The sequence below is a fragment of the Clostridium sp. AF20-7 genome, assembly GCF_003479275.1.
Classification (GTDB): Bacteria; Bacillota; Clostridia; order Lachnospirales; family Lachnospiraceae; genus Otoolea; species Otoolea fessa.
Genome location: NZ_QUGF01000009.1, coordinates 57,672 through 173,014 on the forward strand (window position 1 = coordinate 57,672; position 115,343 = coordinate 173,014).

Sequence of the window (115,343 nt, forward strand, 5' to 3'; positions counted from 1 at the left end):
GTGGCTGGGGCGAGACGACTGCGGGTTATTCCAGAGTCATTAAAGAAGGCATGGAGGGAATCAAGGCGCATATCCATAAAGTGCTTGATACACTTGATATTACCCGTCCGGGTGACTATGAGAAGATTGAATACCTGAAAGCGATGGAGCTGGCAGCTGACGGTATCTCCGCATTGGGACACCGCTATGCGGCAGAGGCGAGAAAGCTGGCAGAGGCAGAGCCGGATGAGAAGCGCAGAAAAGAACTGTTACAGATTGCAGGGACCTGCGATCAGGTTCCGGAAAAACCGGCGCGTACCTTCCGCGAGGCGATTCAGTCGATGTATATTTACCAGACCTGTATTTTCATGGAGCAGAATGCAGCAAGCTACAACCCGGGACGTATGGATCAATATCTTTACCCATTTTATAAGGCAGATATCGAGGCTGGCCGTTTGACAGAGGAAGAGGCGCAGGAACTTTTGGACTGCTTATGGGTTAAATTCTCTGAGCAGTGCCTGTTCCAGGATCAGGTAACCGCACAGTTTTCCGCCGGTTACCCAATGTTCCAGAACGTATGCTGCGGCGGTGTGGATGAGCGCGGCATGGACGCAGTCAATGACGTGTCGTACCTGATTTTGCAGGCAACCGCAGAAGTACAGTTATATCAGCCATCCCTGTCTGTCCGCTACAATATGGCGAAGAATCCGAGCAGCTTCTTAAAGAAGATTGCAGAGGTTATCAAGCTTGGAACCGGTTTCCCGGCATTTCACAACGATGAAGTTGGTATCGAGATGCTCCTGAACAAGGGAATCCCGTTAAAAGAAGCATATAACTGGAATCCATGCGGCTGTGTAGAGACGAACCTGGAAGGAAAACAGAGATGCTACACCGCATATGCAGACTTCAACTTAGGTTCTGCGGTTGAATTTGCCCTGTTAAACGGCAAGAGCCGTAAATATGGCATTCAGGCATCTGAGGCGACCGGCGATCCGACTGCCTTTAATACCTACGAAGAGTTTGAAGAGGCAGTCAAAGAGCAGATCCGCTATGAACTTCGCGGAACCGTGGCTTCCAGCCATGTATGCGATGACATTGGCTTCCAGAGGGTCGTTCCGGCACTTTCCCTTTCCTTCTATGAGTGCGTAGAGAATGCGAAAGATTACGCATGGGGCGGTGCGAAATATAACCTTGGAAATGGTATTGATGCGATCGGCGTAGCAGACCTGATCAACAGCCTGATTGCAGTAAAGAAACTTGTATTTGATGAGAAAAAAGTAACGATGCAGCGTCTTCTGGATGCACTGGATGCAAACTTTGTGGGTTATGAGGATGTCAAGAAGATGTGTGATGAAGCTCCGAAGTACGGCAATGATGACGACGAAGTAAACGAGCTGACCGGTGATATGTTCTGTTTTATCGCGGACTATATTGAGTCGTTCCACAGCAAATTCGGCAAGATGACGCCAGGTATTCTTCCGGTATCTGGAAATACTCCGTTTGGTCTGGAGGTCGGTGCACTTCCGTCCGGACGTCTGGCTTGGAAACCGTTAGCAGACGGCGTATCTCCGAACCAGGGAACCGATACCGAGGGCATGGGCGCTGTATTGAAATCCATTTCCCACATTCCGCATGGCCGTTTCAATCAGGGAACCCTGCTGAATGTAAAGATGGATACGGTATTCCGCGACAGCCCGAACTCGACAAAAGAACTGATGAACTACCTGCGGAGTCTCTGCTCCCTGGGCGTATTCCACACACAGTTCAATGTCATCGATACGGAGACCTTAAAAGAAGCACAGAAGCATCCGGAGGATTACAACGGACTGCTGGTACGTGTAGCTGGTTATACAGCATATTTTACAGAGCTTGGAAAAGAAGTACAGGACGATATCATTTCCAGAACTTCACATTCCAATATCTGCTAGGAAAAAGAGTGAAATCTGCCGTGTTTCATAAAAAATACGGCAAATCAGCTACCGGGGATGTGCATCATGCGCGGTGGCGGGCAGCAGGCAAGGTGTACTTGACAGGAGGAACAGCGTATGGAATTAAAAGCAAATATTCTTCGGATTGAGCGGTTATCCCTCTCCGATGGGAAGGGAATGCGGACGGTTGTATTTTTTAAGGGCTGTCCCCTGCGCTGTGCCTGGTGTTCGACACCGGAGTCACAGTCGGGGCAGCGGGAAGTCTACTATATGAAAGAGCGCTGCACCGGATGCGGTGCCTGCATCCAGGTCTGTCCGGAACAGGCACTTCGCCGGAGCGAAAAAACGGGAGAGATCGTGAGGGATTACAGCCGCTGTAAACAGTGCTTTCAGTGTGTGGATGCCTGCAATTACCGGGCACAGCAGATCTATGGCAAGGAGATGACCGTAAAAGAGGTAATGCGCGAGATCCAGAAGGATGAGATGTTTTTCTTCTATTCTGGTGGTGGCGTGACACTTTCAGGAGGTGATCTGTTCTGTCAGACGGATTTTGCGGAAGCACTGCTGGAGGCCTGTGATGATGCCTGTATCAATGCGGCGGCAGAGTTAGATATGTTTACTTCGTTTGAAAATGTCAAACGGATCGTGCCGCATCTGCAGATGTTTTATGTGGATGTGAAAACCATGGATCCGGAAAAGCATAAGAAATGGACGGGGCAGGACAATGCCTGTATTCTGGAAAATATCCGCAAATCCGATGCGATCTGCGCGCCGCATTCGATTCATGTCCGTGTGCCGCTGGTAGAAGGAGTCAATGATGATGTGGAAAATATTCGGAAAACGGCGCAGTTATGCCAGGAACTTAAAAATTGTCAGGAATTGGAATTTCTGCCATATCATAGACTGGGGCTTCATGCATACCGGCAGCTGGGGAGAAAATATCAGTTAGAAGAACATACGTCGATGAGTCGTTGGGATGTGTATCAGAAAATGGAATTTCTGTGCGAAACGGATTGGACATTTGATATAGCGATATCGGGATTGGAGGTGTATAAAGCTGGAATAGGAAAAACGGGAGTAACAGAGGAGGTGTTAAAAGCGTAAAATACGATAAAAATTAGTATTGGATAAAAATGGATAATGGGAAAATGCGTACCGTGTAAGATAAGGTTGGTTGGTGAAAAATAGTCTTGCACGGTACGTTTATTTCTATGAATTTTCTATGAATTTCAATTTTCCTCTGGACAAATAAGATGAGTTAGTGTATACTAACTTCATCAGCAGTTAGACAGAGCTAACTTTCGGAGGATAAAATATGAGTGTTGTAATTGTAGGTGGTCATGACCGCATGGTCAGCCAGTACGTGAAAATCTGCAAATCATTTAACTGTAAGGCAAAGGTATTTACACAGATGACGGCGGATTTCGGCAAACAGATCGGAGCGCCGGATCTGCTTGTACTCTTTACAAGCACCGTTTCCCATAAAATGATTCGGACGGCGGTTGATGGTGCAAAGGGAAGCCGGACAGAAGTTGTCCGCTGCCACACCAGCAGCAAAACCGCGTTGGAAGAAATTTTGCAGGAACACTGTGCAGCTTGCTGACGTATTTAAAGGCGAAGCCACGGCAAATTCCGTTACTGGGCACGTATGCGTGAACAGTAACTCCGTCGGTTTCTGGAAACGATAGATTGATTTCGATATGGTTTGAAATATTCTTCCAAATATGGTATTCTAGTATATAGTATTATGGTAACTGGTCGGCAGTTTGGGAAGACTATTCTGCGGGAGACGGGAAGGCACGAAGCCAGGCCGGTTATGTGTTAGAAGTTTGGAGGGAATCACTTTGAAAATACAGCAGTCAGCAGAGGATTATCTGGAAACGATTCTTATGTTAAGCTATCGCAAGCCGATGATCCGTTCGATCGATGTAGTCAATGAGCTGGGGTATTCAAAACCAAGCGTCAGCGTTGCGATGAAGAATCTTCGTGAAAACGGTTATATTTCGATGGATCATGAGGGATATATCACTCTGGAGCCGTCGGGACGGAAGATCGCGGAGATGATTTATGAGCGTCATACATTACTGACAAAGCTTTTGGTAGCGTTGGATGTGCCAAGAGAGGTGGCAGTGGAAGATGCCTGCCGCATTGAACATGTGATCAGCCCGCAGAGTTTTGAGGCAATCAAAGAATTTGCAGCCGCGCATCTGGCAAAGCTCGAGAAAGCAAACCGGACAGATGAGCCGGAAAAATAGATGGCTGTTTAAGATTCGGACAGTTATATTCTCATCATAAATTTATAATTGCAGAGGACACGGAAGAGAGACCGCACGCGTGAACGTGGCGGTCTCTTTTTTCATAGGAAATTACGTCCTATGAAACAAAAAAACGCTTCGCGGGATTTGCACTCGCGTGAAGAAGCTTTTCTCAAATAAAAGCGATCAGGCGTTGAGCATCTGTACCGAAAAATCATTAAAAGTACCCAGAACCGCCAGTGTGTAGCTGTAACCGCTGCGAAGCCGGATATTTGTGTTGACGATGGCGAATCCCGGATTGGTCCGGCGGTAGACGGTCAGCTGGTAGATGCCGGGGATGATGTGCATGTAGCGCGTATAATTCATGTAATCCAGATCGGATACGACCAGACGTCCGTTCAGGTATATATCGATGGGTTCGCGGATGGAGGCGGCATTGTAGAAACGCAGGTGCGCGATCTCCGATGAGGTGGAAAAGAACGGCGAGAGAATGCCCCAGGTCCAGAGCGCGCCATTTGGAGATGGCTTCCAGTTGGAACCGCCGCAGTTTATGCAGCCACCGGTGTTCGGGCTGCCATGATTATTGGACGGCAGGGTGGGCATCACATCCCCGTATGGTCCGAAGCCCGGAGATACCTGAAGATCATTGGATGAGCTGTCCGGATATGTTAAGATAACAGGAGGCTGAGAACTAAATCCAGACTGTGCCGTATCACTGGTTCCAGCTGCTGCCGCATCCGTCTCCGGTGCCGCCGCCGGAGTCGTGTCAGCATCCCCCTCAGGCACTGCTGCTGCATCGTAGTTGTATGTTTCCATAAAAAGATACCTCTTTTCATATTGGCTATATTGCAGTATATGAAGAAGAAAAAAGGAGAGTTACTATTTGCAGGCAGGAATTTTCTGGACTGAAAATCCTGTTCGATACTGTAGAAAAGTGTATTTTGCCGATCTGGAATGCGGAGCATCGGCAAAATTCAGTTATAGTTTACATGATTTTGTGAAAGGTCAAGAATGAAGAAAATAAAAAAGAGACTCGAATCTCGAATCTCTTTCCAGTGACCTGTCCGGGAATCGAACCCGGGTTTACGCCGTGAGAGGGCGTCGTCTTGACCGCTTGACCAACAGGCCATATTTAATTTTATTCAATCGAGGCGACGTGATTCGAACACGCGACCTCTGCGTCCCGAACGCAGCGCTCTACCAAACTGAGCCACGCCTCGATATGATTTTCTCGCTTTTGAAGCGGTGCTCATCAGCGACTCCTATATACTATCACGCCTTCAAAAAAAATGCAAGCGTTTTTTTGAAAAAAATTGAAAAAGTTTTAAAAAATTGAAAAAACCCTTTAAAATCAATATTTTCACGCTTTTAACTTATATTTCGAAATTATTATGAATAACGTAAGAAAGCGAAAGGATGATTAAAGTCTTGCTAAGGATGCGCCGAAACTCTTTTCATTTTGGATAAAAAGAATAAAATGGGGAACAAAGCATAGTGAGCTTGCATTGAAAAATGAATGAGTCAGGAGGAATTAAGTATGAACATCATCGCAGCCATCTTATTTGGAATATATGGAGTGATCGGAGGCGTGAGTACCGTCGTATGTACCGTGAGCATTCCGGGTATCATTATTTGGAAAATTTACCGGAAAACGAAATATCATAAGGCGCTGACGGATTAAGTAAAATAAGGGTAACTGTTCAGTAGGTCTGTGCATTTACTGCGCTGACCGTACGAAAACATGGGCTAGCAGGCAAAAATCCCATTGCCGTAGGCAATTTTTAATGGATTTTTGCGCGTGACTGTGAAGGTACTGAACAGTTACAAATAAGAATTATAAAAAAAGGGTCTTGCAGGTGAAAGATTTTCTATCTGCAAGACCCTTTTTTGCTTAAAATCAATGTAATTATCGGACAATATAGACATCGGCGCTTCTCTTTCCATACTGCAGTGCCTGACTGTGGGAATTGAAGAAGATGTCCAGTTTGTTTCCGCGGATGCCGCTGCCGCTGTCCTCAACGGTATAGACAACGCCGTTGATGCGGAGTTTAGTTCCGAGCGGGAATACGCGCAAGTCGGCGGAAATGGTATGTCCTGCCTGCGGAATGGTGCCGGATTTAGTGCGGTTCTTTCCACCACGGCAGCATCTGCGGCAGCTGCAGTAAGCAGTTGTCGTAAAACGTCCGGCGTAGATTTCAGCAGGTGCCTCTGCTTCCTGTGCCTCGGCAGCAGCATTTGTGTCAGTATTTTCAGTCATTGCAGCTTCGCCAGCGTTCTCTGCCTCTGCCTGTGCAGACTCATTTGAAAATGCAGCGACTTCTGCCTCGGAAGCGTTCGTGTCAGCTGCTTCTTCCACAGCAGCGTTTGTCAGCTTTCTAATCAGCTCCGGATCGGAAGCCGGACCAGATGGTGTCTGGGCTGCTTCGGTGGAAGTGCCGTTTGTTTCTTCACCGGCTGCCGCATCTATTTGGGAGACAAGCTCGGTTCCGGCATCTGTGGCTGCCAGTGTATTCATGGTGCCTGCCATGAGACAGACCAGGCTCATTGCCGTTGTGGCAAGTCCGCGCCGCATGGTGTTCATCATATTCATCAAATAAAAACCTCTCATTTCAATTTAGATTCATTTGTCTCATCGCAACGATTGTGTATCTCACAAATATTGCAATGCGTTTACAAATGTTATAATTTGTTACTATTATATTACAAAAATGTTAAATGTCAAGCCGGAGAGCCGGAAATAGGGCTCTGGGAGCGGTCGGAGGTTCGACAAGTCGAAAGCTTGTTCGAACGCAAACAGGAAAGCGGGTAAGGGAGTTTCTACCTATAGAAAGTGTGAAAATCAGCGTGCCTAAAAACAGGGTATGCAGAATGGAAAATTTTATTCGAAAAAAGAAGAAAAAAATTTTTTAAAAACCGAAAAAAATCATTGACAAATACTTGCGTAAGTAATATAGTATGAACTGTAGATATTAGCACTCTGATAGATTGAGTGCTAACAGAAAACTTCCAGAGCGGGTTTAAGAGACCGGCGGAAGCGGATGCACGGAAGGAGAGATTGGATGGAACTGGATGAGAGAAAAGAAAAGATTTTGAAAGCGATTATCCAGAACTATCTGGAGACCGGAGAGCCGGTTGGTTCCAGAACGATCTCCAAGTATTCCGATTTGAAACTCAGTTCGGCGACGATTCGAAATGAGATGTCGGATCTGGAAGAACTGGGATATATCATTCAGCCGCACACATCGGCAGGCCGGATTCCTTCGGATAAAGGATATCGTTTCTATGTAGATCAGTTGATTCATGAGAAAGAGACGGAGGTCACGCAGGTGCGTGATATGGTCATCCAGAGAGTGGATCGGGTGGAGCTTCTGTTAAAGCAGATGGCAAAGCTTTTGGCGAGCAATACGAATTATGCGACGCTGATCAGCGGACCGCAGTATCATCAGACGAAGATTAAGTTTATACAGCTTTCCAGAGTGGAAGCCGGGAAACTCCTGATTGTCACTGTTTTAGAAGGCAACATTATCAAGAACTCGATTGTGGCACTCGATGCGGAGCTGACCGATGAGGACATCCTGAATCTGAATATTCTTTTAAATAGTGGTCTCAACGGATTGACGATGGAGCAGATTAATCTGGATGTCATTACCCGGATGAAAGGGCAGGCAGGCGAGCGCAGCCACATCGTGGATGTGGTACTAAGCGAGGTGGCCGAGGCGATTCGTTCCGGCGAGGAAGATTTACAGATTTACACCGAAGGTACGACGAACATTTTCAAATATCCGGAACTGAGCGATGGCGCGAAAGCCAGCCAGCTCATCGGGACACTGGAGCAGAAAGACCTCTGGAGAGAGATTCTTACTGAGGACGATGCGGACAGCGATAAGAAAAATGAGATTCAGGTCTACATCGGAAGTGAGACACAGGTGCAGTCGATGAAGGACTGCAGTATCGTTACTGCCAATTATGAATTGGGGGACGGACTTCGGGGAACGATAGGAATCGTTGGACCGAAACGAATGGATTATGACAAAGTTGTATCGACCCTGCGCTCATTAAAGAGCCAGCTCGATCAGACATTCAATCATAAAGATACCGAGTAGCACGGATGTGCAAAATAAAGAGGTGAGAGACATGGCAAAGACAGAGATAGATTCCAAAGCAGCCGAGGCAGCAAATGAGGAGCAGGTAAAAGAAACAGAAACCCAGGCAGAAGCTGAGGCAGTGAAGGAAAAGGAAGCTTCTTCGGAAGACGCACAAGCGCCGGAGGGAGAAAAAGAGAAAAAAGGATTTTTCTCCAAAAAGAAGGATAAGAAAGATGAGCAGATCGAGGAGCTGACGGATCGCCTGAAGCGCACGATGGCTGAATTTGACAATTTCCGGAAACGAACGGAGAAAGAAAAATCAGCGATGTATGAGATTGGCGCAAAGGACATCATCGAGAAGATTCTCCCGGTGGTGGACAATTTCGAGCGTGGTCTGGCGACCATCCCGGAGGGCGAAGAAAAAAGTGCTTTCGCCGAGGGCATGGATAAGGTTTACAAGCAGCTCGTAAAAACACTGGGCGATGCAGGTGTAAAGCCAATCGAAGCGGTTGGTCAGCCATTTGATCCGAACTTCCACAATGCAGTGATGCATATTGAGGATGAAAACCTGGGTGAGAATGTGGTAGCCGAGGAGTTCCAGAAAGGCTATGTATACCGCGACAGCGTGGTTCGCCACAGCATGGTAAAAGTGGCAAATTAAAATAGGTAACACGTAAACAGCTGGCACCCAGAATTCGGTGCTGGTGGTTGATTTGATATAATATAGACAGACAGGCGGCAGAATTTAGCTCCTATGAGGAGAAAGAGAACTGCCAGAAAAAGATAATTTCAGGAGGAAATAACTATGAGCAAGATTATCGGTATTGACTTAGGTACAACAAACAGTTGTGTAGCCGTTATGGAAGGTGGTAAACCGGTTGTTATCGCAAATACAGAAGGTATCCGTACCACACCGTCCGTTGTGGCATTTACAAAGACAGGCGAGAGACTGGTCGGCGAGCCGGCAAAGCGTCAGGCAGTTACCAACGCTGAGAAGACCATTTCTTCTATCAAGAGACACATGGGCAGCGACTACAAAGTAACCATTGATGACAAGAAATATACGCCGCAGGAGATTTCCGCGATGATTCTGCAGAAGCTGAAAGCAGATGCAGAGAGCTACTTGGGCGAGAAGGTAAACGAGGCAGTTATTACTGTTCCGGCTTACTTCAACGACGCACAGCGTCAGGCAACCAAGGATGCAGGTAAGATCGCTGGTCTGGATGTAAAGAGAATTATCAACGAGCCGACGGCAGCAGCGCTTGCGTATGGTCTTGATAATGAGAAAGAGCAGAAGATCATGGTATATGACTTAGGTGGCGGTACATTCGATGTTTCCATCATCGAGATCGGTGACGGCGTTATCGAGGTTCTGGCAACCAACGGCGATACACATCTGGGCGGCGATGATTTCGATAACCGTATTACCCAGTGGATGATCGACGAGTTCAAGAAAGCAGAGGGTGTAGACCTTTCCGCTGATAAGATGGCGCTTCAGAGACTGAAAGAAGCAGCTGAGAAAGCGAAAAAAGAGCTTTCTTCCGCAACTACAACCAATATCAACCTTCCGTTCATCACTGCAACCAGCGAGGGACCGAAGCATCTGGATATGAACCTGACCAGAGCTAAATTTGATGAGCTGACCAGAGACTTAATCGAGAGAACCGCAATTCCGGTACAGAACGCACTGAAAGATGCTGGTATCACTGCTTCTGAGTTAAGCAAAGTACTTCTGGTAGGTGGTTCCACACGTATGCTGGCAGCACAGGAAGAAGTAAAACGTCTGACTGGTAAAGAGCCGAGCAAATCCTTAAACCCGGATGAGTGCGTAGCAATCGGTGCAGCTATCCAGGGTGGTAAGCTGGCTGGCGATGCCGGTGCCGGTGATATCCTTCTTCTGGATGTAACTCCGCTGTCCCTGTCCATCGAGACTATGGGTGGTGTAGCAACCAGACTGATTGAGAGAAATACCACAATCCCGACCAAGAAGAGCCAGATCTTCTCTACCGCAGCTGATAACCAGACCGCTGTTGATATCCACGTTGTACAGGGCGAGAGACAGTTCGCAAAGGACAACAAGACACTGGGAACCTTCCGTCTGGATGGCATTCTTCCGGCAAGAAGAGGTGTTCCGCAGATTGAGGTTACCTTCGATATTGATGCAAACGGTATCGTAAATGTATCTGCAAAAGACCTTGGTACAGGTAAAGAGCAGCACATCACGATTACCTCTGGTTCCAATATGTCCGATTCCGATATCGATAAGGCAGTCAAAGAGGCAGCTGAGTACGAGGCACAGGATAAGAAGAGAAAAGAGGGCATCGATGCAAGAAATGAAGCTGACTCCATGGTATTCCAGACCGAGAAGGCTCTGCAGGATGTAGGCGATAAGATCGATGCAAACGATAAAGCAGCCGTAGAAGCTGACTTAAATGCACTGAAAGAAGCTATCAACAAAGCTCCGATCGACCAGATGACCGATGCACAGATTGATGAAATCAAGGCTGGCAAGGAAAAACTGATGAACAGCGCACAGGCACTCTTCAGCAAGGTTTACGAGCAGGCACAGGCAGCTGGCGCAGCAGGAGCACAGGGCGGAGCTCAGGGTGCAGCTGATGCAGGAAGTGCACCGCACGACGATAATGTAGTTGACGGAGACTTTAAAGAGGTATAATATAATAAGCAGCCATTTTTCAAAGAAAAATGAGCGGATTACGAATGTTTTTGAGGATTGCGGGAGCACGCAGTGCGGAGCAATCCGGGACATCGGGGTATCAATAGAAAAACGCAGTGAGGGGCTGTCGCAGGAATCTGCGGCAGACCCCCATTTGTAGGTTGTGGGGTAACTGTTCAGTAGGTCTGCGCATTTACTGCGCTGACCGTACGAAAACATGGGCCAGCAGGCAAAAATCCCATTGCCGTAGGCAATTTTTAATGGATTTTTGCGCGTGACTGTGAAGGTACTGAACAGTTACGTTGTGGGAAGATAAATAGATACGATAGAAACTCTGCCGGATGCGGTCAAATGTACCGGCGGATTTTGGGAAGGAAGAGCTGAAATGGCAGAGAGTAAGAGAGATTACTATGAGGTCTTAGGCGTCCCGAAGGATGCGGACGATGCGACACTCAAAAAAGCATACAGAACCCTGGCCAAAAAGTATCATCCGGATGCAAATCCGGGCGATCAGGCGGCAGCCGATAAATTTAAGGAGGCATCAGAGGCGTACAGCGTACTGAGTGATCCGGAGAAGAGACGTCAGTATGATCAGTTCGGCCATGCGGCTTTTGACGGCGGTGCAGGCGGCGCTGGCGGATTCGGTGGTTTTGATTTCAACGGCGGCGATATGGGAGACATTTTCGGAGATATCTTCGGAGATATTTTTGGCGGCGGACGCAGCCGCGGCGGCAGAAGCAACGGACCGATGCGCGGCGCGGATGTGCGTACCAGTGTGCGGGTTACTTTTGAAGAAGCGATCTTTGGATGTGAAAAAGAGCTGGAGTTAAACTTAAAGGAAACCTGTGAGAAATGTCATGGAACGGGTGCAAAACCGGGAACCCAGCCGCAGACCTGTCCGAAATGTAACGGTAAAGGCAAGATCATGTACACGCAGCAGTCGTTCTTTGGTCAGATTCAGAATGTACAGACCTGTCCGGATTGCAACGGAACCGGAAAGATCATCAAGGATAAATGCCCGGATTGCTACGGAACCGGCTATGTAGCGAAGAGAAAGAAGATCAAAGTGACGATCCCGGCAGGTATCGACAACGGTCAGATGCTACGTGACCGCGGCAATGGTGAACCGGGTACCAACGGCGGTCCGCGCGGAGATCTGCTGGTAGAAGTAGTGGTATCCCAGCACCCGATCTTCAAGCGTCAGGATACAACGATCTACTCAACCGTGCCGATCTCCTTCGTGAAAGCAGCACTCGGTGGTCCGATCCGCATCAAGACGGTGGACGGCGAGGTAGAGTATGAGGTCAAACCGGGAACCCAGACAGATACGAGAGTCCGTCTGAAAGGAAAAGGTGTTCCGTCTCTGCGTAACCGCAACGTGCGCGGCGACCATTTCGTGACGCTGGTGGTACAGGTTCCGGAGCGCATGACCGAGGCACAGAAGGAAGCGCTTCGCAAGTTTGACGATGCCATGAACGGAATTGCACCGGAGGGCGAGAAACATAAGAAGAAAGGACTGTTCGGAAAGCTGGAGAAATAGAATACGGACAGGACAAAAATAGAAAAGAGCTGTCGGGCTGACATAAAAATGCGGCTCGGCAGCTCTTTGTTTCTGTTTCATAGAAAATTACGTCCCATTACGCGTTCTGTAACAGAATATAGTTACTGTTCACGCATACGTGCCCAGTAACGGAATTTGCCGTGGCTTCGCATTTAAATACGGCAAATTCCTGCTGCCACCACGTTTTCTTACGGCACTTTCGGTTCCAAAAGTGCCTACCCGTGAACAGAAACGTAACAGAATATACCAGAAAAAGACAGAGTTTTGTAAGTTGACTTCCGTTTAAAACTTATATACAATAGGACGATGGAGGACTAGCAACACAGATAGAATGGATTTTTGTCAGAAAAATATGCCAAATGATAAAACCATTACTTGAATGGCAGATCCTTCCGGGAATAGGAACCCGTATTGGATTTTTAAAGGGAGAATAGGACGATGACAGATAGAAACGGGAATTTGAATGAAAATTCACGTTCCGGCAGCCGCGAAGATGGGCGGGAGCCGGTGAGACGAAATACGGCGATGAACAGCCGGGAGATTATGCTGGAAGATGAAGATTATCTGGATGAGCCGGATGAGGGCTATTTGGATGATGATTATTTCGACCGGGATATGGAAGAACGGATCCTAAGGGAAGCAGAGCTGGACATGGAAAACATACACCAGCCAGAGCGTCAGGATCAGAACCGGTGGGAAGAGCCGGAACGCCTGCCGGAGAAAGAGCCGGAGGAGACAGCCAGTCGAAAGCGCAGCCGCGCCCGTGGAAATCAGAGCGCGGGTACAGGGCGGGAGGCAGCCCATGCGGCGCCGCAGCGGGGACAGGATTCCGGAAAGACGGCATCCTGGACGGAAGCCACCCCGGAAAAGGCAGCTCTGAAAGCTGAGCATAGAAAAAACGGTAAAAAGGCGGCGTGGATCGTTGCCTGTACGGCGGGCATTCTGCTCGTGGCAGCCGGAGGCGTCTATGTGGGAATGTCCCAGAAATATAAGACCCGTTTCTTTCCGAATACGCAGATCAACGGTGTTGACGCGTCCGGAAAGACAGCGGCAGAGGTGCAGGAACGGATTGCGGAAGGTGTGAATGGTTACACACTGACGATCACTGAGAGAAATAATCAGACAGAAACCATTGCCGGAACCGATATCAAGCTGCATGCGGAGTTTGACGGCAGTTTGGAAAAGATGGTAGCGGCGCAGAACCCGTTCGCATGGCTGTGGCATATGAAACAGGAAGAATATACGATCGGAACCATGGTGGCGTATGACGATGCGGCGCTGGAAAGCCAGATCCGGAATTTATCGTGTTTAGACCCGGAGAAAGCGGTAGAACCGGTCAATGCAAAGATTTCTGAGTATGTGTCCGGACAGGGATATTCGATTGAGCCCGAACAGGAAGGAACGGCAGTCGAGGCGGAGAAGCTGACACAGGCGGTAACGGGTGCGATCGAGAATCTGCAGGATCATTTATCGCTGGAGGAAGCAGATGTCTATAAGAAGCCGACGGTATTGAAAGACGATGCATCTCTGGCAGAACAGCTGGATAAGATGAATAAATACGCGAAAATGAGCGTGACATACCAGTTTGGCGATTCGACGGAGACCTTAAATGGAGATCAGATTCATGGGTGGCTGATTGCCAATGCAGACGGAAGTGTTTCGGTAGATTCCTCCAAAGTGTCGGAGTACGTGTCTGAGATGGCGAAAGCACACAATACTTCAAACAAAGCGAAAACATTGAAAACATCGTATGGTTCCACGATTCAGGTAAGCGGCGGAACATATGGCTGGAAGATCAACCAGACGGCAGAGACGGAAGCGCTGGCATCGATTATTGCCTCCGGCGAGAGTACGACGCGTGAGCCGGAGTATTCCCAGAAGGCGGCGAGCCATGGGGCAAATGACTACGGCGACACTTACGTGGAGATCAACCTGACCGGACAGCACCTTTTCTTCTATAAAGAAGGAAAGCTGGTGGTAGAGTCGGATTTCGTATCTGGAAACCTGGCGAAAGGCTGGGGAACCCCGGCAGGCTCGTATCCGCTGGCATATAAGCAGAAAAATGCGGTCCTGAAGGGTGAGAATTACCGGACGCCGGTTAATTACTGGATGCCGTTCAATAATGGTATCGGTATGCATGATGCGAAGTGGAGAAGCAGTTTTGGCGGTGCGATTTACAAGACGGGCGGTTCCCACGGCTGTATCAATCTGCCGCCGAGTGTTGCAAAGACGATCTTTGACAATATTTCGGCAGGAACTCCGGTGATCTGCTACAATCTGCCTGGTACGGAGAAGAGTACGACGAGCGGTACGGCAAAACCGGCGGAGACGAAGCCGGTAGAGACCACGGCGCCAGCAGAAACACCAGCTCCGGCAGAGACGCAGGCGCCAGCACCGGCAGAAACACAGGCACCGGGTCCGGCACCGACCACAGCGCCGACGCAGGCGGAGACGAAAGCGCCGGAGACTGCGGCACCGACCCAGGCAGGACCGGGAGGTCCTTCGGGGGATAATGGTGGAAATATTGCAGTGGGACCAGGAGCATAGGAAGAAACGGGCACTGGAACTCTGCACCTCCGGCTTCTTCCCTTATCGTTGTTCGCTTGCTTTCACAACATCTGTTCGCCTGTGACGGACCACGGTCCGCCACATTCGGACAGATGTGTTCAAGATGCGTACAACTGGATAAGGGAAAAGCCTTTGGCACAGAGTTCCAGTGCCCGTTTCTTTGAATTGGGAATAAAAATCGAGAAAAAACCTGCATAAAATGATTTACACCGAAAACATATTGTGTTATACTAAATACGTATGAGTCCGCCGGTGCTCAGTTTTTTGACGACTCCGACATAAACTTAGCATACGGTAAGAATAATTATTTTAAGGAGGAAATCACAATGATTTCAAAGGAAAAGAAAGCAGCTATTATCGAACAGTACGGAAGAAAAGCAGGCGATACAGGTTCACCGGAGGTTCAGATCGCAATTCTGACCGCTAGAATCGCTGAGCTTACAGAGCATTTAAAATCCAATCAGAAGGATCATCATTCCCGCCGCGGACTTCTGAAGATGGTAGGACAGAGACGTGGTCTTCTGGATTACTTAAAGAAATCCGATCTGGAAGGATACCGTGCACTGATCGAGAAGTTAGGCATCAGAAAGTAATTAAGATTAAAACGTATAGGGTGGAGCAATCCACCCTAGTTGTTTATGTAGAAGAAAAGTCCGAGACCGCTGCTGTACCCGTAAAGCAGAAAAACATATTTGCGGGCAGAGCAGTAGTTTCGGTATTACTTTTCACAGAAAGGCACTTTTGGAACCGAAAGCGGCGTATGAGAATGTGAAGGTTCTTCTGCAAAACAAGATGAAAGGAGATATGAGATGTACAAGAGTTTTTCGATGGAACTGGCTGGCAGAACTTTAACAGTGGATGTTGGCCGTGTAGCAGCTCAGGCAAATGGTGCTGCATTTATGCATTATGGAGATACAACCGTATTATCAACCGCGACAGCTTCTGACAAGCCGCGTGACGGTATTGATTTCTTCCCGTTAAGCGTTGAGTTTGAGGAGAAGATGTATTCGGTCGGAAAGATTCCGGGCGGATTTAACAAGAGAGAGGGAAAGGCATCTGAGAACGCAGTTCTGACTGCACGTGTTATCGACCGTCCGATGCGTCCGCTGTTCCCGAAGGATTACCGCAACGATGTTACCTTAAATAACCTCGTATTATCCGTTGACCAGGACTGCAGCCCGGAGTATACCGCGATGTTAGGTTCTGCAATCGCAACCTGCATTTCCGATATCCCGTTTGATGGTCCGTGTGCGACCACCCAGATCGGCATGATCGACGGCGAGTTTATCGTAAACCCGACTAACGCACAGAAGAAAGTATCTGATATGGCTCTGACCGTTGCTTCCACCCGCGAGAAGGTTATCATGATCGAGGCTGGCGCAAAGGAAGTTCCAGAGAACATCATGATCGATGCGATCTTCAAGGCACACGAAGTAAACCAGGAGATCATCAAATTCATCGACACCATCGTAGCAGAGTGCGGCAAGCCGAAACATTCCTACGAGAGCTGTGCAGTTCCGGAAGAGCTGTTTGCAGCGATTCGTGAGCTGGTTCCGCAGGAAGAGATGGAAGAGGCTGTATTTACAGACGAGAAACAGAAGAGAGAAGAGAATATCCGCGCAATCACCGAGCGCCTGGAAGAGGCATTCGCTGATAACGAGGAGTGGCTGGCTGTTCTGGGTGAGGCTGTATATCAGTACCAGAAGAAGACTGTCCGCAAGATGATCCTCAAAGATCACAAGCGTCCGGATGGCCGCGGTATCACCGAGATCCGTCCGCTGGCAGCAGAGATCGACATTCTGCCGCGTGTACACGGTTCCGGTATGTTCACCCGTGGACAGACACAGATTTTAAATATCTGTACACTGGCTCCGCTGTCCGAGGCACAGAAGATCGACGGACTGGATGAGAACGAGACATCCAAGAGATATATGCATCATTACAACTTCCCGTCCTACTCCGTAGGCGAAACCAAACCGTCCAGAGGACCGGGACGCCGTGAGATCGGTCATGGTGCGTTGGCGGAGCGTGCGCTTGTGCCGGTACTTCCGACTGCGGAAGAGTTCCCGTATGCAATCCGTACCGTATCTGAGACGATGGAATCCAATGGTTCTACCTCCCAGGCAAGTATCTGTGCATCCACTCTGTCCCTGATGGCAGCAGGTGTACCGATCAAAGCTCCGGTAGCTGGTATTTCCTGCGGTCTGGTAACAGGCGACACCGATGATGATTACATCGTTCTGACCGATATCCAGGGTCTGGAAGACTTCTTCGGCGATATGGACTTCAAGGTAGGCGGCACTCACAAGGGTATTACTTCCATCCAGATGGATATCAAGATCCACGGTCTGACCCGCCCGATCATCGAGGAGGCAATCGCTAAGACGAGAGAGGCAAGAATCTACATTCTGGATGAAGTTATGGCGCCGGTTATCTCCGAGCCGAGAAAGACCGTCAGCCAGTATGCTCCGAAGATCGTTCAGATCTCCATCGATCCGCAGAAGATCGGCGATGTAGTCGGCAAACAGGGCAAGGTAATCAACAAGATCATCGAGCAGACCGGCGTTAAGATCGATATCGAGGACGATGGCAGCGTAGCTGTATGCGGCACCGATCAGGCAATGATCGACAAGGCAGTTTCCATCATCAAGGGCATCGTGACCGACATCGAGCCGGGTCAGATTCTGACAGGTACCGTTGTCCGTATCATGAATTTTGGTGCATTCGTAGAGCTGGCTCCGAACAAAGATGGTATGGTTCATATTTCCAAGCTTTCGGACAAGCGCGTAGCGAAGGTAGAGGATGTTGTCAACATCGGCGATGAAGTTACTGTAAAGGTAATCGAGGTCGATAAGATGGGTCGTATCAACCTGAGCATGAAACCAGGCGATCTGGCTGAAAATAAATAATAAATAGATTGCAAATGCACACGATGTGCTGCAATCATCCATCATAAAATCAATGTGCCTGCATCACTGCGGCGCAGACCAGATAAAGTAAGGAATGCTGCAAGGCAGAGAAGCGGTTCGCTTCTGCTTTGCGGTGTTCCTTTTTACTTTACAAAGAGGAAAAATATGTTAGAGGTAACAGGGATAGAAAAACGGTACCGCGGAAGGACGATCCTAAAAAATGTCTCTTTTCGGGCAAATCCAGGGGAATGCATCGGGATTGTCGGCGGAAATGGATGCGGCAAGACGACGCTGCTCTCGATCCTCGCGGGGATCCGCAAGCCGGATCGGGGGAGTATTCGGATTGACGGGCAGGAGGCGCTTGGAAGACATCGTCTATTAGAAGAAAAAATCGCCTATGTGCCTCAGGAAAATCCATTGATCCCGGAGCTGACGGCATTTGATAATTACCGTCTCTGGTTCCGGGGGAAACGGCGGGAGATGGAGCGGGATCTGGAATGCGGCGTCGGTCATGTGCTGGGCGTGGACCGATTCTTGAAAACGCAGGCGGGACGGCTTTCAGGCGGAGAGAAAAAGAGGCTGAGCATCGCGGCGGCACTCTCCGGACGCGCGGATATCCTGATTCTCGATGAACCGGGGGCAGCGCTTGACCTGGAGGCCAAGGAGCAGATCTTGACTTATATCAGGAGCTATGTGAAAGCAGGGGGAACAGTTCTTTTAACGTCCCATGAGATGGGAGAGATAGGGGCGTGTACAACCCTTTATGTATTAAAGGACGGTGTGCTGGTTCCGACGGAGGCAGGGCTTTCGGCGCGGGAGCTGATACAGAGGTTTTAAGGTTACTGGGCACGTATGCGTGAACAGTAACGTTTTAAGAGTGAGAAAACAGGAGGAGGTACAAGATGGAAGAGGGAAATAATGCAAACAATACAAACAATGCAAACATGTCAAGCAATTCAACCCCGCTAAACCCGGCAGAGGCAGCGGCGCAGGCGCTTACGGCCGCATCTGACACAGCGGATGGAACCAGTGCAGGCGGATCTGCTGGTGCTGGCGGCGGAATCGGTGGAAATGCTGCAGGCGGCAGTGACGGTGGCAGAACGGGCGGAAATGGTTCCGGCAGGAAGAAATGGCTCATTCCAGCCGGAGCAGCCGCAGCGGTGGCCGTGATCGGCGGCGGTGTGATGCTCAGCCATCAGGCAGATCCGAAGGACACAGTGATCGATGCGTTCAAGAGCATCACGGCGGAAGGGCAGTTAAATCCGTCTGAGGAGATCTTTGGGACGAAAGAGCTGGAAGACCTTTTACAGAAGGGATCCGCGCAGACGGGGATGGAGTTAAGCATGACAGGTATTTCCGATGAATCCCTGAACCAGATGAGCGGTGCGGGCATCGGTCTGGATGTGAAGCGCGATGTGGACAGCGGACGGCAGCTGCTAAATCTTTCCTTGCAGTATGGCGGCGGAGAATTGGCGGACGCACAGCTTTACATGGATGATACACAGATCATGGCGGCGATTCCGGCACTTTCCAGCCGTATGTTTACCCTTGACTATGTCAATGATCTGGAAGGACAGCTCATTAATTCTCCGTATGCGGCTCAGAAGCTCGAAGAGCAGGGGATTGATATTGAGGGGCTGGCAAATTATCTGGGACAGTACAAGGAAGCGCTTTCGGACGAGGAGCCGATGATGGATCTGAAAGCACTCTGGAACCGCTACAAAGAGGGAAGTAAGGCGATTGATGACCTCAAAACGGCTATGACCGTCACTAAGAATGACAAAAAAGAGTTTACGATCGACGGACAGAGCGAGAACTGCCGCGGTTACCATGTGACTTTGCCGAAGGATGCGCTGATTCGCTTTGCAAAGACGACGAGAGAATTTTTCCTGAATGATGAGACACTCAAACAGGATGTGGTGCGCTATCTGGAACTGGCAGGCGACGCAAGCAGCATCTATGCAGCGGACGGGGACGGAGAGAGCGTGGATCCGGAGGAACAGCAGAAGGAACTCTGGGCGCAGGCGGAAGCGGTGCTGGACAATCTGGTAGAGGAAATGGAAAATACCATCGGGGATGTGACGATGGATGTCTATGTGAGAAAAGATGGCAAAATGGCTGGATTTTCCTATGAGACGGATGCAACGGTTGACGAAGAAAATGTCCGTTTTTACGGCGATGTTTCCTTTGGCGGCGGTTACAACATGCTGTCGAATGTGAATGGGGCGTTAAATATTGAGGATTCGGACGGTCAGATTATCACGGTTTCCCTGGATAAAACAGGCGCTTACGAGGCTGGAAAGAGCTGGAGTGGTCAGGTAATTGCGACCCTGCAAGGCGACGAAGAGAAATATCAGTTTATCCTGGATGGCGACTATCAGATCGCGGACGGCAGCTATGAGGTAAAGATGGATCTGCAGAGTAACGGTGCGTCTCAGGCGTCGATCACGGCGAATGGCGCGGTCAGCGAGCTTTCGAAGGGCGAGAGCGTCCATATCGATATGGATTCCCTGCGTCTGGAAACTACATTGTTAAATGGAAGCAGTTCTTATGTTGAATTTGCCGGTTCCTATTATGTCAACCCGCTGGAGGATGAGATCGTGCAGCCGGACGGCGTTCCCTTTGATGTGCTGGCTTCCTCCGAGGAGGATTATAACCAGGTCACAACGGAGATAACAGGCAACCTGTTCGCAATTCTCCTGAAAGTCATGTCATAGGCGGCGGAAAATGCGAACATATATGATATATCTGCTGCTGACCGGAAAGCGCCTGCTCCGCCAGCTGCCGTATTTTCTGGCAGGGCTGGCGGTGATGGTGCTGCTCGTCGGCATGGCGGCATTTTCGGCGTCTAAGGTTTTATATGGGGAAACATCTTTAAAGAAAATCGAGGTGGGTGTGGTGCTTCCGGAGGACGATGCGCTTTCGGAAAAGATAACCAAAATGATTGCCTCGCTGGACAGCGTGGAAAGTCTCTGCGACTTTTCGTATCTGGAACACGATGAAGCGTTCCAAAAGATGAAAAGCGGGGAGCTTCAAGCGGTTTTCGAGGTGCCGTCCGGCATGGCGCGCGGCATTTTGGACGGTACGAACCAGCCAGCCACGATCTGGTTTCCGGATGAGAGCGGGCTGGAGGGCGCTGTTTTCCGGGAACTGGCAGAGTCGGGCAGTTCGATGCTTGGCACTTCGCAGGCGGCGATCTACGCGGCAAATGAATGTTTAAATATCCAGGGAGTGCCGGAACAGATTTCGGTGTCTGAACAGGATTTGAACCGTATCTTTTTAAAATATGCGATGAACCGCGAGGCACTTTTCCGGAAGAAAACGGTCAGCGCTGCAGGGAATGTATCGACGGCGGTCTTTTATGGAATTTCGGGGATTGTATTTCTGATGATTCTTACCGGAATCCCGGCAGCGCCGTTTCTGGCTCCCCAGACGGAGGCGCTGGAACAGGGGCTTCGGCGCATCGGGATCCGGCGGTGGTATCCGCTTTTCTGCAAATGCTTGTGCATGACGCTTCTTCTGATGGCAGTCACGGCGGGCGGCTATGGCTGGGCGGTGCAGAAGGGATATGCGCTGGCGGGGCGGGAAGAACTCGCGGCGTGGGGGCTGACCTGCGCGGCAGTTTCGGCGTGGATTCTGCTGTTTTATGAGGTGTGCAGAAGTTCGGCAGCGGCGATTTTGACGTTGTTTGCGGTCAGTGTGGTATTTCTCTTTCTGGCGGGCGGCATCATCCCGTCCGTCTTTCTGCCGGAACTGGTTCAGAAAGTCGGAAATATGACGGTGACGGCGCTCTGGATGGATGGAATCCGCTTTATTGCTTCGGGCGAGGAGACAGGGGCGGTTTCGGTGCTGTGGAAACTGGCAGCGGCTGCATTGGCATGCTTTGCACTGGCGCTTGCCGCCGGAAAAAGGAGGGATTGACGGATGCGGAAGCTGGCGTGGTGGTTCTGTATGTTTGGAATGACGCTGCGGCGGGCTCTTTACCGCCCGGTGTTCCTCCTGTTTCTTCTGATTTTTCCATTGGGAATGGGCGTGTTCCATCAGGTGGAAAAACGGGATTCCGGGCGGATCGCGGTGGCTCTCTGCCCGGGAACGGATGCGTGGAATCAGGCGCTTGCAGAAAGACTGGAATCGGAAGAGAGCCGTTCATTTTTCTTTTATCCGTGCGGGACGGAGGAAGAGGCAAAGAAGGCGGTTATGACCGGACGGGCGGAGTGCGCCTACCTGTTTCCAGAGAGATTAAAAGAACGGCTGGACGAGGGGCGTTATACCCGTGCGGTCCGCGTGCTGGTGTCGCCATCCACAGTGGCAGAGAAAATTATATCAGAAAAGATATTTTCTGAACTGTTCGAGGTGTACGGGCGGGAACTGCTGGCAGACTATGGGAAAAATGGAGCGGCATTCCAGACGGTGATGGCGCGCTGCCAGACGACGGAGGCGCGGGAAAAGGCGTGCAGCGTGCTGATGGAACTTTATGAAAAATACCGCAGCAACGGAAGCACCTTTACCTTTGATTATCAGACCTTACAGGGAGGAACGGCACTGCAGACAGGGGCGATGAAGGTGGTCTTTCCAGTGCGCGGGCTGACGGCGGTTTTCCTTTTTATCATGGGGCTGGCGGCAGCTGTCATGGCGGGCGAGGATGCAGAGCGCGGGCTTTATGCGGCGGTCCGGAGCCGGGAGCGCTGGCTGCTGCAGACGGCGGAGATCGCGGCGTTTGTCTTTTTAGCATCCATTTCGGCCTATGCGGCGCTTCTGGCGTCGGGAAATGGGGCAGAGCCGCTTTTAGAGGCGGGAAAGCTGCTTTTTTATCTCTTCTTCGTGACCATGTATGCCTTTGGATGCCTGGCAGTCTGCCGGAAGCCGGGATTTCTGGCGGCGCTGATTCCGGTGTTTATCCTTGCGAGCCTCCTGCTCTGTCCGATCTTTTTTGACGCTTCGGTCTTTTTGCCGGGAGCCGCGGGTGTGCGAAAGCTGCTGCCGCCGTGGTGGTATCTGAGCGGCATTTTCGGTTCCCAAAGTGTCTACCCGTGAACAATTACTTTTTTACAACGTTTTTTTGGATAACTTCGATAAAAAGATTGCTATTTTTTCATTCAATTATTATAATAAAAAGAGACATCCGGTATCGAGCATCAATCTGCCGGATGTTTTCATGCGAGAAAATCAGGAGAGGAGTGAACACAATGGAAAGCCGGAGTCATAAGGCGGAATCAGACGGCAGCTACCCAGAACCGAAGGCAGCGTACACATGCATTTGCAGGAATGACAGCTGCAAACAGCGGATTCCTTGTGTACACTGCCGCATCTGTGGATAAGTTTCCGGCATTCTGCCTGTGTGCAGGAGCAGGAAGGGAGCAGCCTGTCCGATTTCCAAAATGACAATATTTTGGAAGGAGACGGGAATGTTAGAAGAAGAGAAGAAAGAAGAGCTGCTGGCTCTGCTGACCGGGAAGAAGTACCGGGAGCTGAAAAGCCAGCTGGTCGAGATGAATGAGGTGGATATTGCCTCATTTATCGAAGAATTGGATTCAGAGAAGACGGTCGTTGTATTCCGTATGCTGCCGAAAGAGCTGGCATCGGAGGTATTTGCCTGTCTGGAAGTCGAACAGCAGCAGCACATCATTACCAGTATCACGGATAATGAGCTGCGTGCCATCATTGACGACCTGTATGTCGATGATGCGGTCGATATGCTGGAGGAGCTGCCGGCGACGATCGTGCGGCGCGTACTTCAGAACTCCAGCCCGGATACGAGAAAACTGATCAACCAGTTCCTCAATTACCCGGAAAACAGCGCCGGAAGCGTCATGACGGCGGAGTACGTGGGACTCAAGAAAAATATGACGGTGGAGCAGGCATTTGATTATATTCGGAAATATGGCGTGGACAAGGAGACGATTTACACCTGCTACGTCATGGATGAAAAACGCCGCTTAGAGGGCGTTGTGACGGTCAAGGATCTTCTGATGAATGATTATGCGGCGCTCATGGGCGATATCATGGATCCGCATGTGATCAAGGCGTATACGACGGAAGACCAGGAAAAGGTCGTGGAGACGTTCAATGAGTACAACCTCTTGAGTTTACCGGTTGTGGACGGCGAAGACCGTCTGGTCGGCATCATCACGGTCGATGATGTCATGGATGTCATGGAGCAGGAGGCGACGGAGGACTTCGAGAAGATGGCGGCGATGCTGCCGAGTGAGAAGCCGTACCTGAAGACGGGCGTGTTCCAGCTCGCGAGAAACCGTATTCCGTGGCTGATGATCCTGATGTTGAGCAGTATGGTGACCGGCGGTATTTTGTTAAAATATGAGAATGCCTTTTCGGTAATTCCACTTTTGGTTACGTTTATTCCGATGCTGATGGATACGGGCGGAAACTCCGGCAGCCAGGCGAGCACGATGATCATCCGTGGTATGGCGGTCGGCGAGGTAGAACCGGCGGATATTCTGAAAGTTATGTGGAAAGAAATCCGCGTGGGAATGCTCTGTGGACTTTCTCTGGCGCTTGTCAATTTCGTGCGCCTGATGATCCAGTATCCGGGGCAGGTACTCATCTGCCTGACGGTAGTTATCAGCCTGTTCTGCACGGTTATCATCGCGAAGACGATCGGATGTGTGCTTCCGATTGCGGCGAAGACGATCCATCTCGACCCGGCGATCATGGCGTCGCCGATGATCACGACGATCGTGGATGCGTGCAGCCTGATGATTTATTTCCAGCTGGCGTGCCATCTGCTGAATATGAAGGCGTGATATAAATTACCTGCCTGCTGGCCCATGTTTTCGTACGGTCAGCGCAGTAAATGCGCGGACCTACGGAACAGTTACTTTATTTTATAATTCCAATATTTTAATTATTTCTAGGAAAGGAAAAACTGTTTGGAACATAAGCTTCCAGACAGCCGTGTGAAAAGTATGACAAAGATCAGAACCAGATACGCACCGAGCCCGACAGGCAAAATGCATGTAGGAAACTTAAGAACTGCATTATACGCATACCTGATTGCAAAACATGAGGGCGGCGATTTTATCCTGCGAATCGAGGATACCGATCAGGAGCGTTTCGTTGAAGGCGCGACCGAGATCATTTACAATACGATGCGCGATACCGGACTGAAGCATGACGAAGGTCCGGACATCGGAGGTCCGGTTGGCCCGTATGTACAGAGCGACCGTCAGAAACAGGGCATCTACATGGAATATGCGAAGAAGCTGATCGATAAAGGCGAAGCTTATTACTGTTTCTGCGATCAGGAACGCTTAAACAGCTTAAAGAGAGAAGTAAACGGCGAAGAGATCATGACCTATGATAAGCACTGTCTGCACCTTTCCAAGGAAGAGGTAGAGGCAAACTTAAAGGCAGGAAAGCCGTTTGTCATCCGTCAGAACAACCCGACCGAGGGAAAGACTACCTTCCACGATGAGATTTACGGGGATATTTCCGTAGATAACTCCGAGCTGGACGATATGGTTTTAATCAAATCGGATGGATTCCCGACCTACAACTTCGCAAATGTGGTGGACGATCATTTACAGCAGATCACCCATGTAGTCCGCGGTAACGAGTACCTGTCTTCGTCACCGAAGTACAACCGTCTGTACGACGCATTCGGATGGGAGGTTCCGGTTTATGTGCACTGTCCGACCATCACGAACGAGGAGCACAAGAAGCTGAGCAAGCGAAGCGGTCATTCTTCTTATCAGGATCTGATCGATCAGGGCTTCATTTCCGAGGCAGTTGTCAACTTCGTTGCCCTGCTTGGCTGGTCACCGGAAAATAATCAGGAGATTTTCTCCTTAGACGAGCTGGTAAAAGAGTTCAACTACAAGAATATCAGCAAATCTCCGGCTGTTTTCGATATGGTAAAACTGAAATGGATGAACGGCGAGTACATCAAGGCGATGGATTTTGATAAGTTCTATGAGATGGCAGAGCCGTACATCAAGAAAGTAATCACCAAGGATCTGGATCTGAAGAAGATCGCGGCGATGGTTAAGACGAGAATCGAGATTTTCCCGGATATCGAGGGACACATCGATTTCTTTGAGACACTGCCGGAGTATGATCCGCAGATGTATGTTCACAAGAAGATGAAGACCAATCTGGAGACATCCTTAAAGGTATTAAAAGATGTTCTGCCGATTCTGGAAGCACAGGAAGATTACTCCAACGACGCCCTGTACGCGGCGCTGTCCGAGTATGTATCCAAAGAGGGCGTTAAGACCGGCTTTGTAATGTGGCCGATCCGTACTGCTGTATCCGGCAAGCAGATGACGCCGGCAGGCGCGACCGAGATCATGGAAGTGCTTGGCAAGGAAGAGTCGATCAGCCGTATCAAGAAGGGGATTGAACTTCTGGAGGCACAGCAGTAGGCTGTCGTAACCGTCGATGTTCGACTTGAAGCAAGTTTGGCTTCGCAGATTAAATCAGTAGGTAGTAAATAAACAACTGCTTTTTCATGTATCGTAGATGCATGAAAAGCAGTGAAAAGGTGCGCTTTGTGAGAAATACATTCCAAGGCGCACTTTTCTTACATTTGTACTTGACAGATTTGCTTCAGATGCGCGGCAGAAGGATGTCTTGCACGTCAAAATGCGAATTTCGAAGCAAATATGCCGAGATATTCTTGAATTGTGGAGTAAGGAAACAGGAAATGGCATTCAGTAAAGCACAGACACAGGCAATCATGCATAAAGATGGTCCCATGATGGTTCTGGCGGGACCGGGATCAGGGAAAACAACGGTGATCACCCATCGGGTCCAGTATCTGACGAAGGAGTACGGAATCGATCCGGGGGATATTCTTGTGATTACCTTTACCCGGGCAGCAGCCGAGGAGATGCGGGAGCGGTATGAAGCATTGACCGGCGGCGGCTCCAGAGTCACCTTTGGCACGTTTCATTCGATCTTTTTTAGGATCTTAAAGCTGGCATACCGATATACCGCTGACAATATTGTCCGGGAAGAGCAGCAGATGCAGTTTGTCCGGGAGCTGGCTCAGGCCGGAGGTCTGGAGCCGGAGGATGAAAATGAGTTTGCAGCCTCCATTTTAAGTGAGATAAGCTCTGTCAAGGGAGAGAGGATTGCACTGGAACATTACTATTCCAAAAACTGTCCGGATGCAGTTTTCCGTCAGCTCTATGCAGGCTATGAAGAGAAAATGCGACGGGCCGGACTCATCGATTTCGATGACATGATGGTGCTATGTCTGGAACTTTTTACGGAAAGAAAAGATATCCTGTCTGCCTGGCAGAGGAGGTATCGGTACATCCTGATCGATGAGTTTCAGGACATCAACCGGCTTCAATATGAGATCGTGCGGATGTTAGCCAAGCCGGAAGATAATCTTTTTATCGTGGGCGATGATGACCAGTCGATTTACCGGTTCCGGGGAGCCAAACCGGAGATTATGCTGGGATTTGAGCGGGATTATCCGGGTGCCGGACGGATTCTTCTGGATGTGAATTACCGAAGCACCGAGGAGATCGTGGCACCGGCTCTGCGCTTGATCGGGGAAAATCAGAAACGTTTTTCGAAGGCCATCCATACAGCGGGACGGCATGGAAAAAATGTGATTACGAAGCTCTGGCAGGATCCGGGGGAAGAAAATCTGGCCATTGCCAGGGAGATACAGCTGTATCTGCAGTCGGGAGTGCGGCCGGGGGATATCGCAGTTTTATACCGGACCAATGCTGGTCCTCGTTTTCTGATGGAAAAGCTGATGGAATACAACCTTCCCTTCCGGACACGGGATACGGTGCCGAACCTCTATGAACACTGGATTTCGCGAAATATCCTGACCTATATCCGGATCGCCCTGGGAAGCCGGGCGCGGGAAGATATTTTGCAGGTCATCAACCGTCCGAAGCGTTATATCAGCCGGGATGCGATGCCGGATGAGACGGTTTCGTTCGAGAAGATGAAGGCATTCTATGCGGAGAAAGACTGGATTGCCGAGCGGATCGAGAGTTTGGAAGGGGATCTGCGGGCCATCGCCCGGATGTCACCTCTGGCAGCCGTCAATTATATCCGCCAGGGCATGGGATACGATGAATATCTGATCGAGTATGCGGCATTCCGGCGGATGCGGCCGGAGGAACTTTTAGAGACTGCCGATGAGTTAAAAGAAAGTGCGGCGGGTTTCAAGACCTTTGACGAGTGGTTTGCACACATCGAGGCATACAAGGAGGAACTGCTCCGGCAGGCGGCGCAGCGGCGGACGGAGACGGATGCGATCACGCTCGCGACGATGCACAGTGCCAAGGGGCTGGAATTTCCCATTGTCTATATTCTCGATGCCAATGAAGGTATCACGCCGCACAGCCGCGCGATGCTGGACGAGGATATGGAGGAAGAACGACGTCTGTTCTATGTGGCAATGACGCGTGCAAAGACCCGGCTGCATGTATATGCGGTGCGGGAGAGGTACCATAAAAAGGCGGAAGTATCGCGGTTTGTGTGGGAGTATCTGGGGCGGGAGTCGTAGAGAAAAATTCGGAAAACGGGAGAATAATAAGATTTACAAATGGCAGAAAAATAGCTATACTATCGTCAGTCAGAGATGCACTCTGGCATATGTTTATCGTGAAGCATAACGTAAGGTGAAAAAGAAAATAGGTAGGAGGCGGTTGTACGCCGATTTTGTTTGCAATTATATTTTTAGTAGTCGTTTTTAAAGTGGTCGGTCTGCTTTTAAGTGTCTGCGGAAGACTCCTTGGAGCTGTTCTGAGTCTGGCTGGATTTATCATTTCACTGGCAGTTGGAACACTGGTGTTTGGACTGTCGGCGGCATTTTCGGTGGTGCTTTTGGGAATTGCCGGAGTTTGGCTGATAGCAAAATTGGTATTGTAAAAAATTACTATGCAGAAGAAAGATGGAAAAAGTCAACGGCAGCTGGGATGAAGAAGCAGGAAGATAATAGGTAAAAGAATTATTTAAAGCGGTTGAGCGGGGGGCAGCCGCTTTTCTTTTTTGGAAAAGAGTATCACTGTATGGATGATTTTATGTGGGCTATATATACGACATCTGTCGGATTGGCGGTTACTATATATGGGAAAGTATGATATGATTGATTTATGGAAGTTCAGATGATTTTGCAAAAAACTATCTCACTGTGAAGATTGATAATCTGTAGATGGCAAAACGGATAGGAACGTGAAGAACAGAGAAGTGAGCATATTTATGCAAAAAGGAAAAACAAATAGTAGTTTGCAAAATATAAATAATGATTTATAAATGATGGTCAGAGTGCTAATATATAATAAGAATGGTTAATTTAAAAATGTATGTTGGTGAGGAGGGAATATATGATTCCTGAAATTCGCTTGCTTGCAGCAAAAGCCAGCAAAGAGAATGATAATTTGTGGCTTCCGCTGTTAGACCACTTAAAAGACACAGCTGGAGTTATAGAATACCTGGCGAGCAGATGGCTACCGGGGTCTGTGTATGATGAGATGGAGATCTCGAGAAAAGAGGGAATACGATTAGCAAAACTGCTCGCATTGCTGCATGATATAGGGAAAGGTATTCCGGCATTCCAGACAAGAATATTGGAACAGCTTCCAGACATCAGGTGTTTTCAAGAATCGGCCGGAATTGAAACAAACTTGAATAAAACACAGATGGATATTAAACATGCACATGCAGGGGCTGTCCTTCTTCGAGCAATGGGATATCCGGAATCAGTGGCAGCAATTGTAGGTGCACACCATGGATCTCCCGAACCCAATAATATGGATGATGACGCAATCGATGAATTAACATTAGAGCGAAAAAAATACGGAGATAAAAAATCTATATGGCGGAAAATGCAAGAGGAACTCTTGAAATGGGCATTAGAAGAGGCGGGATATTCGGAAAAGGAAGAAATTTCAGGTATTTCGGAAGCAGCTCAGATGCTTTTTTGTGGACTTTTGATTATGGCAGACTGGATTGCAAGCAACAGCTATTATTTTCCGTTGTTATCTGTAACAGATGATCCAGAACCATATGATAATAATCGGTCAAGGAATGCAATGAGACATCTTAACCTATCGGATGGATGTTTGATGGGTTCTGCGTGGAAACAGGAGGATTTTTTTGAAGAGAGGTTCCATTTTACTGCAAATCGAGTACAGAAGGAAATGTATGGTGTTGCAGCCAGAATGGAAAAACCAGGATTGATCATTCTGGAGGCACCAATGGGAGAAGGAAAAACGGAGGCGGCTCTGGCAGCAGCTGAGATTCTTATGAATCGTTTCGATTTAAAAGGAATTGCCTTTTTTCTCCCATCACAGGCAACAACAAATGCCATGTTTACAAGAATCAGTTCCTGGCTAACAGGTCAGTCAGATGTTAATCAGGTTTCGATCCAGCTTTATCATTCCAATGCGGAATTAAATGAAGATTTTAGAAAACTGGAATATGGGGATGTCTGCATAGAAGACGATGATCAGGATGCTTTGATAGTTCATAGCTTTTTTAGAGGAAAGAAAACAAGAATGTTATCCGATATTGTGGTTGGCACAATCGATCAGCTTCTGATGGCAGCATTGATGCAGAAACATGTGATGCTTCGTCATCTGGGGCTTGCAGGAAAAGTTGCAGTGATTGATGAGTGCCATTCATTTGATCCTTATATGAATACATATTTGGAACGTATTTTGCAGTGGCTGGGGATTTATCATATTCCGGTAATTCTTTTGTCAGCTACGCTCCCTGGGGATAAACGATTGGCTTTGATGCAGGCATATGCCGGAAAGAAAAAATGTAAAAATGTCTTGATTAAGGAAACAACTTCATACCCGTTGATTTCATGGTCAGATCACGAACGAGTACAATTAATACCAATTCCTTATGATAAAAAAGACAGGGTTGTTCAGATTGTTAGAGAGAATGAAGAACAACTGGAAGAAGAAGTCCGCAATGTATTGAAACATGGCGGGTGTATGGGAATTATATTAAATACTGTTTCAAGAGTGCAGAAAATTGCAAAATTCATACAGGATAAATTTCCGGAAGCAAAAGTATTGATTGATCATTCGCAGTTTATACTTCCGGATCGACTTGAACATGAGAAAGAAATTTTGAACTGTGTTGGAAAACATTCGGCGAATGAGCAGAGAAGAGAGGTGATTGTAGTTGGAAGTCAGGTGTTGGAGCAATCATTGGATCTTGATTTTGATGTACTGATAACAGATTTATGCCCAATGGATCTTTTATTGCAAAGAATTGGTCGTCTTCATCGTCATGAGAGGAAAAGACCAGAAATGTTTGAAAGTGCCAGATGCATAGTATTGAATTCAGAGTTAGACAATCTGGAAAAGGGAGCGACAGAGGTTTATGGAGAATATCTGCTGCTGCAGACATCAGCACTTCTTCCGGAAAAGATTATGATTCCATCGGATATCTGCTCATTGGTACAGAAGACTTATTGCGAAACAGATGATAATCAACGCTTTCAGAATGCATATGAAGATTATAAGAAGAAGTGCATGCTTAGGAAACAGAATGCGAAACCATATTGTCTGGAGAAACCAGAGATAGGAAAATGTGGAGGGACTTTAGTAGGGCTTCTGGATAAGTCGGTTGGCTTAGACGATATAAAAGCACAGGCAGCAGTGAGGGATGGAAATCCATCAATAGAAGTGATAGTTGTAAAAGAAGCAGAATCTGGTTTTGCATCTATAATTGCTGGGAAATCAAAGGGGAAAAAATACAATCTCAAGGAAACTTTATCGATAGAGGAAGCCAGAGAAATATCAGAGCAAAAACTCCGCCTTCCTCAAAGATTTGCGCAATCATGGTGCGTGGGACGTGTGATAGAACAATTACGGATAGATATGGAACGGCATACAGAAGAGTGGAAAAACAGTCCCATGCTGGAAGGTGAGTTAATATTATTTTTAGATACGACAAATCACGTGAGTTTAGATGAAATCCAGCTGTTTTACGATGAAAAGAAGGGTCTAGAATGGGAGGTTGAGAAACGTGGATGATAAAAAATTCAATCTTTTAGAAGAACCATGGGTTTGTGTTATGCAGGAAAATGGAGAAGTAAAGGAACTATCATTGATAGATGCACTGATCCATGCACACCAGTATCGAAGATTATCTGGAGAGTTGCCAACGCAGGATGTTGCAGTATTAAGATTACTTCTGGCAGTATTGCAAACAGTTGTTTATCGATATGATGCAGATGGAAATGAAGACGAACTTGTAGAAACAGAGGATGCATATGAACGGTGGGAAGAAATTTGGAATGAAGGAAAACTTCCGGAGAAACCGATTCGGGAATATTTAGCAAAGTGGAAGGAACGCTTTTATCTATACGATAGTAACAGACCCTTTTATCAGGTGCCGAAGGCTGCTATTGGAACAGAATGTAAAGCAGCAAAGCTAAATGGTGAAATCTCAGAGAGCAGTAATAAACTGCGCTTATTTTCAAATCGTGCAGGAAAAGAAAAGAAATTTTTAAGTGATTCAGAAGCAGCTAGATGGCTGTTGTATCTGAATGGATATGATGATACATCTGCAAAGCCAAAGCAAAAGGGGCTTCCATCACCCGGAACCGGATGGCTTGGAAAACTGGGATTAATTTATGCAGATGGAAGCAATTTATTTGAAACCTTGATGTTGAACCTTGTAGTGGTCAATATTTCAGATAAAGAATGTTGGGACAGTCCAAAACCTGTGTGGGAAGCAGAAACAGTTAAGAGTGCGGAGAGAACCGAAATTGTGGTCCCATCAAATCAGGCAGAGCTACTGACAGTACAATCCAGAAGAATTCTTCTAAAAAAAGAGGTGCAAGGGGTCAGTGGTTATTATGTGTTGGGAGGTGATTTTTTTCCAAAAGAAGCAGCATATATGGAACAAATGACTGTATGGAAAAAATATGAACCGAAAGGAAATGCCGTTCCGTATTATCAGCCAAGAAGGCATTTGCCAGAAAAACAGATGTGGCGCGACTTTTCAAACCTTGTTATGTCAGATCAGGAAAACAGAACACCGGGTGTGCTTAGGTGGGTCGCTTGGCTGAAAGATAAGAAAATGATTGATAAAAAGAATATCATTTGCTTTAAGACAGCCTCGGTACAATATGGGGACAAAGACTTTTTTGTAAAAGATGTTCTTGGCGATTACCTGGAATTTCATACAGAATTATTAACTGCAAATGGAAAAATATTGGTAAGAATCATACGAGAAGAGATTGAAAAATGTGAAAAAGCAGCAAATATAGTTAATCATTTAACAGAAGACTTAAAGAAGGCTGCAGGAGATTGTTCAGGTGAAAAAACTCAATATGGAAAAGAAGAGTACTTTTACCAGATAGATATACCATTCCGTAGATGGTTAAAGGAATTGGATCCGATAGGTGAGAGTGATTCTGAATATTATGAGAACATTCGAAACGACTGGAGAGTTCAGGCATATCGGATAGCGGAAAAGCTTGGGATGAACTATGTTGAACAAGCAGGAGATAAGGCTTTTGTTGGGCGGGAAATACAAGAAAAAAAGGATGGAGTTGAAAGAAAAGTTTATTATTCATCTTCAAGCGCTTTTAATATATTTAAGGTGTCATTGAAAAAATGCTTTGAGCAGTAGCAAGGAGGGATTATATGGGAAACCAGGGACAGATGGTCAGAAAGTGTATGGCCATGCGCCTGAAACAATGGGAGAATGAGCCAAATGATGCACGCGTCAAAGGAGAATTGGCACAGCTTCGTCATGGAATCGGAAAAAAGCCCGGAGAGGTTCCAGAAATGTGGGAACTTTTATTTAACAGATTTCCGGAAGAATTGATGAGCAGAAATGGAGAGCCTAGTTGGGCTGAGTGGGCGGTATCTCTTTCGTTATGTATGTATGCTCTGCATCAGCAGGGAAGTGATATTCACCAAAAAAACATGCATAGCGAACAGCAACCATTAGGAAAGGCAGTTAGAAAATTGGCGGCTTTGCAGGATGAATCAGAACTGACACGAATTCGAAAACGATTTACCGTTTTTGCAACATCGGCGGATATTGAAGAATGTGCGTATTATCTTCGAGGATTAGTGCAGCTTCTGCGGGCAAAGGGAGTGCCGATGGATTATATTCAGCTAGCATATGACCTATATCAATTTCAAACGGAGAATGGCGCCCAGAAGGTTAAGCTTCGCTGGGGACAGGATTTTTATCGAGTAGTAAAACAGGAAGAGGAGGAAAAAGAAAATGAGTAAAAATTTGTATATTGATCTTCATGTAATTCAAACACTTCCGCCGAGCTGCGTAAATCGTGATGATACAGGCAGCCCCAAGACAGCGATTTATGGTGGTGTAACCAGAGCAAGAGTTTCAAGTCAATCCTGGAAACGTGCAATGCGCCTTATGTTTGCTGATATGTATACAGAAGAAGAAAAGGGAATTCGAACAAAGAAAATTGTAGATCTGCTTGCAAAGAAAATATCTGAGTTGGATTCGGAAATTCAGAGTGCTGAAAAATTGGCAAAAAAGGTATTAGAAGCAGCCGGAATTAAATTAACAGAAAAAAATGGAAAAGCAGAAACAGGAGCTCTGTTTTTTATTAGTGCAAAACAAATTGAAAAATTGGCAGAACTGGCAATTGCTCATCCGGATGGAAAATTTGAAAAAGAGGATAAAAAGGAATTGCAGGAGGCATTAAAAAACTACCCGTCAGTTGATCTTGCTTTGTTTGGCCGCATGGTGGCAGATGAACCATCCTTGAATTACGACGCAACGGCACAAGTGGCCCATGCCATATCAACACATGCTGTACATAATGAGTATGATTACTTTACAGCTGTTGATGATTGTACATCGGAAGATAATTCCGGGGCAGGACATCTTGGTACAGTAGAGTATAATTCATCTACCTTATATCGTTATGCGACTGTGAATGCGGCAGAACTTGCAAACTATTTGGGAGGAGATACTCCGAAAGCGGTTAAAAATTTTGCAGAGGCATTTATCACCAGTATGCCGACAGGAAAACAAAATACATTTGCAAACAGAACACGTCCGGATGCTGTTTATGTGACGGTTCGCAGAGATCAGCCGGTTAATATGGCAGGCGCTTTTGAAAAACCAGTTACCACAAAGGGTGGATATGTGGAGCAGTCAATAAAGGCATTGGTTGATTATGCAAAAGAATCTTATGAAGATTATGTAAATGAGCCGGAAATGGCATTTGCAGTGGGAAGAGAGTTGGAGTCGCTTGCGACAACAATGAATCTGACAAAATTATTAGATGAACTAGAAAAACAGGTTTTGAATGCTCTGGAAGAGGTGACGAAATAATGAGTACATTGCTGCTTCGGTTGGCAGCACCACTTCAATCATGGGGAATTGATTCAAAGTTTGATATTCGTCGGACAGGGCGGGAACCCAGTAAAAGCGGGGTGATCGGACTTATCTGTGCAGCACTTGGAATTAAGAGAGATGATGATGATATGGTGAGCCAGTTAGCAACACTGCGATTTGGTGTGCGTGTGGATAAAGAGGGGCATTTTGTGCGTGATTTTCACATGGTACGACCAAAAAAGGGAGAACCATATGTCACAAATCGCTATTATCTTGCGGATGCAGAATTTCTGGTAGGTTTTGAAAGTGTGGATGAAGAACTTTTGAAAAAGATCGAATATGCATTATTGAATCCAGTGTTTCCGTTATATCTGGGACGAAGATCGTGTCCGCCGACCGGAAGATTATGCCTTGGTATCAGAAAATTGGAATTGGAAGAAGCTTTGCTTGAAGAAGCATTTCGGAATGAATCAACTGAAACAGTACGCATAGTAATGGATGCAAAAGAAGGAGAAGACGGAAATATTGTTAAGGATCTTCCGATATCCTACAATCCAGAGCACAGAAAATATACGTTTCGAAAAGTGACGGAGAAATATCGGGCGGTGCGAGAACCGCTTCAATGCCATGATCCAATGGCAGAATTGGGGTGATTGGTTTGTATTTAAGTAGAATGACATTGGATGTGACTAAAAGGAAAACATTGCGGGCATTGAGCTCGCCAAACCTGTTTCATGGAGCCGTTGAGGCTTCGTTTGATATGACAGAAGCAGTTCGTCATAGAAAGCTATGGAGAATCGATCGGCTTAATAGTAAGTATTATTTGCTTATTCTAAGCCGGGAAAAACCGGATCTCTCAGAAGCAGTAAGTCAATTTGCACCAGAAGGTGAAGAATGTGTGACAAAAGGGTATGATCCTTTTCTGGAAAAAATCAAAGCTGATACATGGTGGCATTTTCGTTTGACGGCAAATCCAACATACCAGAAAGCTGTGGGAAAGGATCAAAGAGGTAGAATTTGTGCACATACTACAGCAGATAATCAGCGAAAATGGCTTATAAAACAGGGTAAACTGCATGGTTTTGCAGTGAGTGAAGATTCTTTTGAGATTAGGGAATCTAAATGGTACCATTTTAATAAGGCTTCTGGAAAGAATCAGGTTAGTATGCTGTCTGTAACATATGAAGGTATTTTAAAAATAGTGGATGAAGAGAAAGTACGAAAAATGCTGATAGACGGTATTGGACGTGAAAAGGCATATGGAGTAGGTCTTATGACATTGGTACATATGGAGAAGGGAACAGTATGACAAATATTCCTGGAATGATACGGCCGGAAATCCAGATGCTGCCGCAGGTTGCAGATCGTCTGACGTTCCTTTATCTGGAAAGATGTGTCCTAAATCGACAGGATAGTGCAATTACAGTCGCAGATGATAGAGGAACCGTTTTTGTACCGGCAGCAGCAATCAGTGTGATTATGCTGGGACCTGGAACAAAGATTACTCATCGGGCAATGGAGTTAATCGGAGACGCTGGGGTCACAGTGATATGGGTGGGAGAACATGGGGTGCGTTATTACGCATCGGGCCGCCCACTTACCCACCGTGCAGCTTTATTGCAGAGACAGGCAGAATTAGTCGGTAATACAAGAATGCATTTAAATATTGTGAGGCAGATGTATTCCATGCGATTTCCCAAAGAAGATGTTTCCCGCCTTACACTTCAGCAGTTAAGAGGGCGGGAGGGAGCGCGAATTCGCGCCGTATATAAAAAAGCATCAAAAGAGTGGAATGTGCCTTGGAATGGGCGTGAATACGATCCAGATGATTTTACAAGTGGAGATTCTGTTAACCAGGCATTATCTGCCGGCCATGCATGTCTTTATGGCTTGGCACATGCGGTAATTGTTGCGTTAGGGTGCTCTCCGGGATTGGGATTTGTACATGTTGGACATGAAAACTCATTTGTATATGATATTGCAGATTTATATAAGGCAGATATCACGATTCCGTTAGCGTTTGAGGTGGCTGCAACGATTTCCAAGGAAGAAATTCCGTCTGTAATGCGGAGAAAAACCAGAGATAAAATGGTAAAAATGAATATTCTGAAACAAATGGTGCATGATATCAAATCTTTGTTTGCCAAAGAAGGAGAAGCAGAGGATTCAGATGCAGTATATTTGTGGGATAACAAAGTCGGGGAAGTTGAGAATGGGCATTCGTATGGAGACGATCTTGAAGAAGGTGAATAATGGTAGTTGTAACGCTGACTGATTGCCCATCTAAATTGCGCGGAGATCTTACGAAGTGGCTTATGGAGATCAATACAGGAGTATATGTTGGAAAGGTGAGCGCAAGAATTCGAGAAATGCTTTGGACGCGAATCTGTGAGAATCTGTCGCAGGGACGGGCAACAATGGTATATAGTACTAATAATGAACAGGGAATGGAATTCTGTGTGCACAACTCATCCTGGAAACCTGTGGATTTTGATGGAATACAATTGGTTATGCGGCCAGAGCAGGGACGATGTGAAACAAAAGCGCGTTCAAGTCGGGCAGAAGTACAACAGATGTTGCTTAAGAAAAAGCAATCTCAAACATATAAAGAACGACATGAAGGTTATGTGGTAATTGATTTAGAGACAACAGGATTAAATAGTTCATCAGATGAGATTATTGAGTTGGCGGCGATTAGAATCATTAACCACAAAATTGCAGACCAATTGGAGATTCTAGTGAAAGCAGAAAAAGGTGTTCCAAAAGTAATTACTGAACTTACGGGGATTACAGAGGAGATTCTTGAGGAAAAGGGGATGGTTCTTTCTTCAGCGATAGAGAAGTTTTGTGAATTTATTGGACAAAGTACAATAGTGGGTCATAACATCGCATTTGATCGCAGCTTTTTAAAGGAAGCTTGTCGAAAGACCAATCGTATGAATCTAAAAAATCCGGCAAAAGATACATTAGATCTTGCGAGAAGACGAATCGATGATATTGATGATTATAAGCTGCATGCACTAGCAGACTATTTCCAGATAAAAGTTGAGGAGGAACATAGGGCATTAAGTGATTGCATCACAACATTTCAGGTGTTTGAGAAACTAAATGAAATTTAGAGATGGAGATCGGGAAAAGGTTGTAAATAAGGGATTTTTTTAGTGTATTCCCCGCGCAAGCGGGGGTGATCCTGAGTTTAGACAGCGTTTTTTAATTACAGTTTGGTATTCCCCGCGCAAGCGGGGGTGATCCCTGTGATTTAGTAAAGTAATAGTAATTTACGCCGTATTCCCCGCGCAAGCGGGGGTGATCCCAAACTTAGCAGCCACAACGATTGAAAGTTTACGTATTCCCCGCGCAAGCGGGGGTGATCCTAAACATTACCGTTAATATCAACAGTGAGTGTTGTATTCCCCGCGCAAGCGGGGGTGATCCTATTAGTTTTAAACTTAAATTTAAAGAAAGCAGGTATTCCCCGCGCAAGCGGGGGTGATCCCCGTTAAAGGAATATCGTCCAATCGTACACGTTGTATTCCCCGCGCAAGCGGGGGTGATCCTTGTTTACACAACTAATAGCGGTGTAGTTAGAAGTATTCCCCGCGCAAGCGGGGGTGATCCTGTATCACTGGCAATTTGCAGTTGGCACTCATAGTATTCCCCGCGCAAGCGGGGGTGATCCTGTCCCGGTGAGGTCGTCACTGTATGTAATGGCGTATTCCCCGCGCAAGCGGGGGTGATCCCTTTAATTATAACTTTGCCGTAGAGCATAGGAGGTATTCCCCGCGCAAGCGGGGGTGATCCTGTACTGTATCCGACATTGGCAGCACAATACCCGTATTCCCCGCGCAAGCGGGGGTGATCCCTGAATCCGGGTATGGTTGGATCGCACAGATTTGTATTCCCCGCGCAAGCGGGGGTGATCCCTAATACTGCAATGGTTATTGAAGAAATCAATAGTATTCCCCGCGCAAGCGGGGGTGATCCTTGAGGGCAGCCGCACAAAGCAAACAGACCGGAGTATTCCCCGCGCAAGCGGGGGTGATCCCATTTTGCATGTAAAAAAATAAACTCAGAGTAGGTATTCCCCGCGCAAGCGGGGGTGATCCTACACAGCACGCGGGATACGTTACTGGATGCCGGTATTCCCCGCGCAAGCGGGGGTGATCCTACACCGCCCTCTCCGAGGGTCAGATCGTAGTAGTATTCCCCGCGCAAGCGGGGGTGATCCTTAATGAAACGTTTTTATCTTCAATAAATTGAGGTATTCCCCGCGCAAGCGGGGGTGATCCCGGACGGCGGCTATTACTGGGAACGATAAAGGGGTATTCCCCGCGCAAGCGGGGGTGATCCCTGCTCCGGATACCTTGATTTTAAAAGGCAAAAGTATTCCCCGCGCAAGCGGGGGTAATCCCTACGACAGGACAGAGGAGACAACGGACACACGGTATTCCCTGCGCAAGCGGGGGTGATCCTGTGGGAGACATAGATTTATACAAACAGGAGTTGTATTCCCCGCGCAAGCGGGGGCGATCCTTCCGAGATTCTTTAACGTCTGGATATCACGGCGTATTCCCCGCGCAAGCGGGGGTGATCCCCTATTACAAGGACGTCAAGGCGCCGACCATGAGTATTCCCCGCGCAAGCGGGGGTGATCCTACCGGTACAATCAGCGGAACCGGAAGTTTGCCGTATTCCCCGCGCAAGCGGGGGTGATCCCGAAAAACCGGAATGGTTGACGATGGATCAGATGTATTCCCCGCGTAAGCGGGGGTGTTTTTCCTAAAATCTAAAGTTTGGGAAGATAAGAACAACCTTATGATTTCAACATATGAAGCCATAAGGTTGTTTTTTCGTATAGAAAACTTCACTGCTGCATCTTGAAGGTCACCAGAATTTGTGGGAAATGATAGGTGGTTGTTTGCTCAGTTTTTTGAAATATAGATGATTTTATCACAGGTGTAAAGTTCTTCCCCCCTCTGTTTCGCGTTTCATATCCGATATATTTACAATTCCCATCCAACTGACTATAATAAAGAATGCCCGTTTGTCTGCAAAGGCGCGGAACCATATCCATCTGCATCAGGGCGATATGACAGAAAAATGAACTTAAAAGAATGGAAGAAAGAACAATGGATGTAATTGAAAAATTTGGAAATAGGGTGAGCAGCCAGGCGCTTAAGGATCCGGAAAAAGCGCGTCGGCTGCTTCTTGCGGGATACCGCCTGCAGGAAAAGAAGCTTCAGTTTTTGCCGGATCGGGGACTGCCGTCGTCGGGACAGTATGTGGCGCGGGTGGTTATGAAAAATATCATTCAGTCGCTGTCGGAACCGGAGAATGCGGCGATGGTCAGCATATTTGTGCCGGGAGAGCTGGTGATGGCGGCAGGGCTGACGCCGTACTCAGTGGAGGCGATGTCCTGTTTTATGGCGGGAACGAAGTGTGAGCAGACGTTTCTTCGGAAAACGGAGGAAGAAGGATTTCCGGAGACGATGTGTTCGTACCACAGGGTGTTTCTGGGGGCGGCGCTGACGGGGATTCTGCCAAAACCGAACTGCATGATTTATACGAACCTTGCGTGTGATGGAAATATGATGACGTTTCCGTATTTAAAGGATAAATTTGAATGTCCAGGCTTTTATATTGATGTTCCGTATGAGAAAAACCGGGAATCGGTTCTGTATGTGGCGGATCAGCTGCGGAAATTGAAACGGTTTCTGGAGGAGACGACGGACAGACGGATTTCGGAGGAAACAGTGCGGAGTGCGGTAGATAACAGCCGGAAAGCGGCGGCGAATTATAAAAAACAGCTTGCCCTGCGGTGTGCGCATGACCCGGTGACCTCTCTGACGAATGAATTGTATGCGCTTTTTATGTGCCATCTGATGGCTGGCTCAGAGACGGCGGTTACCTATACGGAAAAACTTCTGCGCGATGTGCGGATGTCACCGAGGGGAGATGGTCTTTCGGTAATCTGGATGCACATCATGCCATTTTTACAGGAGCCGGTTAAGGATATTTTTAATTATAGTAAGAAAATGCACATCCGCGCTTGTGATTTCATCGCAGATGGTTTTCAGGAGATGCATGCGGAAGACCCGTATGAGGCGATGGCAGAGAAAATGGTCTACTGCATTTACAACGGCAGTGTGAAACAGAGAATTGAGAAAGCGGAACGACTTGCCAGAATCACGGAATCGGATGGTGCTGTTTTATTTGCCCACTGGGGCTGTAAGGGAACGATCGGTGCATCCAGCCTGATTAAGCAGTCCTTAGAAAAGACAGGACTTCCGACGATGATTCTCGACGGTGACGGCTGCAACCCCGCCAATACCAGCGACGGTCAGGTATCGACGCGGCTTCAGGCGTTTGTGGAAATGCTGGAAAAGGGCAAGGAGGAGAAACACGCATGATTTATTACGTCTGTAAGTACACCCCGATCGAGCTGTTCCGGGGGTTTGGAGAAGAATGTTCTGTTTTGGAGGAAATGCCGGAAAATTTCGAACAGTCGGATCAGATTGCACATGCAAATCTGTGCGGCTTTGGAAAATCGGTCATTCAGGCAGTGCTGGAAGGAAAGGTTGAACAGCTGGTGCTGGTAAACTGCTGCGATTCGATGCGGCGCGTTTACGATATCGTGGAGAGCACGGGAAAATGTAAGTTTTTATATATGCTGGATCTGCCGCATGATGATAATGAATGTGAAAAAGTGAAATTTGCGGGTACGATCCGGAGGCTTAAAAAGGCATATGAGGCATATTCCGGGAAAGTGTTTGATAAACGCGCTTTTATCAAGTCCTTTATTACGCCGGAAATGAACACGGAGCCGTACATTGGTGTGCTGGGCGTGCGGGTCAGCGGCATTCTGGAGGATATGATCCGGGACAATATCCAGATGGATGTGGAAAATCTGACCTGTACGGGTGGTCGGAAACTGTCGGTCGTACAGGATGAAATGTGGAATATGGAGGAAGAGGAGCTGTTTCTTTCTTACGCGGACGTCCTGCTGGGACAGATGCCGTGTTTCCGCATGAACCGTTCGATCCGCAGAAACCGTCTGTATCTGGATCCGAATTTAAAGGGAATTATTTATCACACGATCAAGTTCTGTGATTATTATGGATTTGAGTATGCGAGTATCAAGCGGGATATCAAGGTTCCGCTCCTTAAGATTGAGACTGATTTTACGAGCCAGAGCGCGGGGCAGCTTTTGACGCGCATTCAGGCATTTGAGGAGACAATCGAGGGATCAGAGGATATGGATCCGGGAAAAGGTATCAGTGAGGAGGCAAGAAAGAAGATGGAGTCGGGCATTTTTTATGTAGCGGGAATTGACAGCGGTTCGACAAGTACGGATGTGGTCATACTGGATCAGGATGGAAAAATTAAATCGACGATGATTATTCCGACCGGCGGCGGTGCGATGATGAGCGCCGAGAAGAGTCTGGATCTGGCGATTGAGAAAGCGGGAATTAAGAAAGAGGAGATCGTGCGGATCGATACGACCGGATATGGACGATCCTACATTGACAGCGGGGATGACAGCATCACGGAGATTACCTGCCATGCCAAGGGCGCAAATTATCTGAATCCGAATGTCCGCACTATCATCGACATTGGCGGGCAGGATATCAAGGCGATCAGCATCGACGGGCAGGGAGCCGTGAAAAATTTCCTGATGAATGACAAATGTGCCGCCGGAACGGGACGTTTTCTGGAAATGATGGCGAAAACGCTGGGACTTTCCCTGGAGGAAATGAGTGTGAAAGGGCTGGAATGGAAGCATAATATCGTGATTTCCAGCATGTGTACGGTGTTTGCAGAGTCGGAGGTCGTGTCGCTGGTGGCACAGAATAAGGATGTGGCAGATATTATCCACGGTTTAAATGTGTCAGTTGCCTCAAAAGTCGGCGCGTTGGCAGCCCGCCTTGGAAAGGATCATCCAGGCGAATATATGATGACCGGCGGTGTGGCGAAGAACCAGGGTATCATCCAGGCATTGGAAGAGAAGCTTGGTGCTAAACTTTATATCTGTGATGAGGCGCAGCTCTGCGGTGCGCTGGGAGCGGCGCTATTTGCTTATGAGAAATGTAAAGGCAGTGCGGAGGAAACGCGATGAAGCGGCAGGGTTAAAACACTTGTATCGATATTTTCGTCAGATATTCACTGGGAGAGGCTGTGGCCAATTCGTCGATCACAGCCTCTTTATAAGAGTATTTGCCGGTTTTAAACTTGTGTTTATCGATCCAATCAAAGAGTTTTTCGTAGGTGTCTTTCGAGTCATAGTAATTTCCCATTAAGTAAGCAACTGCATAGGTTCCGGCCGGTTTTAAGTGATAGGGGTGATTTTTCGGTTTTGTTATAACTTTTGTGAAAAAATAAGCATAGGTATCCAGATGATTTTTTCGTAAATCTGCCACATCAAGCATGGCACCATAGGGATGACCGGCATTTAGAGAGTGGGCATTGCAGTAACCGATGTGGCGGCAAAGAGCCTGGATGATTTTCTGATGGTCATCTGTATGAATCGGATCGCTGAGAATCAGATATTCTTCCGGTGTCGTCTCGAGAAAAATACGACCATTTTTATTTTCTGTATGGAAGAATAATTCATCTTCGGTGTATTCTGCCTGTTTCTGATTCAGTGATTCCTGGAGTGATACCAGGGATAATTTTATATGATTGGACTGTAAAGTGAATAAAAATCCAAGAATGCATCTACATTCTGAAATCAGAAATCAAATTAAAACATTATAATCTTCGATGCCTCGTTGGGAAGCCAACGGGGTATTTTTTTACCCAATCAGGCTGTATAGGACACCTCAAAACCTACTTTTTTAAAATCGCCCCATTTTGGAAATTTCAAAACAATGGGCAAGAATTAAACGTTATTTTTGATGTTTTTTGGACGGTGCGGGAAGCATACTGATTGGAATCCTTATATCTATGGTATAGCTTTTTGCAATACAAAAAGACTTTACATATGGCTATAAAAATCAACTGTATTCCAAGCGGAACCTTCCCCCATTTTCTGGAACACGAAAAAGAAGAAACGCTTTCGGTCTATCTGGAGGCCGTCAAATGGGCGCTTCTGGAAGAATGAATATGTCCGAAAAAATGTTGGAATTATAATAATATTAATCGAAAAAATGTGATTTATAATAAAATAATGTCCGCAAAAATGCTGTTTAGCAATGGAAATATGCCCTGAAAAGTGTTAAGATAGAATACAGATGCTTTTGGATGTATATGTTGCGCAGGAGGTTTCTTAATGGAAAGAGAGCTGTTTACGAAACTGGAACGATGGATGAATAAAAAGAACAGAAAGCCGCTGATCATACAAGGAGCGCGCCAGGTCGGAAAAACCTGGATTATGAAGGAATTTGGAGCCAGGTTCTATGAAAATACAGTCTATATCAATTTTGATAATAATAAAGCAATGAAGGATGTATTTGACCTAGACTTTGACTTAAAGCGGATCCTTTCTGCAATCAAAATTGAGTACGGAAAGAGTTTTCAGGCTGAAAATACATTGATTATTTTTGATGAGATCCAGGAAGCACCAAAGGCGCTGGCATCTTTAAAATATTTCTATGAGAATGCACCGCAGTATTCTATCATTGCAGCTGGTTCCCTGCTCGGTGTTGCATTACATCAGGGAACATCCTTTCCTGTTGGGAAAGTTGATTTTTTAAAATTATGCCCTATGAGCTTCAAAGAATTCATTTTGGCAGTTGGTGAAAAGGGGTTGCATGAAGCGTTGAGGTCCCAAGATTATGAACTGATCAATGCATATGCCGGGAAATATACGGATTTGTTAAAAAAGTATTATTATGTGGGCGGAATGCCAGAAGTAGTCCAGACATATATTGATTCCGATGATCTATTTGAGGTACGTGAGATCCAAAACAATCTTCTGCAGTACTATGAAGAGGATTTTAGCAAACATGCGCCAAAGGAAGTTGTTCCGCGCATCATGATGGTCTGGAATTCGATTCCTTCCCAATTGGCTAAGGAAAATCGTAAGTTTATGTATGGAGCACTACGAGAGGGTGCACGGGCAAAAGATTTTGAACTTGCAATTCAGGGGTTGGAAGATGCAGGGTTAATCCTGAAAAGCTATAGAGTATCAAAGCCAGATATTCCACTGATTGCGTACATGGAAATGAACAGTTTTAAAATGTTCATGTTCGATGTGGGATTGTTAACAGCAAAGGCCGGACTATCAGCAAGACTTCTATTGGAGGGAAGCCGGATCTTTGAAGAATTCAAGGGGGCACTTACGGAACAGTATGTTGCACAGGAGTTACATGCTGCAGGATATCCGCTTTATTATTTTGCAACAGCACGATCAACTGGAGAGATAGATTTTATGTTGCAGGGAGATTTAGACTGCGTTCCGATTGAGGTGAAGGCAGAACAGAATCTCCGTGCCAGGAGTTTGAGGGCATTTTGCGATAAATATAAGCCGGGCATGGCGATTCGTAGCAGTATGTCAAATTATAAGCAGGAAGACTGGCTGACAAATGTTCCGTTATATATGCTTGCGGAATATTTGAAAAGAACAATATATGTGGTAAGCTGATAACAATTTACCTCAAAACCAACGGGGTATTTTTTGTTCTGAATCAGACAATACAGAAGTTCGCGCTAAGCGAACTAATGAAATGGAGGTTCTGGAGTCCCTTCACGGCAATGTAGTATGTGCATTAGCTGCCGGAATCGGTGACTATGTGCGATGTACTCTCTTGGAATATAGCTATCATGATGGCCAGTTTTGGATTTTTACAGAAGGCGGCGAGAAGTTCATAGGACTTGAGAGGAATAAAAATGTCAGTCTTGCTGTCTTTGAAAAGCCCCCGGACTTTGGTGCGCTGAAAAGCGTACTGGTCATGGGAACGGCAAAGCTCATCGAGCCGATGTTATTTGAGGTTCCTGGATTTGATGAATATTCGGAAAACTTGATAAAAAGTTCGATGATAGGAGTTTGAAAAATTTCTTTCGGGAAAGAATCTGTTGCGGAAACGCGGGAAATACCGTATAATAATGCGGTCTGATCTGCACATATGCAACAGATTTGTCCGTAAAAAAATGAAAAATCAGAATTGTGCGTATTTCAGAAACAATTTTTTGCTGTAAGAGTGAAAAAAAGTTATGTAAACTGTCTGCAAAAAAATACTTGACAAGAATTTGTGTTTTTACGCTTACGGAGAAGAACAAAAAAAGAACTAAAAAACAGCGATGAACACATCGCAAAAAATGAGAAATGTAGGTAAAAATAATTTTATGAGAAAATTAGCATTAAGTGATGAAATCCTTCTCAAGATCTCCCAGCCGGCGCGTTATATTGGCGGCGAGGTGAATATGGTGAAGAAGGATCCGTCGAAGGTAGCAGTCCGGTTTGCCATGTGCTTTCCGGACGTGTATGAGATCGGTATGTCCCATCTGGGCATCCAGATTCTTTATGATATGTTCAACCGCCGGGATGACGTTTACTGTGAGCGCGTTTATTCCCCGTGGATGGACTTAGATCCGATCATGCGGGAGCAGAAGATTCCGCTGTTTGCTGTTGAAAGCCAGGATCCGATCAAAAATTTTGACTTCCTTGGAATTACAATCCAGTACGAAATGTGCTACACCAATATTTTGCAGGTGCTGGAATTATCACAGATTCCGCTCCATGCAGAAGATCGTACCGAGGAGGATCCGATCGTTATCGGCGGCGGTCCGTGTACCTACAATCCGGAGCCGATCGCGCCGTTTTTTGATCTCTTCTATATGGGCGAGGGCGAAGTGGTTTATTTTGACCTGATCGACCGCTACAAGGAGATCAAGGCGCGCGGCGGCAGCCGGAAGGAATTTCTGGAGCAGGCGGCGCAGATTCCGGGTATCTATGTGCCGGGATTTTATGATGTGACATACAAAGAGGACGGCACGATCGAGGCGATGACGCCGAACAACCCGCACGCGCCGCAGACCGTTTCCAAGCAGCTTGTCATGGATATGAGCGATACCTGGTATCCGGAGAAGCCGGTGGTTCCGTATCTGCGCGCGACGCAGGATCGTGTGGTTCTTGAGATCATGCGCGGCTGTATTCGCGGATGCCGTTTCTGCCAGGCGGGCATGGTATACCGCCCGGTGCGCGAGCGCAGCCTGGAGGAACTGAAACGTCTGGCCCGGACGATGTTAAAGAGCACCGGACATGAGGAAATTTCGCTGAGTTCGTTGAGCTCCAGTGATTACACGAAGCTGGAGGGAATCGTCAATTTTCTGATTGACGAGTTTGACGGAAAGGGCGTCAATGTGTCCCTGCCGTCCCTGCGTATTGACGCATTTTCCCTCGACGTCATGAGCAAGGTGCAGGACGTGAAGAAGAGCAGCCTGACCTTTGCACCGGAGGCGGGATCCCAGCGTCTGCGTAACGTTATCAACAAGGGTCTGACCGAGGAAAACATTTTAAATGGTTCTGCCGAGGCGTTCAAGGGCGGCTGGAACCGCGTAAAGCTCTACTTCATGCTGGGACTTCCGACTGAGACCGTGGAAGATATGCAGGGCATTGCCGAGCTTTCGGAGAAGGTGGCGGAAGTGTACTATGACACGGTTCCGAAGGAGCAGCGCCACGGCAAGGTGCAGGTAACCGCCAGCACCTCGTTCTTTGTGCCGAAGCCATTTACCCCGTTCCAGTGGGCGCCGATGTGCACGAAAGAGCAGTTCTTGGAGCGCGCGAGCATCGTCAACCACCGCATGAAAGAGATGTTAAATAAGAAGAGTCTGCGCTATAACTGGCATGAGGCGGATGTGACCGTGCTGGAAGGTGTTCTGGCGCGCGGCGACCGCCGGGTGGCAGCTGTGATCGAAGAGGCGTACCGTCAGGGTGCAATCTACGATTCCTGGTCAGAGTATTTCAACAATGATATCTGGATGAAGGCGTTTGAGACCTGCGGCGTGGACATTGATTTCTATACGACGCGTGAGCGAAGCCTTGATGAAGTGTTCCCGTGGGATTTTATCGACGCGGGTGTGACGAAGGATTTCTTGAAACGCGAGTGGGCGAACGCACAGGCGGAAACGGTAACGCCGAACTGCCGGATGCGCTGTTCGGGATGTGGTGTCCGTAAGTACGGCGGCGGAGTCTGTTTCGAAGAACGGGCATGAGGAAGGAGCGGTCATGAAGATACGAATTAAATTTCAAAAACAGGGAACGGTGCGTTTTATCGGTCATCTGGACGTGATGCGTTACTTCCAGAAGGTGATGCGCCGGGCGGAAGTGGATATCCGTTATAGCGAAGGATTCAGCCCGCACCAGATCATGTCGTTTGCGTCTCCGCTCAGCGTGGGGCTTATCAGCCATGCGGAGTATGTGGATATTGATGTCAATTCCAGCGGAAATTCGACCGGGATGGTGCGCCGCTTAAATGAGGTCAGCGCCGAGGGGCTGGAGGTGCTCAGCTACCGCGAGCTTCCGGAGACGGCAAAGAATGCGATGTCGCTGGTGGCAGCTGCTGATTACACATTCTGGTTTAAAGAGGGATTTGCACCGGAGGACGGCAGCAGTGTAGAAGAATTTTTCGGGAAATTCCTGACATTCTGCAAAAACGAGACAATTCCGTTTGTGAAGCAGACGAAAAAGGGCGAGAGAACCGTGGATCTGCGTCCGCTGATCTGTGAGGCGCGAATCGCAGAGCGGAAAGAGTATGTTCCGGCGATGGTCGCAGACTGGTATCCGGATCTGGAAAATGAGACGGTTGAGGAGGAAAAACAGGCGGAAGGAATCTGTGTCTTCCTGCGTCTCTTATCGGGCAGTGCGGCAAACGGAAAGCCGGAGCAGGTATTGCAGGCATTCTATGAGAGCCTGGGGCTGACCTACCGCCCGTTTGCCATTCAGGTCGAGCGCGAGGAGCTGTATGCGGACGAGGGCGCCGAGGGTGCACCGGAGTATGTGCCGCTGGAGGCATATGGAAGCGAGATTGTGTAAATGCTTCAATGTTCATTAAGAGATGAAATGCGAAGCGCCAGCAAAATCCGGCTGCAGGTAGCGCAAAGTGTGAACGGCAGTAAAAAAGAGAGGAGACGAAGAGTTTGGATCAGTTAATAGTGACAAAATGGAAGGATCGAAGCCTGACGGCGCTCCTCTCGGACGGGCACTGCCGGTCGCTGACGCTGGAATCTGGCGATGAAAGCCTGCTGGGGAATATTTACATCGGCAAGGTAAAAAATGTGGTAAAAAACATCAACGCCGCGTTTATTGACCTCGGCGGTGGAAAAACCGGATATTTCAGCCTGGCGGAAAACCTGGTTCCGCTTTATACAGATGAGCTGAACCAGCTATGTTCATTCGGATATTCTGGAAATTCTGAGAAGAAAGTAAGTCCACGGAAACTAAAAGCTGGAGACGAGCTTCTCGTCCAGGTGTCCCGCGACGCCCTGAAAACCAAGGATCCGTCCGTGACCTGCTGTCTGAATTTTCCGGGTACCTATATGGTTCTGACGGTTGGAAAACCGCAGATCGGATTTTCGGCAAAAATCAAGGATAATGCCTGGAAAGAGAAGGTGCGGGAGGAACTTCTGACACATAAGGATGAGCGTTTTGGACTGATTGTCCGGACGAACGGGGCGTCGGCTTCCATCGAAACACTCTGTGCCGAGACGGAGAAGCTGAAACAGCAGATGGAAGAACTTTTTGCCCGGGCAGCCTGCCGCACCTGTTACAGCCTTTTAGAGCAGGGTACGCCGCCCTATATCCAGAGTCTTAGGGATGCGAAGAAAGGAACCCTTTCGGAGATCATCACAGATGTGCCGGAGTATGCGAAGAAGATTGAGGCATGGCTGGAGGAAGAGAAGGAAGAGGACAAGGAACAAAAAGAAAATCAGACCCAGGCAGATAAAAATGAAAGCATAAAACAGGCGGTTCCGAAATTGTCCCTATATACAGATGAGAACCTTCCATTAATGAAGCTGTACCGCCTGGAATCGGTGCTTAAAAGTGCATCGGATCGCCGTGTCTGGATGAAATCCGGTGGATATCTTGTGATTGAACCTACGGAAGCGTTGACAGTTATCGATGTCAATACGGGGAAATACACCGGCAAGAAGACACCGGCCGAGACGATCTTAAGGATCAACCTGGAGGCGGCGCATGAGGTGGCGTGCCAGCTTTCCTTGAGGAATCTTTCCGGTATTATTATTGTGGATTTTATCGATATGGAATCGAAAGAAGATCAGGAGACGCTGATGCGGACGCTCGGGGAAGAGCTTTCCCGTGACCCGGTCAAAACGATCCTGGTGGATATGACGCGGCTTGGGCTGGTGGAGATCACCCGCAAAAAGGTGCGTCGTCCGCTTCATGAGATTTTGTAGCGGTTGAATCATAGAATGAAACATACAAGGAGAAGAAAAGATGTTTGAAAAAGTATTTAAGCTATCCGAGCATCAGACGACCGTAAAGACGGAAGTCATGGCTGGAATTACGACCTTTATGACGATGGCGTACATTCTGGCAGTTAATCCGAGCATCCTCGGATCGACCGGCATGGACCCGACTGCGGTGCTTCTGGCTACGGCTCTGGCATCATTCATCGGTACTGCCTGCATGGCATTTATGGCGAACCTGCCGTTCGTTCTGTCCGCAGGCATGGGACTCAACGCGTATATGGCGTATACGGTGTGCGCGGGCTATGGCTATAGCTGGCATGTTGCACTGCTGGCTGTATTTGCAGAAGGTCTGATCTTCATCGTGCTGTCTCTGACAAACGTGCGCGAGGCGATATTCAATGCGATTCCGTTGACTTTAAAGCGCGGTGTGTCCGTCGGTATCGGTCTGTTCATCGCATTTATCGGTCTTCAGAATGCGGGACTTTCAGTAGACTCTTCCACACTGGTAACGATCATCAGCTTCCCGGAAAATTTCCATACCGCAGGTATCTGCGCGCTGCTGGCGCTGATCGGTCTGTTTATCATGGCGGTTTTATACACCTACCGTGTAAAGGGCGCGATTCTGTACGGCATTCTGGGAACCTGGATTCTCGGTATGCTGTGCCAGGTAACCGGCATTTACACACCGGACGTAGAGAATGGTTTCTACACCCTGTTCCCGACCCTGGGAATCACCGATTTCTCCAAACTGGGAGAGACATTTGGTAAATGCTTTACCGTTGACTTCGATGCAGTTGGAATTATCAATTTTATCGTAGTTATTTTCTCATTCCTGTTTGTAGATATTTTTGATACACTTGGTACATTAATTGGTGTAGCAACCAAGGCAGACATGCTGGACGAGGAAGGCCGTCTTCCGGGTATCCGTCCGGCGCTGATGGCAGATGCGATCGCAACTTCCTTTGGTGCGGTATTAGGTACTTCCACAACGACTACCTTCGTTGAGTCTGCATCGGGTGTTGCAGTCGGAGGACGTACCGGTCTGACTGCCCTGGTATCGGCACTCCTGTTCCTGCTTTCCACCCTGTTTGCACCGATTTTTACGGCGATCCCGTCCTTTGCGACGGCTCCGGCATTAATCATGGTTGGCTTCCTGATGGTGGGAACTGTAACCGAAATTCGTTTCGATGAGGACAATATCACCGAGGCAATCCCGGCATATCTGGCAATCATCGCCATGCCGTTGTTCTACAGCATTTCCGAGGGTATTTCCATGGGAATTATCTCTTATGTGCTTTTGAATGTGGCAGCAGGAAAAGCAAAGAAGATCACTCCGCTTATGTATGTGCTGGCGGTGCTCTTCGTTCTCAAATACATTTTCCTGTAACAACTTGTAATAATTTAACCCCTGAAAACTTGACGAAAACAGGTTTTCATAATAAAATAGTCTATATCAAAAAAAGTTTTTAAAATTTTTTTGATTAACGTGCAATAAAATGCGTATGCAGCGCATTAACTTATTGAACGGATGAAAATCATTCCCGCGCGGAAGAACGCGGACAGAGACGAACAAAAACAAATCAAGTTACTCGAAATTCCTTGATGCATTACACTCCGTTACGAACTGTCCAAGATTTTCTGCTGGGATCTTTTCGGTATCGGTTGACAACCAGCAACCGATATTGGGTAAAAAGCGCCGGACCTGCTTGCAGTGCCGGCGCTTTTTACTGTACAAAAAAGGGGTAATTTTTATCAGGAATATCTCATTGACATTTTGGCGGGCAGACGGTATAAAGGACAGAGGGTAACTGTTCACAGGTAGGAATTTTCTGAACTGAAAATTCCGTACGATACAGTTCTGGCAGCAGATTTTGCCGATTTGGAATGCGCAGCATCGGCAAAATCCCGTTGCTGGGCACACGTGTGTGAACAGTAACGACAGAAGAGAGAGTAGACTCTGGCGATAGAAACACGCATGGAACCAGTTCTGGGAGGAAAAGTTAAGAAAACATGAAAACAAAACAGCAGGGCGGGTTTCATACGGAGGTGGGATACATATGAAGATAGAAAATGATTTGGGGCGGGACGATATCCGGCGGCTGGTGCTCCGTCTGGCGATTCCTTCGATGCTGGCGCAGTTTATCAATGTGCTCTACAGCGTGGTCGATCGAATCTATATTGGAAATATCCCGGTGATCGGGGAGACGGCGCTTGCGGGCGTCGGCGTCAGCGGACCGATTGTGACGCTGATCTCCGCGTTTGCCTATCTGGTCGGTCTGGGCGGCTCGCCGCTCATGAGCATCCGTATGGGCGAGGGGCAGGATGAGAAAGCGAAAAAGATTCTGGCAAACAGCTTCTGGATGATTGTCGGGTTGTCGTCGGTTCTGACGTTGGTTCTGTTTGTATTTAAACGAGAAATTTTGACGCGGTTTGGTGCGAGTGAGGCGATTCTGCCGTATGCGGAATCGTATTTTACGATCTATCTGCTGGGAACGGTCTTTGCACTGCTTTCCATCGGAATGAACCAGTTTATTATCTGCCAGGGATTTGCGCGGATTGGAATGATTTCGGTGGCGCTCGGCGCGGTAACGAATATTGTGCTGGATCCGGTGTTTATTTTTGTGCTTGACATGGGCGTGGCGGGGGCAGCGTTTGCCACGGTTTTGTCACAGCTTGCGTCGGCGGTCTTTGTCCTTCGTTTTCTGCGTGGAAACCGCGTGCTTCTGCGTCTTGAATTTGAATGTCCGCAGGTGAAGACAGTCTGTAAGATTGCGTTGATGGGACTGTCGCCATTTTTGATCATCGCATTTGATAATGTGCTGATCATTTCGCTTAATACAGTGATTCAGATGCATGGCGGCGCGGAGTCGGATATGCTTTTGACCTGTACGACAATCGTGCAGAGCTTTATGCTGATCGTGACGATGCCGCTCGGAGGCATTACATCGGGAACGGGGGCGATCCTGGGCTTCAATTTCGGCGCGGGACGCCCGGATCGGATCCGGAGCGCACAGAGGTATATCACATTGCTGGCGGTGGTGCAGTGCAGCATCATGTTCCTGTTTTCCCGGACGCTGGCGAGGTATTTTGTCTATCTCTTTACGCGCAATGATTCCTATGTGGAATTAACCGTCTGGGCGATCCGGGTCTACACGATGGGGATTATTCCGCTGGCAGTCCAGTATGAGGTCGTGGATGGATTTACCGGAATGGGTGTGCCGTCGGTGGCGATCTCGCTGTCAATGTTCCGGAAGCTGCTGTACTTGGTCAGCGTGTTCCTGATTCCGGTGTTTGCGGGAGTTGAAAATGTTTTCTACGCAGAAGTGGTATCGGATTTCGGCGGAACGACGGTGTCGGTGATCGTGTATCTTCTTTTGATTGGGCGCATTATGGGGCGCTGTGTAGAGCGCGCGAAATTGAACGGGAAAGCAGTGGAAGCAGACACTTGAAGCGGCGCTTAAAATGGCTGAAAATGTGTGTCAGATAACGTTGTCATCAATCAATAAATGAAAAAAATAATGGATTGACAAACGGATTCTCTGGATCTATAATGCAATACAGATAATGAATGACAACAAAATAACGATATCTTCAGGGCAGGGTGTAATTCCCGACCGGCGGTAAAGTCCGCGAGCGCATGGCGCATGATTTGGTGCAATTCCAAAACCGACTGTATAGTCTGGATGAAAGAAGAGAAAACGTAAATAAAAACGGCGGTGCCGAAGAGCTTCCAGATACGAGGTCTCCGGATGATGGATATGGCGGATATATATCGCTATGGCAAAAAAGGGAAAAAGGTCATCGAGAAAGGATGCATAGAAAAAAATATTTACGATAATTAATATCATAAAAGATATTATGGAATAAAAATTATAAGCCCTGAGATGTGAAAATAAAAGTGTTTCACATTTCAGGGCTTTTTGCATGGAAAGGTGGGGAAAAAGATGGAACGAATCCATGTAAAGGTTCCCGGTGAGCAGCTACAGGATCGGGAATATATGAAGCAGGCGTTAGCACTGGCAGAAAAAGGGCACGGATGGGTCAATCCGAATCCGATGGTCGGCGCGGTGCTGGTAAAGGATGGACGCATCATCGGCGAGGGATATCATACACGATATGGACAGCTTCATGCAGAACGGGAGGCATTTAAGAATGCGGCAGAGCGAGGCGAAGAGACGGCGGGAGCAGATTTGTATGTGACGCTGGAACCCTGCTGTCACACCGGAAAACAGCCGCCGTGTACGGAAGCGGTGCTGGCATCCGGGGTGAAGCGCGTGATTGTCGGCTGCACGGATCCGAATCCGGTGGTGGCAGGGCGCGGCATCCGGCTTCTGAGGGAAAAAGGGCTGGAAGTGGTGGCCGGAGTTTTACGCGGAGAGTGTGAACGGCAGAATGAGGTGTTCTTCCATTTCATGCGGACGAAACTTCCGTTTACGGTGCTGAAATACGCGATGACACTCGACGGAAAGACAGCGACGGTGTTGGGTAAATCCCAGTGGATCACGGGCGAGGCGGCGCGGAAGCGGGTGCATGAGGACCGCGGGCGTTATATGGCGATTCTGACTGGCGTTTCGACGGTGCTGGCGGACAATCCGCAGCTGACCTGCCGGATTCCGGGAGGGAAAAATCCGATCCGGGTGATTGCAGATACGAAGCTTCGGACGCCGCTTTCATCGACCGTGGTACAGACCGCGCGGGAGACACCGACCTGGATTGTGACGGCGGTATCGGATGCCGGAAGAAAGAAAGCATATGAGGACGCCGGCTGTCGTGTTTTAAGTGTCCCGGCAAAAGAGGGAGAACTGGATTTGCAGGCGATGATGCAGCGGCTGGGCGAGGAAAAAGTGGACAGCGTGATGGTCGAGAGCGGCGGGACGCTGGCATGGTCGTTTTTAAAGGCAGGGCTTGTGAACCGGGTGCAGGCCTACATTGCACCGAAGATTTTCGGAGGGGCAGGCGCCCCGACCCCGGTGAGGGGAACCGGTGTGGATGCGCCGCCGGAGGCATTTCTTCTTAAAAAGCCGGAGGCAGTGTGGCTGGGAGAGGATCTGCTGCTGGAATATGAGGTGTCCGGTCAAGATGCATGAGGCGGTGTTAGAACGGGAAAAAATCGCTGATTTGAAAAGGAGAAAAGATGTTCACAGGAATCATAGAGGAAGTGGGAAGGATCCGTGCGATTGAGCGCCAGGCAGTCTCGGCACGGCTGACGGTTGCTGCGTCCAAGGTGCTCTCGGATGTTCATCTGGGCGACAGCATTGCGGTCAACGGTGTGTGTCTGACGGTCACGTCATTTGGGAGAGATTATTTCTGTGCGGATGTAATGCATGAGACGCTGAACCGTTCGTCCCTGGGGGCGCTGGGTGTCAAAAGCCCGGTCAATCTGGAGCGGGCGATGCTGGCGGGCGGACGGTTTGGCGGACATATCGTCTCCGGTCACATCGATGGAACTGGAACCATCCGGGATGTGCGCCGGGACGGAAATGCCGTCTGGTATACGATTCAGGCCCCAGAACCGATTCTGCGGCTGATTGTGGAAAAAGGATCGATCGCGATCGACGGAATCAGCCTGACGGTCGCACGGGTGGATCACGTATCATTTTCCGTTTCCATCATCCCGCATACGTTGCAGGAGACAGCGCTTGCGTTTAAGCGGGCAGGCGACATCGTCAATCTGGAAAATGACTGCATTGGAAAGTATGTGGCGAAGCTGATAGGAGCGGAAGAAGAGGATAAGGCAGGAAAGGGCATGACAAGAGAATTTCTGCAGCGGTATGGATTTTAATAGAGGAGGAGAAAAATGAAGCAGTTTGATACAGTTGAAAAGGCTCTGGACGAGCTGAAACAGGGACATTTAATCCTGGTTACGGATGACGAGGATCGCGAAAACGAAGGCGATCTTATCTGCGCGGCAAGTTTTGCCACGACAGAAAATGTCAATTTCATGGCGACGCATGCGAAGGGCTTAATCTGTATGCCGATGAGCGCAGAAATCTGCCGGAAGCTGCAATTCCCACAGATGGTGATGGATAACACGGATAACCATGAGACGGCGTTTACCGTATCGATCGACCATAAAACGACGACCACCGGTATTTCTGCCGAGGAGCGCGGTATTACGGCGCGCGCGTGCGTGGATCCGGACACAAAGCCAGAGGATTTCCGCCGCCCGGGACATATGTTTCCGCTGATGGCGAAGAAAAACGGCATTCTGGAGCGCAACGGCCACACAGAGGCGACGGTAGACCTGATGCGGCTTGCAGGGCTGCCGGAATGCGGTCTGTGCTGCGAGATCATGCGCGAGGATGGAACGATGATGCGGTCGGAAGAATTATTTGCGATGGCAGAACAATGGGGTCTGGCGATGATTTCCATTAAACAGCTGCAGGAGTACCGCAAGAGACATGAAAAGCTGGTCGAGTGTGTGGCAGAGACGCGGATGCCGACGAAATACGGCGAATTCCGCGCGTATGGCTACCTGAATCTCTTAAATGGAGAACACCATGTGGCACTCGTCAAGGGCGATATCGGAGATGGGAAAGATGTACTCTGCCGCGTGCATTCGGAGTGCCTGACCGGCGATGCATTTGGTTCCCTGCGGTGCGACTGTGGACAGCAGCTTGCGTCGGCGATGACCCAGATTGAGAAAGAGGGACGAGGCGTTCTCCTTTATATGCGGCAGGAGGGACGCGGCATCGGGCTTTTAAATAAGTTGCGCGCCTACAAGCTGCAGGATGGCGGCATGGATACGCTGGATGCGAACCTGGCGCTGGGATTTAAGGGCGATCTGCGGGAATACTACATTGGGGCGCAGATTTTAAAGGATCTGGGAATCAAGACGCTGCGTCTTCTGACCAATAACCCGGATAAGGTATATCAGCTTTCGGATTTTGGCATGGAAATCAAGGAGCGCGTGCCGATTCAGATGGAGGCAACGCCGTATGATGGATTTTACCTGAAAACGAAGCAGGCGCGGATGGGACATATTTTGAATTTTAAATAGAAAAAGTGACAGGCGAAAATAGATCGTCGGAAAGGATGGTACTTATGCGTACATTTGAAGGAAACGTAGTAGCGGAAAATAATATGAGGATCGGAATTGTGGCGGCACGATTCAATGAGTTTATTACTTCGAAACTGGTCGCAGGCGCGCAGGATGCGCTGCGCCGTCACAATGTCTCGGAGGAGGACGTAGATGTTGCGTGGGTTCCAGGTGCTTTTGAGATTCCGCTGATTGCGTCGGAGATGGCGAAGTGCGGAAAGTATGATGCGGTGATCTGCGTGGGTGCAGTTATCCGTGGAAGCACAAGCCATTATGATTATGTGTGCAGCGAGGTTTCGAAAGGAATCGCCCAGGTTTCTCTGGCAAGCAGCGTGCCGGTTATGTTCGGTGTGCTGACGACGGATACGATCGAGCAGGCGATCGAGAGAGCGGGAACAAAGAGCGGAAATAAGGGATTTGACTGCGCGACGGGAGCAATCGAGATGGTGAATTTGCTGCGGGAGATCCGGAAGTAAAAATAATCAGGTAATCGGGCATCGAAAAAGCCAGGACTGCGGAATGCTGCAGTCCTGGCTTTTTTGTCTTAGGAAAATTCGTCCATGCGCCAGGTTTTGGTGTTACCTGTTTTTGTTTGCTATCATGTTACTCTGTTTTCAACAGCCCCTGTTCCGTATAATATTTCTCAGCTCCCGGATGCAGCGGAATAGGAAGCTGGCTGCATATATATTCCGGATCAGATAAGTTACTTAAGGATGGGTGGGCGCTGATCAGTTCTTCACGGGATTCGTCGAGAATCTTGGTGATGGTGTAGACCAGCTGTTCGTCCATGGATGCGTCCACGCAGAGAAGGCATTTGATTCCGAAGGTTTTCAGTGTCTCGGTTTGTCCCGGATAGGTACCGGCTGGGACAGTGGCGCGGACGTAGAAGGGGCTGGCTGCAAGAATTTTTTGCAGTTCTTCGTCAGTGTACTCCAGCAGGCGGCAGGGCGTCTGGCTGGCCAGGTCGGTCAGGCTGTGGACCGGGATTCCGGCGAAGCTGTGGACGGCGTCGAGTTTACCGTTTAAGACAGAGTCCACGCTGGCGGAGAAGCTGTAGTTTTCAAGGGCAGTGTTGGCAATATTGAGCCCGGCTGCCTTGAGAGCGGTGCGGGCGGAAAGCTCCGTGGTGGATCCTTCTGGTCCGACGGCAATGTGGTGTCCGGCGAGTTCATGAACGTAGGAGATATGCTCGGATTCCGGCGCCATCCAGGTGGACAGACTTGAATAGACGGCCCCGATCGCCCGCAGGGATTCGACCGGATGACCGGAAAATTCGTCCGTTCCCTGATAGGCGGAAAATGCCACATCGCCGCTGACCAGTCCCATATCAAATTGTCCGTTTTTGATATTTTCCACGTTCGTGTAGGAACCGTTGGAGGCGCTTAAATTGACCTTGAGCTGTTCATCATGTCCGCTTAAAACAGAGGCGATGGCACTGCCAATCGGGTACATGGTTCCGCCGCTGTCGGCAGTTCCGATGGTCAGAACGTGCAGCTCTTCATCTGCTTCGCTGGGATGGTCGTTGACCCGCGCATCTGCGGCGGTGCTGCCGGAACAGCCGGAAAGTCCGAGCAGGAAGGTAAGAAGCATCATTGGTGCCAATTTTACCAGTTTTTTTATTTTCATAGATCTCACCTTTTCGTAGTTTATCAGTATATAGAAAAAAACGCAGCGGTTCTGTCGAATGCTGCCTTAGCGATTAAAAGAATATTAAAACTCTATAAAAAGTATAACACAAAAAACATTGATAAGACAAGACCAAGGAAGAGGAAAATATAAATGTAACTGTTCACAGGTAGGCACTTTTGGAACCGAAAGTGCCGTAAGAAAACGTGGTGGCAGCAGGAATTTGCCGTATTTAAATGCGAAGCCACGGCAAATTCCGTTACTGGGCACGTATGCGTGAACAGTAACAAAAAAGAGCGTCCGGTTTATGTGGGGGAACCGGACGCTCTTCTTTCAGGTTACATTTTCAATTGAGCTTTAGGTATGTTGTTATATAAAAGATGTCTTATATGAAGTGTTCCTATCTCGTCTCAGTGATTATTTTGTAATCAGGCTGGAGAAGATGGAAAGGAAAATCGGGTTGTAAATATCGTCGATGATAACTGCGAAGGACGGATACAGAACCCAAGCAACGGTGTGCCATCCATACTGATCCATAACGGCTTTCTCGTTTGCTACTGCGTTCGGACCTGAACCACAGCCCCATCCACAGTTACCAGCTGCCATAACAGCTGCACCGTAATCGCGGCCAAATACGTTGAAGGATACGAAGATTGCAAAGAGTGCCATCAGGATAGCCTGTGCAAGGAGGATGATACCCATCTGACCAGCTACCGGAGCCAGCTTTGTGATATCGATGGTCATCAGAACCAGTGCCAGGTAGAGTTCCAGGAACATATGCTCGATAGCGTCGATCTCCGGAACCGGGAATTCGATACCAGCTGCATCCATGATGTTTCTTGCGATAGCACCTGCGAACAGACAGCCGATGAATTTCGGCATCTCGATCATCGGGATGTTGTCTAACAGGCAGTAGATCGGCATACCAAGTGCTGCTACAAGCAGAGACAGGGCAAATGCTTTGATCATACGGGTGTTGTTAAGAACAGCTGCTGAACCTGCTTTTGCGGATTCTGGTCTGTCGTTCGGGTCAGATTTCAGACCGTGACGGGAAATCAGGAAAGCTGCAACCGGACCACCGATTAAGGAACCCATGATGTTGCCCATAGTACCGGCTGCTACACCGACTGTGGTTGCATCCGGAGCACCCATGTTCTCGAAGATAGGACCAAATGCAGAAGCAGTACCAACACCGCCGGACATAGCTGAGGAAGAACACTGCAGAGCCAGAAGCGGATGAAGACCGATGGCGCTGCCTACCAGGTAACCAACGACATCCTGTAAGGTAATCAGGACACAGGCTGCAACTGCGATTGCGATACAAAGCTTTCCGCCTGCGTGCTTTAACATCTTGTAGCTGAAGCCGAAACCTACGCACAGGAAGAATAAGTTCTGGCATAAGTCTTTCACGATTTTTGCATCAAAGGAAAAACCGATGATTCCGGAACCCTTGATGATAGATACAACAACAGAAAAGATGATACCGGAGATAACCGGAGCCGGTATAGCATATTTTCTGAGCAGGGCGCTGTGAGCGACAATCGCGCGTCCTAAGAAGATAACGATGGCTGCGAAACCAAGTGTGGTCAGATACTCGAACTGGAATGTTGCGATGGCACCGTCGGCTGCCGGTGTGTAAGTTCCAAAGTATCCCATAATGTGTTCTAACATAGAACTTCCCTCCATTCTTTTTTAAGAATTTGTTTATTTCTTTTATAAACAGTTTATAAGATTGAAAAAGGGAAGTCAATTTATGTAATTTTAAATACAGTTTTGTAAGTATTGTAAATAAAAATGACTATAAGAAAGCGACTGCAGTATAGATACGGTTCTATGATGAATCTGTACAGCTGCAGCCGCGAACAGGCAGGAAAAACCTGAATATTGCTGGAAAACGAAGTGGTTCTTATTTCCCAGAATATCGATATTTAATAGAAGGGCGTCCACCGGTCTGGTAATCGATCATGCTGACCAGTTCGTTGGTTTCGACTAAGTAATTTAAGTACCGCCGGACTGTAATACGGGACAAATGAACCTGTTCCGAAATCTGTTCGCTGGACCAGACCTCCTCCGGATGTTCGGAGAGAAAGAGACGGATCAGTCCAAGGGTGCGTTCATTTAGGCCCTTTGTCAGCGGAGCGCTCTGGGAGGAGACATCCGGGACGGAGAAGAGGCGGTCGATCTCCGCCTGTCCCAGGTCAGAAGCGGACGCCGATGTTTTCAATTCCTCCTGACGTTTCGCAAATCGTTCCAGGGCAGCTTTGAAACGGTCATATTCAAATGGTTTGACGAGATAATCGGTGACGCCGCGGGAAATAAGCCGGCGGACGGTCTCTGCGTCGTTGGCAGAGGTTACCATGATGATTGCAGGGGTCATGCCAGCCGCGTGGAGCTGGTCGATAAATTCGTCGCCGTTCATCTGAGGCGTGTAGTAGTCGAGAATAATCAGGTCAACCGTGCAGTTCTGCAGATACTGCAGGGCAAGGATGCCGTTTTTGAAAGTTGCCTCCACGTGAAAAGAGGAGGTCAGCTCGACATACTGTTTATTGATGGATGCAACCATCGGATCATCTTCTATAATAATGACTTTATACATTAGATTCTGTCTCCTTTCGGGTAAATGTCAGGGTGAAGCAGGTGCCCTCGCCAGGCTCTGTGTCGATATCAATGGTTCCGCCGTACTCCTCCATCAGCTCATGAACCAGGAAAAGCCCGGTTCCGCGGTTCTCGCCCTTGGAGGAAACACCTTTTTCGAAAATATGATCGAGCAGCTGTGGCTGTATGCCGTGCCCGGTGTCCTCGCAGGTGATGATGTTGACGTCTGGGCGGCAGTAGATGCCGATGTGGATCTCGCGCGGGCTTTCAGATGCGTTAATGACATCCGGACTGGCGGTGTGATCGTGGCTTAGCTCTTCAATGGCATTTTCCATCAGATTGCCGAGAATGGTGACAAATCCTTCCACCGGGATCAGCAGATCATGGTCGCGGCAGGTGCTGTCGGCGCTGACCTGCAGGCGGATGCCAAGCTCGGCGGCGTGCATCATTTTCCCGATCACAAGCGCACAGATTTTCGGAACGCGGATGCAGTTGGCTGTCTCACGGACGGACTGGCTGGAGACAAGGCTGCTGTTGGTGATAAAATTCATCGCCTGCTGAATCTCCCCGGTCTGCAGGTAGCCGAGAATGATGTGCAGCTTATTTAAAAATTCATGGTTGAACGCGCGCAGCGTGTCCAACATATTGTGGGCGCCGGAAAGCTCGTCGGAGAGACGCAGGAGGTCGGTGCGGTCAAATAAAACGATCAGGACACCCCGGCGCACCTGTTTACCGCGTCCATGGATCGGCACCTCCTTGACGATGAGCTGGCGTCCGGCGAAGCTGATGCTCTCGTGCGTTACACTTTCGCCGGTTTTTATGACCTGATCGAAAGCGGTCTGTGGAAACAATTCCTGAATCGTGAGGTGGGTGATCGGAGGGTCGTTTGCAGGACGACCGAGTATTGTGGAAACTTTCTGGTTGGCAAAGAGAATTCTGCCGTCCAGATCGGTTGCGGCAAGTCCCTCGTCGATCATATTCATGACCTCATCCTGGCGGGTATAAATATTGACGAGTTCTTCCGGGTCATATCCCAACAGGGAGTCGCGCAGCAGGGAGAACATTGTGTGCGTCAGGGAAATGCTGACGATCATCATGATCAGGAATATAATTATATAAAAGAACAGCAGACTGCGGTGCTGGGCGGACAGGGTAGCGGTGAACAGGGAAACCATCACAAAACCGACGATCTCTCCGCCGCTGTTTTTTACTGCGTGAAAGGCGCGCCGCTGCATGCCGTGCGTGCCGTAGCCGGTTGTGATATATGGATCGCTTCCTGCCAGAATAGCGTCCTCGTCACCTGCCACGTAGGAATCGCCGGTTTTCAGACGGTTCGTGTGGTAAAAGCGCAGTCCGTTTTTATCACTGATGAGGATGACATTGATATCTGGTATATTCGAAGAAAGAGAATCCAGGTCGCGGGTCACGGTGGAATCAGGATAGCCGTTTTCCAGCATGGCGGCGACATCCGGAATTGCAGCAATATAAGAAGCAGTACCGCTGATCAGCTTGTCCATATCCTTTCGCTGCCTGGAAATATCAAAAAACAGAGTAAAACCAAGTGAGATGAGCACCAGGGTAGCGGAAAGGAGCAGAAAGGATCGGTACAGATTCTGTTCCAGCGCTGATTTTCCTTCCTTTATCTTCATATATAAAACCTCCGGAATTTATTTGATGTAGGAAATGAGTTGATCCGGTCTGCAAAATGTGTAAACCAAAACGATGATTAAAGTTATTATAGTAAAAAAAGAAACGATCTGCAAGAAAGTGTGGAGGTTTACAAGACGCCGGATGGCGAATTGCAAAGTGGCCGGGTTATTGTTCACGGGTAGGCACTTTTGGAACCGAAAGTGCCGTAAGAAAACGTGGTGGCAGCAGGAATTTGCCGTATTCAAATGCGAAGCCACGGAAAAAGGTTGAAAAACAAGAAGAGATCGATTAAAATGAAAATAGTTCGAATTAGAGCATTTGGTTAAAAAATTATGCAAAATTAAGGCTGTCAGCACAAAATTCCATTTAAGATATGACAATCCGTCGAAGTTGTGCGCAGCAAGAGAGAGAATACTGAATATTTGCTGTAAAATTTACAAAAAACCACTTGCTATTTTAGGAAAAGTTGGGTACAATACAAGCAGGGTTGATTAATATTTAACAATCATGAAGATGAATTTCTAGGAGGAATGAGATCATGGCAGTAAAAGTTGCAATTAATGGTTTTGGTCGTATTGGTCGTCTGGCTTTCAGACAGATGTTTGGCGCTGAGGGTTACGAAGTCGTAGCTATCAACGATCTGACAAATCCGAAAATGTTAGCTCACCTGTTAAAGTATGATTCTGCTCAGGGCAGATACGATGGACATACGGTAGAAGCTGGCGAAGATTATATTGTAGTAGATGGCAAGAAGATTACTATCTACGCAAAGGCAAACGCTGCTGAACTTCCGTGGGGCGAGATTGGTGTAGACGTAGTTCTGGAGTGTACCGGATTCTATACATCCAAGGCAAAAGCACAGGCACATATCGATGCAGGCGCTAAGAAAGTCGTTATCTCCGCACCGGCAGGCAATGACCTTCCGACTATTGTATACAATGTAAACCACAAGACACTGAAACCAGAAGATAAGATTATCTCCGCAGCATCCTGTACAACTAACTGCCTGGCTCCGATGGCTAAGGCATTAAACGATTATGCTCCGATTCAGTCCGGTATCATGTCCACCATCCACGCTTACACAGGCGATCAGATGATTCTGGACGGACCGCACAGAAAAGGCGATTTAAGAAGAGCAAGAGCAGGCGCTGTCAACATCGTTCCGAACTCCACCGGTGCTGCAAAAGCGATTGGTCTGGTTATTCCGGAATTAAACGGCAAGCTCATCGGTTCCGCACAGCGTGTTCCGGTTCCGACTGGTTCCACTACTATTCTGACAGCCGTTGTTAAGAAAGCTGACGTTACTAAGGAAGCTATCAACGAGGCTATGAAGGCAGCTCAGACTGAGTCCTTCGGCTACAACGAGGATGAGATCGTTTCTTCCGATATCGTAGGTATCCGCTATGGTTCCCTGTTTGATTCTACACAGACTATGGTATCTCCGATCGGTGATGACTTATATCAGGTACAGGTTGTTTCCTGGTATGACAACGAGAACTCCTACACAAGCCAGATGGTTCGTACAATCAAATACTTCGCAGAGCTGGCATAATTTTATCGATTCGATAGAAAATCATAAGGATTCAAGATGGGTCCGGTCCTCGGTCGGGACCGGACCTGTTTTTTATTCTTTTATAATGTAAAGGAGACAGGATATGCTGAATAAAAAATCCGTGGATGATATCAATGTAAAGGGCAAACGCGTTCTGGTACGCTGTGATTTCAACGTACCGTTAAAAGAAGGAAAGATCACCGATGAAAACCGTCTGGTGGCAGCGCTTCCGACGATCAAAAAACTGATTGCGGACGGCGGAAAGGTAATTCTCTGCTCCCATCTTGGCAAACCGAAGGGAGAGCCGAAGCCGGAGCTGTCTCTGGCACCGGTAGCCGTTCGTCTGTCTGAACTTCTGGGACAGGAAGTGAAATTTGCAGCCGATCCGGAAGTGGTTGGACCGAACGCAAAGGCAGCCGTTGAGGCGATGAAGGATGGCGAGGTTGTTCTGCTTGAGAACACCCGTTACCGTGCCGAGGAAACCAAGAACGGTGAGGCGTTCAGCAAGGATCTGGCATCCCTGTGTGATGTCTATGTGGACGATGCATTTGGTACTGCACACCGCGCACACTGCTCAAACGTAGGCGTGACCCAGTATGTGGACACCGCAGTAGTTGGTTACCTGATGCAGAAAGAGATAGATTTCCTTGGAAATGCAGTAGATAACCCGGTCCGCCCGTTCGTTGCCATTTTAGGCGGCGCGAAGGTAGCCGATAAATTAAACGTTATCTCCAACCTGCTGGAGAAGTGCGACACGCTGATCATCGGCGGCGGCATGGCATTTACCTTCTTAAAAGCACAGGGCAAGGAGATTGGTAAATCCTTAGTCGATGATACAAAGTTAGATTATTGCCGTGAGATGGTAGAGAAGGCGGCGAAGCTTGGCAAGAAACTGCTTCTTCCGGTTGACGCAGCTGTAGCAGCATCCTTCCCGGATCCGATCGATGCACCGATCGAGGTACAGAATGTATCGGTTGACGCTATCCCGGCTGATACGATGGGACTTGACATAGGACCGGAAACTGCAAAGCTGTATGCAGACACCGTAAAATCTGCTAAGACAGTTGTATGGAACGGACCGATGGGTGTATTTGAGAACCCGACTCTGGCACAGGGTACAATCGCAGTTGCAAAAGCACTGGCAGACACCGAAGCGACCACGATCATCGGTGGCGGCGATTCTGCAGCAGCGGTCAACCAGCTTGGATTTGGCGACAAGATGACCCATATTTCTACCGGCGGCGGCGCTTCTCTGGAATTCTTAGAGGGAAAAGAGCTTCCGGGCGTAGCGGCAGCGAATAATAAATAAATAGAAAAGAGGAATAGAATAGTCATGGCTAGAAGAAAGATCGTAGCAGGCAACTGGAAAATGAACATGACGCCGTCGGAGGCAGTAGCTCTGGTAGAGCTTCTGAAGCCGCTCGTTGTTTCGGAAGATGTAGACGTTGTATTCTGCGTACCGGCGATTGATATTATCCCGGTTGTAAAAGCGTGCGAGGGAACCAACATCGCAGTCGGCGCTGAAAATATGTATTTCGAGGAGAAAGGTGCTTACACCGGCGAGATTTCCCCGAATATGCTGACCGATGCAGGCGTTAAATACGTGATTATCGGACATTCCGAGCGCAGAGAATACTTTGCAGAGACCGATGAGACGGTCAATAAGAAGGTGCTGAAAGCATTTGAGCACGGTCTGACCCCGATCATTTGCTGCGGCGAGACTCTGACCCAGAGAGAGCAGGGCATCACGCTTGACTGGATCCGCCAGCAGATCAAGATCGCATTCCAGAATGTGACCGCAGAGCAGGCAAAGACAGCTGTGATTGCATACGAGCCAATCTGGGCGATCGGTACCGGCAAGGTAGCGACCACCGAGCAGGCTGAGGAAGTGTGCGGCGCGATCCGTGCGTGCATCAAGGAAGTGTACGATGAGGCGACCGCAGAGGCGATCCGCATCCAGTACGGCGGTTCCGTATCCGCAGCATCGGCTCCGGAGCTGTTTGCACAGCCGGATATCGATGGCGGTCTGGTAGGCGGCGCGTCCTTAAAGGCAGATTTTGGAAAGATTGTAAATTATAAATAAGAGATGAGCAAAAGGGGGCTGTCGCACGTGTGAGGCGTGGCAGTCCCCTTTTTGCCAGTAAAAAAAGAAGGTGAAAGTTTTGACCTGAAACAATCAAAATTGTTGGTTCATCCGGTTGTTTCAGAAAAAACGGTTCATTTCATGGAAGGAAAGGAAGAAGAAAGAGATGAAAAAAAAGCCAACCGTATTAATGATTCTCGATGGATACGGCATGAGAGATACCTGTGAGCACAATGCCGTGTGTGAGGCGAAGACACCGATCATGGATCAGCTGATGAGCCAGTGCCCGTTTGTGCGCGGCAATGCCAGCGGTCTGGCGGTCGGTCTACCGGACGGACAGATGGGTAACTCGGAGGTGGGACATTTAAATATGGGCGCCGGACGTATCGTATACCAGGAGCTGACCCGTATCACGAAATCAATCGAGGATGGCGATTTCTTTGAAAATCCGGAATTTCTGGCAGCCGCAGACACCTGCAAGAAAAATGATTCCGCCCTGCATCTGTTTGGACTGGTATCAGACGGCGGCGTTCACAGCCACCTGACTCATTTATTCGGACTTCTGGAGTTTGCAAAACGTCAGGGACTAAAAAAAGTGTATGTGCACTGCTTCCTGGACGGACGTGATACACCGCCGACCTCCGGCAAGGAGTTCGTAGCAGAATTAGAGAAGAAGATGCAGCAGCTTGGCGTCGGCGAGGTGGCTTCCGTGATGGGACGCTACTATGCGATGGACCGTGATAAAAACTGGGATCGTGTCCAGAAGGCTTACAATGTGCTGACAAAGGCAGAGGGCGAGAAGGCAGAAGGCGCGTGTGCAGGTATTCAGGAATCCTATGATAAAGAAGTAAACGATGAGTTCGTCGTACCGTTCTATGTAGAGAAGGACGGCAAGCCGGTTGCCACGATTCAGGATGGCGATTCCGTCATTTTCTTCAACTTCCGTCCGGACCGTGCAAGAGAGATCACCCGCGCATTCTGCGATGAGGGATTTACCGGATTTGCGAGAGAGAAGAAGCTTGACCTGACGTTTGTATGCTTTACCGATTACGATGAGACGATCGGGAACAAGCTGATTGCGTTCAAGAAGGAAGAGATTAAGAACACGTTTGGAGAGTTCCTGGCGGCGCACCATATGACGCAGGCACGTATCGCCGAGACCGAGAAATATGCACACGTAACATTTTTCTTCAACGGCGGCGTGGAAGAGCCGAACGAGGGCGAGGATCGCATTCTGGTTCCGTCTCCGAAGGAGGTTCCGACCTACGACCTGAAACCGGAGATGAGCGCACCGATCGTGTGCGATAAGCTGGTGGAGGCGATTGAGTCCGGCAAATATGATGTCATCATCATCAATTTTGCAAACCCGGATATGGTAGGCCACACGGGCGTGGAGTCGGCTGCGATCAAGGCGATTGAGACCGTCGATGCCTGCGTAGGACGTGCAGTTGAAGCCATCAAGGCAGCCGGAGGTGTTCTCTTTATCTGCGCCGATCACGGTAATGCAGAGGTGATGGTCGATGAGGCAACCGGCGAGCCGTGGACCGCTCATACGACCAATCAGGTACCGTTTGTCCTGGTCGGCGCTGACCCGGAGTACAAGCTGCGCGAGGGCGGACGCCTCTGCGATATTGTGCCGACGCTGATTGAACTGATGGGACTTGAGAAGCCGAAGGAGATGACGGGAGAGTCGCTGTTGGTGAAATAGGGAGAATTTTCGAATATATTAGGAAAGTATAAATATAACCGTCAATAAGAATCGGGAAAACTGCCATAAAGCAAGAAAAGATCATGAACAGAGGACTGGTCGGGGCTTGTTTTGTGGCAGTTTTTTGTTCACAGGTGGGAATTTTCTGAACTGAAAATCCCGTGAAAATCCCGTTACTTCTCTCTTCCATTTCATAAGAAAATAGGATAAAATAAAATCATCTATGTGAACCGCTCGGAGGCTGTTCCAGGGCAGACATTTTTAGAAAAGAAAGTGTTATGCGGAAAATAGGATGGCAGCGGATTTACAGGGAAACAGGAGGAAACAAGCATGAAGGTAGCGGTTGTTACAGACAGCAACAGCGGAATTACACAGGCACAGGCGAAAGAGATGGGCGTATATGTCCTGCCGATGCCGTTTATGATTGATGGAACCGAGTATCTGGAAGATATAAATTTGACACAGAAGGAATTTTACGAGCATCTGAGCGGGGATCACGATGTGAGCACATCCCAGCCGTCCCCGGAGACGATCTTAAATCTCTGGGAAAAACTTTTGGAGGAATACGATGCAGTTGTGCACATTCCGATGTCCAGCGGGCTTTCGAGCTCCTGCCAGACGGCAAAGATGCTGGCAGATGATTTCGACGGAAAAGTGCAGGTGGCGGATAATCACAGGATTTCCGTGACCCAGCGCCGTTCGGTGCAGGATGCGCTTGACATGGCGGCAGCCGGCATGGACGCGGAGGCGATCTGCAAAAAGCTGGAAGAGACAGGTTTGGATTCAACTATTTATATCACAGTTGACACATTAAAATATCTGAAAAAGGGCGGTAGAATCACACCAGCGGCAGCAGCGCTCGGAACACTTCTCCGTTTAAAACCGGTTCTGACGATACAGGGCGAGAAGCTGGACGCATTTGCGAAGGCGCGGACGATGAAACAGGCGCGTTCCATGATGATCACGGCGATCACCCGCGATCTGGAAAATCGGTTTGATGATATGACGGGAGAAAAAACGTATATTGATGTAGCGCATACCGCCAATGATGAGATGGCGCAGGAGCTGGCAGCCGAGCTTCGGGAACTTTTCCCGGAGACGGAAGTCCGTGTAGAGCCGCTGTCCTTAAGTGTAGCCTGCCATATCGGACCGGGAGCGCTGGCGATTGCGGCAACGAAGAAGCTTGAAATCGGATCGTTGTTGTGAGAAACGCAGTTACGGAGCAGCATTTCGGGGTTAAAGTTCACAGCCAATGTCAGTAAGTTAAGCAACGCAAAGAGCGTGTGAACTGTAATCGTTCAGGACAGGAACATGAGAAGAATAGCAGAACATAAAAGAAAGATATGGAAAGCGATGGAGCACACGATTGGGATGCGAATCCCGCTGTTCCTTGCCTTTCTGATCCTGACGCTGGTTCCGCTTCTGGTACAGGTTCGTTTTACATCGGGGTATTTTTACCAGAGCCACGTGGAAGAACGGATGGCGGAAGCGCAGAACCGGTGTCTGATTTTAGCAAACAAGATACGCAGCAGTGATTATATCAATGTACTGCTGTCGGGAAATCCAAATCTGGCGCTGGATGCGGAACTTAGTACAACGGCGGATCTGATGAACGGAAGAATCGTGCTGGTGGACGACAGCTTTAAAATTTTGAAAGACACATTTGGTCTTTCCAGAGGGAAAACGCTGGTTGTATCGGATGTGTTAAAGGCATTTGACGGGGAAACTTCCAGCTATCTGAACCAGAAGAAAAAGTATTTCTATGTAGCGCAGCCGATTCAGGCAAAAAGCACGGATGCAGCGCCGATCGATTCGGATGTGGCAGTCGGAAATGGGAAAAATACGGCAGGCGTGCAGGGAGTCCTTCTTCTGATGGCGTCCACGGAAAATTCGGCGCTTTTGCAGGAGAAAATTGTGCAGAAGACGGGATTTTTGCAGCTCGTTATGTTCTGTTTTATTCTGATCGCAGATTTATTGGCGGCGGCTTGCCTGCTGAAACCATTCCGCCGCCTGCAGCAGCAGCTCGATATGGTGGCAGAGGGAAATCTGGATCAGGATATTGATGTAAAAACGTACCGGGAGACGCGGGACATTTCGGAGGCAGTCATGCAGACCATCCGGAAGCTGAAAAACCTGGATCAGTCGCGTCAGGAGTTTGTTTCCAACGTGTCGCATGAGCTGAAAACACCGCTGACTTCGATAAGGGTGCTGGCGGATTCTCTGATGGGGATGGAGAACGCCCCGGCGGAGTTATATCAGGAGTTTATGCAGGATATTTCGGCGGAGATTGACCGCGAGGGCAAGATTATCGATGATCTGCTGACGTTAGTCAAAATGGATAAATCATCGCCGGATCTGAATATTGCCCAGACTTCGATCAATGGTCTTCTGGAACAGATTTTAAAACGTCTGACCCCGATCGCGAAGCGGCGGAACATTGAGATCACGTATGAGAGCAAGCGGGAAGTATCGGCGGATGTGGACGAGGTAAAATTGAGCCTGGCACTTTCGAACCTGGTGGAAAATGCGATCAAGTATAACCGCGAAGAGGGAAAAGTCTGGGTGACGCTGGATGCTGACCACAAGTTCTTTTATGTGAAGGTAGAGGATAATGGCGTGGGAATCCCGAAAGAATTCCAGGAGCGCGTATTTGAGCGTTTTTACCGTGTAGATAAGGCGCGCTCACGCGAGACAGGCGGTACCGGGCTGGGGCTTGCGATCACGAAGAATATTATTCTTCTTCATCAGGGCGCGATCCGCCTGAAGAGTGAAGAAGGCAAGGGAGCAACCTTTACGGTGCGGATTCCGTTGAATTATATTCCGTAGACAGCGTGGTTCTGGGCGGTTTAGAGGTTCGAGAGGGTTGCTGGTGCTGCGGTGTTCGAATGTTTCGGTGTTTGAATGCTGCCGTGTTCGGATGTTTCAGTGTTTGAATGTTGCAGTATTTGAGGGTTGCAGTGTTCGAATGAGAGGTCAGGGAAATGTCTATTGTGAGATAGATTGCAAAATAACAACAGGAAATAATAAATGGAGAAAATAAGAAAAAAAAGCTCTGGAAAACGGGCAGGAAGCGTAAGTTCGTGGCTGCTCCTTTGCCTGGCATGTCTGCTTCTTCTGAGCGGATGCCGAAAAAAAGAAGAGGTGCATCCGACGGCGGGTGAGGACGGCGTCTATCAGATTTATTATCTCAATTCGACGCGCACGGGGCTGGCGAGTGTTTCCTATCAGACGGAGACGGCGGACGCTGAGATCCTGATCGGGGAGCTGGCGGGGCAGATCCTTGCGGCGCCGGAAAACCCGGAGTATCAGGCAGTTTTAAGCGATAAGGTTGAATTCCTGGATATTAACCGGGACAATAACGTGCTGACGTTGAATTTTAATCAGGAATATATGAATACGAAAGCGTCGCGGGAGATTCTGTGCCGGGCGGCGCTGGCAAAGACCTTTACACAGGTTAAGGGAGTCGATTATATCAGCATTAATTGCGAGGGACAGCCGCTCCTGGACACACATGGGAACCCGGTGGGCGCGATCGCAGGAAGTGATTTTGTAGACAGTATTTCGGATGTCAATTCGTATGAAAAAGTAGAGCTGACCCTGTATTTTGCCAATGAAGAAAAAGATGGTCTGGTGGCAGAAAAACGGGAAGTATTTCACAGTATGAACACGTCGCTGGAACGCCTGGTAGTGGAACAGCTGCTGGCAGGTTCCCAGAATGGCGGGCTTTCAGTGATGCCGAAAAATACAAAGGTATTAAACGTATCACTGACAGATAATACCTGCTATGTCAACCTGGATAGCAGTTTTATTTCCGGGGATATCGATGTGGCGGAGTATATTCCGATTTACGCGATCGTCGATTCGCTGACAGAGCTTCAGACGGTGAATAAAGTACAGATCACGGTCAATGGCTCGGCAGATGTGACGTACCGGAATGTGATTTCGCTGGTGCAGCCTCTGGAGAGAGAGGAGAAGTATATTGTGAAGTAACTGTCAGACAGAATGTATATGCCATGTTTGGAAGAGAGCAGCAATGGGATTTTGTTGATGTTTTGTAGAATACAAGAAAAGAGGAATTGAATATCAAACGACCGGTAATGTGGATGATGGTGGCTTTCGTACTTGGAGAGGTCGCAGCGTACCAGATGGGCATGACGGTGTGGTTTATAATTGCAGCAGCGTTTTTTTGGCTTGCAGTCATAAAAACAGCAGAAGGACGGGTAGATTCGGACTTTCAGACAGACGCAGAACGCGTCTGGAATTGGAAAGATCCGATGATGTGCCGTGTCTTTCTGCTGTTTTTCTGTTTCCTGGCAGGATGGGGACGGATGATGGTGGAAATGCGCCCGGATGCGCTGGAACGGATGGTAACGCAGAAGGGCGGTTCGGCAGAGGTGGCGGTATCGGGAACACTGGATTCTGTTTCGGAAAAAAATGGGTGGTGTACGATGATTTTGACGGGGGTGGAGGTAGAGGATGAAAGTGTAAGAAAGGTACTGATATCGTGTAAAAGCGATTTACTGGAGAAGTGTGAAGAGAAAATTCTGCCACCCTGCGGAAGTCAGATTCATCTGACGGGAACTGCTGAGTTTCTGGAAGAAGCGCGCAATCCGGGGCAGTTTTCGTATCGGATGTATTACCGGGGACTAGGAATCAGGAACCGGGTGACGGCGGATCGGATTTTTATTTCAGAAGAAAAAAGTTCCCCTCTCCGAAGTCAGGCAGAATGCTTCCGGGCGTACGCGACGGCTGTTTTTCAGGAAATCTGTGATCCAGAAGATGCAGGGATTTTCCAGGCAATTTTGCTGGGGGATAAATCCGGGTTATCGGAAGAACTGCGCGAACGGTTTCAGGATAATGGGATTGCACATATTCTGGCAGTCAGCGGGCTTCATGTCTCTTTGATTGGCATGAGCGTTTACAGCGCACTGCGTTTTTGGGGCATATCGTATGGATGGGCGGGACTGGGTGCTTCAGCGCTTCTTACCTTTTATGGTTTTGTAACCGGATTTGGAGCATCGGTATTCCGGGCGGTATTTATGGTAGAGGTGTCCTGTCTGGCGGCATATCTGGGGCGGAGTTACGATCTGCTGAGTGCGCTGTCGCTGTCTTTGATTTTGCAGGCGTGGCAGTCGCCGTATCTGCTCTTTTCAGCGGGATTGCAGCTTTCCTATGGCGCGGTTGCCGCGATTGGGCTGGAGACGGAGCGGCTGCGGAAAGTGGGAAAAAAGAGAAAAGAGCGGGAAGAGGAGGAACAAGAGAAAGAAAAAAAGAAAGGATATGAAACATTCATGCTCAGCTCGGCAATTCAGTTTTATACGATGCCGATTCAGCTGTATCACTATTTTACATTTCCGATGTTGGGAATTTTTCTGAACCTGATCGTGATTCCGCTTCTCACGTATGCAGCCGGAAGCGGTCTGCTGGCGCTTGGAATTTACAGTATAGCGTTTGTAGGAGGAAAAATTGGGGGGATGGGCGGAGGCAGCAGCATTGCGGGAGTACTTTCGGCTTTTGGAGGTGCGGCATCGGGAATATCAGAAATACCAGAAATATTCAGAATAGCGGCAAGTGCATGTACGGGTCCGGGGCATTATATTTTTCAGTTGTATGAATGGCTTTGCATCCAGGTGGAACGCGTGCCGTTTCATTCCATCGTGGCAGGACGCCCGGAAATGTGGAAAATAGGGGTGTTTTATGTGGCGCTGGGGATTCGATATGTATGGAGTGTGGGAGAAGCAAGAGATAATTTAGGGAGAAAAGGGATTTTTCGGTTTCCAAAAGACTGGAATGCACAGGGAAAAAATAGTGTGTTTATTGCTGTGGCAGTAGTCTTTTTAGTAGTTCAGCCTGTTCATGGCTTTCAGATCTGGTTTCTCGATGTAGGACAGGGCGACGGCGTCTTTCTGCGGACGCAGGATGAGGCAATTCTTTCGGACTGTGGCAGCAGCCAGGATAAAAAAATCGGGAAAAATGTGCTGGAACCATTTTTGAAAAGTCAGGGAATCCGCACGCTGGACTGGATTCTGGTCAGCCATGCGGATGCGGATCACACGAACGGGATCGAATGGCTTTTGAAGGAGGAGGCAGATATCCGGGTGCGGAATCTGGCACTTCCGGCGGCGGGAAAAGGGCAGGAGGCATATAAAAAACTGGAAACTCTTGCCAGAAAACGGGGTGCGGAAGTCTATTATCTGCATCGGGGAGAAACGGTGCGGGCGAAAAGCCTGGCGCTTCGGTGCCTGTACCCGGAGGCGGGGGAAACGCCAGCCGAGGAGCGAAATAGTCATTCACTGGTGTTTGATGTCACGTATGGAAAGTTTTGTATGCTTCTGACAGGAGATATTGGAGTGGAGGACGAAAGGAAGATTCTGGCGGTGGAAGAGGACAAAAAGAGGGAAAAAGTGACACTGTTAAAAGCCGCACACCATGGTTCGAACGGTTCCTCCTCAGAGGAGTTTTTGGAGTGCTTTTCCCCAGCTTTCACGGTGCTCTCTTATGGAGAGGGAAATACTTACGGGCATCCGGCACCGGAGGCGGTGGAACGTCTGGAACAGACGGGAACGGAGATCTGGAGAACGGCGGATTCAGGGGCAGTGAATGTGTGGACGGACGGGAAACGTATGTATATCAAGGGATATAAGAAACAAGATTATGGGAAGGAAAGAGATAAAAACAGATAAAAAACTAATTGTTAACTATATAAAAATAATAGGTTGACAATAGAAAAAGGCTATGTTATGCTTGCAATCAGTTCTGCATCTGTTTCGACTACCCGGGATCTGGAACGGCCGCTGCTGTTTTAGATGGTTGGAACAGGGGTTGCGGAGAGAAATTTATGTACATGTGCGAGAATAGAATGGCTTCGGATGCCTGAAATCATTCAGATAACCAAGGAGGAAAAAGGTTTGAAACACATGAAGACAAAAGATTTAGTTTTGTGTGCGATGTTTGTCGCACTGATTGCAGTGGGAGCATTTATCAAGATACCGGTTCCGGTGGTTCCGTTTACATTGCAGTTTTTATTTACGATGTTGGCAGGTCTGCTTTTAGGTCCGGTCAACGGGGCGCTGGCGGTTGTGGTTTATATCGTATTAGGTTTAATTGGACTTCCGATTTTCACACAGGGCGGCGGACCGGGATATATTTTCCAGCCGAGTTTTGGATATATCATCGGATTTGCGGTTGCGGCGTATGTGAATGGTAAAATTGCCAATGCCAAGACGCATCCGAGTTACCGGCGCCTGCTGGGAGCTAATTTTCTGGGACTTTTTATTGTCTATGCATTTGGAATGATTTATTACTACGTGATCAGCAATTTCTATCTGAATTCGCCGATCGGCGTAGGAGCGCTGTTTTTATATTGCTTTGTTCTGGCAGTTCCGGGCGATATCGTGCTCTGTATTGTGGCTGCCATCATAGGAAAACGGATGATTCCGCTGATTCAGGGAGGGAGACTTGGATAAAAGATGAGCAAGGGGATTTTTATAACAGGTACGGGAACGGATATTGGAAAAACGTATGTGACAGGCTTGATTGTGAAAAAACTGCGGGAGAGCGGCGCGGATGCGGTGTATTATAAAGCGGCAATGAGCGGCAATGAGCGGCGTGCGGATGGAAGCCTGATTCCAGGAGATGCCCTGCAGGTAAAAACAATGTCGGGAATTGGGCAGCCGCTTGAGGAAATGTGTCCGTATGTGTATGAGACGGCAGTATCGCCGCATCTGGCATCCCGCCTCGAGGGCACCCCGGTTCGGATGGATCGGGTTTTGGAAGATTTTCGCAAAGTCTGTGAAAAATATGAGTATGTGACGATGGAAGGAAGCGGCGGAATCCTCTGTCCACTCTGCATAGATGAAGCGGATATCCGTCTTCCAGAAGTAGTAAAAGCGTGCGGGCTTAGCTGCCTGCTGATTGCGGATGCGGGGCTTGGGACGATCAATGGCGTGGGGCTTACTGCCTATTATCTGAAACAACAGGGAATTGCCTTGAAGGGAATTATTTTCAACCATTATGAGGCGGGAAATCTGCTTCATGAGGATAACCGGAAAATGTGTGAATATTACACGGGCGTTCCGGTGGTTGCCTGTGTGGCGGATGGAGATATGGAGCTTTCCATGGATGTGGAGACGCTGAAAGGGCTGTATGCGTAAGAAAGAAGATAAAAAGGAGAAGAAAAATGATCTGGTATCCATATGAACAGTTAAAAACAATGAAAGCACCTTATGAGATCGTGGATGCGAACGGGGTATATCTTTACACGAAGGATCAGAAGCTGATTGATTCGGTTTCGTCCTGGTGGAGTGTAATTCATGGATATAAACATCCGGTGATCAATCAGGCAATTATTTCACAGGTAGAAAAATTTTCTCATGTGATGCTGGGCGGGCTGACGCATGAGCCGGCGCGCAGGCTTTCAGAAAAACTGGCGTCCTGGCTGCCGGGCGATCTGGACTACTGCTTTTTTTCAGATTCCGGCAGCGTGGCGGTTGAGGTAGCGCTGAAAATGGCGCTGCAGTATTATATGAACCGCGGCGATGAGAAGCGGACGATGATTCTGGCGCTGGAACACGCGTACCACGGCGATACTTTTAAGACGATGGAGGCAGGCGATGATGAGGACTACCATTTTGTGCTGAAAGCCTATGGTGCAAGCCCGTATGTGGTTCACATTCCGACTGAGATCCCGGCGCTGGAGAAAGCATTTGAACAGTATCATGATAAGTTGAACTGCGTGCTGGTGGAACCGCTTTTACAGGGCGCTGGCGGAATGCGGATGTACGATATTTCATTTTTGGAGAAGGCAAGGGAACTCTGTGATAAATACGGCGTGCTGCTGGTTTTTGATGAGGTGGCAACCGGATTTGGCAGAACCGGAAACCGCTTTGTGGCAGATCGGGTGCTTCCGGATATTCTGGTTCTCGGAAAGGCATTGACCGGCGGTTACATTGGTCATGCGGCGACTGTGGCAAATAAAAAGGTATTTGATGGATTTTTCGATGATAACCCGGAACATGCGCTGATGCACGGACCGACTTTCATGGGGAATGCCCTCGCGTGCAGTGCAGCGCTTGCCTCGATCGAGCTGTTTGAAACACAGAACTACATGGAAAAGATTAAGAAGATCGAAGCCATCACCCGCCGGGAGATGGAGGGATTTACCGATCCGAGAATCAAGGAGGTCCGCATGATGGGCGGATGCGTCTGCGTCGAGGTATATGATCCGGCAGTCCTGAAAGGATATCAGGAATATGCGTACAAACGTGGCGTGTTCAGCCGTCCGTTCTTAAATTATCTGTACGCGATGGTTCCGTATATTATCAAGGAAGAAGAGCTGGTGCAGGTGCTTCAGTGCATGAAAGACTGGTTTGCGCGGGGATAGGTAACGAAGAAACGTAACTGTTCACAGGTGGGAATTTTCTGAACTGAAAATCCCGTTACTGGGAACACATGTGTGAACAGTGAAACATCTACCTTAGAATAAAAATCTTAGAATAAAAAAATTTTAAGTATTTCTTTCTGAATGAATTTCATTTATGATAAAAGGAATGGAGTATTGTTTTAAGAAACGATACATGGATTGTGTTGCCTGCGATTGTGAATGGATAGGACAGAAGCAATCAGAATTCTAGTATAAAACTTACATTCGGGGAGAAATTAATATGAAAGAACAAATGAAGAAAATAGCGCTGCTATCGCTGTCATTGATACTGACATCGGCGTATTCTGTTTCGATCGTGCTGCCATCGCTGCTGCAGCATTTCAGTGAATATACAACCGCACAGGTGGAGATGTTGATCTCAGCACCGTCGTTTGCGATCACTGTCATGATCGTGCTGAATGCATGGCTGTCGCGTTATATGAAAGACCGTCCAATGATTGTGGGCGGTCTGCTTCTTTTATCGGTCAGCGGCATGGTACCGGTGTTTGTACAGGAATATCCGGTGATGTTCGCGTCCAGGATTTTCCTGGGGATCGGGATTGGGCTCATTAATGCGAAAGCAATCAGCATTTTCAGTGAATATTATGAAGGCAGGGAAAAAGCGGCGCTGCTCGGATACCGCGGATCGGCGGAGGTGCTGGGAAGCGCGGTTATGACGCTGGTTGCTGGAAAATTGGTGTTGATCCGGTGGAATCTGGCATTTTGGGTGTACGCGCTCGGATTTGTGATTGTACTTCTGTATCTTGTATGGGTTCCGGGGAATATGGAGATGGGACAGAGTGCGGGCTCACAGAGTGCAGGGGCAGAGAAAGAAAGTCTGGAAGCGGAGGCAGATGGAAAAAGAGAATGCTGGAAAAAAGAAGTCCTGCCCATTGCTTATGCACTGTTTGCGGGATTTGTCATCTGCATCTACTGTTCCAATTCCCTGCGTGTCCCGATGCTGATTTTGGAGAAGAAACTTGGAACGGAGTCGGAAGCCAGCATCATTCTCACGCTCATGATGCTGATGGGAATAGCTGCCGGTGTTTATTTTGGAAAACTGACGATGTGGTGGAAGGAAAAATTGCCGGGGGTTGGATGCCTGATGCTTGGAGCGGGGATGCTTCTGACCGCATATGCGGGCAATCTGCCGCTGATTGGAATTGGCATTAGTATCGTTGGATTTTTCTATACCGTTCTGGTTACCTATTCCTTCCACCAGATTTCCGAGCAGATTCCGCAGTCTTCTATCAATACAGCCACATCAATCGTGCTGGTCGGCTGCAATCTGGGAGCGGCGTGTTCGCCGTTTGTGCTGAAATGGATGGGAAGATTCAGTGAGGGCGTGAGCGTGCCGTTTGTGGGGTATGCGGGGATGATGGGAGTATTAGGAATCGTTCTGATAGTAGTCGCGGGAAGAAAGAAATAATACAGTAAACAAATAATAGGAATGGCGGCAAAATCTGCAACCAGAACTGTATCGTATGGAATTCTCAGTTTAGAAAATTCAGAAAATTCCCACCTGTGAACAGTTATCTAAAATCGAACGTTTGTGCTGATTTGTTCTGCTTTTATGTATACATTCATGGGTGGATTTGGTATAATAGAAATACTTAATGGGATTTTTTTGTGTAATAGGAAATTCCTTGGAATCCCCTATTATACAAAAAGGCACATTCTTTATTTGTGAATTATATCAAATCAGGAGAAAGCAATGGATCATTTTGAGTTGGTATCAGAATACAGCCCGACCGGCGACCAGCCGCAGGCGATTGAAAAGCTGGTGGAGGGCTTCAAGGAAGGAAATCAGTTCCAGACATTACTGGGTGTAACGGGCTCTGGCAAGACGTTTACGATGGCAAATGTGATTCAGAAGCTGAATAAGCCGACGTTAATTATTGCACATAATAAGACGCTGGCAGCCCAGCTTTATTCGGAAATGAAGGAATTTTTTCCCAATAATGCGGTGGAATACTTTGTCAGCTACTATGACTACTACCAGCCGGAGGCTTACGTCCCGTCCACGGACACATACATCGAGAAGGATTCCTCCATCAACGACGAGATCGATAAGCTGCGGCATTCAGCGACGGCGGCGCTGTCGGAGCGGCAGGATGTGATTATTGTGGCATCGGTTTCCTGTATCTATGGTCTGGGAAGCCCGATCGATTACAAAAACATGGTTATTTCCCTGCGTCCGGGCATGGAGAAGGACCGCGACGAGGTCATTCACAAGCTGATCGACATTCAGTACAGCCGGAATGACATGGATTTCAAGCGAGGTTCGTTCCGGGTGCGCGGCGATGTGCTGGAGGTATACCCGGCGTATTCGGGCGGCGATGCGTACCGGATTGAGTTTTTCGGGGATGAGGTAGACCGGATCACAGAGATTGACACGCTGACGGGCGAGATCAAGGCGCAGTTAGGACATATCGCGATTTTCCCGGCATCGCATTATGTCATCCCGAAAGAGCGGATGGAGATTGCGGCAAACAATATTTTAGAGGAAATGAAGGAGCAGGTCGCTTACTTTAAGAGTGAGGATAAGCTTCTGGAGGCACAGAGAATCGCGGAGCGGACGAATTTTGATGTGGAAATGATGCGGGAAACAGGCTTCTGTTCCGGTATCGAGAATTATTCGCGTCATCTGATTGGTTCGAAACCGGGAGAACCGCCGTGTACGCTGATGGATTATTTCCCGGATGAATTTCTGGTGATTGTGGACGAGTCGCACATCACGCTGCCGCAGGTGCGCGGTATGTACGCGGGCGACCAGTCGCGCAAGAAAACGCTGGTGGAATATGGCTTCCGCCTGCCGTCGGCGCTGGATAACCGACCGTTAAATTTTGAAGAATTTGAGAGCAAACTGGATCAGATTCTTTGCGTTTCAGCAACACCGGGCGAGTATGAGGCAGATCATGAGCTTCTGCGGGCAGAGCAGGTGATCCGTCCAACGGGACTTCTTGATCCGCCGATTGAGGTGAGACCGGTCGAGGGACAGATCGACGATCTGATTTCGGAGGTCAACCGGGAGGTGGATCGAGGGTTTAAGGTGCTTGTTACGACGCTGACAAAGCGGATGGCAGAAGACCTGACCGACTATATGCGCGATGCGGGAATCCGCGTCAAATATCTGCATTCGGATATTGACACGTTGGAACGCGCCCAGATTATCCGGGATATGCGTCTGAATGTCTTCGATGTGCTGGTCGGCATCAACCTGCTTCGTGAGGGTCTGGATATCCCGGAGATTGCGCTGGTGGCGATTCTGGATGCGGATAAAGAGGGATTCCTGCGTTCGGAAACGTCCCTGATTCAGACGATCGGCCGAGCAGCGCGAAATTCTGAGGGGCATGTTATCATGTATGCAGATTCGATCACGGATTCGATGCGGGCGGCGATCGAGGAGACGGAGCGAAGACGCGCGATTCAGCAGGCGTACAATGAGGAACATCACATTACGCCGACGACGATCAAGAAAGCTGTCCGGGATCTGATCACGATCTCGCAGGCAGCCGAACCGGTTACGAATAAGGTAACGAAGGATCTGGAATCGATGGATCGCCAGGAATTAGAAAAACTTGTAAAGGAACTGACGAAGAAGATGAATCAGGCGGCAGCCGAGCTGAATTTCGAGGAAGCGGTCGTGTTGCGTGACCGTATGGTAGAGGTCAAGAAAATGTTGCTGGATTTGGAAAATTCGTAAATCAGAGGGTGGTTGGTATGGAATATGGCGCGCTGATGGAGATGGCGGTCCGGGCGGGGGAGATCATGCTGGCGAGCGGAGCGGAGGTCTACCGTGTGGAGGACACGATTCACCGTATTTTAAAGCATTCAGGGATTTCACGGGCAGATGTGTTTGTCGTGACGACGGGGATCGTGGCGACGATTGCGGATGCATCACTTCCGCCGCTTACCTTGGTAAAAAGGGTGGAAAACCGGGCAACGAATTTGAACCGCATCTATCAGGTAAACAATGTTTCAAGGGAATTTTGCAGCGGAAAATTGTCCGTCGGGGAGGCGCAGGAACGACTGGATCGGATTGCTAATACGACATTATACGGATTCTGGAAGAAATGCATTGGCTATGCGGCAACGACGGGATTTTTTGCGGTGATGTTTGGAGGCGGTCCGGGCGAATGCCTGGTGGCGGCTGTCGTGGGAGTCGTTCTTGCGTTTGTCCTGCGGGCGGCGTCCAACCTTATGCTGAATGATTTCTGTCAAAATGCACTTGGCTCGTTTGCACTGGCGGTTGCGGCGTATCTGCTGCGCCGTGGGGCATTTCTGGGAATGAGCCTGGATGTAGTGATTATCAGCGCAATCATGCCGCTGGTGCCTGGGGTCACATTTACGGCGGCAATCCGCGATACGCTGAATGGAGATTACAGTTCGGGAGTCGCGCGGATGGCGGAGGCAGTCGTGGTGGCGCTGGCGGTTGCGTCGGGCGTCGGTCTGGCGATCGTGGCAGTCCGGCTGGCGGGAGGATCGGTATGACAGAGATGATAAGAGAATTGATGATCCAGAGCGTGGGGGCATTTCTGGCGGTTTTTGGTTTTTCCCTGCTGGTCGATATGCCGCGGAAATATCTGGTTTATGCGGGCATTACCGGAGGTGCCGGATGGCTGGCGTACCTGGTATCGATGCAGGTGGGAACTTCGCAGGTGGCGGCGGCATTTTTTTCCAGTCTGGCAGCGGCTCTGCTGAGCCAGGTATTTGCACGCGTGTTAAAAGCGCCCGTCACGATCTTTCTGGTGGCAGGAATCCTGCCGACGGTGCCGGGCGCATCGATCTACCGGAGCGTCTATTTTCTGATACAGGGACAGACAAAATGGTACAATTTTTATCTGATCCAGACGATCCAGATAGCGGGGGCGATGGCGGTTGCCATCTTTATTGTGGATTCACTGTTCCGTCTGCTCCGGAATAAAGCGTCGTAGTGGAACTGGGCGGCAGGTAGAGACAGCCCTGAATCCTGCTAAAATAATAAATATGATCTGACAGGCGGTCTTCAGCGGGCACATCCGACTGATTGATCGCCTGAACCATTTCATTGAGTTCTTCCGGCGGAAGGGAGACGCTGCTGGGAGTGAGAAGCACTTCATGGATGCTGGATGGAAGGATAATCAGATCTTCGCCCAGGCTTTCGGCAAACTCTTTTAAAACGCGGGGATAGAGCATGCAGGCAGCGCCGTTGATGCCGCGCGAATTTGTCAGAACGTAGAGAGCGACCGATGGAAGAGCTTCCGTTTCAACGATGTCCTCCATTTCGAGCTGATTGAGAGTGGATTCGATGGAGCTGATGTGGTACGGCAGCATGCGAGGTGTATTTTCTTCCGCCAGTATGCCGAGCTCTTCCAGAGAAATATCCCACAGGGCAAGATGGTCGCTGTGTACCAGGGTCGTCATCTGCCCCTCCTCATTGTCAGTGAGGATCAGATAGAAAACGATCGCCAGATCGAGATACGGAATATGTGGGATGTGGGAGAGAAGCACCTTATTTTTAGCGGCGTGGATCAATTTGTAGGCAATCCGGCCGCGTACGGCATCAAAATCACGCAGTTCCTCGCAGATATCCTCCGAAAATCCTGGATTTGTCTCATACACCATCAGGATCTGATCGGTAATAATGGAGAGCGGCATCCCTTCCTCCGCTTCATTATAGTAGGCGTTCAGATAGACAGTCGGTGATAACCGTGAGCCAGGTTTCGTAAAGCTCAGCCCGTCGAGCATTAGTCCATTATTTTTCAGAACCCGCCGCAGGGAGACGTTGGCTTTTTTGTTGAGGCGCGTCTGCACCATCGACTGGATTGTTTTCAAAAAAGTTTCATAGACCATAGAGTACCTCCTGAAATAAAATTGCAGATAGGGGATGCCCGCTTGCTCATGTAGGTTATGAATTTCAGCAAAATGAGAAACAGTTTCCCCGTGTGAATAAGTTTTAAGGAATCAAATCAAGAAGCAGTCATGAAGTTTGAGATGTGAAGAAAGATTGCTTAGTGATTAAAAAATAAATAAAAAGTTCAGAGTTTTAGCGTTTACCTTTTGAGTGCGTAAGTATGAAAATGGTCATGGAAATCATCGAAAAAACTGAACATGAGAATCGCAGGAACCAGTAAGATGTGAAAAAATTGCCTGCATATAAAGAAGCAGGTGCCAAATGCACCGATATCATGATTATACTGGAAAATGGGAAGATTGGCAAGAAAAATAACAGGGGAAAAATAAAGAGATAAAATGGCAAGATTGCGAGATAAAAACTAATAGCTGTCATTCATGGTAAAAATAAAACTGAAAAATAACAAAAAATATAAAATCAGTATTGACAAAATGAGGCATATGTATTAAAATAAAACCATCAAAAGAAACAAGAAATAAAACAAAAAAAGAAGGGAGCTGATTCCACCGAAAACATAAAACTGGTTCGATTTTTTAATAGAAAAATTGAACAAAGGAAAACCAAAATCAACAAATAAAAATCAGTCAATCATCTATCATACATATTTAGAAACAGGATTCGGTTTAGTAATATGACGAGAAAGTATTATTAAAAAGAAGTGTTTTTTAAAAGAGAGATAGATAAATGAGAAGAAAAAAGAAAGATTGAACGATTCAGAAATTGTTGAAAAAAGGAATCAAAATTGAATAAAGGAAAAGTTCAAAGAAAGAGGTATCATCCAATGGACGAGATAGTTTAAAGGGTATCGATAAAATGTCAATTTATCGATACCCTTTTTCTGGTTCATGGAAAAGCATCAAGAAGGCTCTTTTCTTATTATTAAAGATCAAATCCCCTGTAACTCAAACGGCGGCGTGTATTCTTCTTTCGCGCTGCTTTTTTCCTGCATAAAGCCGTGCGTGAGCCCCAGCTCAATCGCGGCATCGACGACTTTCTGGTATTCGTAGCTTGTGATGCGGCGGTTGATTTCCGGATATTTGCTGCTCTGGTAGAAGGGGGTGTACTGGCTCATAAGGCTTACCAGAAAATGCCCCTCGGGGAGGTTGTCGTGAATCCAGTGGAGCAGACGGATGGAATCGTCTTTGTGTTTCGGAAGAACCATATGCCGCAGGATTACGCCGCGCTTCATGAGCTGGCAGGTCTGATCATTTTCAGAGAAATCTTCCAATACCAGCGGACCTGTGTGCGCGATCATCCGTTTGACTGCTGCGGAGGCGATCGAAAAATAGTCCGGGGCGGCGGAGTAGCGGGCGGACAGCTCGGAGGAGTAATATTTTAAATCCGGCAGCCAGATATCGATATAGGGAGCCAGCGCGTCAACCGCCTCCAGTGTCTCATAACCGCCGCAGTTGTAGACGATAGGGATGGAAAGCTGCGGTTTGACCCGTTTTAAGACGGGCAGTAGCGACGGAAGGTACTGAGTCGGCGTCACCAGATTGATATTGTGCGCACCCTGTGTCTGCAGTTCCAGAAAAATTTCCTCCAGACGCGTTTCGGAAATATCTTTTCCAAAGCCTTCGCTGCTGATCTGGTAGTTCTGGCAGAAACAGCAGCGCAGCGTGCAGCCGGAAAAAAAGATGGTACCGCTTCCGTGAAGACCGCTGATACACGGTTCCTCCCATGGATGAAGCGCCGCGCGTGCCGCCCGGATACCGGCAGGGCTGTGACACCAGCCCTGCTTTTTTGTGCGGTTGATCTGACAATTTCGCGGACAGCAATGGCAGCTTTCGTAGGAATAGGCGGCTGGTTCAGAGAACTGGACAGGTAAGCCGGCACCTGGGTTAGGGATGGGAATATGTGTGTTCATAAGTTTTGTTTCCTTCTATATAGTAATCATTACAGTGCGAATTTATAACGAGGCAACCAACAGTTTTTTTATAAGAATTTTTGTAAAGGTAATTTCTTCAAAGCTTTTTTTCATGTTTCAAATCTGTGTTGAATTTGAAAAATCGATCGTTATAATGTATTTATTCTACTAAGAAAGATGAGCAGTGTCAAATGCCAGAGTATAGTTCACTGAAGGATACTGCTGTAATCAAAGAAATCCGAATGGGAAAGGAAGCAACGCAGATTTCTCTAGTTGACAGATAGGTTATAGCTGCCTAAAATAAAGAAATGAAAGAATTTACACGTGCGGAGTAGGAACAAATGGAAAAAACAGAAAGAAAAAAGAGTCAGCCCAAACGATGAAAGAACAGGCAGCAGTCGGGAAGATAAATGGCTCGGGAGTGAGAATGGCGCTCTCATACGCATTTCCGAAAACCGTTCCGATTCTGGTGCAGATGGTGTTTGTTTAGATGATGCGTGTTTTTGCCTCGCGTGCGTTGCCATCGGAAGCAGTGTTTTTTGTTTCAGATCCGGGTTTCCCCAGGATCTGGTTGATACATTTCCAGGCATCTGTCAGCCGGTCGAGGTTCCAGGCAGCGTTGGCAGGGCTGGTGGACGGCAGTTTGATTGCCTCAATGCCAGTCTGTTTACGGCAGAAGCGGTCGTACATTTTTCCGGACAGCCCGCCGTTTGTGTAAATCGCCTGGATGGAAGCGTGATCCAGGATAGAGGCGAGGTCGTTTGGAACAACATCGCGGATGGAACTGTCGCTGGATCCTTCGATGGAACAGCTATGGATGGTGTCCCAGACGGCGATGTGGTTCCGCAGCAGAAATTCCTTCTTTTCCTCGATGGAGGATGGAACGTCTTCCTTTCGCAGGCGCGCTAAGAGCTTCCAGAAACGATTCTGTGGGTGCCCGTAGAAAAAACAGCTTTCTCGGGATTTGACCGACGGAAAGGAACCGAGGATCAGGATGCGGGAGTCGGCGTCAAAAACAGGCGGGATTGGGTGGATGATGTGGGATGGCATGGTGGAACCTCCTTTTTGCGGATTATTGTTGTCAATTATAATAAATACGAAATCAATTTTCGACTTTGATCTGGCTTCATTTGGTGCATGGACATGATACTCACGAACCCGCGCTATCGCGCGCTACCGCCCTGCTTCGCATGGCTGTTTGTTCGGTAATGGCGCAAGAAAAGAATATGTCTGCTTCGCAGCCGCATTCTTTTCTTCTGGGCTCATTATACCATGACCACTAAATTCGTGAAACACCTCATTAAGTGGTCAGGCATATGTTCTCACTAGACTCGAAAATACCTCGTCAAGTGTTCACATTATATCATAGATCAAAAATGATAGAATGTTTTTTTGAAACTCCCTTTTTACAAAAGTGTGTCTGATGCATACTAACTCATAATTATACGAAACACCACACTTTTATTCGTTTTCTATTCATTTCCGGCTAATGGGTATTCATTTTTACTCTAAGTTATCATGCAATTTATTTAGAATGGAATTTTTGAAAGAGCCAGCACCTTGAATGGGCTGACTCTTTCAATGTCACCTGTAATTGACAAACTGGAATTGTTCTACTTCTTTATCTTTTTAATATCCTGATACAGCCCATATCCCAGAAACAGGATTCCAATAATAAACGCAATACCAGCCGCTATTGCTAAAAAAGGACCTACATATTCAAGACCTGCTGCAAATAAAGTGGCATTCCACGAAGCTACTCCACTCATAAATATCGCAGCAGAAATATATCGTGCAGAAATTAAAACTGCTGACATGAAACAGAAAATAGCACCTACAATTTTGTTTTCCATTTAAATCACCTCCAAATTCCGATTTTTCGTTCTCTGTGACTTCCCAATAAACGGGAATTTATCGTTTTATTCTGGTATAAAACTCTTTTTCATCTTGGTGATGAATATAGGCCCCATTTTTAATCTGCACACGCAAAGATGCCATATTATCCCTATGAACAGACATATATATTTCGTCTTCTTTAATAATGTGCCAGGCTTTTTCGATTGTCAATCTCAACCCTTCCGAGGCGTATCCCTTGCCTCTGAATTCTTTCTTTATTCCATATCCTATATGGCCTCCTCCGTTTGCAAGTGCAGGAGTAAGGTAATGACGCACGCGAAATAATCCTACTATTTTCTCATCATCCCATAAGAAAAAATCCGTTTCTGGAACCCATCCATCAGCCAGATCAATTCCCTTTTCAGCATTAATATAACCAGGTAATATTTTTATTTCAAATTCCTTTCTTGAACATCCAGATGCAAAATTCGTAAATCCATTTTCATTGGAAGGGGTATTAGTAATAAATTCGTATTCCTTTTCAATATCTTCCAAATTAGCTGATTTTAAGTACAACATAAAAAGCTGCTTCCTCCTATTTTTCTCAAAGAGTTCGGTCAATTCCGATTGAGATTTCACCTGTTTTAAGAAATTTAATAACTGTTATATTTTATTATTAAATTCTTCGCAACCCCTTGAAAACACTGGATTTGTCGCAGGTGAGCTTTCCCTTATTATTTCCCTTGTGTTATATCGTCCCATCAGTGTTTATGCACTCTGATAAGGGCAAATACAAGGGCAAGAAAAATCTATAAGACAGTATAACACAAAATAAAAGTGACATGGTGAACTGATTGAAATGCTTCTTAATTTTTGCTACTACTGATTGATTAAATGATAAGGAGATGGGATACGATGAGAACAATATTTGCAGAATACAATCCACAGTGCAACAGCATTGATGTATATACTAATACGGGCTATATACTCCGTATTGATTGTTGGGAAGCAGAAAAAAATTTAAGAACCACACCTGGATCTGATTGTGCTTTGACATCGCTTGCAATCGATGAGCCATTAGAATATGCAAGGTTATATCTTGATGGGAATTTACAGATGTGGGTAGATGCTGAAGATTCATTAGAGTTATGATTATTCCAATCAAAATCTACTAGAATTTATTAAAAATTAGCTTCATAATTTTAAAAGGACAGCCCTATTGCTATGAGGCTGTCCTTAAAAATACAATAGATAAACCTAGATTATTCTTGCTACTATCTGATTGTTAAATTTTCTGTATTCCATATTGCAAATCTCCCTTTTCGCAATATTTTATTAGTATGAATGCCAGAATCGCTGAAAAAACACGTGCCAATACCGTACTCCACCATATCATAATCTGTCCACCAAATAAAGGTGGTAAAACAAGCATAAATATCAGCATCAATACTGGTTCAATGAATGTAAGAATGTATGACAATCCACTTTTTTCAGTAGCATAAAATCCAGCTGTCGCTATTCTGGTAATCGCAACAAATGGTAATGACACTAAAAATATAGGTACAATTTTAGAAATCTCAATACTTACTTCATAAGAAGCTCCGAAAACCCCTCCAATATTTGCTCTGTTTACATACATGATAATTCCACCACAAACAGCAAGAATTATTGCAAAAATGTATGCCATTCTCTGAACTCCTCTCAGGCTTTCTTGATCCTTCTCACCATAAAAACGGCTCATTAAAGGTTGACTTCCATCACCTACGCCCTGCAATATGAGATATATGATACAGATAATATAGGATACACATGCATAAGTTGCAATAGCTTTTTCTCCCCCATAAGAAGCGGAGAATCGGTTTATAAACACCAATGAAATATTAGGAGTCAATGCTAGCCCAAATGGTGCAAGACCTACTCTGAATATAGCGCCACACATTTCTTTTACATTTTTTAAGGATACATACACATAAAACTTTTTATTATATAATGCGTATATGATTGTAATTGCTGCAGTCACACCCTGTCCGGCTATTGTAGCTGTGGCTGCACCTTTCATGCCCATTTCATATATCCATACAAAGATAAAATCCAGAACAATATTGGTTATGAATCCACCAACCATCGCAAACATTGACCAGAAAGAGTTTCCATAATTTCTAATGAATGGCATCATTCCAGTTCCAAGAATCTGCAATATTGCTCCAAGTGCTATAATTTTGATATAATCTGTCGCATTTGTTAATATAATTCCATCTGCTCCAAGCAATCCTAAAATTTTAGACGAAAAGGAGTAAATAATTATGGTACTGATAACACTTACTATTACAAGAAGCCACCAGCTTGTAGCAATAAATTCTTCTGCCCGTTTTCCTTTCTTTTCTGCTGCATTAATTGAGTAATAAACAGCTCCTCCCATACCAATTCCTGTTCCAAGAGCCTGAATCAAAGCCTCAATCGGATATGCAATATTAATAGCAGAAAGTCCAGCATCTCCTATGGTATTGCCTACAAAATATCCATCCACTATCGCATATATTCCTGATAATGCAAATGCTATAATAGATGGAATAACATATTTAAAAAATAATGATTTATGATTCATTTTTCTTACAATCTCCTTCCTTGAAAAGTCTGATAAACAGCTCTGTATTATCATTAAGACTTTCTATATTCTCTAATCCCATTTTTTCGATTACATATATTTCTTTTGAGTGCAGTTTTTCTATGATATCTTTCGTATATTCCATTCCTGATTCTGTGAGGCATATCAGCTTATTTCTCTTGTCTGAATCATCAGATACCATATTGATGTATCCTTTTTTCTGAAAATCTTTTAGTATCGTATTTACCGTTTGCTTAGGTATATTCCATTTTTCACTTATCATTTTCTGCGTGCATCTTCCATTACTTTCATAAAATGAATGCAAAGCAAAAACTTCATTTGAAGACAGTCCCTGATCCTTTGACCATTCCTTATACATTGCTGTACATTCTTTCCATAAAGCATAATATCGTTGCAACTGTATTATCATATTATTATCTTTTCTCATCTTTTTCCTCCTTAAATTAGTACGAATCCGGACTTTTATATTATAGTCCGAGTTCGTACTAATTGTCAAGATTTATTTATATACTTTTTCTTTATATAAACAATCAATAGTCCCTTACTAAGGACAGGAAGATTATGAAATTTCCCTGTCCTCTTTTAATAATATCCTCGTTCTTCCATCCAGTCTTTCACATAACATCTGATTCCAATATAAATAATATGCGACAGTAATAGCAATACAATAAGATTTATCGGATTAGCGTTTTTAATCCATTCTCCAAAGTAAATTACAACAGCTGTACTCGTTATCGCTACCACGATACTGATGATATCCCAACAATATTTCCGGTAGATTTTTCCTACCTGATAACCAATCCCGATTATCAGCCACCCGGTTATTACGAATAAAATTGCCATGACAGTACCGGCAATCAGCCAGTACACAATCCCGGAAAGAATACTGTTAGGTATTCCACTGCTTAACTGTCCGAAAGAGTCTGCACCTGTCACAAACTCCCGAAATAAACTTCCCATTCCTTTTCCTAACGCACCGAAAAAGACGATACAGTCGTTAAGGAAAACCGGCGAAAGAATCGCAGTAAACAGTGTTGTTGTTATGCTGTACCATGCCAGTAGAAACAAGATACTTTCATAACCAATCGTCATATTTTTATATTTCTTTTCTAACTGGCTTTTACGGCTATCGCATTTTTCTTTTGCTTTCCGGTAAGCAGTACGGTCACATTTTTCACATTTCTCATAAGGCACTTTTTTCTCAACAGCTACCTCTACCGTCTTTTGGTGTGTCTGTGCATAAAGTTTTTCCTGCTCTGCTTTTTCATACTTAAATTTCCATGCCACGGCTTCTGCGTCGGCTCTTTTCCTGCTGTCTGTCTCGCTGGTCAATCGTTCCTCTGTTTGCCTTAATCTTGTCCGCAATGCTTCGATATTCTCGGCTCTGTTTTCGCTGTTCAATTTCTCGTTCAAGGTCAGCGATTCGCTTAGCTGCCTGTTTAGTTCCTGGATTGTCTGGTCTTTCTGATCCAGTTCGTCCTGCATCTGTTCGGTCATCAGCAGAAGTTCTTCCACCTGCCCGACGTTCTCTAAGTTTCTGCATTCGCTCATCGATCTCCCTCGCTTTCTCTATCTGCTGTTTAAGGTCAGCAATTCGCTGTTCTGTTTCTGCAATAAGCTGTTCTCGTTGTTCAGCTTCTGCGTTAATTCCTGCCATTGCTGATTCTCGTTTTCCAACTGTTCGATTCTGGTTTTCTGTTGCTCGATCTGTGAGAGCAGTTCTTCTGTATCTGGCAAAAGATTTAGCAGCCTGGATAATTCGCTGTTTAAGCTTTTTAAACTCTGGTTCTGCTCCTGAAAAGACAGGAGCTGCCTGTCCCGTTCCTGCAATTCCTGTACCATCTCTGCCATAAGATTCTGCTGTTCCTCGATCTGGTTTATCATTGTCTCCATCATGGGAATGACTTCCCGGCTTTCTTCTAATGTCACGCAATCGCTCCTTCCATTGTGTTAATGCACTGGATACTTTTCCAAAAGAAATCTGTATTTTATCCAGCAGTGCATTTTGTCTTTTTATGATCTGGTTTTCCTCTACTTTCCATGAAGTAGAGGATGTCTGTCCGTTTTGAAATTTCTCGTCAATTTTTCTGGCATCTGCGCCCTCATGGATCGTCGGTATCTCTAATTTTCCCTGCCTTGCATAAGAACGATGGTCAATGTGATTTTCCGTTTTCAAATGTGCATTACAGACGTTTGCCCATTCGCTCCGCCATAGCTCACAATTTTTCGGATTGTTCCACCCGGTAGCATCGGTTAATACACGTTTCCACTGTTTGCGGTTCCTTGTCCCGACTTTCTGGACTCCATTTTCATCAAGTACGGGGATTCGGATTCCATGACGGTCAGGGTTCTTTTTATCCTGCCACCAGTCCGGATGGGATTCATCCACCACAATATTTCCATTTTCATCTCTGACAAACTCCCAATCCTTGATTTCTTTGTTACCCCATGAGTGGTCTGAATTGAATGGTCGCATCGTCACCAGTAAATGCACATGGGGATTACCATCTCCTTTATCGTGGATACTCCAATCCGCACACATTCCCTTATCTACAAAGGTCTTTTGAATATATTCAGTTGTATAATCAATCTGTTCCTGTCGGCTCCATTCTTTCGGAAGTGAGAACTCAAATGACCTGCCGAGTTGTGCATCTGAACTTTTTTCTATCCTCAAGACTTCATTCCATAAACGCTGCTTCTGAAAAGTAAGTTTGAATTTTTCCAGTGCAGCATTTTGGTTATCTGCCCTTTTATATCGGACAGATTTCTGGAACCGTCTGATATTTTCAGCAGGTACATTCTGCCATTCCTGTGGTGCATTTTCACACATCAGCAGGCTGGTATAAACGACTTCTTTTTTTGAAGTATAGTAGCTGATCCTGCCTGTTTCTTCATTTTTCATCACATCGCCATTGAGATAAGCAGACGCCGATATGATGGATTTTCCTTTGCTGCGTCCAACAATCTTTACTGTATAATGAAAAATCGCCATGCTCCGTTTCCCCCATTCTGCCGTATCCGGCTTTGATTTCCGGCAGGTAACGTTTTTCCTAAAAGAAAATGGTATCTGCCGGAGCACCCTCTGCGTAAGAGTGCCCTGTGCATAACAGCCTGCATGGAATGTGCCCCTCTGGCGAAGAGTGCCTCCTGCGGCATGAGCAGGTCTGGCTGAAAGCCCCGCCGACGGAACGAGCCCGGCAAGCGTAAGCGCAGACCGGTTGCCACCTGTGGCAAACTTATACGGACGACCTCTGGTTGTCCATAAGTGCGCCCTTCATAAAAAAGCAATGAAGGGAATGGAAACTCCACTCCCTCCGGCATTACACTTCCTCCGTATTTGCAACTGGCTCTTTCTGCATTGCCTTTGAGAAGAATTTCCCATTTGCTTCCTGCCTTTTTAAGAAGCCGATCAGCTTTGGGATATCATCTTCCTCAATCGCAGAACCCAGTACCGATTCCACTGCACCGCCAATCTGGCAGAGCCTGTGTGTCCGTTTTTTGGTTTCCACATCTTTCTGACGTTTCTTCAGTTCCCGTTTCTGTGCTGCATACTGTTTTGCTTTCTCAAGGCTTTCCTGTTCTTTCTTTTCCAACTGGAGCATACGCTCCTCATAACTCTTTGTTGATCTTGCCATAAATATCATCGTCCTTTCTTTTTTTCCAAACATAAGTTTCCTGTTGTCTGTCAGACGAAGTACATGGTATAATCTGCTTGCGTGTAGGTATATCATGACTCCGGTCTGATAGAACCTTTGGCGGTTTCTTCGGGAACCGCTTTTTTAAGTTGAACCGTTTCTTGTGACTGCTTTCACATTTCCCTTATCCCTCAAGTCCCTGCCCTCGTTGGCTTCCATAAAAAGTTCCAGCATATCCGTTTTGATCAGGACTTTTCTCCCAACCTTCAATACCGGAAGTTTCTTCCACTCTACCAACTTTCGCAGGGTGTTCCTGCCAATTCCCGTATAATCAGCAGCTTCCTCAATAGATAAGGCAATCTTTCTTTGCGTCATATGACCACCTCCTTTCGAATTGCATTATGCAATTTCATTTGTGCTGTCAGTATAGCGTGTTTATATTGCTTTGTCAAGCATTATGAAATTTTTCTGCTTTTCTTAAAATTGCATATTGCAATATATTTTGTTGCGTGGTATAGTAATGACATACCGAAAAAGGAGGCACATCAGCATGAAAGATAAAGAACTACGCAAGCTGATTGGCAGCAGGGCAAAACAGCGCCGTCTGGAATTAAATCTGACACAGCCTTATGTCGCAGAGAAGATGGGAGTTACCGCTTCCACAATCCTGCGTTATGAGAATGGTTCGATTGACAATACCAAAAAGATGGTACTGGAAGGTCTTTCGGAAGCACTTCATGTATCGATTGAATGGCTCAAAGGGGAAACCGATGAATATGAAACTGATATTACGGATAAGAAAGAATTGCAGATTCGTGATGCGATGGGCGACATTCTCAAACAGTTTCCTCTTGACCTCAATAAAACAGAAGACGCTTTTTCTAAAGACTTACTGCTGTTAATGTTAAAGCAATATGAACTGTTTCTGGATTCGTTTCAGTTCGCCTGTAAAAATTACAAAGGCAGTACCAAAGATGCGGACATTGCCAAAGTAATGGGATTTGAATCGAAAGATGAATATAATGAGATTATGTTTCTCAGGGAGATCACACATACTGTCAACGCATTTAATGATATGGCAGATGTTGTAAGGCTCTATTCAAAGAAACCGGAAGCGGCAGAACAAAGGCTTGCAAATCTTTTATCCGAAGTTATGTATGACGATTCTGAATCGGTATAGTAAGATAATCGGAGTTATGATACAATGAGCGCAAGCGAGTCAAGCTGTTTACAGATTTGACGAGCGGCGAATTGGCTTATGGACTTGTCCATAAGATGCCTACACGCAAGAAGCATTTCAGCAGTTCCGATTGTCTGATATCGAAAGGAGACATACGATTATGGCAAAAGGATCTGTTAGAAAAAAAGGAAAAAAATGGTACTATCGTTTCTATGTAGAAGATGCAAGCGGTAAAATGGTTCAGAAAGAATACGCCGGAACCGAAAGTAAAAGTGAGACGGAAAAGCTTCTCCGCAAGGCACTGGAAGACTACGAAGATAAGAAGTTTGTTGCAAAGGCAGATAATCTTACCGTAGGGGAACTTCTGGATATGTGGGCAGAAGAAGAACTGAAAACTGGGACACTCAGCAACGGTACAGTGGAAAATTATCTTGGTGCAATCCGATGTATCAAAAAACACCCGATTGCAGACCGCAAACTGAAAACAGTTACTGCCGAACATTTACAGGCATTTCTTGATCTGCTTACATTCGGTGGTGAGTTTCCAGACGGGAAAGTAAAAAAGGGATACAGCAAAGATTATATCCATTCTTTTTCCGCAGTGTTACAGCAGTCATTCCGTTTTGCAGTATTTCCAAAACAGTTAATCAGTTTCAATCCGATGCAGTATATTAAGCTGAAAAAGCAGGCAGAGGAAGTTGACCTCTTTTCCGATGATGAAGTGGAAGAAGGTACACAGCCGATTTCACATGAGGATTATGAACGGCTTATCCAATATCTGGAAAAGAAAAATCCACCTGCTATTCTTCCGATTCAAATTGCGTATTATGCCGGGCTCCGTATCGGGGAAACCTGTGGTCTTACATGGCAGGACATTAACCTTGAGGAACAATGCCTGACCATAAAACGCAGTATCCGCTACGACGGCATGAAACACAAAAATATTATCGGACCAACGAAACGGAAAAAAGTAAGGATTGTTGATTTTGGAGATACGCTGACTGAAATACTGAAAGCTGCCAGAAAAGAACAGCTCAAAAACCGGATGCAGTATGGCGAATTATATCACCGCAATTACTACAAAGAAGTGCATGTGAAAAACAGGGTATATTATGAATACTATCATCTTGACGGAACACAGGAAGTCCCGACAGATTACAAAGAAATCTCCTTTGTCTGCCTGCGACCAGATGGCTCTTTGGAACTGCCGAGTACACTCAGCATTGTATGCAGATCAGTGGCAAAGAAGCTGGAAGGATTTGAAGATTTCCATTTTCACCAGTTGCGTCACACTTATACCAGCAATCTGCTTTCCAATGGAGCTGCACCGAAAGATGTACAGGAACTGTTAGGACACTCTGATGTCAGTACCACAATGAATATTTACGCTCACTCAACAAGAAAAGCAAAACGGGATTCCGCAAGACTTCTTGATAAAGTAGCGAGCAATGCTTAACTAAAAATTTCCCTTATTTCCCTTGCGGATTCCGCATAAGGGCAAAAATAAGGGAAAATACATATCATTTCACTATTTAATGGGCTGAAAAGCCTGTAAAATAAGGAAAGTTCAGGAAATCTCTCCACAAATCCCGATTTGTATAACAGTAGTCTAACACACGTTGTTTAAAAATACTACAGCCAAGCCAATGTCTGTAATTTGCCCTAAAATTTCATTTTATGGAATTTGGACTACTTGATTTTCTAATTGCATACGCAATTCGTGAAATGTATCATTATACTGTTGATACATCAGACACACAAATGTAAATAGGGACTTTTTAAAAAGCAATTTTTCGAATAACTGTGACGAGGTAACTGTATCGGGAAGAGATACACAGAGGATGATTTTGATGGCATTTCATATATGCAGAGAAAACACCTATATTTTATAAGGAGTTCACAAGTTTTTAATATTTTCACTTCTTGATTTATAGGCAATCTGCCACTATAATGGATAAGAGTACGCAGAAATTTGCGCGCTGATGGGGAAGAAAAGCGGGTCTGAAGCCGGATGAGAAGCAGATGCGGCAGATTTAGAGGGCTTTTGAGTAACCTGATGTGACAGATTCCGGATGTACAGTGACACAGAATGGAGAAAGTGTATGGATAATAAGGGAAACCAGAATAAAAATGGAAAAAATCCCCGCGGTCAGAATTATGCAGTGCTGATCATGACGATGCTGTTTACGCTTCTCTGCGTGGCGATGATGCACAACCTCTGGCAGGGCAGCCGCACGCACAAGATGCCGTACAGCGAGTTTAATCAGATGCTTAAGGATCACGAGGTAGAATCGGTTGTGATTGGCAATGGAAAGATTCAGATCACGCCGAAGGAAGATTCGAAGAAATATGGCGGCAGCCAGGGCAAATACGGAAATCTGGTAGGAATGGAGTACTACACGATTCCGATCAACGATCCGGATTTAGAAAAGAAGCTGGATGAAGCTGGTGTTACGACCTATGAACAGGCAGAAGTGGACGCGACAGGCAGTATTATCATGCTTCTGCTTGAGTGGGTGCTTCCGATTGCAGCGATGTTCGTCATTTTCAATATGATGATGAAGCGCATGGGCGGCGGAGGCGGCATCATGGGTGTCGGCAAGAGCAATGCCAAAGTATATGTACAGAAAGAAACCGGCGTTACGTTCAAGGATGTGGCAGGCGAGGATGAGGCGAAGGAGTCTCTGACGGAGATTGTTGATTTCCTGCATAACCCGGGAAAATATACGAAGATTGGTGCGAAACTGCCAAAGGGTGCGCTGTTAGTCGGACCGCCAGGAACCGGTAAAACACTTCTTGCCAAGGCAGTAGCTGGAGAGGCGAAGGTTCCGTTTTTCTCTCTGTCCGGTTCGGATTTTGTGGAAATGTTTGTCGGCGTCGGCGCATCCCGTGTGCGTGACCTGTTCAAGCAGGCGCAGCAGTCGGCTCCGTGTATCATTTTCATCGATGAGGTGGATGCGATCGGTAAAAGCCGAGATTCGCGTCTGGGCGGCAACGATGAACGTGAGCAGACGTTAAACCAGCTCCTTTCAGAGATGGATGGATTTGATTCCTCCAAGGGTCTTCTCGTAATGGCGGCGACGAACCGCCCGGAGATTCTGGATCCGGCGCTGCTTCGTCCGGGACGTTTTGACCGCCGGATTATCGTGGATAAGCCGGATTTAAAGGGGCGTGTGCAGATTTTAAAGGTACATTCCAAGGATGTAAAACTGGATGAGACGGTTGATTTCGAGGAGATCGCGCTGGCGACATCCGGCGCTGTAGGTGCGGATCTTGCCAATATGATGAACGAGGCGGCGATCACAGCCGTTAAGAATGGCAGGAAAGCCGTTTCCCAGAAGGATTTATTTGAGGCAGTTGAGCTGGTTCTGGTTGGCAAAGAGAAGAAAGACCGCATCCTGAGCCAGGAAGAGCGCCGGATTGTTTCGTATCATGAGGTTGGTCATGCGCTGGTCAGCGCCCTGCAGAAGGATTCGGAGCCGGTACAGAAGATCACGATTGTGCCGCGTACCATGGGTGCGCTCGGCTATGTCATGCAGGTGCCGGAGGAAGAGAAGTACTTAAATACTGAGAAGGAAATCCGCGCGATGCTGGTCGGATTTTTAGGCGGACGTGCGGCTGAGGAGATCGTTTTTGATACGGTAACGACAGGTGCGTCAAATGATATTGAAAAAGCAACCCGGATCGCGCGTGCGATGGTAACCCAGTACGGTATGTCCAAGAAGTTCGGTCTGATGGGACTGGAAAGCCAGGAAAATCAGTACCTGAACGGGAGAACCGTCCTGAATTGCAGTGATATGACAGCGGCAGAGATTGACAAGGAAGTCATGCATATTTTGAAGGTTTCTTATGAGGAGGCGAAACGCCTGCTGAGTGAAAACCGCGAGGCGCTTGATAAGATTGCGGCGTTCCTGATTGAGAAAGAGACGATCACCGGTAAAGAGTTCATGAAGATTTTCCATGAGGTAAAGGGAATCCCGGAGCTGGAGGAAAAGAAACAGGAAGGCGAGAGCCGGATTGAGATGCCGGAGGCTGCGAAGACAGGCGATGAGGTTCAGCCGATAAAGACTGCGGAAGAAACGAACGCGGAAGACCCACAGAACCAGCAGAATCTGGAAGCAAAACTGGCGGATGAAGCACCGGAATCGGCAGAAGCTGTAGCAGCAGAGAGTCCAAATGAGGATGAGATGCGCGGTGGAAGCTCGTTCGACCGGAAATAAAAGTGATGTATAGCATAAAAGAAATATTTATACAGTAAATAGAACGGCTGTATTTCAGCAATGTGAATTCATATATTGAAAAATCTATGAGTACACATTGCTGAGATACAGCCGTTATTTATTTTGCCATAGGAAACTTCGTCCTATGACAAAAAAGCGCTCCGCGGCACATTCTTTTTTATATGGGATTATTTCAATTATTGGTACAGGCGGTTATGCTCATATACCGGCTCGGAGGTCAGTTCGATGCCGAGACGTTTGAAGGTCTTGATATCAACCTCCGACAGCATGACGGAAGTGTGAACCTGGCAGCCACGCAGCTTTTCAAGCTGTTCCAGGGCGATCTGCGCGTGTTTGTTGGTAGCGGCGCACATGGACAGCGCGATCAGAACTTCATCGGTGTGGAGACGTGGGTTGCGGCTTCCGAGGTACTCGACTTTCAGCTTCTGGATCGGCTCGATCGCGATCGGGGAGATCAGGTGCTCATCGTGCGGAATATTGCCAAGTACCTTGACAGCATTTAGAAGCAGGGCAGCGGAAGCGCCGAGCAGGTTGGTTGTCTTTCCGGTAGCGATGGTTCCGTCCGGAAGTTCGATGGCAGCAGCCGGAGCACCGGTTTCTTCGGCGCGTTTCAGGGCAGCCGGAACAACCTTGCGCATATCGGTGGTCAGTTTTGCCTGCTTCATCAGAAGTTCGATCTTATAAACTTCCTCTTTGCCGACATCCTCTTTGACAACGCGGTTTAATGCCTGATAGTAGCGGCGCAGGATTTCCTGACGGGATGCTTCGCAGCAGGCTTCGTCGTCAATGATGCAGTTTCCTGCCATGTTGACGCCCATATCAGTCGGGGATTTGTACGGGTTCTCGCCGTAGATTCCCTCGAAAATAGCGCTCAGAACCGGGAAAATCTCGATGTCACGGTTGTAGTTGACCGTTGTCACACCATAAGCCTCCAGATGGAACGGATCGATCATGTTGACATCGTTTAAGTCAGCGGTCGCTGCCTCGTATGCCAGGTTGACCGGGTGCTTTAACGGGATATTCCAGATCGGGAAGGTCTCAAATTTGGCATATCCAGCCTTGACGCCGCGTTTGTTCTCGTGGTAGAGCTGGGAAAGGCAGGTTGCCATTTTTCCGCTTCCCGGTCCCGGCGCGGTGACAACAACGAGTGGACGTTTGGTTTCAATGTAATCATTTTTACCATAACCTTCATCGCTGACGATCAGCGGAACATTGCCCGGATAACCGTCGATGGTGTAGTGGCGGTAAACCTTGATGCCCATGGATTCGAGCTTGTGTTTGAAGACATCCGCAGTGTTCTGCCCGGAATAGTGGGTGATTACAACGCTTCCAACATAGAGTCCCTTGTCGGTAAAGGATTGAATCAGACGGAGTACGTCTACGTCGTAAGTAATGCCGAGGTCGGAACGTACTTTGTTTTTCTCGATATCCGCAGCACTGATGACGATGACGATCTCCGCCTGATCCGCTAACTGCAGAAGCATCCGTAGCTTGCTGTCAGGTGCAAAGCCCGGAAGAACCCGGGATGCGTGGTAGTCATCGAACAGTTTTCCGCCAAATTCGAGGTAGAGCTTATCACCGAACTGGTTGATACGCTCACGGATATGTTCCGACTGCATTTTCAGGTACTTGTTGTTGTCAAAACCGATTTTCATCTAATCCTCCGTTCTTAGTTTCGTCCCGCACAGAATACCGGTATCGCGGTGGGGGCAGGTTCCGGTTTCTATCTGGTGGGATGAAAATCATATGTTTGTATGGATGATTGCGCCGCCAGGTCACAGTCCATGTCCGGCACAGACTGCCATTCGCAGTTGTTTATGTCGATGCTCTTTGTGTGAAATGAACGCAGCACAGCAGACCGCAAAGAATCACAATTAGTACTATTATCCTACAAAAAAGTCTATTTGAGTAGAGGGAAAATAAAAAAATTTTAAAATCGGAAAAATGACGGATTTGGTTTTCGGAAATGTAATATTTTCTGGCGAAAATTTTTGTGTACAGGCGATGGGGATGGAGGAAAGAAAATCTGGATGTAAATTGATAAAAAACAGAAAAGAGCATACAAAATGTGATATAATGAGCGCAGAAGAAAAGAATGCGGCTGCGAAGCAGACATATTCTTTTCTTGCGCCATTAACGAACGAACAGCCATGCGAAGCAGGGCGGTGGAGCGCGATAGCGCGGGTTCGTGAGTGGACGGGTGAGAATACGTTCTTATGATATAATGAGCGCAAGTGAGCCAGAAAGCTGCTTGCAGATTTAAGGCGAACGGCGAATGGCGAATGGCGATCACGATAGCTGCGTCAGCAGCGGTAAGCATCGAAGATGCGAATCGTGATATAATGTGAACACGTAGCGAGATGTTTTAAGGAGGTATCAGCATTCATGCGGGAAATTCCAAAGCCGGGCGAGCGGTACCGGCATTTTAAAAATAAAGAATATCAGATTCTGGCGGTGGCAACCCACTCGGAAACGGGGGAAAAGATGGTTGTCTATCAGGCGCTCTATGGAGAATATGGCGTCTGGGTTAGACCGCTTTCTATGTTTATGGAAGAGGTAGATCGGATAAAATATCCGGAGGCGGCGCAGAGATACCGGTTTGAGCGGATTGCGGCGGGTCCGTGGGAAAATTCGAAACAGCAGGAAATAAGGACAACCAGAACGACTCATGTCGTAAATGAAGGTGTACGCCGTTCGAAAATGGCTGACGCAGCCACTCATTCCTGGGACACACCGCAGGAGGAACCGGAGCTGCATCCGCTTGTGGCAGAATTTCTAGATCAGGAAACGACCGAGGGCAGGCTGGAAGTGCTCCAGAGAATGAGCGGCAAGGTGGCCAAGCGGGATCTCGACAGTCTCTGCTTCTGTCTGGATATGAATCCGGTCGGTGGAAGCGTGGAGGAAGAGCTGGACGCGATCCGTCAGTGCATCCGGATGCAGCAGAGGTACGATGCACCGCGCCTGCGGTATGGAAAGTGAGCGGCTGTCTGGCAGAAGAGTCTGGGTGACTGTTCACGGGTAGGCACTTTTGGAACCGAAAGTGCCGTAAGAAAACGTGGTGGCAGCAGATTAGAAAACAGGATGGTTTGAGATGTTTCAAATAGAAGAAGAACTGAAAAAACTGCCGGGGCAGCCGGGTGTTTATATTATGCACGATGCGAAGGACGCGATCATCTATGTCGGCAAGGCGATCAGCCTGAAAAACCGAGTCCGTCAATATTTCCAGAGCAGCCGGGATAAGACGGCGAAGATCAAGCAGATGGTCTCGAAGATAGCACGTTTTGAGTATATCGTGACGGATTCGGAGCTGGAAGCGCTGGTGCTGGAGTGCAACCTGATCAAAGAGCACCGCCCACGCTACAATACGATGCTCAAGGATGACAAGACGTACCCGTACATCAAGGTGACGGCTTCGGAGGAGTACCCGCGGATCTTGTTTTCACGCCAGATGAAAAAGGATAAAAATAAGTATTTTGGTCCTTTTACGAGCGCGGGAGCAGTCAAAGACACAATCGAGCTGATTCGGAAGATATACCGGATCCGGGCGTGCAGCCGGAAGCTGCCGCAGGATATGGGAAAGGACCGTCCGTGCCTTTATTACCATATTCACCAGTGCGACGCGCCATGTCAGGGGTATATTTCACAGGCAGATTATCAGAAATCGGTGAAGCAGGCGGTCGGGTTTTTAAATGGACAGTATGAGCCGGTCATGAAATATCTGGAAGAAAAGATGAGGACGGCGTCCGAGACGATGGAGTTTGAGAAGGCGATTGAGTACCGGGATCTGCTTGACAGTGTCAGAAAGGTGGCGCAGAAGCAGAAGATTACGAGCCAGAGCATGGAAGATCGGGATATTATCGCGATGGCGAAGGATGAGCGCGATGCGGTTGTGCAGGTGTTTTTCGTGCGCGATGGCAAGCTTATTGGGCGGGAACATTTCCATATGAATCTGACCGGCTCGGAGAGCAAGGCAGAAATCTTAAACAGCTTCGTCAAACAGTTTTACGCGGGAACGCCGTTTGTGCCGCATGAGATCTGGGTGCAGGAGGAGTTAGAGGACGCGGAGGTTATCGCCAGCTTCCTGACGGCGCGCCGGGGACAGAAGGTGCGCTTTGTCGTGCCAAAGATGGGCGAGAAAGAGCGGCTGGTCGAGCTGGCAGAGAAGAATGCGAAGATGGTGCTCTCCCAGGATAAGGAGAAGATCAAGCGCGAGGAGCTCCGGACGATCGGGGCGATGAATCAGATTGGCTCGTGGATCGGGCTTTCGGGAATCAAGCGGGTAGAAGCCTACGATATTTCCAATATCAGCGGTTTTGAGTCGGTCGGTTCGATGATTGTCTACGAAAATGGACGTCCGAAACGCAATGATTACCGCAAATTCCGTATCCGGACGGTTCAGGGACCGAACGATTACGCTTCGATGCGCGAGGTGCTGCTGCGGCGGTTTTCCCATGGTCTGGAGGAGACGAAGAAAATGCAAGCCGAGGGCGGCGATCTGGCGATGGGAAGTTTTACGCGTTTTCCAGATCTGCTGATGATGGATGGCGGACGCGGACAGGTTAATATCGCGCTGGAGGTATTAAGAGAGCTTCAGCTGGAAATCCCGGTCTGTGGCATGGTAAAGGATGATAACCACCGGACGAGGGGATTGTATTATCAGAATGTGGAAATTCCAATCGATCGCCATTCGGAAGGATTTCAGCTGATCACCCGGATTCAGGACGAGGCGCACCGGTTTGCGATCGAGTACCACCGGAGTCTCCGGGGCAAGGAGCAGGTGCGCTCCGTGCTGGATGATATCAAGGGCATCGGACCAGCGCGCCGTAAGTCTCTGATGCGGATGTTCAAGACGATCGAAGCAGTCCGGGAGGCGAGCGTGGAGGAGCTGGAAGCTGCGCCACAGATGAACCGGGCAGCCGCTGAGGCAGTCTATATATTTTTCCGTGATGACAAGCAGGGGAAGATGTGATAGGATGTAGACAATAGTAAAAATAAAAGGAGACAAAAGTATGGGTGGAGTGACGATAACAGAACTGATCGATAAGATGGGGCTTCGCAATATGACGCCGGAGCTGGAGACGGACAATGTTATGCTGGTGCATGCGGATGTGAACCGTCCGGCATTGCAGCTGACTGGATTTTTCGACCATTTTGACAAGGACCGTGTGCAGATCATCGGTTATGTGGAAAATGCGTACATCTCGACCCTGACTCCGCAGCGCCGCCGGGAAATGTTTGACAAACTGCTGTCTTCGGGTATACCATGTCTGGTATATAGCCGCGGCATGGCACCGGAGGAGGAAGTGCTGGAGCTGTGTAACCATTATGGGGTTCCGTGCATGGTATCGGAGAAGACGACTTCGGATCTGATGGCGGAGATCATCCGCTGGCTGAACGTCAAGATGGCGCCGATGATCAGCATTCACGGCGTACTGGTCGATGTATTTGGCGAGGGTGTCCTGATTATGGGCGAGAGCGGTATCGGCAAGAGTGAGGCAGCGCTGGAACTGATTAAGCGTGGTCACCGTCTCGTCAGCGATGATGTGGTCGAGATCCGCCGCGTCAGCGACGAAACCCTGATCGGTTCGGCTCCGGATATTACCCGTCATTTCATCGAGCTTCGCGGTATCGGCATTATTGATGTCAAGACGCTGTTCGGTGTAGAGAGCGTAAAGGATACACAGTCGATTGACATGGTAATCAAGCTGGAAGAGTGGGATAAGGACAAGGAGTATGACCGCCTTGGCATGGAAGATCAGTATACCGAGTTCCTTGGCAACAAGATTGTCTGCCATTCGATCCCGATCCGTCCGGGACGTAATCTGGCGATCATCGTAGAGTCGGCGGCGGTCAACTACCGTACCAAGAAGATGGGATATAATGCGGCGAAAGAACTGTACAAGCGGGTACAGGCGAACCTGGCAAGAAGAGATTAATGGAACCACGCAGTCAGATTCGTGTGATTTAGTGCGGAAATCCTGATTTGCAGGGGATGAAGCCGTTATGAAATGAATAAAGGAAAATAGATATGTCTAATTTTTATCAGAAACTTTGTGATGCCATCGGCGCTGCTTCCGTGCGGGAGCGGGAGCCGATGAGCGCACATACGACCTTTCGGGCTGGTGGACCAGCCCGCTATTTTGTGATCCCGGAGGGCGAAAAAGAACTGGCGGCAGTGCTGACGGCGTGCCGGGAGGCAGAGGAAGCGTATTACATATTAGGAAATGGAAGCAATCTGCTTGTCAGTGATGCGGGCTATCCGGGCGTGATGATCCTTCTGGGAAGCCAGTTTACAGAGGTGGTCTGTCCGGAGGGAGAACCGGGCGTCTATGAGCTGGGCGCCGGTGTGCTGCTTTCGCGTGCCGCCAGGGAGGCGCAGAAAGATGGAATGACCGGATTTGAGTTTGCAGCCGGGATTCCTGGAACCGTGGGCGGCGCGGCGGTCATGAATGCGGGCGCTTACGGCGGAGAATTAAAGGATGTGCTGGAATCTGTGCGCGTGATGACGCCGGGCGGAGAGGTAAAAGAGCTTAAAACGGAAGAACTGGATCTGGGTTACCGTCACAGCTGCATCCCGGAGCGCGGATATATCGTTTTATCGGCGCGGATCTGTCTGAAGAAAGGTGATCCGGAAGCGATCAGGGTGCGGATGGATGAACTGGCAGCCAAACGGCGGGAAAAACAGCCGCTGGAATATCCGAGTGCCGGAAGCACATTCAAGCGCCCTGAGGGCTATTTCGCCGGAAAATTGATCGAAGATGCCGGACTTCGCGGCTATCAGGAGGGCGGCGCACAGGTGTCGGAGAAACACTGTGGTTTCGTTATCAACCGCGACCATGCGACGGCTTCGGACATCGCGGGGCTGTGCGGGACGGTGCAGAAGCGCGTGTATGAGCAGTTTGGGGTGAAACTGGAGACGGAAGTAAAGATGCTGGGCTTTTAAGATATTAAAATATATAGAGTATGGACAAGGGAGGAACAACATGCGGCTTGTGATCGTAACCGGTATGTCGGGAGCCGGAAAGACGGCGGCACTGAAAATGCTGGAGGATATGGGATTTTACTGTGTCGATAATCTCCCGATCCCGTTGGTGGGAAAATTTGCGGAGCTGGTGCAGAGCAGCAGCGGAGAAGTAAGCTGTGCAGCGTTGGGAATCGATGTCCGCAGCGGCGACGAGCTGGCACAGCTGGAGGGAACGCTGAATGACTGGAATAACATCCAGTTTCCGTATGAGATCCTGTTTCTGGATGCCAGCGACGAGGTGCTGATCAAGCGATATAAGGAAACGCGCCGTTCCCATCCGCTGGCAGGAAAAGAGCGGCTGGACCGCGGTATTGCGAAAGAGCGCCTGAAACTCGATTTTCTGAAAAAGCGGGCGGACTATATTCTGGACACCAGCACGCTTCTGACGCGGGAGCTCAAGGCGGAACTGGAACGGATTTTTATGGGGCGTGAGCGCTTTTCCAGCCTCTTTGTGACGATCTTAAGCTTTGGCTTTAAATATGGGATTCCGTCGGATGCGGATCTGGTGTTTGACGTCCGTTTTCTGCCGAATCCTTATTATGATGAGAATTTAAGAAGCCATACCGGCAATGAGAAGGCAGTGCAGGACTTTGTGCGCCGCGGCGGGACGGCAGATGTATTTTTGGATAAACTCTATGACATGATTGACTTCCTGTTTCCGTACTATGTAAAAGAAGGAAAGAATCAGCTTGTCATAGCCGTAGGATGTACCGGTGGAAAGCACCGTTCGGTTACGGTGGCGAACCGGCTCTATGAGCGCCTCAAGGAGCACTCGGAAATAGGGCTTAAACTGGAACATCGGGACATAGAGATGGATAACCGGACAAAAGGGTAAACGGAGGTAGAGGACTTTGTCATTTTCAGCCCGGGTAAAGGAAGAACTGTCGCATCAGCTGAGCAAGGCGAGACACTGCCAGATTGCAGAGCTGGCGGCGATTTTGGGCCTTTGCGGCAGGATTCATATCGATGAAGAGGATCATTTCAGCATACGGATCCACACGGAAAACGTAGCGGTTGCACGAAAATACTTTACATTATTGAAAAATACATTTAATATTAAGGCGGACATTTCGATCCGTCGCAATGCATTTTTAAAAAAGAGTCGTTCTTATACGCTTCTGGTGCGCGATCACGAGAATGCACTCCGGGTGCTGGAGGCGGTCAAGATGGTGGATGCGCAGGGAAATGTCGGGGAAAACCTTTCAGTGGTGCGGAATCTGGTGATTCAGAATGCGTGCTGCAAGAAGGCATTTATACGGGGCGCTTTTCTGGCAGCCGGATCCTTAAGCGATCCGGAGAAATTTTATCATTTTGAGATCGTATGTGCGTCGCTTGAAAAGGCGGTGCAGCTTCAGAATGTGATTCTGACATTCGACATCGATGCGAAAATAGTTGTCAGAAAGAAGTATTATGTGGTATATATAAAAGAAGGCAGTCAGATTGTGGAACTTCTGGGACTGATGGAAGCGCATGTGGCATTGATGGAGCTGGAAAATATCCGGATCCTGAAAGAAATGCGAAACAGCGTCAACCGCCAGGTCAACTGCGAGACTGCCAATATCAATAAGACTGTTTCGGCAGCAGTCAAGCAGCTTGCGGATATCACATACATCCGTGATACGGTCGGGCTGGATTACTTGCCGGAGCTTCTTTCAGAGGTAGCACAGGTTCGTCTGGAGATGCCGGATGCGACTTTGAAGGAATTAGGAGAGAATCTGAGCCATCCAGTTGGAAAATCGGGGGTCAATCACAGGCTCAGAAAGATAAGTGCAGTAGCTGAAAGCCTCCGCGAAGAGCGGGGCGAGTAAAGTTAGGTTATTATTCACAGGCAGGAATTTTCCGAATGGAAGATTCCTTGCGATACAATAGTGGCAGCGGATTTTGCCGTTTTTTTCGAGCGAGGCTCGATGAGGAGGATATTATGACAAGTAAGGAAATCAGAATTGGTTTGAGTTCAGGTCTGGAGGCACGTCCGGCGGCGATGCTGGTGCAGGTGGCAAGCCAGTATGAGAGCAGTATCTATGTGGAAAGCGAAGAAAAACGCGTCAATGCAAAGAGCATCATGGGCATGATGACGCTGGGATTGGCAGAAGGCGCGCACGTAAAAGTAACGGCTGATGGCAGCGACGAGGAGAGTGCGATCGAGGGAATTGAGAAATATCTGAGCAATCAGTAGAAATCCAGATTTCTGACCGTTTTTCGGAAAGAGACAGGGGACGCAACAGTTAAACAAGAGCTTTGATAGACGAGGGGGTGTCGTTTCGCGGGAAATGGCAGTCCCTTAAAAGATCTGAATGGGAGGAAAAAGGTGGCATTTACACATCTGCATGTGCATACAGAGTACAGTCTGCTTGACGCATCGAGTAAAATAAAAGAACTGACCGCCCGGGCGAAGGAACTGGGGATGGACAGTCTGGCGATTACCGACCACGGCGTCATGTACGGCGTGATCGATTTTTACCGGGCAGCCAGAGAAAATGGGATCAAGCCGATCATCGGCTGTGAGATCTATGTGGCGCCCGGATCGCGTTTTGACCGGGAGGCGGGAAGCGGTGAGGATCGCTATTATCATATGATTCTGCTGGCGGAAAATAATACCGGCTATCAGAATCTGATGAAGATCGTCTCCAAGGGCTTTGTCGAGGGATTTTATTATAAACCGCGTGTGGATGACGAGGTGCTGAGAACCTACCATGAAGGCATTATTGCACTCAGCGCGTGTCTGGCGGGCGAGATCCCGAGGTATTTGTCGAGAGGCATGTATGAGGAAGCGTGCAAGTCGGCGCAGAAATACCGCGATATCTTTGGACCGGACAATTTCTTTCTGGAATTGCAGGATCATGGCATCCCGGCGCAGCGGACGGTCAACCAGGGCTTGATGCGGATGAGCCAGGAACTGCAGATTCCGCTGGTGGCGACGAACGACTGCCACTATATTTATAAAGAAGATGTGGAATCGCACGATATTTTGCTCTGTATCCAGACGGGCAAAAAAGTCATGGACGAGAACCGGATGCGCTATGAGGGCGGGCAGTTCTATGTCAAATCCGAGGAGGAGATGCGTGCGCTGTTTCCGTATGCCCAGGAAGCACTTGACAACACGCACAAGATCGCCGAGAGATGCAATGTCGAGATCGAGTTTGGCGTGACGAAGCTGCCGCAGTATGATGTCCCGGACGGATATACGTCCTGGGAATATCTGCAGAAGCTCTGCGGGGAGGGCTTTCACAAGCGCTACCCGAACGACGATGGGACGCTGCGGGAGCGCCTGAGGTATGAGCTGGACGTTATCCATTCGATGGGATATGTCGATTATTTCCTGATTGTGTGGGATTTTATCCATTTTGCAAAATCAAACGGTATCATGGTCGGTCCGGGACGTGGTTCGGCAGCGGGCAGTATCGTCGCGTACAGTCTGGAGATCACGGACATCGACCCGATCCGCTATCAGCTGATTTTCGAGCGTTTCCTGAATCCGGAACGAGTTTCCATGCCTGATATCGACGTCGATTTCTGTTTCGAACGGCGTCAGGAGGTGATCGACTATGTCGTGCGGAAATACGGAAAAGACCGCGTCGTGCAGATTGTTACCTTCGGTACGCTGGCGGCAAAGGGTGTCGTCCGCGACGTGGGGCGCGCGCTCGATATGCCGTATGCACAGTGTGATGCGATCGCAAAAATGATTCCGGGTGATCTCGGCATGACGCTAGACAAGGCGCTCAAAGCCAGTCCGGATCTGCGTGAGGCGTATGAGTCGGATGATTCGGTCAAATATCTGATCGACATGAGTAAACGTCTGGAGGGGCTGCCGAGACATACCTCCATGCATGCGGCGGGGGTTGTCATCAGCCGTGCGGCGGTCGATGAGTATGTGCCGTTGTCCAGGGCATCTGACGGTTCGATCACGACCCAGTTTACGATGACGACGCTGGAAGAGCTGGGACTTCTGAAAATGGATTTCCTGGGTCTTAGAACCCTGACGGTTATCCAGAATGCGGTTCGCCTGGTGGAGAAAACGACCGGAAAACCGCTTGATATAGATAAGATCGATTACAACGATAAAAAGGTGCTGGATTCGATTGGAACCGGCAAAAATGACGGTGTGTTCCAGCTGGAGAGTACCGGCATGAAAGGATTCATGAAAGAGTTAAAGCCGGAAAACCTGGAGGATCTGATCGCCGGTATTTCCCTGTATCGTCCGGGTCCGATGGATTTCATTCCACGTTATCTGAAAGGCAAAAATGACAAGGCTTCGATTGCCTATGAGTGCCCGCAGTTAGAACCGATTCTGGCGCCGACCTATGGCTGTATCGTCTATCAGGAGCAGGTTATGCAGATCGTGCGCGATCTGGCTGGCTATACCTGGGGACGAAGCGACCTGGTGCGCCGTGCGATGGCAAAGAAAAAAGCGGCAGTCATGGAGAAAGAACGCCAGAATTTCGTCTACGGCAATGCACAAGAGGGCGTAAAGGGCTGTATTGCGAATGGGATCGACGAGAAGACGGCGAACCATATTTACGATGAGATGATCGATTTTGCGAAATACGCCTTCAACAAGTCGCACGCGGCGGCGTATGCGGTTGTCTCCTACCAGACGGCATATCTGAAATATTACCATCCGGTCGAATTCATGGCGGCGCTGATGACCTCGGTCAAGGATAATGTTACGAAGGTATCGGAATATATCATGAGCTGCCGTCAGATGGGTATGAAGATCATGCCGCCGGATATCAATGAGGGCGAGGGCGGCTTCTCTGTTTCGGACGGCGCGATCCGCTATGGTTTATCGGCGATCAAGAGTATCGGTCAGTCGGTGGTGGATGAGATTGTGCGGGAGCGGACCGAACATGGAAAATTCCGCTCGCTGGAAGATTTCATTGACCGGATGTCGGGCAGGGAGGTCAACAAACGCACATTGGAAAGCTTTATCAAATCCGGTGCGATGGACGGGCTGCCGGGAACCCGCAAGCAGAAATGTATGGTCTGCGGTTCGATGGTCGATCAGAAGAATAAAGAGAAGAAAAACACGATGGAAGGGCAGATGTCACTCTTTGATTTTGCAGCGGAAGAGGACAAGAAGAGTTTTCAGATCACATTTCCGAATGTCGGAGAGTATTCGAGGGAAGAATATCTGGCATACGAGAAAGAAATGCTGGGCGTCTACGTCAGCGGGCATCCGCTGGAGGAATATATCGGCACCTGGGAGAAAAATGTGACGGCGAAGAGCTCCGATTTTGTTGTGGATGAGGAGACCGGTTCGGCGGTGATTCACGACGGCGCGTATGTGACGATCGGCGGAATGATCACCGAGAAAACGGTTAAGACGACCCGGAATAACAAAATGATGGCGTTCCTGACGGTGGAAGATCTGGCGGGAAGTGTGGAAGTGCTGGTATTCCCGAAGGATTATGAAAAACGGCGCGATATGCTGATCAAGGATGAAAAAGTCTTTATCCGCGGGCGCGCATCGGTCGGCGATGAGCCGGTCGGAAAACTGATCTGCGAGCAGATTATCCCATTTTCGCAGGTGCCGCGCGAGCTGTGGATTCAGTATGCGGACAAGGACGCGTATCTGGCGGGAGAGAAAGAACTTCTCGACCTCCTGAAAACAAGTGATGGAAATGACACCGTGATCATTTACCTGGGACGTGAGCGCGCGAAAAAGGTTCTGCCGCGCAACTGGAATGTGCGGGCAGGCGAGGCGCTGGTGACGACGCTCAGCGAGATGCTGGGCGAGAAGAACGTCAAGGTGGTGGAGAAGCCGCTGGGGAAGATTTCTTCATAAGTGTTAAAATTTGCATTGGACATTGAAAGCTTTGGTAACTGGGCACGTATGTGTGAACAGTAACACGCTTTGGCGACATGTTAAAAAAATATCATAAAAAATCTTGAAATGACCTATAAAATGAATTACAATAAAATTGTTTGAAAATTGTGGTAGCACGCAGTGCAGAACAATTTGGTATCAGAAGGGTCAAAAGATTCGAAAATAAAACGGCTGGTTCACGGTTGGGGATGTGAAGCGGAAAGCCTTAGGACGGAGGAATAAGCGATGGCAAAAGAGGTTAAAACGATTGGTGTACTGACAAGCGGCGGCGATGCGCCGGGTATGAATGCAGCGATCCGTGCGGTGGTCCGGACTGCGATCAACAAGGGCATGAAGGTAAAAGGTATCATGCGTGGTTACGCTGGACTTTTGCAGGAAGAGATTGTGGACATGGACGGAACCAGCGTGGCAGATACGATTGGCCGTGGCGGTACGATCTTATACACAGCCCGCTGTCCGGAATTTATGACCGAGGAAGGTCAGAAGCGCGGCGCAGAAATCTGCCGCAAGCACAACATTGACGGTCTGGTCGTCATCGGCGGTGATGGTTCCTACCGCGGCGCCGGAAAGTTATCCGCGCTGGGAATCAATACGGTAGGTCTTCCGGGCACGATCGATCTGGATATTGCCTGCACCGATTATACGATCGGGTTTGATACCGCGATCAACACGGCGATGGAGGCGATCGATAAGGTAAGAGATACTTCCACCTCCCATGAGCGCTGCAGTATCATCGAGGTTATGGGACGCCACGCGGGATATATCGCCCTGTGGTGCGGTATCGCTAACGGCGCCGAGGATATTCTGCTTCCGGAGCGGTACGATGGCAATGAGCAGATGCTGATCAACCGCATCATCGATAACCGGAAACGCGGCAAGAGACATCATATTATCATTAATGCCGAGGGCATCGGACATTCCGCGTCGATGGCGAAGCGAATCGAGGCGGCAACCGGCATCGAGACACGTGCGACGATCCTTGGTTATATGCAGCGAGGCGGCGCGCCGACCTGTAAAGACCGTGTCTATGCGTCCATCATGGGCGCCAAGGCGGTGGAGCTGCTGGAAAAAGGAAAGACCAACCGCGTGGTAGCGTATAAGCACGGCGAGTTTCTGGATTTTGATATTCAGGAGGCGCTGAATATGAAGAAGGATATTCCGGAAGATCAGTATGAGATTAGTAAGCTGCTGATTCGTTAAGGAATTTGATGGCTGCTTGTGAGATGGGCTGGCATATGAACGGAGAACAGGCTTCTCAGGGATAAAGGGAGAGCCTGCTCTCCGTTCGTGCGTCAGCCCTGTTTGTGGGCAATGGAAAATGAAACAGATGGAGGTGCAAGAAAATGGCAGAAATGCAGAATCCCAATACAGATGGGGACTCCACCGTACTCTGCGGTGCGAATTCGTATGTGGAAAAATATTATCTGAATGAGCAGTTTTCGGGGCTGCCGGAGTCAATTAAGCAGGAATTGCAGATCATGTGTGTCATGTACACAGAGGACATCGGCGGTATTATTTTGCTGGAGTTTATGCCGGATGGCAGACTGCAGTTTAAGGTTGAGGCGGAGGAGAATGATTACCTCTTTGACGAGATCGGAAGCGCGCTTAAAATCAAGCAGTATCAGGCGGAGAAGCGTGAGCTGCTGGAATCGCTGGAGCTGTATTATAAGGTGAAGGTGCTGGGAATCCCGGCGGACGAACTGTTAGACGACGAGCAGATGGAACGGTATCAGGAAGATTAGAAATAAAATGAAGATTGGAAACGTAGAATTAAAAAATGCAATCGCCCTTGCGCCGATGGCAGGTGTGACGGATCTGCCGTTCCGTCTGCTCTGTAAGGAGCAGGGATGTGGTTTGATGTACACGGAGATGGTCAGCGCGAAGGCGCTTCTTTATAAGAACCGCAATACAAAGCCGTTATTAGAGACGCGGCCGGAAGAAGAGCCGGTTGCGGTGCAGCTGTTTGGCTCAGATCCGGAGATCATGAGCGAGATGGCGCTGCAGCTGGAGGAAGGACCGTATGCCATCATCGACGTCAACATGGGTTGTCCGGTGCCAAAGATTGTCAATAACGGCGAAGGTTCGGCACTGATGAAGGATCCGAAGCTGGCAGAGCAGATTTTGACGGCGATGGTAAAGAAACTTCATAAACCGGTTACGGTCAAATTCCGCAAGGGATTTAATGATTCGAATATCAATGCGGTTGAGTTTGCGAAGATGGCAGAGAGCTGCGGCGTGGCGGCGGTAGCCGTGCATGGACGGACGAGAGAGCAGTATTATTCCGGAAAGGCGGACTGGGACATTATCCGTCAGGTCAAAGAGGCGGTTTCAATCCCGGTCTGGGGAAACGGTGATGTATTTACACCGGAAGATGCCAAGAGAATGAAGGAAGAAACCGGCTGCGACGGCATCATGGTGGCGCGCGGCGCGAAAGGAAATCCATGGCTGTTTAAACGGATTCTCCACTATCTGGAAACCGGAGAACTTCTGCCGCCGCCGACTGCGGAGGAAGTAAAGAGGATGATTGTCCGCCATGGGACGCTTCAGACGGAATTTCGCGGCGAGGAGATCGCAATGCGGGAGATGCGTAAGCACGTGGCATGGTATACGGCAGGATTTCCACATTCGTCGGCGCTTCGCAATGATATAAACCAGGTGGAGACGCTGGAGGAGCTGGAACGGCTGGTGGATGAGAGAATTTAAGAGAAGGATGAATGTGTGGAATCAAAACGATGGTTGTGTTACATGGATGGACGAAATCGAAAGGCACAGAAAAAGCACGAAAATGTAGGATTTTCCCTTGTTTTTAAAGCCATTATGGCACTTTGTGATTCTTGACATTACACCAAGAATCATGTATAATAGTGCGATGCAATTATTAGGGGATTCAATGATGAATCGATAGAAGGAAGGATAGCTGTCA

93 protein-coding genes, 2 tRNA genes, 1 CRISPR repeat array and 1 riboswitch (2 of these 97 cut by a window edge) are annotated in these 115,343 nt (G+C 48.0%); of the genes, 73 read left to right on the forward strand and 22 right to left on the reverse strand.

What is annotated here, in order from left to right; genetic code table 11:
* The 4 genes from DWX68_RS10750 to DWX68_RS10765 form a co-directional block, all read left to right on the forward strand.
* A protein-coding gene (locus tag DWX68_RS10750) for a formate C-acetyltransferase/glycerol dehydratase family glycyl radical enzyme (RefSeq protein WP_107001103.1) crosses the window boundary here: on the forward strand, positions 1-1,907 show its 3' portion. Its footprint begins 481 nt before the window's first position; the window shows 1,907 of its 2,388 coding nt (coding positions 482-2,388); its start codon lies beyond the left edge, outside the window; it ends in the stop codon at positions 1,905-1,907.
* A 117-nt stretch (positions 1,908-2,024) separates the two neighbouring features.
* Complete coding sequence (locus DWX68_RS10755; RefSeq protein ID WP_107001102.1) at positions 2,025-3,011, forward strand: glycyl-radical enzyme activating protein; 987 nt, start codon at positions 2,025-2,027, stop codon at positions 3,009-3,011.
* Between the two features lie 211 nt (positions 3,012-3,222).
* Positions 3,223-3,510: a DUF2325 domain-containing protein gene (locus DWX68_RS10760; RefSeq protein WP_022358490.1), complete on the forward strand. Its 288-nt coding sequence runs from the start codon at positions 3,223-3,225 to the stop codon at positions 3,508-3,510.
* Between the two features lie 241 nt (positions 3,511-3,751).
* Positions 3,752-4,162 carry a metal-dependent transcriptional regulator gene (locus tag DWX68_RS10765; RefSeq protein WP_107001101.1) on the forward strand — a complete coding sequence of 137 codons (411 nt, stop codon included), beginning with the start codon at positions 3,752-3,754 and terminating at the stop codon, positions 4,160-4,162.
* 186 nt (positions 4,163-4,348) lie between these two features.
* Here the strand turns inward: DWX68_RS10765 and DWX68_RS10770 are convergent, their stop codons facing one another.
* The 3 genes from DWX68_RS10770 to DWX68_RS10780 form a co-directional block, all read right to left on the reverse strand.
* Positions 4,349-4,978, reverse strand: coding sequence for a DUF4397 domain-containing protein (locus tag DWX68_RS10770; protein WP_107001100.1), 630 nt, complete (start codon positions 4,976-4,978; stop codon positions 4,349-4,351).
* Positions 4,979-5,218: 240 nt separating this feature from the next.
* Positions 5,219-5,290 (reverse strand) — tRNA-Glu (locus tag DWX68_RS10775).
* 18 nt (positions 5,291-5,308) lie between these two features.
* Positions 5,309-5,382, reverse strand: a tRNA-Pro gene (locus tag DWX68_RS10780).
* Between the two features lie 317 nt (positions 5,383-5,699).
* On the opposite strand from DWX68_RS10780, the gene DWX68_RS14710 reads away from it, so the two are divergent.
* Positions 5,700-5,843 (forward strand): hypothetical protein, encoded by a 144-nt coding sequence (locus tag DWX68_RS14710; protein ID WP_022358601.1) that lies wholly within the window; start codon positions 5,700-5,702, stop codon positions 5,841-5,843.
* Positions 5,844-6,068: 225 nt separating this feature from the next.
* Here DWX68_RS14710 and DWX68_RS10785 read toward each other — a convergent pair whose 3' ends face one another.
* The gene (locus DWX68_RS10785) at positions 6,069-6,752 is read right to left on the reverse strand and encodes a 3D domain-containing protein (protein WP_182432176.1); all 684 of its coding nucleotides are present in this window, start codon (positions 6,750-6,752) and stop codon (positions 6,069-6,071) included.
* A 469-nt stretch (positions 6,753-7,221) separates the two neighbouring features.
* On the opposite strand from DWX68_RS10785, the gene hrcA reads away from it, so the two are divergent.
* The 25 genes from hrcA (at position 7,222) to DWX68_RS10910 (ending at position 43,361) form a co-directional block, all read left to right on the forward strand.
* Positions 7,222-8,265 (forward strand): heat-inducible transcriptional repressor HrcA, encoded by a 1,044-nt coding sequence (gene hrcA, locus DWX68_RS10790; RefSeq protein WP_107001098.1) that lies wholly within the window; start codon positions 7,222-7,224, stop codon positions 8,263-8,265.
* Positions 8,266-8,296: 31 nt separating this feature from the next.
* Positions 8,297-8,908, forward strand: coding sequence for a nucleotide exchange factor GrpE (gene grpE, locus DWX68_RS10795; RefSeq protein WP_118471934.1), 612 nt, complete (start codon positions 8,297-8,299; stop codon positions 8,906-8,908).
* Positions 8,909-9,052: 144 nt separating this feature from the next.
* Positions 9,053-10,921 (forward strand): molecular chaperone DnaK, encoded by a 1,869-nt coding sequence (dnaK, locus tag DWX68_RS10800; protein WP_022359496.1) that lies wholly within the window; start codon positions 9,053-9,055, stop codon positions 10,919-10,921.
* Between the two features lie 385 nt (positions 10,922-11,306).
* Positions 11,307-12,461 carry a molecular chaperone DnaJ gene (gene dnaJ / locus DWX68_RS10805; protein ID WP_118629441.1) on the forward strand — a complete coding sequence of 385 codons (1,155 nt, stop codon included), beginning with the start codon at positions 11,307-11,309 and terminating at the stop codon, positions 12,459-12,461.
* A 459-nt stretch (positions 12,462-12,920) separates the two neighbouring features.
* The gene (locus DWX68_RS10810; protein ID WP_118629443.1) at positions 12,921-15,029 is read left to right on the forward strand and encodes a L,D-transpeptidase family protein; all 2,109 of its coding nucleotides are present in this window, start codon (positions 12,921-12,923) and stop codon (positions 15,027-15,029) included.
* 347 nt (positions 15,030-15,376) lie between these two features.
* Positions 15,377-15,643 carry a 30S ribosomal protein S15 gene (gene rpsO / locus DWX68_RS10815; RefSeq protein WP_022358577.1) on the forward strand — a complete coding sequence of 89 codons (267 nt, stop codon included), beginning with the start codon at positions 15,377-15,379 and terminating at the stop codon, positions 15,641-15,643.
* 216 nt (positions 15,644-15,859) lie between these two features.
* Positions 15,860-17,959 carry a polyribonucleotide nucleotidyltransferase gene (locus DWX68_RS10820; protein WP_118524461.1) on the forward strand — a complete coding sequence of 700 codons (2,100 nt, stop codon included), beginning with the start codon at positions 15,860-15,862 and terminating at the stop codon, positions 17,957-17,959.
* A gap of 165 nt (positions 17,960-18,124) precedes the next feature.
* The gene (locus DWX68_RS10825; RefSeq protein WP_118467200.1) at positions 18,125-18,796 is read left to right on the forward strand and encodes an ABC transporter ATP-binding protein; all 672 of its coding nucleotides are present in this window, start codon (positions 18,125-18,127) and stop codon (positions 18,794-18,796) included.
* 65 nt (positions 18,797-18,861) lie between these two features.
* On the forward strand, positions 18,862-20,676 hold the full coding sequence (locus tag DWX68_RS10830) for a zinc ribbon domain-containing protein (protein ID WP_118629445.1): 1,815 nt from the start codon (positions 18,862-18,864) through the stop codon (positions 20,674-20,676).
* A gap of 22 nt (positions 20,677-20,698) precedes the next feature.
* Positions 20,699-21,880: an ABC transporter permease gene (locus tag DWX68_RS10835; RefSeq protein ID WP_182432177.1), complete on the forward strand. Its 1,182-nt coding sequence runs from the start codon at positions 20,699-20,701 to the stop codon at positions 21,878-21,880.
* A 3-nt stretch (positions 21,881-21,883) separates the two neighbouring features.
* Positions 21,884-22,993 (forward strand): hypothetical protein, encoded by a 1,110-nt coding sequence (locus DWX68_RS10840; protein ID WP_118629449.1) that lies wholly within the window; start codon positions 21,884-21,886, stop codon positions 22,991-22,993.
* A gap of 344 nt (positions 22,994-23,337) precedes the next feature.
* Positions 23,338-24,720: a magnesium transporter gene (gene mgtE, locus DWX68_RS10845; protein ID WP_347474758.1), complete on the forward strand. Its 1,383-nt coding sequence runs from the start codon at positions 23,338-23,340 to the stop codon at positions 24,718-24,720.
* Positions 24,721-24,882: 162 nt separating this feature from the next.
* Complete coding sequence (gene gltX, locus DWX68_RS10850; RefSeq protein WP_118629521.1) at positions 24,883-26,340, forward strand: glutamate--tRNA ligase; 1,458 nt, start codon at positions 24,883-24,885, stop codon at positions 26,338-26,340.
* A 281-nt stretch (positions 26,341-26,621) separates the two neighbouring features.
* Positions 26,622-28,454, forward strand: a complete 1,833-nt coding sequence (locus DWX68_RS10855) for an ATP-dependent helicase (RefSeq protein WP_118629451.1) — start codon at positions 26,622-26,624, stop codon at positions 28,452-28,454.
* A 155-nt stretch (positions 28,455-28,609) separates the two neighbouring features.
* Positions 28,610-28,819 (forward strand): hypothetical protein, encoded by a 210-nt coding sequence (locus DWX68_RS10860; RefSeq protein WP_118467212.1) that lies wholly within the window; start codon positions 28,610-28,612, stop codon positions 28,817-28,819.
* A gap of 455 nt (positions 28,820-29,274) precedes the next feature.
* Positions 29,275-31,944 (forward strand): CRISPR-associated helicase Cas3', encoded by a 2,670-nt coding sequence (cas3, locus tag DWX68_RS10865; protein WP_182432178.1) that lies wholly within the window; start codon positions 29,275-29,277, stop codon positions 31,942-31,944.
* Positions 31,937-33,550 (forward strand): type I-E CRISPR-associated protein Cse1/CasA, encoded by a 1,614-nt coding sequence (casA, locus tag DWX68_RS10870; RefSeq protein ID WP_118629455.1) that lies wholly within the window; start codon positions 31,937-31,939, stop codon positions 33,548-33,550. Before cas3 ends, casA begins: the two co-directional genes overlap by 8 nt.
* Before the next feature lie 14 nt (positions 33,551-33,564).
* Positions 33,565-34,164: a type I-E CRISPR-associated protein Cse2/CasB gene (gene casB / locus DWX68_RS10875; protein ID WP_118629457.1), complete on the forward strand. Its 600-nt coding sequence runs from the start codon at positions 33,565-33,567 to the stop codon at positions 34,162-34,164.
* Complete coding sequence (gene cas7e, locus DWX68_RS10880) at positions 34,157-35,242, forward strand: type I-E CRISPR-associated protein Cas7/Cse4/CasC (RefSeq protein ID WP_118629459.1); 1,086 nt, start codon at positions 34,157-34,159, stop codon at positions 35,240-35,242. Before casB ends, cas7e begins: the two co-directional genes overlap by 8 nt.
* Positions 35,242-35,898, forward strand: a complete 657-nt coding sequence (cas5e, locus tag DWX68_RS10885) for a type I-E CRISPR-associated protein Cas5/CasD (protein WP_118629461.1) — start codon at positions 35,242-35,244, stop codon at positions 35,896-35,898. Before cas7e ends, cas5e begins: the two co-directional genes overlap by 1 nt.
* On the forward strand, positions 35,895-36,554 hold the full coding sequence (gene cas6e, locus DWX68_RS10890; RefSeq protein WP_118629463.1) for a type I-E CRISPR-associated protein Cas6/Cse3/CasE: 660 nt from the start codon (positions 35,895-35,897) through the stop codon (positions 36,552-36,554). Before cas5e ends, cas6e begins: the two co-directional genes overlap by 4 nt.
* Positions 36,551-37,498: a type I-E CRISPR-associated endonuclease Cas1e gene (gene cas1e, locus DWX68_RS10895; protein ID WP_118629465.1), complete on the forward strand. Its 948-nt coding sequence runs from the start codon at positions 36,551-36,553 to the stop codon at positions 37,496-37,498. Before cas6e ends, cas1e begins: the two co-directional genes overlap by 4 nt.
* On the forward strand, positions 37,498-38,364 hold the full coding sequence (gene cas2e / locus DWX68_RS10900; protein ID WP_118629467.1) for a type I-E CRISPR-associated endoribonuclease Cas2e: 867 nt from the start codon (positions 37,498-37,500) through the stop codon (positions 38,362-38,364). Before cas1e ends, cas2e begins: the two co-directional genes overlap by 1 nt.
* Positions 38,365-38,408: 44 nt before the next feature.
* A CRISPR array of direct repeats spans positions 38,409-40,022; the repeat unit is 28 nt; unit sequence GTATTCCCCGCGCAAGCGGGGGTGATCC.
* Between the two features lie 337 nt (positions 40,023-40,359).
* On the forward strand, positions 40,360-41,655 hold the full coding sequence (locus DWX68_RS10905) for a 2-hydroxyacyl-CoA dehydratase family protein (protein WP_243027718.1): 1,296 nt from the start codon (positions 40,360-40,362) through the stop codon (positions 41,653-41,655).
* A complete protein-coding gene (locus tag DWX68_RS10910; RefSeq protein WP_118471956.1) occupies positions 41,652-43,361 on the forward strand; it encodes an acyl-CoA dehydratase activase in 1,710 nt (569 codons plus the stop codon). Before DWX68_RS10905 ends, DWX68_RS10910 begins: the two co-directional genes overlap by 4 nt.
* Positions 43,362-43,371: 10 nt before the next feature.
* On the opposite strand, the gene DWX68_RS10915 is transcribed toward DWX68_RS10910, so the two are convergent.
* Entirely contained in the window at positions 43,372-43,770 is a 399-nt protein-coding gene (locus tag DWX68_RS10915) for a GyrI-like domain-containing protein (RefSeq protein ID WP_347475192.1), read from the reverse strand.
* On the opposite strand from DWX68_RS10915, the gene DWX68_RS14715 reads away from it, so the two are divergent.
* From DWX68_RS14715 to ribE, 12 genes are all read left to right on the forward strand, one after another.
* Positions 43,702-43,851, forward strand: coding sequence for a hypothetical protein (locus DWX68_RS14715; protein ID WP_181357220.1), 150 nt, complete (start codon positions 43,702-43,704; stop codon positions 43,849-43,851). The genes DWX68_RS10915 and DWX68_RS14715 overlap by 69 nt on opposite strands.
* A gap of 662 nt (positions 43,852-44,513) precedes the next feature.
* Entirely contained in the window at positions 44,514-45,827 is a 1,314-nt protein-coding gene (locus DWX68_RS10920) for an AAA family ATPase (protein ID WP_118629471.1), read from the forward strand.
* Positions 45,828-45,909: 82 nt separating this feature from the next.
* Positions 45,910-46,233, forward strand: coding sequence for a pyridoxamine 5'-phosphate oxidase family protein (locus DWX68_RS10925; protein WP_118467244.1), 324 nt, complete (start codon positions 45,910-45,912; stop codon positions 46,231-46,233).
* A gap of 295 nt (positions 46,234-46,528) precedes the next feature.
* A complete protein-coding gene (locus DWX68_RS10930) occupies positions 46,529-48,397 on the forward strand; it encodes a TIGR03960 family B12-binding radical SAM protein (RefSeq protein ID WP_118629523.1) in 1,869 nt (622 codons plus the stop codon).
* Between the two features lie 13 nt (positions 48,398-48,410).
* A complete protein-coding gene (locus tag DWX68_RS10935; protein ID WP_118471964.1) occupies positions 48,411-49,217 on the forward strand; it encodes a TIGR03936 family radical SAM-associated protein in 807 nt (268 codons plus the stop codon).
* A gap of 104 nt (positions 49,218-49,321) precedes the next feature.
* The gene (locus DWX68_RS10940; RefSeq protein WP_118629473.1) at positions 49,322-50,599 is read left to right on the forward strand and encodes a ribonuclease E/G; all 1,278 of its coding nucleotides are present in this window, start codon (positions 49,322-49,324) and stop codon (positions 50,597-50,599) included.
* A gap of 40 nt (positions 50,600-50,639) precedes the next feature.
* On the forward strand, positions 50,640-52,001 hold the full coding sequence (locus tag DWX68_RS10945) for an NCS2 family permease (RefSeq protein ID WP_022359656.1): 1,362 nt from the start codon (positions 50,640-50,642) through the stop codon (positions 51,999-52,001).
* A 670-nt stretch (positions 52,002-52,671) separates the two neighbouring features.
* Positions 52,672-54,063 (forward strand): MATE family efflux transporter, encoded by a 1,392-nt coding sequence (locus tag DWX68_RS10950; protein WP_118629475.1) that lies wholly within the window; start codon positions 52,672-52,674, stop codon positions 54,061-54,063.
* Between the two features lie 134 nt (positions 54,064-54,197).
* A riboswitch (FMN riboswitch) is annotated at positions 54,198-54,313 on the forward strand.
* Between the two features lie 245 nt (positions 54,314-54,558).
* Complete coding sequence (gene ribD, locus DWX68_RS10955) at positions 54,559-55,701, forward strand: bifunctional diaminohydroxyphosphoribosylaminopyrimidine deaminase/5-amino-6-(5-phosphoribosylamino)uracil reductase RibD (protein ID WP_118467254.1); 1,143 nt, start codon at positions 54,559-54,561, stop codon at positions 55,699-55,701.
* Between the two features lie 47 nt (positions 55,702-55,748).
* Complete coding sequence (locus DWX68_RS10960; RefSeq protein ID WP_118523239.1) at positions 55,749-56,396, forward strand: riboflavin synthase; 648 nt, start codon at positions 55,749-55,751, stop codon at positions 56,394-56,396.
* Between the two features lie 15 nt (positions 56,397-56,411).
* A complete protein-coding gene (locus DWX68_RS10965) occupies positions 56,412-57,614 on the forward strand; it encodes a bifunctional 3,4-dihydroxy-2-butanone-4-phosphate synthase/GTP cyclohydrolase II (RefSeq protein ID WP_107001076.1) in 1,203 nt (400 codons plus the stop codon).
* Positions 57,615-57,658: 44 nt separating this feature from the next.
* Positions 57,659-58,129 (forward strand): 6,7-dimethyl-8-ribityllumazine synthase, encoded by a 471-nt coding sequence (gene ribE / locus DWX68_RS10970; protein WP_107001075.1) that lies wholly within the window; start codon positions 57,659-57,661, stop codon positions 58,127-58,129.
* A 127-nt stretch (positions 58,130-58,256) separates the two neighbouring features.
* On the opposite strand, the gene DWX68_RS10975 is transcribed toward ribE, so the two are convergent.
* The 4 genes from DWX68_RS10975 to DWX68_RS10990 all read right to left on the reverse strand — a co-directional run bounded on the left by DWX68_RS10975 (position 58,257) and on the right by DWX68_RS10990 (position 63,523).
* Positions 58,257-59,279, reverse strand: coding sequence for a TAXI family TRAP transporter solute-binding subunit (locus DWX68_RS10975; RefSeq protein WP_118629477.1), 1,023 nt, complete (start codon positions 59,277-59,279; stop codon positions 58,257-58,259).
* A 417-nt stretch (positions 59,280-59,696) separates the two neighbouring features.
* A complete protein-coding gene (locus tag DWX68_RS10980; protein WP_107001073.1) occupies positions 59,697-60,950 on the reverse strand; it encodes a sodium/glutamate symporter in 1,254 nt (417 codons plus the stop codon).
* Positions 60,951-61,185: 235 nt separating this feature from the next.
* Complete coding sequence (locus tag DWX68_RS10985; protein WP_117795944.1) at positions 61,186-61,875, reverse strand: response regulator; 690 nt, start codon at positions 61,873-61,875, stop codon at positions 61,186-61,188.
* Complete coding sequence (locus tag DWX68_RS10990; RefSeq protein WP_118629479.1) at positions 61,868-63,523, reverse strand: ATP-binding protein; 1,656 nt, start codon at positions 63,521-63,523, stop codon at positions 61,868-61,870. Before DWX68_RS10990 ends, DWX68_RS10985 begins: the two co-directional genes overlap by 8 nt.
* Before the next feature lie 539 nt (positions 63,524-64,062).
* On the opposite strand from DWX68_RS10990, the gene gap reads away from it, so the two are divergent.
* From gap to DWX68_RS11065, 15 genes are all read left to right on the forward strand, one after another.
* Positions 64,063-65,076, forward strand: a complete 1,014-nt coding sequence (gene gap / locus DWX68_RS10995) for a type I glyceraldehyde-3-phosphate dehydrogenase (RefSeq protein ID WP_022359484.1) — start codon at positions 64,063-64,065, stop codon at positions 65,074-65,076.
* Between the two features lie 103 nt (positions 65,077-65,179).
* Positions 65,180-66,385 carry a phosphoglycerate kinase gene (locus tag DWX68_RS11000; RefSeq protein WP_107001070.1) on the forward strand — a complete coding sequence of 402 codons (1,206 nt, stop codon included), beginning with the start codon at positions 65,180-65,182 and terminating at the stop codon, positions 66,383-66,385.
* 24 nt (positions 66,386-66,409) lie between these two features.
* The gene (gene tpiA, locus DWX68_RS11005; RefSeq protein WP_022359187.1) at positions 66,410-67,159 is read left to right on the forward strand and encodes a triose-phosphate isomerase; all 750 of its coding nucleotides are present in this window, start codon (positions 66,410-66,412) and stop codon (positions 67,157-67,159) included.
* A gap of 166 nt (positions 67,160-67,325) precedes the next feature.
* Positions 67,326-68,867, forward strand: a complete 1,542-nt coding sequence (gene gpmI, locus DWX68_RS11010; protein WP_118629481.1) for a 2,3-bisphosphoglycerate-independent phosphoglycerate mutase — start codon at positions 67,326-67,328, stop codon at positions 68,865-68,867.
* 330 nt (positions 68,868-69,197) lie between these two features.
* Entirely contained in the window at positions 69,198-70,073 is an 876-nt protein-coding gene (locus DWX68_RS11015) for a DegV family protein (protein WP_118629483.1), read from the forward strand.
* 105 nt (positions 70,074-70,178) lie between these two features.
* Positions 70,179-71,693 (forward strand): ATP-binding protein, encoded by a 1,515-nt coding sequence (locus tag DWX68_RS11020; RefSeq protein ID WP_118524454.1) that lies wholly within the window; start codon positions 70,179-70,181, stop codon positions 71,691-71,693.
* 201 nt (positions 71,694-71,894) lie between these two features.
* Complete coding sequence (locus tag DWX68_RS11025) at positions 71,895-72,857, forward strand: GerMN domain-containing protein (RefSeq protein WP_118629485.1); 963 nt, start codon at positions 71,895-71,897, stop codon at positions 72,855-72,857.
* A gap of 113 nt (positions 72,858-72,970) precedes the next feature.
* Positions 72,971-75,550: a ComEC/Rec2 family competence protein gene (locus DWX68_RS11030; protein ID WP_182432179.1), complete on the forward strand. Its 2,580-nt coding sequence runs from the start codon at positions 72,971-72,973 to the stop codon at positions 75,548-75,550.
* Positions 75,551-75,784: 234 nt separating this feature from the next.
* Complete coding sequence (locus DWX68_RS11035) at positions 75,785-76,333, forward strand: biotin transporter BioY (RefSeq protein ID WP_233430256.1); 549 nt, start codon at positions 75,785-75,787, stop codon at positions 76,331-76,333.
* A 3-nt stretch (positions 76,334-76,336) separates the two neighbouring features.
* The gene (bioD, locus tag DWX68_RS11040) at positions 76,337-77,020 is read left to right on the forward strand and encodes a dethiobiotin synthase (protein WP_118629489.1); all 684 of its coding nucleotides are present in this window, start codon (positions 76,337-76,339) and stop codon (positions 77,018-77,020) included.
* Between the two features lie 26 nt (positions 77,021-77,046).
* Positions 77,047-78,249, forward strand: a complete 1,203-nt coding sequence (gene bioA / locus DWX68_RS11045; RefSeq protein WP_118629491.1) for an adenosylmethionine--8-amino-7-oxononanoate transaminase — start codon at positions 77,047-77,049, stop codon at positions 78,247-78,249.
* A gap of 280 nt (positions 78,250-78,529) precedes the next feature.
* Positions 78,530-79,717: an MFS transporter gene (locus tag DWX68_RS11050; RefSeq protein WP_118629493.1), complete on the forward strand. Its 1,188-nt coding sequence runs from the start codon at positions 78,530-78,532 to the stop codon at positions 79,715-79,717.
* Between the two features lie 285 nt (positions 79,718-80,002).
* Complete coding sequence (gene uvrB / locus DWX68_RS11055; protein ID WP_118467275.1) at positions 80,003-81,994, forward strand: excinuclease ABC subunit UvrB; 1,992 nt, start codon at positions 80,003-80,005, stop codon at positions 81,992-81,994.
* 17 nt (positions 81,995-82,011) lie between these two features.
* Positions 82,012-82,782 carry a threonine/serine exporter family protein gene (locus DWX68_RS11060; RefSeq protein ID WP_118629495.1) on the forward strand — a complete coding sequence of 257 codons (771 nt, stop codon included), beginning with the start codon at positions 82,012-82,014 and terminating at the stop codon, positions 82,780-82,782.
* Entirely contained in the window at positions 82,779-83,225 is a 447-nt protein-coding gene (locus DWX68_RS11065; protein ID WP_227589434.1) for a threonine/serine exporter family protein, read from the forward strand. The genes DWX68_RS11060 and DWX68_RS11065 overlap by 4 nt, the downstream gene beginning before the upstream one ends.
* On the opposite strand, the gene DWX68_RS11070 is transcribed toward DWX68_RS11065, so the two are convergent.
* The 5 genes from DWX68_RS11070 to DWX68_RS11090 all read right to left on the reverse strand — a co-directional run bounded on the left by DWX68_RS11070 (position 83,179) and on the right by DWX68_RS11090 (position 88,466).
* Positions 83,179-84,123 (reverse strand): DUF5688 family protein, encoded by a 945-nt coding sequence (locus DWX68_RS11070; RefSeq protein WP_118629497.1) that lies wholly within the window; start codon positions 84,121-84,123, stop codon positions 83,179-83,181. The two genes, DWX68_RS11065 and DWX68_RS11070, sit on opposite strands and share 47 nt — an antisense overlap.
* Before the next feature lie 947 nt (positions 84,124-85,070).
* On the reverse strand, positions 85,071-86,051 hold the full coding sequence (locus DWX68_RS11075; RefSeq protein WP_118629499.1) for a radical SAM protein: 981 nt from the start codon (positions 86,049-86,051) through the stop codon (positions 85,071-85,073).
* Positions 86,052-86,537: 486 nt separating this feature from the next.
* Positions 86,538-87,101, reverse strand: coding sequence for a DNA-deoxyinosine glycosylase (locus DWX68_RS11080; RefSeq protein ID WP_118467285.1), 564 nt, complete (start codon positions 87,099-87,101; stop codon positions 86,538-86,540).
* Positions 87,102-87,664: 563 nt separating this feature from the next.
* A complete protein-coding gene (locus tag DWX68_RS11085) occupies positions 87,665-87,904 on the reverse strand; it encodes a hypothetical protein (RefSeq protein ID WP_107001055.1) in 240 nt (79 codons plus the stop codon).
* 58 nt (positions 87,905-87,962) lie between these two features.
* The gene (locus tag DWX68_RS11090; RefSeq protein ID WP_107001054.1) at positions 87,963-88,466 is read right to left on the reverse strand and encodes a GNAT family N-acetyltransferase; all 504 of its coding nucleotides are present in this window, start codon (positions 88,464-88,466) and stop codon (positions 87,963-87,965) included.
* A 336-nt stretch (positions 88,467-88,802) separates the two neighbouring features.
* On the opposite strand from DWX68_RS11090, the gene DWX68_RS11095 reads away from it, so the two are divergent.
* Entirely contained in the window at positions 88,803-89,039 is a 237-nt protein-coding gene (locus DWX68_RS11095; RefSeq protein WP_002578301.1) for a DUF6061 family protein, read from the forward strand.
* Positions 89,040-89,172: 133 nt separating this feature from the next.
* On the opposite strand, the gene DWX68_RS11100 is transcribed toward DWX68_RS11095, so the two are convergent.
* The 7 genes from DWX68_RS11100 to DWX68_RS11130 form a co-directional block, all read right to left on the reverse strand.
* Entirely contained in the window at positions 89,173-90,492 is a 1,320-nt protein-coding gene (locus DWX68_RS11100) for an MATE family efflux transporter (protein ID WP_118629501.1), read from the reverse strand.
* Positions 90,482-90,940 carry a MarR family transcriptional regulator gene (locus DWX68_RS11105; protein WP_118629503.1) on the reverse strand — a complete coding sequence of 153 codons (459 nt, stop codon included), beginning with the start codon at positions 90,938-90,940 and terminating at the stop codon, positions 90,482-90,484. Before DWX68_RS11105 ends, DWX68_RS11100 begins: the two co-directional genes overlap by 11 nt.
* Before the next feature lie 155 nt (positions 90,941-91,095).
* The gene (locus DWX68_RS11110) at positions 91,096-91,800 is read right to left on the reverse strand and encodes a DUF6040 family protein (protein ID WP_021369328.1); all 705 of its coding nucleotides are present in this window, start codon (positions 91,798-91,800) and stop codon (positions 91,096-91,098) included.
* Positions 91,784-93,505 carry a MobA/MobL family protein gene (locus DWX68_RS11115; protein ID WP_117535163.1) on the reverse strand — a complete coding sequence of 574 codons (1,722 nt, stop codon included), beginning with the start codon at positions 93,503-93,505 and terminating at the stop codon, positions 91,784-91,786. The genes DWX68_RS11110 and DWX68_RS11115 overlap by 17 nt, the downstream gene beginning before the upstream one ends.
* Positions 93,481-93,834, reverse strand: coding sequence for a hypothetical protein (locus DWX68_RS15130; RefSeq protein WP_058692446.1), 354 nt, complete (start codon positions 93,832-93,834; stop codon positions 93,481-93,483). The genes DWX68_RS11115 and DWX68_RS15130 overlap by 25 nt, the downstream gene beginning before the upstream one ends.
* Positions 93,834-94,148 (reverse strand): DUF3847 domain-containing protein, encoded by a 315-nt coding sequence (locus DWX68_RS11125; RefSeq protein ID WP_002578306.1) that lies wholly within the window; start codon positions 94,146-94,148, stop codon positions 93,834-93,836. The genes DWX68_RS15130 and DWX68_RS11125 overlap by 1 nt, the downstream gene beginning before the upstream one ends.
* A gap of 144 nt (positions 94,149-94,292) precedes the next feature.
* Positions 94,293-94,523: a helix-turn-helix domain-containing protein gene (locus DWX68_RS11130; protein WP_002578307.1), complete on the reverse strand. Its 231-nt coding sequence runs from the start codon at positions 94,521-94,523 to the stop codon at positions 94,293-94,295.
* 175 nt (positions 94,524-94,698) lie between these two features.
* On the opposite strand from DWX68_RS11130, the gene DWX68_RS11135 reads away from it, so the two are divergent.
* The 3 genes from DWX68_RS11135 to ftsH all read left to right on the forward strand — a co-directional run bounded on the left by DWX68_RS11135 (position 94,699) and on the right by ftsH (position 99,548).
* Positions 94,699-95,328 (forward strand): helix-turn-helix transcriptional regulator, encoded by a 630-nt coding sequence (locus tag DWX68_RS11135; protein WP_009243739.1) that lies wholly within the window; start codon positions 94,699-94,701, stop codon positions 95,326-95,328.
* A gap of 160 nt (positions 95,329-95,488) precedes the next feature.
* Positions 95,489-96,784 (forward strand): tyrosine-type recombinase/integrase, encoded by a 1,296-nt coding sequence (locus tag DWX68_RS11140; RefSeq protein WP_009321335.1) that lies wholly within the window; start codon positions 95,489-95,491, stop codon positions 96,782-96,784.
* Positions 96,785-97,430: 646 nt separating this feature from the next.
* Entirely contained in the window at positions 97,431-99,548 is a 2,118-nt protein-coding gene (gene ftsH, locus DWX68_RS11145; protein ID WP_118629505.1) for an ATP-dependent zinc metalloprotease FtsH, read from the forward strand.
* A 197-nt stretch (positions 99,549-99,745) separates the two neighbouring features.
* Here ftsH and DWX68_RS11150 read toward each other — a convergent pair whose 3' ends face one another.
* Entirely contained in the window at positions 99,746-101,224 is a 1,479-nt protein-coding gene (locus DWX68_RS11150; protein ID WP_022359314.1) for a DUF1846 domain-containing protein, read from the reverse strand.
* A 730-nt stretch (positions 101,225-101,954) separates the two neighbouring features.
* On the opposite strand from DWX68_RS11150, the gene DWX68_RS11160 reads away from it, so the two are divergent.
* The 12 genes from DWX68_RS11160 to greA all read left to right on the forward strand — a co-directional run.
* Complete coding sequence (locus tag DWX68_RS11160; protein WP_118629507.1) at positions 101,955-102,548, forward strand: DUF1653 domain-containing protein; 594 nt, start codon at positions 101,955-101,957, stop codon at positions 102,546-102,548.
* A 112-nt stretch (positions 102,549-102,660) separates the two neighbouring features.
* A complete protein-coding gene (uvrC, locus tag DWX68_RS11165) occupies positions 102,661-104,538 on the forward strand; it encodes an excinuclease ABC subunit UvrC (RefSeq protein WP_118629509.1) in 1,878 nt (625 codons plus the stop codon).
* A 40-nt stretch (positions 104,539-104,578) separates the two neighbouring features.
* Entirely contained in the window at positions 104,579-105,505 is a 927-nt protein-coding gene (hprK, locus tag DWX68_RS11170) for an HPr(Ser) kinase/phosphatase (protein ID WP_022359298.1), read from the forward strand.
* Positions 105,506-105,597: 92 nt separating this feature from the next.
* On the forward strand, positions 105,598-106,512 hold the full coding sequence (murB, locus tag DWX68_RS11175) for a UDP-N-acetylmuramate dehydrogenase (RefSeq protein WP_118629511.1): 915 nt from the start codon (positions 105,598-105,600) through the stop codon (positions 106,510-106,512).
* A gap of 40 nt (positions 106,513-106,552) precedes the next feature.
* Positions 106,553-107,428: an RNase adapter RapZ gene (rapZ, locus tag DWX68_RS11180; RefSeq protein ID WP_022359300.1), complete on the forward strand. Its 876-nt coding sequence runs from the start codon at positions 106,553-106,555 to the stop codon at positions 107,426-107,428.
* 16 nt (positions 107,429-107,444) lie between these two features.
* Positions 107,445-108,401 (forward strand): DNA-binding protein WhiA, encoded by a 957-nt coding sequence (gene whiA / locus DWX68_RS11185; protein ID WP_118629513.1) that lies wholly within the window; start codon positions 107,445-107,447, stop codon positions 108,399-108,401.
* A gap of 113 nt (positions 108,402-108,514) precedes the next feature.
* A complete protein-coding gene (locus DWX68_RS11190) occupies positions 108,515-108,769 on the forward strand; it encodes an HPr family phosphocarrier protein (RefSeq protein ID WP_107001048.1) in 255 nt (84 codons plus the stop codon).
* A 132-nt stretch (positions 108,770-108,901) separates the two neighbouring features.
* Positions 108,902-112,378: a DNA polymerase III subunit alpha gene (locus tag DWX68_RS11195; RefSeq protein WP_118629515.1), complete on the forward strand. Its 3,477-nt coding sequence runs from the start codon at positions 108,902-108,904 to the stop codon at positions 112,376-112,378.
* Positions 112,379-112,645: 267 nt separating this feature from the next.
* Entirely contained in the window at positions 112,646-113,620 is a 975-nt protein-coding gene (gene pfkA, locus DWX68_RS11200) for a 6-phosphofructokinase (protein ID WP_022359304.1), read from the forward strand.
* A 143-nt stretch (positions 113,621-113,763) separates the two neighbouring features.
* Positions 113,764-114,162, forward strand: a complete 399-nt coding sequence (locus DWX68_RS11205) for a DUF6145 family protein (protein ID WP_022359305.1) — start codon at positions 113,764-113,766, stop codon at positions 114,160-114,162.
* 7 nt (positions 114,163-114,169) lie between these two features.
* Positions 114,170-115,123: a tRNA dihydrouridine synthase DusB gene (gene dusB, locus DWX68_RS11210; RefSeq protein WP_117795850.1), complete on the forward strand. Its 954-nt coding sequence runs from the start codon at positions 114,170-114,172 to the stop codon at positions 115,121-115,123.
* Between the two features lie 219 nt (positions 115,124-115,342).
* On the forward strand, position 115,343 holds a 1-nt sliver of the coding sequence (greA, locus tag DWX68_RS11215; protein ID WP_107001044.1) for a transcription elongation factor GreA. 482 nt of this gene lie beyond the right edge of the window; only 1 of the gene's 483 nt is visible here; its start codon straddles the right edge of the window (only 1 of its three bases is visible, at position 115,343); its stop codon lies beyond the right edge, outside the window.

Excerpts from the sequence above, each read along its gene's own strand:
- DWX68_RS10755 (WP_107001102.1), top strand. The coding sequence starts at position 2,025 with ATGGAATTAAAAGCAAATATTCTTCGGATTGAGCGGTTATCCCTCTCC.
- DWX68_RS10760 (WP_022358490.1), top strand. The coding sequence starts at position 3,223 with ATGAGTGTTGTAATTGTAGGTGGTCATGACCGCATGGTCAGCCAGTAC.
- DWX68_RS10770 (WP_107001100.1), bottom strand. The coding sequence starts at position 4,978 with ATGGAAACATACAACTACGATGCAGCAGCAGTGCCTGAGGGGGATGCT.
- DWX68_RS14710 (WP_022358601.1), top strand. The coding sequence starts at position 5,700 with ATGAACATCATCGCAGCCATCTTATTTGGAATATATGGAGTGATCGGA.
- DWX68_RS10785 (WP_182432176.1), bottom strand. The coding sequence starts at position 6,752 with ATGAATATGATGAACACCATGCGGCGCGGACTTGCCACAACGGCAATG.
- hrcA (WP_107001098.1), top strand. The coding sequence starts at position 7,222 with ATGGAACTGGATGAGAGAAAAGAAAAGATTTTGAAAGCGATTATCCAG.
- grpE (WP_118471934.1), top strand. The coding sequence starts at position 8,297 with ATGGCAAAGACAGAGATAGATTCCAAAGCAGCCGAGGCAGCAAATGAG.
- dnaK (WP_022359496.1), top strand. The coding sequence starts at position 9,053 with ATGAGCAAGATTATCGGTATTGACTTAGGTACAACAAACAGTTGTGTA.
- dnaJ (WP_118629441.1), top strand. The coding sequence starts at position 11,307 with ATGGCAGAGAGTAAGAGAGATTACTATGAGGTCTTAGGCGTCCCGAAG.
- DWX68_RS10810 (WP_118629443.1), top strand. The coding sequence starts at position 12,921 with ATGACAGATAGAAACGGGAATTTGAATGAAAATTCACGTTCCGGCAGC.
- rpsO (WP_022358577.1), top strand. The coding sequence starts at position 15,377 with ATGATTTCAAAGGAAAAGAAAGCAGCTATTATCGAACAGTACGGAAGA.
- DWX68_RS10820 (WP_118524461.1), top strand. The coding sequence starts at position 15,860 with ATGTACAAGAGTTTTTCGATGGAACTGGCTGGCAGAACTTTAACAGTG.
- DWX68_RS10825 (WP_118467200.1), top strand. The coding sequence starts at position 18,125 with ATGTTAGAGGTAACAGGGATAGAAAAACGGTACCGCGGAAGGACGATC.
- DWX68_RS10830 (WP_118629445.1), top strand. The coding sequence starts at position 18,862 with ATGGAAGAGGGAAATAATGCAAACAATACAAACAATGCAAACATGTCA.
- DWX68_RS10835 (WP_182432177.1), top strand. The coding sequence starts at position 20,699 with ATGATATATCTGCTGCTGACCGGAAAGCGCCTGCTCCGCCAGCTGCCG.
- DWX68_RS10840 (WP_118629449.1), top strand. The coding sequence starts at position 21,884 with ATGCGGAAGCTGGCGTGGTGGTTCTGTATGTTTGGAATGACGCTGCGG.
- mgtE (WP_347474758.1), top strand. The coding sequence starts at position 23,338 with ATGACAATATTTTGGAAGGAGACGGGAATGTTAGAAGAAGAGAAGAAA.
- gltX (WP_118629521.1), top strand. The coding sequence starts at position 24,883 with ATGACAAAGATCAGAACCAGATACGCACCGAGCCCGACAGGCAAAATG.
- DWX68_RS10855 (WP_118629451.1), top strand. The coding sequence starts at position 26,622 with ATGGCATTCAGTAAAGCACAGACACAGGCAATCATGCATAAAGATGGT.
- cas3 (WP_182432178.1), top strand. The coding sequence starts at position 29,275 with ATGATTCCTGAAATTCGCTTGCTTGCAGCAAAAGCCAGCAAAGAGAAT.
- casB (WP_118629457.1), top strand. The coding sequence starts at position 33,565 with ATGGGAAACCAGGGACAGATGGTCAGAAAGTGTATGGCCATGCGCCTG.
- cas7e (WP_118629459.1), top strand. The coding sequence starts at position 34,157 with ATGAGTAAAAATTTGTATATTGATCTTCATGTAATTCAAACACTTCCG.
- cas5e (WP_118629461.1), top strand. The coding sequence starts at position 35,242 with ATGAGTACATTGCTGCTTCGGTTGGCAGCACCACTTCAATCATGGGGA.
- cas1e (WP_118629465.1), top strand. The coding sequence starts at position 36,551 with ATGACAAATATTCCTGGAATGATACGGCCGGAAATCCAGATGCTGCCG.
- cas2e (WP_118629467.1), top strand. The coding sequence starts at position 37,498 with ATGGTAGTTGTAACGCTGACTGATTGCCCATCTAAATTGCGCGGAGAT.
- DWX68_RS10905 (WP_243027718.1), top strand. The coding sequence starts at position 40,360 with ATGGAAGAAAGAACAATGGATGTAATTGAAAAATTTGGAAATAGGGTG.
- DWX68_RS10910 (WP_118471956.1), top strand. The coding sequence starts at position 41,652 with ATGATTTATTACGTCTGTAAGTACACCCCGATCGAGCTGTTCCGGGGG.
- DWX68_RS10920 (WP_118629471.1), top strand. The coding sequence starts at position 44,514 with ATGGAAAGAGAGCTGTTTACGAAACTGGAACGATGGATGAATAAAAAG.
- DWX68_RS10925 (WP_118467244.1), top strand. The coding sequence starts at position 45,910 with ATGGAGGTTCTGGAGTCCCTTCACGGCAATGTAGTATGTGCATTAGCT.
- DWX68_RS10930 (WP_118629523.1), top strand. The coding sequence starts at position 46,529 with ATGAGAAAATTAGCATTAAGTGATGAAATCCTTCTCAAGATCTCCCAG.
- DWX68_RS10935 (WP_118471964.1), top strand. The coding sequence starts at position 48,411 with ATGAAGATACGAATTAAATTTCAAAAACAGGGAACGGTGCGTTTTATC.
- DWX68_RS10945 (WP_022359656.1), top strand. The coding sequence starts at position 50,640 with ATGTTTGAAAAAGTATTTAAGCTATCCGAGCATCAGACGACCGTAAAG.
- DWX68_RS10950 (WP_118629475.1), top strand. The coding sequence starts at position 52,672 with ATGAAGATAGAAAATGATTTGGGGCGGGACGATATCCGGCGGCTGGTG.
- ribD (WP_118467254.1), top strand. The coding sequence starts at position 54,559 with ATGGAACGAATCCATGTAAAGGTTCCCGGTGAGCAGCTACAGGATCGG.
- DWX68_RS10960 (WP_118523239.1), top strand. The coding sequence starts at position 55,749 with ATGTTCACAGGAATCATAGAGGAAGTGGGAAGGATCCGTGCGATTGAG.
- DWX68_RS10965 (WP_107001076.1), top strand. The coding sequence starts at position 56,412 with ATGAAGCAGTTTGATACAGTTGAAAAGGCTCTGGACGAGCTGAAACAG.
- ribE (WP_107001075.1), top strand. The coding sequence starts at position 57,659 with ATGCGTACATTTGAAGGAAACGTAGTAGCGGAAAATAATATGAGGATC.
- DWX68_RS10975 (WP_118629477.1), bottom strand. The coding sequence starts at position 59,279 with ATGAAAATAAAAAAACTGGTAAAATTGGCACCAATGATGCTTCTTACC.
- DWX68_RS10980 (WP_107001073.1), bottom strand. The coding sequence starts at position 60,950 with ATGTTAGAACACATTATGGGATACTTTGGAACTTACACACCGGCAGCC.
- DWX68_RS10985 (WP_117795944.1), bottom strand. The coding sequence starts at position 61,875 with ATGTATAAAGTCATTATTATAGAAGATGATCCGATGGTTGCATCCATC.
- DWX68_RS10990 (WP_118629479.1), bottom strand. The coding sequence starts at position 63,523 with ATGAAGATAAAGGAAGGAAAATCAGCGCTGGAACAGAATCTGTACCGA.
- gap (WP_022359484.1), top strand. The coding sequence starts at position 64,063 with ATGGCAGTAAAAGTTGCAATTAATGGTTTTGGTCGTATTGGTCGTCTG.
- DWX68_RS11000 (WP_107001070.1), top strand. The coding sequence starts at position 65,180 with ATGCTGAATAAAAAATCCGTGGATGATATCAATGTAAAGGGCAAACGC.
- tpiA (WP_022359187.1), top strand. The coding sequence starts at position 66,410 with ATGGCTAGAAGAAAGATCGTAGCAGGCAACTGGAAAATGAACATGACG.
- gpmI (WP_118629481.1), top strand. The coding sequence starts at position 67,326 with ATGAAAAAAAAGCCAACCGTATTAATGATTCTCGATGGATACGGCATG.
- DWX68_RS11015 (WP_118629483.1), top strand. The coding sequence starts at position 69,198 with ATGAAGGTAGCGGTTGTTACAGACAGCAACAGCGGAATTACACAGGCA.
- DWX68_RS11020 (WP_118524454.1), top strand. The coding sequence starts at position 70,179 with ATGAGAAGAATAGCAGAACATAAAAGAAAGATATGGAAAGCGATGGAG.
- DWX68_RS11025 (WP_118629485.1), top strand. The coding sequence starts at position 71,895 with ATGGAGAAAATAAGAAAAAAAAGCTCTGGAAAACGGGCAGGAAGCGTA.
- DWX68_RS11030 (WP_182432179.1), top strand. The coding sequence starts at position 72,971 with ATGATGGTGGCTTTCGTACTTGGAGAGGTCGCAGCGTACCAGATGGGC.
- DWX68_RS11035 (WP_233430256.1), top strand. The coding sequence starts at position 75,785 with ATGAAGACAAAAGATTTAGTTTTGTGTGCGATGTTTGTCGCACTGATT.
- bioD (WP_118629489.1), top strand. The coding sequence starts at position 76,337 with ATGAGCAAGGGGATTTTTATAACAGGTACGGGAACGGATATTGGAAAA.
- bioA (WP_118629491.1), top strand. The coding sequence starts at position 77,047 with ATGATCTGGTATCCATATGAACAGTTAAAAACAATGAAAGCACCTTAT.
- DWX68_RS11050 (WP_118629493.1), top strand. The coding sequence starts at position 78,530 with ATGAAAGAACAAATGAAGAAAATAGCGCTGCTATCGCTGTCATTGATA.
- uvrB (WP_118467275.1), top strand. The coding sequence starts at position 80,003 with ATGGATCATTTTGAGTTGGTATCAGAATACAGCCCGACCGGCGACCAG.
- DWX68_RS11060 (WP_118629495.1), top strand. The coding sequence starts at position 82,012 with ATGGAATATGGCGCGCTGATGGAGATGGCGGTCCGGGCGGGGGAGATC.
- DWX68_RS11065 (WP_227589434.1), top strand. The coding sequence starts at position 82,779 with ATGACAGAGATGATAAGAGAATTGATGATCCAGAGCGTGGGGGCATTT.
- DWX68_RS11070 (WP_118629497.1), bottom strand. The coding sequence starts at position 84,123 with ATGGTCTATGAAACTTTTTTGAAAACAATCCAGTCGATGGTGCAGACG.
- DWX68_RS11075 (WP_118629499.1), bottom strand. The coding sequence starts at position 86,051 with ATGAACACACATATTCCCATCCCTAACCCAGGTGCCGGCTTACCTGTC.
- DWX68_RS11080 (WP_118467285.1), bottom strand. The coding sequence starts at position 87,101 with ATGCCATCCCACATCATCCACCCAATCCCGCCTGTTTTTGACGCCGAC.
- DWX68_RS11085 (WP_107001055.1), bottom strand. The coding sequence starts at position 87,904 with ATGGAAAACAAAATTGTAGGTGCTATTTTCTGTTTCATGTCAGCAGTT.
- DWX68_RS11090 (WP_107001054.1), bottom strand. The coding sequence starts at position 88,466 with ATGTTGTACTTAAAATCAGCTAATTTGGAAGATATTGAAAAGGAATAC.
- DWX68_RS11095 (WP_002578301.1), top strand. The coding sequence starts at position 88,803 with ATGAGAACAATATTTGCAGAATACAATCCACAGTGCAACAGCATTGAT.
- DWX68_RS11100 (WP_118629501.1), bottom strand. The coding sequence starts at position 90,492 with ATGAATCATAAATCATTATTTTTTAAATATGTTATTCCATCTATTATA.
- DWX68_RS11105 (WP_118629503.1), bottom strand. The coding sequence starts at position 90,940 with ATGAGAAAAGATAATAATATGATAATACAGTTGCAACGATATTATGCT.
- DWX68_RS11115 (WP_117535163.1), bottom strand. The coding sequence starts at position 93,505 with ATGGCGATTTTTCATTATACAGTAAAGATTGTTGGACGCAGCAAAGGA.
- DWX68_RS15130 (WP_058692446.1), bottom strand. The coding sequence starts at position 93,834 with ATGCCGGAGGGAGTGGAGTTTCCATTCCCTTCATTGCTTTTTTATGAA.
- DWX68_RS11125 (WP_002578306.1), bottom strand. The coding sequence starts at position 94,148 with ATGGCAAGATCAACAAAGAGTTATGAGGAGCGTATGCTCCAGTTGGAA.
- DWX68_RS11130 (WP_002578307.1), bottom strand. The coding sequence starts at position 94,523 with ATGACGCAAAGAAAGATTGCCTTATCTATTGAGGAAGCTGCTGATTAT.
- DWX68_RS11135 (WP_009243739.1), top strand. The coding sequence starts at position 94,699 with ATGAAAGATAAAGAACTACGCAAGCTGATTGGCAGCAGGGCAAAACAG.
- DWX68_RS11140 (WP_009321335.1), top strand. The coding sequence starts at position 95,489 with ATGGCAAAAGGATCTGTTAGAAAAAAAGGAAAAAAATGGTACTATCGT.
- ftsH (WP_118629505.1), top strand. The coding sequence starts at position 97,431 with ATGGATAATAAGGGAAACCAGAATAAAAATGGAAAAAATCCCCGCGGT.
- DWX68_RS11150 (WP_022359314.1), bottom strand. The coding sequence starts at position 101,224 with ATGAAAATCGGTTTTGACAACAACAAGTACCTGAAAATGCAGTCGGAA.
- DWX68_RS11160 (WP_118629507.1), top strand. The coding sequence starts at position 101,955 with ATGCGGGAAATTCCAAAGCCGGGCGAGCGGTACCGGCATTTTAAAAAT.
- uvrC (WP_118629509.1), top strand. The coding sequence starts at position 102,661 with ATGTTTCAAATAGAAGAAGAACTGAAAAAACTGCCGGGGCAGCCGGGT.
- hprK (WP_022359298.1), top strand. The coding sequence starts at position 104,579 with ATGGGTGGAGTGACGATAACAGAACTGATCGATAAGATGGGGCTTCGC.
- murB (WP_118629511.1), top strand. The coding sequence starts at position 105,598 with ATGTCTAATTTTTATCAGAAACTTTGTGATGCCATCGGCGCTGCTTCC.
- rapZ (WP_022359300.1), top strand. The coding sequence starts at position 106,553 with ATGCGGCTTGTGATCGTAACCGGTATGTCGGGAGCCGGAAAGACGGCG.
- DWX68_RS11190 (WP_107001048.1), top strand. The coding sequence starts at position 108,515 with ATGACAAGTAAGGAAATCAGAATTGGTTTGAGTTCAGGTCTGGAGGCA.
- pfkA (WP_022359304.1), top strand. The coding sequence starts at position 112,646 with ATGGCAAAAGAGGTTAAAACGATTGGTGTACTGACAAGCGGCGGCGAT.
- DWX68_RS11205 (WP_022359305.1), top strand. The coding sequence starts at position 113,764 with ATGGCAGAAATGCAGAATCCCAATACAGATGGGGACTCCACCGTACTC.
- dusB (WP_117795850.1), top strand. The coding sequence starts at position 114,170 with ATGAAGATTGGAAACGTAGAATTAAAAAATGCAATCGCCCTTGCGCCG.